The organism is Burkholderia sp. BCC1996, assembly GCF_905339955.1.
In the GTDB taxonomy this organism is placed as follows: Bacteria; Pseudomonadota; Gammaproteobacteria; order Burkholderiales; family Burkholderiaceae; genus Burkholderia.
In genome coordinates this window covers 228,111-343,453 of the sequence record NZ_CAJPHM010000006.1, presented here as the reverse complement: position 1 = coordinate 343,453, position 115,343 = coordinate 228,111, and the positions used below count along the sequence as shown (strand labels likewise).

The window sequence follows — 115,343 nt, the reverse complement described above, 5'->3', positions numbered from 1 at the left end:
CCGCCCGGCCCACGGCCGGGCAGCGCAAGTCGCTCGCGCTCCTTACTGCCCCTGCTGCTTCAACTGTTGCTGCTTCATCTGCTGCGTGCGCGCCTGCAGCTTCAGCACGCGCTGCAGCGCGGTACGGTTCGCGAGGATCCCGTCGTAGAAGTTGCCGAGGTCGCCCTTCAGCGCGGTCCGCGACGCGTCGTTCAGGTAGATCATGTGGCCCGACGGATAGTTCTTGACCGTCAGGTTCTGCCCCTTGAGCGTCGGATCGAGCGGCATCTGCGCGAGCGTCAGCTCGGTCTGGTGGAACGGCGTGACCGCATCGAAATAGCCGTTCGCCGACAGCACCTTCAGGTCCGGGTTCACGCTCATCGTCGCCGCGAGGTCGCCGGCCGTGTACAGCGTATTGCCGCCGCCCCTGTTCGCGCCGGTCGGGTCGGTGTGGCTGAAGTCCCAGTTGTTGAAAACCTGGTCGTTCAGGTCCACGAACGACGACGTCGACGTGTACTTGAGGTCGGTGTTGATGTAGCTGTTCCACAGCACCGTGTAAGCGCCGCCGACGTTCGTGATCGACGGATCGTTGCTGCCCGAGTTCGGCAGGATGTACGGCGCGATGCCCTTGCCCGTGAAGTTCGCGCGACCGTCGTACTGGCCGATCTGCGTGCCCGGCACGAGCGTCAGGAAGAACGTGTACGGCGGGTTGTCGTCCGACGACGGCACGTTGCCGAGCGCGGCCGGGTTGCCGAACGTCTGGATCAGCGACGTCGGATCCGTGCCGATGTACGAACCCATCTGCTGCGCGGTCTGCAGGTTCAGGTTCAGCCGCACGTTCACGAAGCCGCCGTCCTGCGGGTTCGGCTTCTGCGCGAGCGGCGCGAGCGTGTTGTCCGCGTAGTTGCGGGCCTGCACCATGTATGCGTCGAGATCGGTCGGCGTCGGGTTGAGCGTCGTCTTCTTCCAGTAGAACGCGTCGGCCGCGAGCGTCGGGAAGGTACCCGGCGCGGACAGCGCATTCGCATAGTCGAGGATCGACGACTGCAGCGTGATCCCGTTCAGGTCGATGCCGTCCTCATGCAGCACCCACGACACGACCGCGCTGCGCGCGGTGCCGTACGACTCGCCGTACAGGAACTTCGGCGAGTTCCAGCGCGAGTACTTGGTCAGGTAGCGCTGGATGAAGCGGTCGATCGAGCGCGCGTCCTGGTCGGTGCCCCAGAAATCCTTGTTCTTCGCCGGGGCGATCGCCGCCGAGTAGCCGGTGCCGACCGGGTTGATGAACACGAGGTCGGTGCGGTCGAGCAGGCTGTCCGGGTTGTCGAGCAGCTTGTACGGGGCCGGCGGCGTGAAGTTCGGGAACGACGACTGCAGGCGCTTCGGCCCGTACGAGCCGAGCAGCAGGTAAACCGATGACGAGCCGGGGCCGCCGTTGTAGAAGAACGTGACCGGGCGCGGCTTCGACGGGTCCGGATTGTCCTGCGTGTACGCGACATAGAACATCTTCGCGTTCGGCGCCGACGTGATCGGGTCGATCGTGGTCAGGTGCCCGGTGGTGGCCGTGTACTGGACGGTCTTGCCGCCGATCGTGACCTGGCGGTGCACGACCGCGGCCCCTTCGGTCGAATCCGTGACCGCGTCGTTCGGCCCGGTGCCGTACACGTCGTTGTCGACGTACGGCTGGTCGGCCGGGACTGCGGCCGTTGCATTGGTGGTGGCCGACGTGCTGCCGTTCGACGTCGTCGCGGCTGCTGCGGTGGCGGCGGTCGGGCCCGCCCCGTCGTCGCCGCCGCATCCCGTGACGAGCAGCGCCGCGGCCGCGGCTGCGGCGAGCGGCACGCTCAGCGTCGTTCCAAATAGCGCGAAACCGTCTTTCAAGGACTTCAGTGTCGTCATTATTGCCTCTCGAACAGAACGATAAATACCGCCGGTCGCAAAGGATCATTTGCGCCGGCGCTCCGCACCGGGAGCGCATTCGTTTTGCGATGCACCCCGAGTTTTTTACCGCATCGGCGAATACCGACCGGCATGATTTACCCCACCCATATTCCGCGATCGCGCAATGGAATCAATTCCATTGCAAACGACGATTCAATAATGCGCGGCACTGCGAATTCGCCATCGCCATCCGCACGCGCGAGAAACCGCAAGCAAAAGCAGCCCCTGCAAAGGCTGCCAGACAAGGCGCCTTCGCTTCGAACAGACGAACGATTCCCTCGACGAAATGCCGGTCAATCGCGAAAGGGCGACCAACCGCAACTCGAGCCGATTTAATAAAATCGAAAGGATCGATTAACTATACGGAAAGGAATATTGTCTTTACGGGAATTTATTAAATTAAGTTAAAATATCGGCGCATAATAGATTCCGGATTTTCCGCCGTAAAGCGATAATTTGTTACAGCGCATGCCATTCGGACCAAGGGCAATGCGGGACCGATTCCAGACGCTGAAAATAAAAAAGCCGGACGAGCGTCCGGCTTCCGTATCGCGGTGGGGCGGGTGCCGTCAGAGCGGCACATCGATCGCGCCCGCGCCGGCCGTGATCGCGTTCGCGCCGGGGGACGCCGAGATCGGCGGCAGGTTCGCGCTCGTCAGCGCCGGCGCGGCGCCCGGCGTGCCGCCGCGCGGCAGCGTGCGGACCACCTGTGACGGCGGCAGCGCGGCGCCGTTCTTCAGGTGCCGCCACATCAGGTTCAGCGCCTGCAGGTTGTAGTAGTGGACCGGCACGAAGCGCGTGTCGAAGCCCGCGACGGGCAGGAACGCATCGAAGTGCTGCCCGTTCGTCACCTCGTAGAACACGAGCTGGCTGCGGCCGCCTTCACTGATGCCGTTCTGCGCGACGTACGCGCGCGACGCGTGATTCACGGGCACGAGCGCGTCGCTGCGGCCCTGCACGATGATCGCCGGCTTGCCCTGCAGGTTCGCGTTCACGCGCACCGCATCGACGTTCGCCGGCATGTCGAGCATCCCGTTGGTCCACAGCTGGCGCAGGCACAGCGCGCCCGCGAAACTCGCGTCGGGCGTCGCGAGCCGGTGGTCGACACCCGCGCCGGTGTTGAACACGAGATTGACGCCTGCCGTCGGCGGCACGCCGTTGCCGAGACCGAACACGGCCGGCATCGGCGACGCGGCGGGCGGCGCGACCGCGCCCGTCGCCGCATTGGTGGTCGCGAAGCTGAAATTGCACAGGTTGTCGGTCACGCGCGAGCGCGTGTACGCGTTCGCATAGGTGACCGCGATCGCCGGAATCGCCTGCGAATCCCACATCGGCGCCTGCAGCAGGTCGGAATCCGCGAGATAGCCGGCCGCGTGCAGTTGCGCGAGCGCGTCGGCGGCCTGGCTCTGCGTATCGGCCCCCGACACGAACCCGGCCGCGGCGAGCGTCGCGCAGCGCTGCGTGCGGATCGACTGCGTGGTGGCGGCCGGCAGCGCGCTCAGGTACGGCGCGCCCGCGAGCGACGACGACGCGGCCGCGCACGGCTCCAGCAGGTTCGCGAGCGTCGCGTAGTCGGCCAGCGGCCGGCCGAACGACGGCACCGGCTGGCCGCCCTCCCGCACGACCGCGTTCGGCGCCATCCGCACGTTGACTTGCGGCTCGCCGACCACGACCGCGGTAATCCAGCGGCGCGTGTCCTGCTCGGCCGCCGCGAGCGCCGCGCCGCCGCCGTTGCTGACGGACGCGGCGATCGTCGTGATGTCGCCCGGGCGGTAGCGCACGCCGTGATGAGAGCTGTCGACCAGCGGTCCGAACTGTTCGTTGAGCGCCCAGTACGCGAATTCGACCGCCTGCAGCGTCGCGTGCCCCCAGTCCTGCTCGGGATTCTGCTGCGAATGCGCATGCTTGAACGCGTAGCGGTTCGGGAAGCGGTTGTTGAACGCAGCCAGGTCGCTGCTCGTCACGTTGGCGGTAAAAAGACTGGCATTGCCGGCGAGCACCGCGTCGGCGAGCGTGCCGTCGATCAGCGTGATCGTGTCGGTGCCGAGTTCGTGCGCGCCGTTGCCGCCGCCCTTGTCGTTGTACGCGACCGCGCAGCCGCGCTTGAGGCCCCACTCGCCGGCCGCCGAGATCGCGCCGTACACACCGCGCGAACCGGACGACGTCGCGGTGACGATGCACGGCTGTGCGGGGTCGAAGCTCGCGGGCACCTGCACGAGCAGCGTCACGTTCTTGCGGCCGCTGCCGTCGTCGGAATACGCGAGATATTCGGTGCCGGGAATCTTGCCTTCGCCGAGCGTGTCGTTGCCGTCGAGGTCGACGTTCGGTCCCCAGAAGCGGCCGTAGCCGCCGTTGGCGCTCATGTCGACGAGCGCGCGGTAGTTCGACCAGATCGCGAGCCGGCGCAGCTCGGCGCTCGTCGGCCGCGACGGATTCGCGAACGCCGGCGCGGTGGCGGCGGCGAGGCCCGTCTTGCCGAGACCGGCCGTCAGCAGGTCGTCGCCCGTACCGTCGTAGGCGGTGGTGCGCACGCTGCCGGACACGAACCCGGGCAGCCGGTTGCGTTCGGACGACTCGTCGCCGTTGCAGGCGCCGAGCAACGTGACCGCGGCCAGCGCCGCGCCCCAAAGAATCCGACTGCCCCACCCGTGCGTTGTCATTGCCGCCCTCTCGATATCGTTATCGGTGCGCCGCTGCGTCGTGCGCGGCTCGCGGCCTGTCGGGAAAACGCCGGGCCGCCCAAGGTTTTCCGCCCCGAAGGAAGTTTCCTTGGGGGACGCCCGCTCGGGGGCCTGGCGCGAAGCGGCGGGCCCGGGGGCATTCGAAAGTGCAAACGGGCCCCGGCACGCCGGGGCCCGCGTGAAAGCGGGCGCGCGGCGCTGGCGCGCCGCCGCCCGGCATCATTGCTGCTGAACCGTCAGCTTGTTCGTGACCGACGTCACGCCCTTCACGCCCTTCGCCGCCTCTTCCGCCTTGTCGATCTGTGCCTGGTCGGGCACCGTGCCCTCCAGCGAGATCGCGCCGCCCTTCGAGCGCACGACGATGTTCGCCACGTCGATGCCGCCTGCCTTCGTAATGGCCTTGCGCACCGCATAGCCGAGCTGGCGGTTGGCCTTCTTCGCGGTCTTGGCCGCCGCCTTCGGCGAACTCGCTGCCGCGGCCGGCGCTTCGGTCGCCGCCGCATCGCTCGACTGCGCGTACACGCTGCCCGTCAGACAGGCCGCCACGGCCGCAACACCCAACGCTCTCAACACGATCGACTTCATGCTATCTCCTTGTAACTCCGGAACGGCCGTGCACAGTACGGCCGGATACCCCCAAAGGCAGCCGGCCCGCGCGCGAACGGGCGGGACGGCCGGTGATTTCCACGGCGATGCGAGAGAGGCGACACGGGCCGGCGGCCGGCGCGCGCGAATGCGGGCCGGCCGGGCCGGACAGCCGCCGGCCGGGCGCGCCCGGTCTCATAACGTGCCGGGTCGTGCGCGAATCGGGCGCGGCTGCGTCGCACAATGTAATCCAGCGCCCGCGGAAGCGCAAAGCTTTTGACGCGTGGCCGCCCGCCATCCGCCCGCGCGCGCGCGTGTCCGCCGCCGCGCGACGGCGCCGGACTCGCGCACGCCGGGCGAAACCGGGTACCATCGCCGCCAGAACGCGCATCGCATGCCTTGTCCGCGACGGCCGTCATCGATGCGTCACGCCCGTGTCATCCGCCGACTCCATGAAGCCAGCCCGCCCCCGCCCGCCCCGCCGCATCCTCGCCCGCTTCGTCGCGGTGTCGTGGCGCGACCTCGCGCTGTCGATCGGCCCCACCGTGCTGCTCGCGGTCGCGGCGGTCTGGCTCGCGGTCAAGCTGATCCAGCCGGCGCCGCCGTCCACGCTCGTGATTTCGTCCGGCCCGCCCGGCAGCACCTACTGGAACGCCGCGCAGAAATACAAGGCGATCCTCGCGAAGAACGGCGTCACGCTCGACGTCCAGTCATCCGAAGGATCCGCGCAGAACCTTGCGCGGCTGTCGAATCCGGACGCGCCGGTCGACGTCGGCTTCGTGCAGAGCGGCATCGGCCCGAAGGAGCGCGATGAACACCTGGTCTCGCTCGGCAGCATCGGCTACGTGCCGCTCGCGATCATGTACCGCGGGCCGGTGGTCGCACGCCTGTCCGACTTCAAGGGCAAGCGGCTCGCGCTCGGCGCAGAGGGCAGCGGCGCGCGCGAATTGAGCCTGGCGCTGCTGAAGATGAACGGCATCGTGCCGGGCGGCTCGACCGAGCTGCTGCCGACCGCCGGCGAGGACGCCGCGGCCGCGCTGCTCGACGGCAAGATCGACGCCGCGTTCCTGTCCGGCGACTCGACGCAGATCCCGGTGATGGCGAAGCTGTTCCGCGCGCCCGGCGTGCACGTGTACTCGTTCACGCAAGCCGAGGCCTACGCGCGGCGCTTTCCGTACCTGACCGCGATCACGCTGCCGATGGGCGTCTACGATCTCGGCCTCAACCTGCCGCCCGCCGACATCCACACGGTCGCGCCGACGATCGAGCTGGTCGCGCGCGATACGCTGCACCCCGCGCTGTCCGACCTGCTGATCGAGGCCGCGCGCGAAGTGCACGGCCACGCGACGATCCTGCAGCACGCGGGCGAATTCCCGTCGGCCGTCACGCGCGGCTTCCCGCTGTCCGACGACGCGGGGCGCTATTACAAGTCGGGCAAGTCGTTCCTGTACCGGCGGCTGCCGTTCTGGGTCGCGAGTCTCGTCGACCGGCTGCTCGTCGTCGTGGTGCCGCTGATCGTCGTGCTGATCCCCGGGCTGCGGCTGGTGCCGTCGCTGTACGGCTGGCGCGTGCGTTCGCGCATCTACCGCTGGTACGGCGCGCTGATCGCGCTCGAGCGCCGCGCGCTCGGCGAGCATACGGCCGAAGAGCGCGTCCAGCTGCTCGACGAACTCGACGACATCGAGGAAGCCGTGAACCGGATGAAGATGCCGCTTGCGTACGCGGGGCAGTTCTACGTGCTGCGCGAGCACATCGGCTTCGTGCGCGAGCGGCTCACCGCGCACGATCACGACGTCGCATCGGGCACACCCGGCGCCGGCGGCCGTGCAGCGGCGCGCGGCGGCGCGGCGGCGCCGGCCGGCGAGCCCCCCCGGGCGACTCCCGGTTCCGCATGAGCGGCCGATCCGCGATCATTGCTGCATCCGCGCGGTTGCATCCGCGCGCCGCCACGTAACATGAAGGCCGCCGCCAGGCGCGCACGCCCCACCCTCTGGAGATCGCCATGACAACCGGCCTCGACACTGCCCAGCCTGCCTGGTTCTTCGACTTCGTGTCGCCGTTCTCCTACCTGCTGCTCGAACAGCACGACAAGTGGCCCGACGTGCCGTTCGACCCCGTCGCCGTGTCGCTGCCCGACCTGCAGCGCCACTGGGGGCAACGCCCGAGCGCCGACGTGCCGGCCAAGCGCGTGTTCACGTACCGCCACGCGCTGTTTCGCGCCGAACAGCTCGGCATCCGCTTCAAGATGCCGCCCGCGCATCCGTTCGACTCCGACAAGGTGCTGCGCCTCGCGATCGCGCTGCGCGCCGACATCGCGACCGTGCTGGAAATGTTCCGCTTCATCTGGCACGACGGCAACGATCCGTCGACGCCGGACGGGTTCGCGGCGCTGTGCGAGCGCGTCGGCGTCGGGCATGGCGACGAGCTGATCGAATTCGAAGAGACGAGCGCGCAGTTGCGCCGCAACACCGACGACGCGATCGCGCTCGGCGTGTTCGGCGTACCGACCTTCTGGATGAACCAGCAGCTGTTCTGGGGCGAGGACGCGCTGCCGATGGTGCTGTACTGCGCGCGCACGCCGAACTGGCTCGAGTCGCGCGAGGTCAAGCGGATCAGCGTGCTGCCGAAGGGGCGCACGTGATGGCCGGTATCACGCACGGCAACGTGCGGCTGCGGTAAGGTTACGCTTCTCCCGAATCACCGCTCGCCGATGGAAGACGACGATCGTACCGCCTCGCTCGATATCTGGCTCGTGCGCGTATTGCGCACGCTGCTGCTCGAGCGCAGCGTCACGCAGGCCGCGCTGCGGCTGAACCAGACCCAGCCCGCGATCAGCACCGCGCTGCGCAAGCTGCGCGAGACGCTGAACGACCCGATTCTCGTACGCGGCAAATCCGGGATGGTGCCGACCGAGTACGGCGCGTCGCTGCTCGGTGCCGCGTCGCGCGCGCTGCGCGAGGTCGACTTCATCGCGACGCCGCACGGCGACTTCGATCCATCGTCCGCGCGGCGCACGTTCCGCGTCGCCGCGCCCGACTACCTGAACGATTTCTTCATGCCGACGCTGATCGAGCGCTTTCGCGACGCGGCGCCGCATGCGCATCTGGAAATCGACTCATTGAATCCCGCGCTCGATCACGCGGAGGCGCTCGAATCGGGCGCGATCGATCTCGTGATCGGCAACTGGCCGAAGCCCGACCCTCGGTTCGCGCGCCAGGACCTGTTCTCTGACACGATCGTGTGCCTGATGCGCGACGCGCATCCGCTCGCCCGCGAACCGCTCACGCGCGAAGCGTACGCGTCGGCCGCGCACGTCGCGCCGACGCCGTACACCGGCGACAAGCGCAACGCGATCGAGATCGGCCTCGCCCGCGCCCGTCTCACGCGACGGATCGTGACGACGCTGCCGTACTTCGGCATCGTGCCGCAGGTGCTGCTGCAGTCGGACCTGATCTTCACGACGACGCGCCGCTTCGCGACGCACTACGCGCAGCTGCTGCCGCTCGTCGTCGTCGCGCCGCCCGTGCCGTTCCCGCGCATCAAGAGCTACCTGCTCACGCACCCGCACCCCGATCGCCCGACCGACATCGCGTGGCTGTGTGCGCTGATGCAGAGCGTGTCCGACGAGCTGACGGCCGCACGCGGCCGCAAGCGCTGAAGCGGCGCTGAACCCGCGCGGAATCGCCCGCGCACGATCACGCGGCGCGGCCGCTCAGGCCGTGCAGAAGGTTTCCTGCAGATGGGTCCAGCGCACGACGCCTGCCGCGTCGCGCGCGAACACGGCGGTCGCGCGACGCGCGGGCAGTTCGCCCGACGCCGCCTGCTGCGCTTCGAGATAGGTGAGCACCGCATGCGACGCGTCTGCCGCGAGCACGCGGATGTCCGACAGTGTGATGCGCAGCCCCGGCTTCGCGCCGCCGAGCTTCGCGAACAGCGCGCGCGTGTCATCGCGGTCGAACGCGCGACCGTCGGTCATGATCATCGTGAATTCGGCGGAGAAAGGCGCGAGCAGCGCATCGAGCGCCGCAGGGGAAGTATCGGCGCCGGACAGCCAGCGCTCGATGACGACGAGGCTCGTATTGAGCGCATCGAGATAGACCTGATGATCGGACATGGTACCTGCACGAAAGGACGCGCGGCCCGCTGCCGCGCGATCCGTGCAGTGTAGGCAAAAACGCGCGGACGTGGGTCGGGCGTGCCGGCCCTGATCGTTACCGCGCGCAGCGCGCGTCGTCGCGCAAGCGCTCCGCCGCAGCCGCCTTCGCGTCGGCCACCGGCATGCCCGAGCGGGCCTGCAGCAGTTCCGCGCAGACGGCCACCGCGATCGCGCCGGGCGCCTTGTCGACGATGCCCGCGACGCCGATCGGACACACCATCTCGGTGAGCCGCGCCGGATCGACGCCGCGCGCGGCGAGCCGGCGCTCGAACTTCACGCGCTTGGTACGCGAACCGATCATCCCGAAGTACGCGAAGTCGCGCCGCCGCATGATCTGCGCGGCGAGCGAGAAGTCGAGCGCGTGGTTGTGCGTCATCACGAGGAAGTACGCGCCGGGCGGCGCCGCGTCGACGACGGCCTCGGGTATGTCGGTCGGCTCCGGCTGCACGTTCGGCGGACATTCGTCCGGGAACAGCTCGTCGCGCGTATCGACCCACTGCACGACGCACGGCAATGCGCCGAGCAGCGTGACGAGCGCATGGCCGACGTGCCCCGCGCCGAACAGCACGACGTGCATCGGCGCGGGCGTACCGGTCGCGCGGTTGCGCTGGCCGGTACCCTGCGCGAATGCCGGGGGCGTCGCGGTGCGAAACGAACGTGCAGGCCCGTTCATCTCAACCTGCCTGACCGGCGCGCGCAGCACGCACCGCGGTGATCGCGCGCAGGATCGACTCGCCGGTGGCCGGCGCGTCGAGCGGCGGATTCACCCGGTAGTCGCCGACCGCGGCAATCGCGTCACGCACCGCGAAGAACACCGAGAACGGCAGCAGCAGCGGCGGTTCGCCGACGGCCTTGGAACGATGGATGCTGTCCTCCACGTTGCGGTTCTGGAACAGCCGCACGTTGAATTCGGGCGGCGTGTCGTTGACGGTCGGAATCTTGTACGTGGACGGCGCATGCGTCATCAGCTTGCCGCCCTTGTTCCACCACAGCTCCTCGGTCGTGAGCCAGCCCATTCCCTGGATGAACGCGCCTTCGACCTGGCCGATGTCGAGCGCGGGGTTCAGCGATGCGCCCACGTCGTGCAGCGCGTCGACGCGCAGCGTGCGCATCTCGCCCGTCAGCGTGTCGATCACGACCTCCGACACGGCCGCGCCGTACGAGTAGTAATAGAACGGCCGGCCCTGCAGCTTCGACTGATCCCAGTACAGCTTCGGCGTCGCGTAGAAGCCGTCGGACCACAGCTGCACGCGCGCGAGATACGCCTTCGCGATCACCTCGCCGAACGGCACGCTCGCGCCGCCGATCCACACGAAGTCGTTGCCGAACCTCACGTCGGCCGCATCGACCTTGCCGTCGCCGAACTGCTTCGCCGCGAACGCCGCGAGGCGCTCGCGCAGCTGGCGCGCCGCGTCCTGCGCGGCCTTGCCGTTCAGGTCGGAGCCCGTCGACGCAGCCGTCGCGGACGTGTTCGCGACCTTGCTCGTGTCGGTCGCGGTCACGCGGATCCGGCCGAAGCGGATGCCGAGCTCGTGCGCGACGACCTGCGCGACCTTCGTGTTGAGCCCCTGCCCCATCTCCGTGCCGCCGTGGTTCACGAGCACCGAGCCGTCGGTGTAGATGTGCACCAGCGCGCCGGCCTGGTTGAAGTGCGTGACGTTGAACGCGATGCCGAACTTCACCGGCGTGAGCGCGATGCCCTTCTTCAGCACCGTGTTGCGTGCGTTGAATTCGCGCACGCCCGCGCGCCGCGCGCGGTAGTCGCTCGTCGCCTCGAGTTCGCCGAGCAGTTCGTGCAGCACGTTGTCCTCGACCGTCTGCCCGTAAGGCGTCACGTTGCGCTCGGTCTTGCCGTACAGGTTCGCGTAGCGCACGTCGAGCGGATCGCGGCCGAGCGCGCGCGCGACGTCGTCGAGGATGTACTCGATCGCGAACGCGCCCTGCGGGCCGCCGAAGCCGCGGAACGCGGTATTCGACTGCGTGTTGGTCTTGCCGCAGTAGCCGGCGATGTCGACGTCGCCGAGCCAGTACGCGTTGTCGAAGTGGCACACCGCGCGCGTCATCACCGGGCCCGACAGGTCGGCCGAGAAGCCGCAGCGCGACGTCATGTCGAGCGCGACGCCGTCGAGGCGGCCGTCGTCGTCGTAGCCGACGTCGAAGCGGTAATGGAAGTCGTGCCGCTTGCCGGTGATCATCATGTCGTCGTCGCGGTCCGGACGCAGCTTCACCGGACACAGCAGCTTCCACGCGGCGAGCGCCGCGCAGCATGCGAACAGGCCCGACTGCGATTCCTTGCCGCCGAACCCGCCGCCCATCCGGCGGCATTCGACCAGCACGTTGTGCGACGCGACGCCGAGCACGTGCGCGACGAGGTGCTGCATCTCGCTCGGGTGCTGCGTCGAGCAGTACACGTGCATCCCGTCGTCGTCCTTCGGCACCGCGTACGCGATCTGCCCTTCCAGGTAGAACTGCTCCTGGCCGCCGAGCAGCATCTCGCCCGACTCGCGATGCGGCGCGGCCGCGAGCCGCGCGGCCGCGTCGCCGCGCGCGAGTTTCAGCGGCGGGATCACGTAGGTTTCGGCCTGGCGCGCTTCCTGCGCGGTCAGGATCGCGGGCAGCTCCTCGTAGTCGACCTGCGCGCGGCGCGCGGCGAGCCGCGCGGTTTCGTGCGACGTCGCGACGACGATGAACATCGGCTGGCCGACGAACTGCACGATGCCTTTGGCGAGTACCGGATCGTCGTGGATGATCGGGCCGCAATCGTTGACGCCGGGGATGTCGTCGGCAGTGAACACGGCGACCACGCCGGGCGTCGCGCGCACCGCGTCGAAGTTCATCGACACGATCTTCGCGTGCGGCTTCGCGGACAACCCGAGCGCCGCATGCAGCGTGCCCGCGACGAGCGGGATGTCGTCGGTGTAGGTCGCGCGCCCGCTCACGTGCAGGTGGGCCGATTCGTGCGCGCGCGAGACGTGCACCTGCGCGGCGTCGGCCTGCGGGTCGAGGGTGTTCAGGAACGGTTCTGCTTGCTGGTTCATGTTCGGTGTTCTCCCTCGTCAGACGCGCGCCGCGTCGTCGGCAACTTCGGCGGCCACTTCACGCACGTTCAGCGCCTGCGGCGGCAGCGGGTCGTGCGGGCGCGTCTCCAGCCAGAATCGGTACATCAGGTTCTTCGCGGTATCGAGGCGATACGCGCTCGTCGCACGCATGTCGGTGAGCGGCTGGTAGTCGCGCTCGAGCGCCTGCATCGCGGCCTGCGCGGTGGCTTCGTGCCACTGCGCGCCGTCGAGCAGGCTCTCCGTATGCGTCGCGCGCTTCGGCGTCGCGGCCATCCCGCCGAACGCGATGCGCGGCTCGCGGATCAACTCGCCATCCGCGATGAACGCGAACGCCGCGCACACCGCCGAAATGTCGGAGTCGAAGCGCTTCGACAGCTTGTAGGTGCGGAACTGCAGCTTCGCGCGCGCGCCGGTGCGGGTCGGCACCTTCAGGCCGACGACGAATTCGTGCGGCGCCATGTCCTTTTGCTGATAGCCGGTGTAGAGCGCCTCGAGCGGCAGCTCGCGCACCGTGTCGCCGCCGCGCAGCACGACCCGCGCGCCGAGCGCGATCAGGCCCGGCATCGAGTCGCCGATCGGCGAGCCGTTCGCGACGTTGCCGCCGATCGTCCCCGCGTTGCGGATCGGCAGCGACGCGAAGCGCTTCCACATTTCGGTCAGTTCCGGATACGTGCCGGCGAGTGCCGCATAGCCGTCCTCGACCGTCACGCCCGCGCCGATCTCGATCCAGTCGTCGCCGTGCACGATTTGCTGCAGTTCAGCGATCTGGCCGACGTAGATCAGGTCGTCGAGGCGACGCATCTGCTTGGTGACCCACAGGCCGATGTCGGTGCTGCCGGCGAGCAGCCGTGCATCCGGGCGCTCGACCTTCAGCGCGGCCAGCGCGTCGAGCGTGCGCGGCGCGGCGAAGCGCGCGCCGTCGAGCGTCGTGTAGTCGAACGTGTCGTCACGCTTGAGCGACGCGAGCGTGCGGGCCAGCGCGGCCGTATCGACCGGTGCCGTCGGCGCCGGCGCACCGAACATCTGCACGGCCGCATCGACGATCGGGCGATAGCCGGTGCAGCGGCACAGGTTGCCGGTGAGTGCATCGGCAATCTCGGTGCGCGTCGGCACGTCCTTCGCCTTCGCGCACGTGCCGGCGCAGCCTTCATGGCCGTGCTTCTCGTACAGTGCCCACATCGACATCACGAAACCGGGCGTGCAGAACCCGCATTGCGAGCCGTGGCAATCGACCATCGCCTGCTGCACCGGATGCAGCGAACCGTCCGGCTGGCGCAGGTCTTCCACCGTCAACAGCGCCTTGCCGTCGAGCGTGGGCAGGAACTGGATGCAGGCATTGACGGCCTTGAACGCGACCGTACCCGTGTCGGTCAGCTCGCCGACGACGACCGTGCACGCGCCGCAGTCGCCTTCCGCGCAGCCTTCCTTGGTGCCGGTGCAGTGCGCATCCTCGCGCAGGTACTGCAGCACGGTGCGGGTGACGTCCGCGCCGCTGACTTCGCGGACCGCGTGACGATGGTAGAAGCGGATCGGCTCACTCATGTCTCTATCGTTCTTCCGGTGGGGGCAAGGCGGCCTGCGCGGGGCGCTCGACCGACGTTTCTCTGACAGTTTGCACGCTATCACCGTCAAATTCCGCAACCCATAGCCCATCACGCATGGGGCCCATATAACTGCCGCGATATGCGCGCCTCGGCCGCCCGGCAGGCGTCGGGCGCCTTGCCCGGCCTGGGTTCCGGCCTGCCCGCAGCGGTCCGTCAGCCATTCTTCGACGATGAAAATGGGTCGCGATTAACTAAATGGTACCTGCGTGAAAACCGGTTCCATGGGAAAATCCCGATTCCGTTTTTCGCCGCTTTCCGCTCCGTTTCGTCCATTCGATCCGACCCCATGTCAACCGATTCCGCCACACCGCCGCGCAGCGGGTTTGCCGTCACGCTGCAAATCGTGTCCGTCGTCTGTTTCACGTTCATCTGCTATCTGACCATCGGCCTGCCGCTCGCGGTGCTGCCGGGCTTCGTCCATGACGACCTCGGCTTTTCCGCGATCGTCGCGGGCGGCGCGATCAGCGTCCAGTATTTCGCGACGCTCGCGTCGCGCCCGCTCGCCGGGCGCTTCGCCGATACGCTCGGGCCGAAGCAGACGGTGCTGCGCGGGCTGATCGGCTGCGGCGTGTCGGGCGTGCTGCTGCTCGTCGCGCTGCTGCTGGCCCACTGGCCGGTCGCGAGCCTCGTGCTGCTGGTCGCGAGCCGGCTCGTGCTCGGCGTCGGCGAGAGCCTGTGCGGCACCGGTGCGATCCTGTGGGGCATCGGGCGGGTCGGCGTCGCGCACAACGCGAAGGTGATCTCGTGGAACGGCATCGCGACCTACGGGGCGCTCGCGCTCGGCGCGCCGGTCGGCGTCGCGATCGCGCACACGCTGAATCCGGCGCTGATCGGCGTGATCGTGATCGCGCTCGCCGCGATCGGCTTCTATCTCGCGCGCCTGATCGCTTCCGTGCCGCTCGTGCACGGCGAACGGATGTCGTATGCGAGCGTGTTCACGCGCGTGCTGCCGCACGGCCTCGGCCTCGCGCTCGGCTCGGCCGGCTTCGGCTCGATCGCGACCTTCGTCACGCTGTACTACGCAGCGCGCCATTGGCCGAACGCCGCGCTGTCGCTGACCGTGTTCGGCACGCTGTTCATCGGCGCGCGGCTGCTGTTCGCGAATACGATCAAGACTCACGGCGGCTTCCGCGTCGCGATCGTGTCGTTCGCGTTCGAATGCTCGGGCCTCTTGCTGCTGTGGCTCGCACCCGTGCCGCACGTCGCGCTCGTCGGCGCCGCGCTGACCGGCTTTGGCTTCGCGCTGATCTTCCCGGCGCTCGGCGTCGAGGCCGTGGCGCTCGTCCCGCCGGCGAGCCGCGGCGCGGCGCTGTCCGCGTATTCGGTGTTTCTCGACCTGTCGCTCGGCATCACGGGCCCGCTCGCCGGCTATGTGGCCGGTGCGTTCGGTTATCCGCAGGTGTTCCTGTTCGCGGCGGTGGCCGCGGCGGCCGGCGTCGCGCTGTCGATGGTGCTGTACCAGCGGCAGGCGCGGCTCGCGGGGAGCGGCGCGGCGGCTTGAGTCGTGCTGCCGCGCGCGCAACGCCGTTCAACGCAGCAACACGTTGAAGTCGCGCAATACGCGGACGGCTTGAGGATGACGCCGGAACGGAACGGCGTCCCGGAGCGAGAGCTTCGGTTCGGCACGATCGAAGAGCACGAGGGCTTCCGACGTGTTCAGATGGCGCGACATGTACAGGAACCCGTCGACCCGCCGCTGATGCCGGTGGACGGCCAGCGACCACTGCTGCGGAACGTCGTACGGCACGATCGTCGACAACGCACCGTCGCCGCCAAGGTTCTTCAGCGGCAAGCCATGCAGGACGGCCACGGCCAACGGCGCACCGTCGAATGAAAGCACGTACCGATCGAGCTCGGTCGTGACGAGCGGGAAACCGCCCAGCACCAGATCGGCGACTTCGTCGTGCAGCACCGTCTCCGCGAATGCGCAATGCAGATCGAAACCGAAATAGCTTGTGCCGAACCGCCGCCGCGGCCGCGGATCGTCGAAGTGGTTGCCGCCGGACTTGCCGAAGTACGGCTCGCCGGTTGCGAATCGCGAGATCCGGACCAGCGCCGCAGGCGCCACCTCGCGGATCGTGAGCGTCGCGCTCGCGAAATGCTTCCCCGGCACCGTCAACACCCGCGCCTCCTAGCGTCCCGCAAACGCTGCGGCCGCACGCTCGACCTCGTCAAGCTTCCCGCGCGACAGCGCGACCAGCGGCGTGACGTTGCCGAGTGACGCCTTGGGTGTCATGAAGAACTGCCATTTGCTCCATCCCGGCAAGGCTCCGAGACGCTGGGTCACCTTCCCGAGCGTCTTGCGATCGATGTCGCCCGCCAGATAGAACGCCGGGTAGTACTGCGCGGCGCCGACATCGACCGTGAAGATGCGCCCCGACGCCACCGCCTTGCTGAGCGCCTGCCGCGTCATGCCGAGCCCTGTCCAGATCAGCGCGGCCGGCAACAGCGTGCCGTCGGCAACCAGCGCGTGTCGTTCGGCCTGCGCATGCCGCTCCAGATCGGCGACGCCGACACCGGCGCGCGTAGCCGCTTCCCCCTTCTTTCGTCGGGACGGCTTCCTGTCGCGCGTCGCGGCGGCCGCGATACCGAACGTGATCGTGCCGGCCAGATCGATGACCTGCGCGATGCCTACCTTGAACAGGTGCCCAAGTTGCTCGTCCGACAGCCTGAGCAGCGCACGGGCGCGATCCGGGCCGAGCATGGTTGCCGCGCCGACGGCGCTGCGCAGCGCCTCCTCGGTCTCGATATCGAGAATCGCGGCGGAACCTTCGAGCGCGTGAGCGTGCGTGACCATCATCACCTCCTGATGCAACCGGAGGATCAAGCCTAGTCCCGATTCGAAATCAAGTCAACCAAGTCAACTTTTCCGCACAATGTCCGGAGAGTGCCTGATGCCCCGGTCAAGCCGTGCGCAGGAACAACCGGCGCGTCAGGTCGAACGCAACGAGATTGCCGGCCAGCACGAGCAGCAGCCCGATCACCGCGAGCGGCGACCACTGGTAGCCCTCGAAGACCGTCGACACGGCCAGCGCGACGATCGGGAACAGCACCGTGCAGTACGCCGCGCGCTCCGGCCCGATCCGCCCGACGAGCGTCAGGTACGCGGTGAACCCGATCACCGAGCCCGGCACGGCCAGATAGATGAGCGCGCCGAGATAACGCGGGCTCGGGTCGATCATGAACGGCAGCCCGGCCACCGCACTGCCGACCGTCAGGATCGCCGCGCCGATCAGCATCGCCCAGCCGTTGGTCGCGAGCGGATGCAGCCCCATCGATTGCATCCGGCTCGACAGCAGGTTGCCGGCCGAGAAGCACATCGTGCCCGCGAACGCGATCGCGAGGCCCGTCCAGGTCGCGTGATCGTCGAGGTGGCCGGCCATCTGCTGCCAGAACAGGCAGGCGATGCCGGTCAGCCCGAGCAGCGCGCCGGCAATCGCGGACGGCCGCAGCGGGCGGCCCATGAACAGCCGGCCGTTGATCGAATTCAACAGCGGCGCGGTCGAGAAGATCACCGCGACGAGGCCGCTCGGCACGACCTGCTCCGAGTAGTAGAAGCACAGGAAATTCAGGCAGAACAACGCGAAGCCCTGCGCGACGAGGTAGCGCCACGCCTCGCGCGGCGGACGCACCGGCCGGCGCATCACGCGCAGCAGCGCGAACAGCACGGCGGCCGCGAGCCAGAAGCGCCACGCGATCGACACGGGCGGCGGCACGGCGCCGAGCTGCCATTTGATGGCGATCCAGGTGGTGCCCCAGATCAGCACGGTGACGAAATAAAGCGACAGGTTCATGGCGGCAACGAAGCGAAACGAGTGAAACGGACTCAGACTGTGCCGCCGCCCCGCCCGCGCGGATTGTCCGGAATTGCGGTCTTTTTCGGGCGGCCGCACGGCGCGTCGCGCGCGCGCTTATACTCGTCGCACCATGAGTCCGCCCCTGTATGCCCCGCCCGCCGATCGCGCCGCCGCCCTTGCCGGCGGTGCGATGCCGTTCGGCCTGCAGTCGGTGTGCCGCACGCTCGCCGAGGCGAACGCGACGCTCGAGCGCTTCACGTGGCTCGGCGATCATCTCGCGATCGCCGAATGGACGCGCATCACCGACGAAAGCGAGACGATCTACGAACAGCCGGGCCACCACACGCTGTCGTGCTATCTCGACGGCGGCTACCGGACGGAGCGCGAACGCGTGCCGCGCTACGGCGCGCCGAGCCTGCTGTGCGCGCTGCCGGGTGACCATGAATCGCGCTGGTGGGTGCGCGGCGAGATGCACTTCATCCACCTGTACTTCCTGCCCGAGCACTTCACGCAGCGCGCGATCCGCGAACTCGATCGCGAGCCGCGCGAGCTGAAGCTCGCCGACCGCACCTATTTCGAGGATGCGCGCGTCGCGGCGCAGTTCCGTTCGCTTGCGCTGGAGCGCTGGGACGATGCCGACGGGCGGCTGCGCGTGAACGAGGCCGCGCACGACGTATTGAGCCTGCTGCTGCGCGGCCAGAGCACGACGCGCACCGACGTGCCGTTCCGCGGCGGACTCGCGCCGGCCGTGCGCCGCCGCGTGCGCGACTACATCGACAGCTACCTGTCGCAGCCGCTGACGCTCGGCGAACTGGCGGAGGTCGCCGCGCTGTCCGAATACCACTTCTCGCGGATGTTCCGGCTGTCGTTCGGCCGCGCGCCGCACGCATGGGTGGCCGAGCAGCGGCTCGCGCGGGCGCGCCTGCTGCTGCGCACGACGGCGCTGCCGCTCGCGCAGGTCGCGGCCGAATGCGGCTACGCGAACGCCGGCCACTTCAGCCATCGCTTTCGCGACGCGCACGGCACGACGCCGAACGCGTATCGGCGCGCGATGCAGGGCGGCTGAGCCCCGCGCGCACCTTCAACGTGCCGGCTGGCGCAGCGCGCACCCGGCACGCATCACTGTCTCCCTGCTTACGCGCCTCGCTGCGACAATTCCTGCTCGAGCGCGGCCACGCCGGCCGGCAGGTCCACCGGCACCTTCAGGTCGATCATCGTGCGGCCGAACGCGTGCAGCGTGCGGAACAGGTTGTGTTCGCGACACTGTTCGCCCATCTGCCCGATCCGCACGATCGGCAGCCCGAACGAGCCCGAGATCTCGACCTGGTACTGCTTCGAGATATGGCCGCACACCATCCCGGGCGTGAGCCCTTCGGGCGTCTCGATCCCGACCACCGAATTGAGCCGGCAGTCCTTCGGTGCATAGAGCGCGAGCCCCATCGCCTCGACGCCCGCCTGCAACGCGAGCGAGCAGCGCAGGTGGCGCGCGAAGCGGCTTTCGAGCGTCTCCGCGCAGACGAGCCGCAGCGCCTCGTGCAGCGCGAGCACGCCCGACACCGGCGCCGTGTAGTGGTAGCCCGCGTTGTGCCAGAAGTTCTCCGCGAGCGCCATGTCGAGGCACCAGTGCGCGTTCGGTTCCGGCCGCTGCTTCATCCGGTCCCACGCGGCGTCCGAGAACGCGATCAGCGATACGCCGGGAATCGACGACAGCCCCTTCTGGCCGCCCGTGATCACCGCATCGATACCCCACGCGTCCATCTCGAGCGGCATCGTCGACAGCGTGCACACCGCGTCGACGACGACCAGCGCGCCGGCCGCCTTCGCGAGCGCCGCGATGTCGCGCAGCTCGCGGTTCCACACGGTGTTCGACGTCTCGCCCTGCACGATCGTGACGATCTCGGGCCGCTCGCGCGCGATCGCGTCCGCGATCTCGTCGAGGCTCGCGACCGAGCGGTCGGCCACTTCGAGCGTGGCGACGTCGGCGCCGACGCGCGTGGCCATCTCGGCCATCCGCGCGCTGAAGAAGCCGTTACGGATCGACAGCACGCGCGTGCCGCGCCACGCGAGGTTCGAGATCGCCATTTCCATCGCGGCGGAACCGGGGCCGGCGACGCCGAGCACCCACTTCGTGCGGGTCTGGAACACGTAGCGCGCCATCTCCTTCACCTGCTCGATGATCTTCGCCATCGTCGCGCCGAGGTGGTTGATCACGATCGTGTTCGCCTTCGCGACGGCGGCCGGGATCGGGACCGGGCCGGCCCCCATCATCAGCAGCGGTTCTTCGGGCAGGATCGCGTCGAGCGGCACGACGACGGGACAGGGAATCGGCGAGTAATCGATGGACATGGCTGGTAAAAGAGGAACGGAGAAAACGCTCGGACGTCGTTCGCCGCACGGCACGGCGAACTGATCGATCATTCCGCGTTCCGCGCCCGTGCGCAAGAGGCACGCGCGCCCGGACAGCGTGACGCTGGCCCGGTCGACGGACCGGGCCAGCCTGCCGCACCCGCGTCGCACGACCGGGTTTCGTATTGCCGCGGCATTGCCGGCCGCATGCGAAACGGTTCCAACGGACGGTCGGTGCCCGCGATTTTCTCCGGCAATATTGAGACGCGCATCCTGACGCCCGAGTTCAGCATGCCGCATGCATCTACCTGAATGCCGGTCACCACGATAAAAATCGCGCGACTGGCATCGGCACACGAAAACCAGACCGGCACAAAAACATCCACTATCGCAGCATCTATTGGTGACCGATTTCAGCCATTACCGCACGACGTCGCATCCAGGCCGCATCAACATATTGATTTATATGAACAATATTAAAATACGAGGCGGACCTTCCGAATACACGACGGACTAACCCAGGCGCATGCCAGCGCCACCGATCCGTTAAATCGATACCCGCGATTTCGATTTTACGCAAGCCGCCCCTTTTCTCAGGTTGACGATATCGCTTCCGTAATGAACAATCGTCTGCAGAATCGAAAACCGATTTTTCGAGACGAACGAGACCCGGGGGTTGCGCGACGGTTTTCCAGGTCGTTTGACGAAAAATCCCAACCAAAATCAATCAACCGGGCCAGAAATTCGCGAGCCATGAACCAGATTCAGACCATGCGTGTGTTCGTCTGCGTCGCCGAGCAGCAGAGCTTCCGGCGCGCGGCGCACCATCTAGGCGTATCCAACGCGCTCGTCACGCGTTCGATCGCGATGCTCGAGTCTCACCTGAACACGCGGTTGATCCACCGCACCACGCGCAACCTGTCGCTGACCGAGGCCGGCCTGCGCTACCTCGACGGCTGCCGTGCGCTGCTCGAGGAGTTCGACCATCTCGAGGCATCCGTCGCGCACGCGGTGCGCGAGCCGGCCGGCACGCTGCGCGTCGTCGCGTCGGGCCTGCTGTCGCCGCTCGCGCTGACGCCGCTCGTCAGCAGTTTCCGGCACCGCTACCCCGAATTGCGCGTGCAGCTCACCGTCGCCGAGGGGCCGCTCGACGTGCTCGATTCGGGCTACGACGTCGGCATCGTGACCGGCAACCGGCTCGACGGCAACCCGACGCTGATCGGCCACGCGCTCACGCCGAACCCGTTCGTCGCCTGCGCGGCGCCCGCCTATCTCGAACGGCGCGGCGAGCCGCGCGCACCCGACGACCTGCCGGGCCACGACTGGGTCGCGCTCGCGCCGCACCAGCATGCGCCCGCGTGGCGGCTGGTCGGCCACGACGGCGTCACGCATTCGGTCACGGTGCGCCCGACCTGCACGGTCAACCAGCTGGCGCTCGTGCACGCTGCAACCGTCGCCGGGTCCGGCATCGCGGTACTGCCCGAGCCGAGCGTCGCCGACGCACTCGCCACCGGCACGCTGGTGCGGCTGTTGCCCGCTTACCGGATCGACGACCCGGACGCGCAGCTGTCGCTCGTCTACCCGAACCGCCAGTACGTGCCGGCCCGCACGCGCAGCTTCGTCGAGCATGCGCTCGAGCATTTCGGCGCGCAGACGGCCCGCGAGCGGACCGGCTACGGCTTCCTGCACACGCCCGATCGCGCCGAGATCGTCGCGGGCCGGCAGACGGGCCTGCAGTAAACTGCACGCGACAGCCATCGGAGGTGCAGCGTGCGCGTGATCCTGTTCAGCAGCCGGCAGTACGACGACGAATCGTTCACCGCCGCCAATCGGTCATTCGGTTATCGGCTGCACTTCCAGCCGTCGCACCTCGACGCGGAAACCGCGATCCTCGCGCACGCCTATGAGGTCGTCTGCCCGTTCGTCAACGACACCGTCGACGCGGCCGTGCTCGAACGGCTCGCCGACGGCGGCACGCGCCTGATCGCGCTGCGCTCGGCCGGCTTCAACCATGTCGACCTGGCGGCCGCCGAGCGGCTCGGCATCGCGGTCGTGCGGGTGCCCGCGTATTCGCCGCATGCGGTCGCCGAACACGCGGTCGCGCTGATCCTCGCGCTCAACCGCCGGCTGCCGCGCGCGGTCGCACGCACGCGCGAAGGCGACTTCTCGCTGAACGGCCTGCTCGGCTTCGACCTGCACGGCAAGACCGTCGGCGTGATCGGCACGGGCCTGATCGGCCGCGTGTTCGCGAAGATCATGATGGGCTTCGGGATGCATGTGCTCGCACATTCGATGCCGCCGTACGACGAGGAGCTGATCGCGTACGGCGCGCGCTACGTCGAGCTCGACGAACTGCTGCACCATGCCGACATCATCAGCCTGCACTGCCCGCTGCTACCGTCGACGCACCATCTGATCAACGCGCAGACGCTCGCGCGGATGAAGCACGGTGCGATGCTGATCAATACCGGCCGCGGCGGCCTGGTCGATGCGCCGGCGCTGATCGACGCGCTCAAGAGCGGCCAGCTCGGCCATCTCGGGCTCGATGTCTACGAGGAGGAAAGCGGCCTCTTCTTCGAGGATCACTCCGACCTGCCGCTGCAGGACGACGTGCTCGCGCGCCTGCTGACGTTCCCGAACGTGATCGTCACGTCGCACCAGGCGTTCTTCACGCGCGAGGCGCTCGCCGAGATCGCGCACACGACGCTGCTGAACATCGAGGCGTGGCACGCCGGTACGCCGACCAACGTCGTCGCGACGGGGCGCTGAGGCGCGTCGTTCCGCACGGCGTTGGCGCAGCGCCTGAGCGCACGCGATCCATCAACGATTCGTCAATTTATTTCGCCTGATGTAACGCTGCGCGCGCGGCGTCTGCTATCGTTGCGCCGACCTCCCCCTGCTTCTGCCGCTCATGCGTTTCGACGACTCCGCCATTGCCGCGGTCTACCGCGCCATCTTCGAACGGCGCGACATGCGCCACTTCACGCCGGCACCCGTCGATCCGGCCACGCTCGCGCGGCTGCTGCGCGCCGCGCATCACGCGCCGAGCGTCGGCTTCATGCAGCCGTGGCGCTTCATCCGCATCACCGATCCCGCGCTGCGCACCGCGATCCATGCGCTGGTCGAGGCCGAGCGCCGCGCAACCGCCGACGCGCTCGGCGAGCGGCAGGACGAATTCATGCGGCTGAAGGTCGAAGGCGTGCGCGAATGCGGCGAACTGCTGGTCGTCGCGCTGACCGACGACCGCGAGCGCCACGTGTTCGGCCGCCGCACGCTGCCGGAGATGGACCTCGCGTCGGCCGCCTGCGCGATCCAGAACATGTGGCTCGCCGCGCGCGCCGAAGGGCTCGGGATGGGTTGGGTGTCGCTGTTCGATGTCGACGCGCTGCGCACGTTGCTCGGCATGCCGGCCGGCGCGAAGCCGATCGCCGTGCTGTGCGTCGGGCACGTCGACGCGTTCTATGCGAAGCCGATGCTCGAGGAAGAGCGGTGGGCCGCGCGGATGCCGATCGAGGCGTGCCTGTTCGAAAACGGCTGGGATGCGTCGGCGGCCGGGGTCGCCGAGGGCAAGGCAACCTCCGGCGCGACCGGCGGATCGTCGCCGTCGCCCGAGGTTGCCGCACCGGACGACCGCTTCGGCTCGACACCCGCCGGCGCCCTGTCCGACCGCTGACGGGATGCACGAGGGGCGGAACGGCCGCTTCGCCGGTCTTGCTCCGACCTGATATTACGCCTCGCTCTCGCTCTCGCCCTCGCCCTCGCCCTCGCCCTCGCCCTCGCCCTCGCCCTCGCCCTCGCCCTCGCCCTCGCCCTCGCCTTGCCCTCGCCTTGCCCTCGCCTTGCCCTTGCCCCTGCCTTGCCACCGAGCGCCGAGCGCCGAGCGCCGAGCGCCGAGCGCCGAGCACTGAGCACTGAGCACTGAGCACTGAGCACCGAGCACCGAGCACCGAGCACCGCCAAATCCCACACTTTGGGCGCACCTTGGCCGTCACCCGTCGCACGCGGGCAACAACCATTTTGACCCCGAGCATAGGGGTTTTCACTGAAGTAGAATCGCGGCTGATATCTCCTCGCCTCGCCCCTTCCGCGCATGCCGCGCCGATCTCGGGCCGCGGCCTTTTCCGTAGCCCACCGCGATGCCATTACCTCTTTTCGCCCTTGCCGTCGCCGCATTTGGAATCGGTACCACCGAGTTCGTGATCATGGGGCTGCTGCCCAACGTCGCCCGCGACCTCGGCGTGTCGATCCCGGCCGCCGGGATGCTCGTGTCGGGCTACGCGCTCGGCGTGACGATCGGCGCGCCAATCCTCGCGATCGTCACCGCGAAGATGCCGCGCAAGCGCGCGCTGATGGGCCTGATCGGGCTGTTCATCGCGGGCAACCTGTTCTGCGCGATCGCGCCCGGCTATGCGGTGCTGATGGCCGCGCGGGTCGTCACCGCGTTCTGCCACGGCGCGTTCTTCGGGATCGGCTCGGTGGTCGCGAGCAACCTCGTCGCGCCGAACCGCCGCGCGCAGGCGATCGCGCTGATGTTCACCGGCCTCACGCTCGCGAACGTCCTCGGCGTGCCGCTCGGCACCGCGCTCGGCCAGGCGTACGGCTGGCGCGCGACGTTCTGGGCCGTCACCGGCATCGGCATCGCCGCGGCCGCCGCGCTCGCGGTGTGCCTGCCGAAGCACCTCGCGATGCCCGACACCAGCATCACGCGCGAATTCAGCGTGCTGAAGCACCCGCAGGTGCTGATGGTGCTCGGCATCAGCGTGCTCGCGTCGGCGAGCCTGTTCAGCGTGTTCACGTACATCACGCCGATCCTCGAGGACGTGACGGGCTTCTCGCCGCGCCAGGTCACCTACGTGCTGCTGCTGTTCGGTCTCGGCCTGACCGTCGGCGGCACGCTCGGCGGCAAGCTCGCCGACTGGCGCCGGATGCCGTCGCTGATCGCGACGCTCGCGCTGATCGGCATCGTCCTCGCGCTGTTCGCGGGCACGATGCACCTGCCGTTCGCGGCACTCGCGACGATCTTCGTCTGGGGCATCCTCGCGTTCGCGATCGTGCCGCCGCTGCAGATCCTGATCGTCGATCGCGCGAGCGACGCGCCGAACCTCGCGTCGACGCTGAACCAGGGCGCGTTCAACCTCGGCAACGCGACGGGCGCGTGGCTCGGCGGGATGGCGATCGGATCCGGCGTGTCGCTCGTGAACCTGCCGTGGGTCGGTGCAGCGATGGCGGTCGCTGCACTCGCGCTCACGCTGTGGTCGGCGTCGCTCGAACGCCGCCCGGTGAGCGGGCCGACCGGATACGTATGACGCGCGCGCGGCGGCGACGCGCGGCGGCACGGCGCGCGTCCGCGCCCGCGCGCCGCCGCGATCGTTGCGCACGCAACCCCATTGGATCCTGACGGCCTTCATGGACCTTTCAGGGGCCACGGTGTAGCATCGCGGCCGATGAAAGCCATTCTCAATCGTGATTTCCTCGCGCTGATCCTCAGCGTCGCGGTGGTCGGTCTCGGCACCGGCGCCACGATGCCGCTCACCGCGCTCGCCTTGACCGAAGCCGGACACGGCACCAACGTCGTCGGCATGCTGACGGCCGCGCAGGCCCTGGGCGGCCTCGCGATCGTCCCGTTCGTCACCGCGCTCGCACGGCGCATCGGCGCTCGCCGCGCGATCGTCGTGTCGGTCGTGCTGCTCGCCGCGGCCACCGCGCTGATGCAGTTCACGTCGAACCTGATCGTGTGGGGCGCGCTGCGCGTGCTGTGCGGCGCGGCGCTGATGCTGCTGTTCACGATCGGCGAGGCGTGGGTCAACCAGCTCGCCGACGACTCGACACGCGGCCGCGTGGTCGCGATCTACGCGACCAATTTCACGCTGTTCCAGATGGCGGGCCCGGTGCTCGTCAGCCAGATCGCCGGCGCGACGCGCATCCGCTTCGCGCTGTGCGGCGCGCTGTTCCTGCTCGCGCTGCCGGCGCTCGCGACGATCCGGCGCGCGCCGCTCGCCGGCGACGACGCACATCACGCAGCGCACGACAGCTGGTTCGCCGTACTGCCGCGCATGCCCGCGCTGATCATCGGCACGGGCTTCTTCGCGCTGTTCGATACGCTCGCGCTGTCGCTGCTGCCGCTCTATGCGATGGATCACGGCGTCGCGAGCGCGACCGCCGTGCTGCTCGCGTCGATCATGCTGTTCGGCGACACCGCGATGCAGTTCCCGATCGGCTGGCTCGCGGACAAGCTCGGCCGCGAACGCGTGCACCTCGGCGCCGGCTGGATCGTGCTCGCAGGCCTGCCGCTGCTGCCGTTCGTGATCGCGAACCCGTGGCTGTGCTGGCCGCTGCTGTTCGTGCTGGGCGCGGCGGCCGGCAGCATCTACACGCTGTCGCTCGTCGCGTGCGGCGAACGCTTTCGCGGCGCGGCGCTCGTCACCGCGAGCTCGCTCGTGTCGGCGTCGTGGAGCGCCGCAAGCTTCGGCGGTCCGCTGGTCGCCGGCGCATTGATGGAGCAACTCGGCAGCAACGCGCTGATCGGCGTGCTGGTCGTCTGCGTCGCCGCGTTCGTCGCGGCAGCGCTGTGGGAACGACGCGCCGCGTTGCAGCGCGCGGTCTGACGCTGACGCTGACGTTGGCGTTGGCGTTGGCGTTGATGCTGATGCTGACGCTGATGCCGATGCCGATGCCGATGCCGATGCCGATGCCGACGCTAACGCTGGCGCCGACTCAGACACCCTGACACTGAAACGCGTGCGCAGCATCACCCACCCGCACGCATCGGCGCACACGCGCACCACTCGCCGACAAAACGAAAACGGCCCACTCAATGCGGGCCGCCCTGTCCTTCCGGACTACGCGCTACGTGTCGCGCCGCGATCCGTCACGCGCCCCGCGCGGGAAGGATCTTGCCGGCACAGGTGCCGAAGCCGACGCGATAACCATCGCCCTGGCACCACCCGGCGAGCGTGAGCTCGTCGCCGTCCTCGATGAACGCGCGGCTGCCGCCGCCGTTCAGCGCGAGCGGCTCCTTGCCGTTCCACGTCAGTTCGAGCAGGCTGCCGAACGAATCCTTCGTCGGCCCGCTGATCGTGCCCGAACCCATCAGGTCGCCCACGCGCGTGTTGCAGCCCGCGACCGTGTGATGCGCGAGCTGCTGCGCCATCGTCCAGTACATGTGCCTGAAGTTGGTGCGGCAGATCGACGTCGCTTCGGCCGCACCTTCGGCGCGCAGCGTCACTTCGAGCGCGATGTCGAATGCATGCTTGCCCGCGTGCCGCAGATACGCGAGCGGCTGCGGCGACTGTTCGGGCTGCGCGACGCGAAACGGTTCGAGCGCGTCGAGCGTGACGATCCAGGGCGAGATCGTCGTCGCGAAGCCCTTCGAGTTGAACGGGCCGAGCGGCACGTATTCCCACTGCTGGATGTCGCGCGCGCTCCAGTCGTTCAGCAGCACCATCCCGAAGATGTGCGCCTCGGCATCCTCGCACGCGATCGGCTCGCCGAGCGCATTGCCGCGGCCGACGATGAAGCCCGTCTCCAGTTCGATGTCGAGCTTGCGGCACGCGCCGAACACCGGACGCTCCTGGTCGGGCAGCTTCAGCTGCCCGTTCGGGCGCCGCACCGGCGTGCCGCTCACGACCACCGACGACGCACGGCCGTTGTAGCCGATCGGCATCTCCGACCAGTTCGGCAGCAGCGCATTCTTCGGATCGCGAAACATCGAGCCGACGTTGGTCGCGTGCTCCTTCGACGAATAGAAATCGGTGTAGCCGGGAATGTCGACCGGCAGGTGCAGCGTCGCGTCGCGCTGCGCGACGAGCGCTTGCGCGCGCAACGCGGCGTCATCGCGCAGTCGCGCGTCGTCGCGCGAAAACAGTGTCGACAGCTGCACGCGCACGCTGCGCCATGCGTCGCGACCGAGCGCGATGAACGCATTGAGCGTCGGCGCGGCGAACACGTCGGCGCCGGCCGGCAGTGTCACGAGGCCCGCACGCGCGAGCGCGGCGAGGTCGACGATCTGGTCGCCGAGCGCGACGCCCGCGCGGCGCGCCGGTTGCTTCGCATCGCTGAAGATCCCGAACGGCAGGTTCTGGATCGGGAAATCGCAGGCGGGATCGTTCGCCGTCTCGACCCAGCTCTTGCGAGCCGGGTCGAGCGTCGCGCGCCAGTCTTGGGTATCGCTCATCGTTGCTCCGGATTGAAGTGTTTCCTGATGCCTTGCCAGCATTCGAAGTAGTCGGCCTGCAGCTGCGCCGTGTCGAGCGCATAGCGCGTCGGCCGGATCAGCGTGCGGGTTTCGAACATGAACGCCATCGTCGCGTCGACCTTGTGCGGCTTCGTCGTGTCGCTCGCCGACGCCTTCTCGAACGTGTCCGCGTCCGGCCCGTGGCCCGACATGCAGTTGTGCAGGCTCGCGCCGCCCGGCACGAAGCCTTCGGCCTTCGCGTCGTACGCGCCGTGCACGAGCCCCATGAACTCGCTCGCGACGTTGCGGTGGAACCAGGGCGGGCGGAACGTATCCTCGGCCGCGAGCCAGCGCGGCGGGAAGATCACGAAGTCGATCGTGTCGACGCCCGGCGTGTCGCTCGGCGACTGCAGCACGAGGAAGATCGACGGATCGGGATGGTCGAAGCTGATCGAGCCGATCGTGTTGAACAGGCGCAGGTCGTATTTGTACGGCGCGTAGTTGCCGTGCCACGCGACGACGTCGAACGGCGAATGGCCGATGTCCGCGCGCCACAGGCGCCCGTTCAGCTTCGCGACCAGCTCGAACGCGCCTTCGCGATCCTCGTACGCGGCCTGCGGCGTGAGGAAATCGCGCGGGTTCGCGAGCCCGTTCGAACCGATGGGGCCGAGGTCAGGCAGGCGCAGCAGCGCGCCGAAGTTCTCGCAGATGTAGCCGCGCGCATCGCCGTCCGGCAGCGCGACGGAAAAACGCACGCCGCGCGGAATCACCGCGATCTCGAACGGCTCGACGTCGAGCCGGCCGAATTCGGTCGCGATGAAGAGCCGCCCCTGCTGCGGCACGATCAGCAGCTCGCCGTCGGCGCTATAGAAAAAGCGGTCCTGCATCGAGCGGTTCGCCGCGTACAGGTGGATCGCACAGCCGTTCATCGCGGCCGCCGAACCGTTGCCGGCCATCGTCACGAGCCCTTCGACGAAATCGGTCGGCTCGACCGGCATCGGCAGCGGATCCCAGCGCAGCTGGTTCGGCGGCGTCGGCGGCACGTCGGCCGAATCGCCGAATTCCGACACGAGCCGCTGCGGCCCGGTGAACGGCTCGAACGGCCGGTGCACGGCCGCCGGCCGGATCCGGTACAGCCACGAGCGGCGGTTGTGGCTGCGCGGTGCGGTAAACGCGGTGCCCGACAGCTGCTCCGCATAGAGCCCGTACGGCGCGCGCTGCGGCGAGTTGCGGCCGTGCGGCAGCGCGCCGGGCAGCGCCTCGGTCGCGAATTCGTTCGCGAATCCGCTCAGGTAGCCGGCGGTTGCCGGTTTCGACAGGTCAAGCGTCATCGTTTCCTTTCTCCATCAATTCAAGGCGGCGTTCGGCGCCTGCGCACCGCTGCGCCGCGTGACGCCGGCCAGGCCCAGCACAAACAGCGCCGAGCACAGCACGGGCACCGCGGCCGCATGGAACAGCGCGCCGTTGGTCCAGTTGAGCGCAATCAGTTGTCCGCCGACGAGCGGCCCGAGCACCGAGCCGATCCGGCCGATGCCGAGGCTCCAGCCGATGCCGGTCGAGCGCAGCGACGTCGGGTAATACTGGCCCGCGAGCGCGTTCACGGCCGGCTGCCCGCCGACCACGCAGAACCCGCCCGCGAACACGACGAGCAGCAGCCACGGCAGCGCATGCGCGACCGAGCCGATCAGCCCCACCGACACGGCCGCGCATGCGAAGCACGCGAACAGCACGCGCACGAAGCCGTAGCGTTCGATGAACCAGCCGAGCGACAGCGTGCCGATCACGCCGCCCGTCTGCAGCACCGTGCCGACGATCACCGCCGTGCCCGGCGAATAGCCCGCGTCGCGCATCACGGTCGGCAGCCAGTTCGACAGGAAGTACAGGTCGATCAGGTTCATGAAGCTGATTGCCCACAGCAGCAGCGTGACCGGCAGGCGGCCATGACGGAACAGCTCGGCGACCGGCGCGCCGCTCGCCGCGCGCTCGCGCACGACGAGGCGCGTGTTCGCGTCGATGCCGGCCTGCGGCGCGAAGCGCGCGAGCCAGGCGCGTGCCTGCGCGTCGCGCCCTTTCAGCACGAGGAACTGCAGCGATTCGGGCAGCCGCGCGAACATCGCGAGCGTCAGCACCAGCGGCACCGCGCCGCCGACGAAGAACACCGAGCGCCAGCCGAGCGCCGGAATCAGCGCGGCGCTGATGAAGCCGCCGAGCGCGGCGCCGAGCGTGAAGCCGCACGACACGATCATCATCCGCTTCACGCGATGGGCGGCCGGGCTGAACTCGCCGACCAGCGCCATCGCGTTCGGCATGATGCAGCCGAGGCCGAGGCCCGTGACGAAGCGCAGCGCCATCAGCACCGGGATCGAACCCGCGAACGGCGTCGCGAGCATCGTCACCGCAAAGAACAGCGTCGAGCCGATCAGCACCGGGCGCCGCCCGATCCGGTCGGCCAGCACCGACAACCCGAGCGCGCCGAGCAGCATCCCGAACAGGCTCGCGCTGAACACGGGCCCGAGCGCCTGCTTCGGCACGCCCCATTCGGCGATCACGCTCGGCGCGACATACCCCATCGCCTGCGCATCGAAGCCGTCGATCACGAGACACAGCCCGCACAACACGAGCAGCATCCAGTGAAAGCCCGGGCGATGCGTGTCGTCGATCACGCGCTCGACTTCGAGCACGCGCGCGTCGGCCGGCGCCGCGCTCATTGCGCCGCCTCGGCGGCCGGATGCACGGGCGGCGTCACGCCCTGGCGCGCGAGCGCCATCGCTTCGCGCAGCACGTCGGCGTCGCCGACCTGGTTCGCGAGCAGCAGGATCAGCTTCGCGTTGACGAGCTGGCTGTCGGCGTCCGACAGGTCGCGATGCATGTCGATCAGCGCTTCGTAGAACGCGTCCGGATCGGCCAGGCGCGGGCGGGTGTCGAGTCGGGGCATGACGGGTGTCTCCGGTATCGTTGTCGTAGTCAATGCGCGGTTGCGCGTGCGCAGGTCGCGCGCGCCAGTGCGTCGGCGATCGCCTGGCGCTCGAGCGTGCGCATCCGTGCGCAGACGTGCTGGTCGGGACGCAGCAGGTAGAACGTGCCGGGCTTCGCGTCGTAGCGTTGCGCGACGAAACCTTCGACGTCCTCCACGACGTCGACGCCGGCCACCGGTTGCGCATGCCCGGCCGGCACGACCAGCACCGGCCGCACCGGCAGCGCGAGGCCGTCGAGCGCCTGCGCGAGCGCGGCGGCGTCGCCCGGCAGCCCGAACAGCATGCCCGCGAAGCCGTCGCCCAGATGCCGCAGCAACCAGCCGGACGCACCCTGCGCGCGCACCGGCGCATCGGCCGCCGCCGCGCCCGGCCGCATCGCGCACGCAAACGCGTCGCCGTTGCGGTCCGGCGTGTTCAGCGGCGAATCGGTCAGCACGGCAGGCACCGACAGGCGGCCGCTGTTCACGAGCTTGCGCGCGAATTCGCAGTCGCGCGCTAGCTTCAGCGTCGCGTCGCGGAACACGCGCGACACCGCGCTCTTCGGCGTGATGAAATCGGTCGAGCGCGTCGAATTGCGGATGTTCTCGTCGGCCGCGAACTCGCGCTCGCTCGCGTAGGTGTCGAGCAGGCGGTCGTGCGCGCGGCCGTCGAGCACGAGCTTCAGCTTCCACGCGAGATTGTCCGCGTCCTGCACGCCGCTGTTCGCGCCGCGCGCACCGAACGGCGACACGCCGTGCGCGGAATCGCCCGCGAACAGCACGCGGCCATGACGGAACGTGTCCATCCGCTGGCAGCGGAACGTATAGACGCTCACCCATTCGAGCTCGAACTCGACGTCCGGCCCGAGCAGCGCGCGCACGCGCGGGATCACGCGTTCCGGCTGCTTCTCGGCGACCGGATCGGCGTCCCAGCCGAGCTGGAAGTCGATGCGCCACACGTTGTCGGGCTGGCGGTGCAGCAGCACCGACTGGTTGCGGTGGAACGGCGGATCGAACCAGAACCAGCGTTCGGTCGGGAATTCCGCCTTCATCTTCACGTCGGCGATCAGGAAGCGATCCTTGAACGTGCGGCCGCGGCTCTCGAGGCCCATCGCCGCGCGCATCGGACTGCGCGAGCCGTCGGCCGCGATCACGTATTGCGCGCGCAGCGTCTCGATCCCTTCCGGCGTCTCGACGGTGAGCGTCGCGTGTTCCGCCGACTGCGCGACACCCGTCACCTTGTGCTTCCAGCGAATCTCGAGGTTGGGCAGCGCGAACGCGCGCTCGGCCAGATAGCCTTCGACGTAGTACTGCTGCAGGTTGATGAACGCGGGACGCGCGTGGCCTTCCTCCGGCAGCAGGTCGAACGCATACAGCTGTTCGTCCTGCAGGAACACCTTGCCGACATGCCAGCTCACGCCCTTGTCGACGAAGCGCTCGCCGCAGCCGAGCCGGTCGAAGATCTCGAGCGTGCGCTTCGCGAAGCAGATCGCGCGCGAGCCCGTCGACAGCGTATCGTCGTCGTCGAGCAGCACGACCGGCACGCCCTGCTGCGCCAGGTCGATCGCGGCCGACAGGCCCACCGGGCCCGCGCCGACGACGATCACCGGGTGGAGGGCCGCGTCATCGCCGGCGGCGCGCGTCGCGCGCGGCCGGTAGTCGAACTTCAGCGTCTGGTAATCGATGCTCATGGTCGCCATCCGCTCCTCAACCCTGCCGTGCGCATGCCGGCGCGCGCAGCGTCGTTCCGCTCATGCCCGTTGCCCGCCGCCGCCGCGGCCCGCCCTGTTCTGTCCACTTCCTGTCAACCGCCACGTCTCGCTCCTTGCTTCCTGTTGATCCGATTCGGGAAACGGCACCGCTGCGGGCGCCCGAACGCCGCTTTTCTTGATCGGCGACATATTCTTGGATTTACGAATAGTAAAACCAATTACGAATAGTAAAATCAACGTAAACCCTAGCCGCCGGTTCCGGAACGGGATAACCATATGAGCGAAACGCCAAGCCGAGGCGGGCTCGCGCTGCTAATATCGAGAGATGAGGCGGCCCTTTCGGCCGCCATTTTTTCCTTCCCACGCCGATGATTCCGCCCAACATTCCCGAGCTGGTCGTCCGTGCCGGGCAACTGCCGTATCTGCGGGAACACCTTGCGCTCGCCGAGGGCGGCACCGCGTGCGCCAATCTGCCGGAGCGCACGCTCGCGAGCGCCTATGAACCGATCTACGACGTGACGATGCCCGGCGCGCCGCAATCGACGTCGTTCGCGGACGCGATCGAGCGCTACGGCGACGAACTCGGCTTCCAGGCCGTCACGCTGGTCACGGGCACGCCGCACGACCCGGTCGATTCGGCCGTCGACGACCAGACGCTCGTCGCGATCGACCGGCTGTCGCGCGCGCTGCACGCGATCAACTTCTTCGGCGCGCAACGTCACGGGCTGCTGTTCCTGCGTGTGCACGAACGGCTGCTCAAGAGCGTGAAGTACGACCACGGCAAGCATTTCTCGTCGGTGCTGCAGCGCTTCGGGCTGCCGACCGAGCGGGTCGTGATCGAGCTGCCGGCCGTCGCGGTCGCGCACAAGACCTTCCTCGGCTACCTGACGCGCAGCTACCAGCATCACGGCTTCAAGGTCGCCGACAAGCTGCCCGACCCGGGCCGGATCCTCGCGGTCGAATCGGAGATGGCGCGGCCCGACTACATCAAGATGGATGCAGGCATCGCGCTGCGCGACGGGATGGTGAAGGCGCTGGTCGCGTATGCGCAGCGCGTGCGGATTCCGCTGATTTTCGACGGCGTCGTCGACGAGACGCAGTGCGAGCTGCTGCGCCAGCACGACGTGCGGTTCATGCAGGGGCCGGTGTTCGCGAAGGTCGTCACGGCCTGATTGGCGGTGTGGCTGCCGGCGCGCGGGAGCAGCCGGCGCGTGGAGCGCGCCGCGCAGGATCGTGGATTCGATTCAGCGAGCGGGTTGCGGCGGGGATCGGGAAGTCGGCACGATCGTTCGTGACGCGATGCCGAACGGCAGCCGGTGCCTGATTCATCACGCGCAAAGATCGGAGCTGCGTTGAGCACGTTCGCGCGGCCGTGTCGCCGCGTCGGCCTCGATGGCCGCCGCCTACGCTCTTCCGCCGTCGGCGTACTTCGGCAGATCGTCGTCGACCTCGATACCCGGGAAACGATCCCCGTACCAGACGTGCCATGCGGGACGCAGCCTCGCCGGCTCGTCGAGCGTTGCGTAGTTGATTTCCACGGTCGTCGGCGCATTCGCCAGCCGGTACTCGAGCTGCGCGCCGCAGCGGCCGCAAAAGCGCCGCTCGCCCCACGCGCTCGACGTATAGACCGTCGGCTCACCCTGCACATACTCGAAAGCGTCGATCGGCACCGAGGCCGACGCGACGACCGCCGCGCCCGTCGTGCGCTGGCAGAGCCGGCAATGGCAAAAGCCTGCGTCGGTCGGAACGCCGGCGATCCGGTAGCGGATCGCGCCGCATGCGCAACCGCCTTCCTGGGTTTCCGGGTGTGACATCGCGAACCTCGTCAGCGTCGGGAAGCAGGTGGACGATGATGAGCGCGGTTCGCGCGCGGTGCAACCGGCGGCAGCGCCCGCTCGCGTGCCCGGGCGCCCCGGCGACACGCGCGCAGGGCCCGTTTCAGACCGTCTGCCCGAGCCGCTGCGCGAGCGCCTTCAGCTTCGGCCCGACCTGCGTGCGGAACACGTCCTCGTCCATCGACGACGCAGGCCCGCTGCAACTCAGGATCAGCCAGCGCCCCTCGCGCGGCTCGCGAAACGGCACGGCCGCCGCGTTCACGTCCATGTGCCACGCGCGGAACGAATAACAGCATCCGCCCGCGGAGAATTCGGCCACCGCGTCCTGTGCGGCCGCGACGAGTGCATCCGCGTCGGCCGCGCCGCCCGCCGCCCGGTGCAGATCCGCGTAGAGCGCGCGGCGCACGTCCTCCGGCTGCACGGCCAGGTACGCGCGCCCCATCGAGCTCGTCAGCATCGACAGCCGCGAGCCGGGCGCCAGCCCGAGCGTCAGCGCCGTTTCGCTGCGGATCGTCTCCAGATAGATCATGTCGAGCCCGTCCCGGCAGCCGAGCGACACGGCCGCGCCGATCTCGCGCGCGAGCGCCTGCATGTGCGGCCGCGCGAGATCGAGGGTGCCCGAGCCGGACAGCAGCGCGTAGCCGAGCGACAGCACGCCGGCGTCGAGCGCATACTTTCCGAGCGTCTCGTCGTAGCGCAGGTAGCCGAGCACGGTCAGCGTGTAGGCGAGCCGGTTCACCGTCGCCTTCGGCAGCCCGGTGCGCTCCGCGAAGTCGCGATTCCCGAGCATCGTCTCGCCGGGCCGGAAGGCGCGCAGCAGGTCGAGCCCGCGCGCGAGCGCAACGACGAACTTGCGTTCGTCGATCGTGGTTTCGTCGATGGTTGAAAGCGTCATCTGATGCTACACTGGGTTCGTTTTGCAAAACATTGTTCCGCACAGCGGAACTTCAGTCAAGCGAACTTTAGACATCGGGCCAGGCAGCGAAGCGCCAACCCGGGACGACCGCAAAGCATGGGGCCCGAGCCAGCGCTGAAGCACCGGCTCGGGCCGACCGCGAAGCCGACAGGAGATGAAACGATGGCTGCTGCAACTTTTCATTGGGACGATCCGCTGCTGCTCGACCAGCAACTGACCGAAGAAGAGCGGATGGTGCGCGATGCCGCGCGCGCGTACGCGCGGGACAAGCTCGCGCCGCGCGTGACCGAAGCGTTCCGCCACGAGCGCACCGACGCCGAGATCTTCCGCGAGATGGGCGAGATCGGCCTGCTCGGCCCGACGATTCCTGAAGAATACGGCGGCCCCGGCCTCAATTACGTGAGCTACGGGCTGATCGCGCGCGAAGTCGAGCGCGTCGACTCCGGCTACCGCTCGATGATGTCCGTGCAGTCGTCGCTCGTGATGGTGCCGATCCACGAATTCGGCTCGGACGCGCAGAAGCAGAAATACCTGCCGAAGCTCGCGAGCGGCGAATGGATCGGCTGTTTCGGGCTGACCGAGCCGAACCACGGCTCCGACCCGGGCAGCATGGTCACGCGCGCGAAGAAGGTGCCCGGCGGCTATTCGCTGTCCGGCGCGAAGATGTGGATCACCAACTCGCCGATCGCCGACGTGTTCGTCGTGTGGGCGAAACTGGAAGAAAACGGCAAGGACGCGATCCGCGGCTTCATTCTCGAGAAGGGCTGGAAGGGCCTGTCGGCGCCGGCGATCCACGGCAAGGTCGGGCTGCGTGCGTCGATCACCGGCGAGATCGTCCTCGACGAGGTGTTCGTGCCCGAAGAGAACCTGATGCCGGACGTGAGCGGCCTGCGCGGCCCGTTCACGTGCCTGAACTCGGCGCGCTACGGGATCGCCTGGGGCGCGCTCGGCGCAGCCGAGTCCTGCTGGCACACCGCGCGCCAGTACGTGCTCGACCGCAAGCAGTTCGGCCGCCCGCTCGCCGCGAATCAGTTGATCCAGAAGAAGCTCGCCGACATGCAGACCGAAATCACGCTCGGCCTGCAAGGCGTGCTGCGTCTCGGCCGGATGAAAGACGAAGGCACGGCGGCCGTCGAGATCACGTCGATCATGAAGCGCAACTCGTGCGGCAAGGCACTCGACATCGCGCGGCTCGCGCGCGACATGCTCGGCGGCAACGGCATCTCGGACGAATTCGGCGTCGCGCGCCACCTCGTGAACCTCGAAGTGGTGAATACGTACGAAGGCACGCACGACATCCATGCGCTGATCCTCGGCCGCGCCCAGACGGGCATCCAGGCATTCTTCTGATCATTCGCGTGCACGGCACGGCGCCCTTCGCGCCGCATCGTCGCCGCTGAAACGACACGGCCCGCCCGGCATCGCTGCCGGGCGGGCCGTTTTCATCGACGCGCGTTCGTCACGCGCCGCCGAGGCGGCAGCCGCTCCTTACTTGTTCGGCTGCGGCGTGAGGCGCAGGTACGGGCGCACGGCGTTGAAACCCTTCGGGAAGCGTTTCTTCAGCTCTTCCGGATCCTGCAGCGACGGCACGATCACGACGTCGTCGCCGTCCTTCCAGTTGCCGGGCGTCGCGACCTTGTAATTGTCGGTCAGCTGCAGCGAGTCGATCACGCGCAACACTTCGTCGAAGTTACGGCCGGTGCTGGCCGGATAGGTGATGGTGAGCCGCACCTTCTTGTTCGGGTCGATCACGAACAGCGAGCGCACCGTCAGCGTTTCGTTCGCGTTCGGGTGGATCATGTCGTACAGCTGCGAAACCTTGCGGTCCGCGTCGGCGATGATCGGGAAACCGACCACGGTCGACTGCGTTTCGTTGATGTCGTTGATCCAGCCCTTGTGCGATTCGACGCCGTCGACCGACAGCGCGATCACCTTCACGTTGCGCTTCTCGAATTCGCCCTTCAGCTTCGAGGTCAGCCCGAGTTCAGTCGTGCACACCGGCGTGTAATCGGCCGGGTGCGAGAACAGGACACCCCAGCTGTCGCCCAGCCACTCGTGAAACTTGATGGGGCCCAGGCTCGATTCCTGCTCGAAATCCGGTGCGATGTCGCCAAGACGCAGACTCATGATGTTCCCTCCTCGAACGATGCTGGTTGAAACCGCGCGCTGGATGGCGCGGGACAGTCCATCAGCTTACGGGAAGCAATGAGACATGCGAACGATTATTACGTTTGATATTCATACTTTTTTGTCATTTTTGCCGGGTGGCGGCGCGGCACGAATGGCGCCCAAGGAAACTTTTCGTATCGTCTGAAGCTCTGTTGACGATTACGAGTCGTTTACCATGCAGTCTTGCACTGCCGCCGTTTATTTGTCCCGGCTCGCCAGCGGGCAGGCGTTTCGCTAGGATGTGAACCTGCAGCATGACAGCATGAAGGGAGTTGCAATGTCGGAAATCAACAAGGAGAAACTGATGTCGGATATCAAAACCGTTCTCGCGGACGCCGAGGATCTGCTCAAGCAAGCGGCGAGCAGCACGGGCGACCGTGCGGCCGAACTGCGCGAAAAAGCCCTGTCGCGCTTGAAGCAGGCCAAGGAAAAGGCAACCGACGTCCAGGTCGTGGTGGTCGAGAAAGGCAAGAAGGCCGCGCGCGCGACCGACGACTACGTGCACGAGCATCCGTGGACGTCGATCGGCGTCGCCGCCGGCGTCGGTGTGCTGATCGGCCTGCTGATCAACCGCAAGTAACGCGCTCGGCGCCGTTCCGCCCCATGCGCCGCCCGGTGCGGCACATGGGCGCCGAAGCCGGCCGGCGGTTCGCCGCCGGCCAGCTTTGACCTAGACGCTCACTGCGCGCGCAAGCGCCTTATCCATGACGACAGACACCCACTCGCAGCCGTCCGGCCAGGGACCGTTGCGCCGCTTCGTCGGCTCCGCGATCGGCCTGCTGCAGACGCGCCTCGAACTGGTCGGCATCGAACTCGCCGAGGAGAAGGAACGCCTGATGGGCGTGCTGTTCCTCGGGCTCGCGGCGATGATGCTCGCGACGATGGCGCTCATCAGCCTGACCGTGCTCGTCACGATCGCGTTCTGGGACACCTACCGGTGGCAATCGCTCGCGGTCATCACCGCGCTGTACGCGATCGCCGGTATCGCATGTGCGCTGAAGGCGCGCACGGGCCTGCGCGAGGCGCCGACCGTGTTCGAAGCAACGCTCGCCGAGCTCGAGAAAGACCGCGAGGCTTTCCGCGGCAAGCCGTGAACGCAGTCGCGCTCACCCCTCTCACCTACTTCGCCGACGCGCCATGAGCCAGAACGTCACGGGCCACTCGCCCCGCCCCCATCCGTCGCGATCGAAGTGGAGCGCGTCGCAGCATCGCGCGCTCCGCAAGGAATTGCTGATCCTGCGATCCGAGGTCGAGCGGCTCGAGCTTGCCGAAGCCGCCGCCGAAATGCGCCACGCCGTCACGCGCTTCAGCTGGCTCAAGGTGTTCATCCCCGGCCTGTCGAGCGGCAAGTTTAGCCAGTCCGCCAAGAACCTGAACGCGAACCTCGGCCAGCTCGTCAACCAGTATCCGATGCTGAGTTCGCTCGCGTCGCTCGTGCTGGCGAAACCCATTCGATCGCTGCTGCGCGCGAGCGCGGGCCCCGCGCTGAAGTGGGGCACCGTCGGCTTCGCCGCGTGGGAGTTCTACCGGATCTGGAAACAGTCGCGCGATGAACGCGGAATGGCCGCGAACGACGACTGATACGCAACGACGGGCGTGCACGGCCATCTGGCGGCGCGCGTTTTCCGTGCGTGAACGTGTGAACGTGTGATCGGGCGATCAGCGCACGCCCCAGCATGTCCGCTCCAGTGTCTCGGACGCTGCGTCGCTCGATCCCGTACTGCCTTTCGTGCCGTCCGAACGCAGCGTGAATGCGCCGCATGCATCGGCACGCATCGGGCCTGCCTCGAGCGGGTTCGCAACGAGTTCGTAGACGACCTGCGCATCATCGTCGACCGATCGCTTCAACCCCACGCGGTAAATCGCCTGCCCGTCCGGCGGTGCCTGTGCGTATGCATCCGGCAACGTCTGCGGCGCCGGGCCATCGAGCGTTTCGAGATATTGAGCGGCGCGATACAGCGCGGCAACCGCGGACGCGCGATGCATGCGCGCGACATATTCGCGATACGACGGGATGCCCCACGCGGCCAGCGCGGCGACGATCGCGAGCACGATCATCAGTTCGAGCAACGTGAACGCCGCCGACCGGCGCAGCAATCCAGGCGCTTTCATCGATGCACCGCCGCGACGCGACGCCAGCGCTGCGCCACGATGCGTCCGTCGCGCAGCGCGACCTGGCTCTGCAGCCAGACCACGCTCGACGCATGGCCGCCGACACCACGCGCGGTGACGAGGTAAGCACGACTCCCTTGCGGACCGACGCCTCGCCAGGCTTCGATCAGGCAACGCGGCGGCCGGGCCGCCATCGGCCAGGAGGCGAACGGCGCGAATGCATCGTCGACGCCCAGCGCGGGCGTACGCCGCCATGCATCCGGCTCGCCGGGTGACAGAGGTTCGTCCATGTACGGCGCCCCGCCGCGGAGCAATCGCGCGGTACAGGCTGCCAGTGCTGCGTCGGCTGCGTGAAATGCAATCAACCGGTCCGACAATGCACGCGTGCGGCGCGATTCCGTCAGCGCGGATTCGAACCATGTACCGGTCAGCGCGGCGACCGCCGCGCCGACAGCGATCACGGCAGGCAGTGCAAGGCCCGCGTCGCGACGCCAGCCGCGGCTGGCGGATGGAAAGCGTGCGCGCGTCGTTCTTCCGCTCAGCATGAGGCCCTCACCGCTTGCTGTGAGTCGAAGAAAGCAACGATGCGCCCCCTTGCGCGGACGGCCGCGATTCGCATCGCAAGCTCGCCGACGAATCCGGTTGCATGGATCATCGCACTACCTCGTGGTCCTGCGCCGCGTCGCGGACGGGATCCGCGAATGCGACCGCGGCATTGCGCAACGCGACGATTCGATGCAGCACCAGATGCGCGCGATCGTCCCGCGAAACGGCCGTGCGGCCGTCGCAATCGACATGACGCGCGGGCCCGTCAATCGGTTCGCCACGCGCCCGCACGCATACGTGCACGGCGACGACATCGCGCCAGTCGCCGGCGCCCATCGCTTCCGCGTCGACGAACCGCGCGCCTTCGCGACGCAGATAGCGGACCCGCAGCTGATCGATGCCGGACACGACGGGCTGCGGCGTACCCGGGCGCCCGCTTCCCTCGCAGTACAACTCGGGCTCGCCCGTCGACGGGCTGACATGCGCGTCGAAACGGTTTTCCACGAGCGGCCGCTCACCGGGAGCACCGACACCCTGCCCGAGACAATCCGACACCTGTGCACCGACCGTCGGCCACGTCGACACGGCATCGCCGACATACCGAACCAGCACCGCATCCGACGTTGCGCGCACGGCTTCGCAGCGCACCTGCGCGCCATCGCCTCGCACGCGCCCCGCGGAACAACCGAACACCGGCGGCAGCGATGACGCCCCTTCGACATCGAGCGGACGAAACCCGGCCATCTGGATCTGCTGGCCGATCAGCATCAGCGCGGTCGCGGCCGCATCGCGCATCCGGAACCCGTCTTCGGCGCGCCGCTGCGCGATGCGCTGGGCGTGGTACAGCGCACCGGCCGCGGCAAGCACGAGCAGGCCGACGGTCATCGCGATCAGCACTTCGAGCAGCGTATGCGCGCGGCTGCGGCGATCAGCGTTCGTCCGCATCGGCATGGGCCTCCCGAAACGGTATCCGCACGCACGACGCCGGCTTGACCGTAGCGCCCGCACCTTCACATCGCGTGGAAGTCGCCGCGTAGGCGTTGGTGTCGCGCCAGCCGACCATCACGTAGCGGACACCGGCCGGCCCATCGTCGAGCGTCATCGTGCCGCCGGGCAGCGATGCAGCCGCGAGCGCCGCGATGCCGTCGTCGGCGCCCGTCGCCGCACGCCGGCGCTCGATGCGAGCGTCGGCCAGCCACAGCGCGCGTTCACGCCAGATCGTCGCCCGCTGCGCGCGCGTCATCGCGAGCTGACTGCCGGCCACGGCCAGCATCACGGTTGCGAGCAACGCGATGGCCAGCACCGCTTCGAGCAGCGACGTGCCGCGCATCGACTTGCGCGCGCACTTCATGCCGCGTCGCAACGACCGGCGACGACGCGTGCCCGACCGCCCGCCGCGATCCGGATGCAGCGCGACACGCGTGCGTCATCGCCGGGCAGCGCACGCTGCGGACGTAATTCGAAACGCCGGATCCCGCCGATCACCTGGCCTGCCGACGGCGCAAATGCCAGATCGTGCGCCGCGCCCGCGATAGCGACGTCGGCATCGCGCGGATAGCGCCGCAGCACGCGCGACCGCCCGTCGAACTGCCCACTGACGATCCAGCCACACGACCATTCCGCCGGATCGCACCGCTCGCCCGAACGCACGCAGTCGCCATCGCGCCCGGCCCTGCACAGCGTGACACGCACGCCGAGACGCGTCGCCTCGGTGCGCGCGAACGACAGCGCACCGAGCAGCGCGAGCGCGCGGGCCTCCACGCGTTCGCGCATGCGCCACTGATCGAATGCGGGTGCGGCGTAAAGTCCGATCGCGGCTGCCAGCGCGATCGCGACCATCAACTCGACGAGCGTAAAGCCGCCGCATCGCATGCGTTTTTCAACACCCTGCCGGTGCAGTCCCATCGCGATCGCCCTCCGTCAACGTGATGCGTCGACTGTAGCGACGCGAGCGAACGCGCGCCATTAGCCGAACGGCCGACTGGCGACATGCGATCGCAGCCGACACAATCGGCGCGAACTGAACCCACGGAGAAGACGATGAACGGACGCAGCGCGTCAGCGCTTACGCGGAGGCTTGGAGGGGGACGCGCGACGGAACTCTTCGATCACGTCGGCAAATTCGGAAACGTCCTCGAACCGGCGATAAACCGACGCGAAACGGACATAGGCGATCGTATCGAGGCCGCGCAGCTCGTTCATCACGAGTTCGCCGAGCTTCTCGCTACGCACTTCACGCTCGCCGGTTGCGAGCAGCTGATATTCGATGCGGGCGACCGCCGCGTCGATCGCGTCAGCCGCAACCGGCCGCTTGCGCAGCGCGAGTTGCATGCTGGCGACGATCTTGCGACGGTCGAATTCCGTGCGGCTGCCGTCCTTCTTCACGACGGCCGGCAGGTTCAGCTCGACCCGTTCGTACGTCGTGAAGCGCTTGTCGCAAGCCGAGCAACGACGGCGCCGACGAATCGCGGCGCCATCTTCGGACACGCGCGAGTCGACGACCTGCGTGTCCTCATGCCGGCAGAACGGGCAGCGCATGCCGGATCAGCGATAGACCGGGAAACGCTTGGTCAGCTCGGCCACTTGCGCGCGCACGCGCTCGATCGTCGCTGCATCTTCCGGGTTCTCGAGCACGTCGGCGATCAGGTTGCCGACCTGCTCGGCTTCCGCCGTGCCGAAGCCGCGCGTCGTCATCGCCGGCGAACCGAGGCGGATGCCGCTCGTCACGAACGGCTTTTCCGGATCGTTCGGGATCGCGTTCTTGTTCACCGTGATGTGCGCAGCACCGAGTGCCGCTTCCGCTGCCTTGCCCGTGATGTTCTTCGCGCGCAGGTCGACCAGCATCACGTGGCTTTCCGTGCGGCCCGACACGATCCGCAGGCCACGCTTGACCAGCGTTTCAGCCAGCACGCGTGCGTTCTCGACGACCTTCTGCTGATATTCCTTGAACTCCGGCGACAGTGCTTCCTTGAACGCCACCGCCTTGCCGGCGATCACGTGCATCAGCGGGCCGCCCTGGATACCCGGGAAGATTGCCGAGTTGATCTGCTTCTCGTACTCGGCCTTCATCAGGATCACGCCGCCGCGCGGGCCGCGCAGGCTCTTGTGCGTCGTCGTCGTGACGAAGTCCGCGTGCGGCACCGGGTTCGGGTACACGCCCGCGGCGATCAGGCCGGCGTAGTGCGCCATGTCGACCATCAGGTATGCGCCGACCGACTTCGCGATCTTCGCGAGACGCTCGAAGTCGATCTTCAGCGCGAATGCCGATGCACCCGCGACGATCAGCTTCGGCTTGTGCTCGTTTGCCAGCTTCTCGGCCGCGTCGTAGTCGATGTCTTCCTGTTCGTTCAGGCCATAGCTGACGACGTTGAACCACTTGCCCGACATGTTCACCGGCGAGCCGTGCGTCAGGTGGCCACCATGCGCGAGGCTCATGCCCATGATCGTGTCGCCCGGCTTGAGCATCGCGAAGAACACGCCCTGGTTCGCCTGCGAACCCGAGTTCGGCTGCACGTTCGCGGCTTCCGCGCCGAACAGCTGCTTCACGCGGTCGATCGCCAGTTGCTCGACCACGTCGACATACTCACAGCCGCCGTAGTAGCGCTTGCCCGGATAACCTTCCGCGTACTTGTTCGTGAGCTGCGAGCCCTGTGCGGCCATCACGGCCGGGCTCGTGTAGTTTTCCGACGCGATCAGCTCGATGTGATCTTCCTGGCGGCGGTTTTCCTGCTCGATCGCTGCAAAGAGTTCGGGATCGACGTTCGCGATGGTGCTTTGGGCTCTGTCAAACATACGGTTTCCGTTAAGTGTGTACAGGTTGACCGGGGCGGCCGAGTACATTGCGCTGCTGGCGGAACCAGCTCGACGTGGCGGAAGAATCCGTATGACGCGAGACAGGACAGCCACCGGCGATGCACGCAACGGCGCACAACGGCTGCCCAGGCGAACGGCAAAAACGGTGCCCCGCGCTTCACGGTGGGATGCTCCACCTTGAACCCGAAGGGTTCTATCGCCAGTCACGCAGGGGTGATGAGCGCGTTAGTTTATTGGATGCGTCATGAATAGGCAACCGCGCGGCAGCGGCCCCGAAGCAATAAGGGCCAGACTCTATGCACCCGTGCCGACGCGCTTTGGCGCCTTGCCGCGGTGCGGCAATCTCAGTAGGCTTGCGGGATACTATCCGCTACTTTGTTACCGACCAGGAGCAGCAATGATCGTGTTCGTCACAGGCGCGTCCGCCGGCTTCGGCGCCGCAATCACCCGAGCCTTCGTCAACGGCGGCCATCGCGTCGTCGCAACCGCGCGCCGCAAGGATCGTCTCGATGCGCTCGCGGCCGAACTCGGCGACGCACTGCTGCCGCTCGAGCTCGACGTGCGCGACCGCGCCGCAGTAGAAGCCGTGCCGGCCGCCCTTCCCGCCGAATTCGCGGCGCTCGACGTGCTCGTCAACAACGCCGGTCTCGCGCTCGGTGTCGAGCCGGCCCACAAGGCCAGCCTCGACGAGTGGCAAACCATGATCGATACGAACTGCTCGGGCCTCGTGACCGTCACGCACGCGTTGCTGCCCGGCATGATCGAGCGCGGCCGCGGCCATATCTTCAACCTCGGTTCGGTGGCCGGTACCTATCCGTATCCGGGCGGGAACGTATACGGCGCAACCAAGGCTTTCGTCAGACAATTCAGCCTGAACCTGCGCGCCGACCTGATCGGCACGCCGTTGCGCGTAACCGACATCGAGCCGGGCCTCTGCGGCGGCACGGAATTCTCGAACGTCCGCTTCCGCGGCGACGATACGAAGGCGGCGAACGTCTACCAGAACGTCCAGCCGCTCACGGCCGAGGACATCGCCGACACGATCTACTGGATCGCGACGCGCCCCGCGCACGTCAACATCAACACGATCGAGATGATGCCGGTCGCCCAGGCTCCGGCCGGCCTCACGATCCATCGCGGCTGACACGACGGGCGCAGCCGCGGGCCCGCCTCCGGCCGGCCTGCGGCATGCTACGCCGTACTACATTCCGTTACGAATCGGTTACGAATCCGGCCTCGGCCTTCCGGTAAAATGCGCGCCATGACTCAGCCTACCCGCTCCCCGGACGCGCACTCCGGCTTCACCTGGCCGGTACGCGTGTACTACGAGGACACCGACGCAGGCGGCATCGTCTTCTATGCCAACTACCTGAAATTCTTCGAGCGCGCTCGCACCGAATGGCTGCGCGCGTGCGGCATCGACCAGCGTCGGCTCGCCGACGACACGGGCGCGATCTTCATCGTCCGCAGCACGTCGCTCGACTACCGCGCTCCGGCGCGACTCGACGACACGCTGACGATCACGAGCCGGCCCGGACGCATCGGCCGCGCCTCGGTGGAATTCACGCAGGAAGCGTGGCGTGGCGACACGCTGCTCGTCGCCGGGCACATCCGCCTCGGCTGCGTCGAACAGATCGGCATCCGGCCCGCGGCGATCCCGCCGGTCGTGCTCGACGCGCTGCAACGCGGGCCCGTCATCGACGCCGGGCAGACTGCCGTACTGTCAACGAAGCTCGGATGAGCACCGTTTAGACAAGGCCCATGAACTTGCCTTCCTGAATCGATACTAAGCAAGGTTCGGCGCCAGGCCAGGCCGGCGCGCCGCGCCACACGCATACCGTGCGCCCTCGCCGGACACCCCCGAAGGGACGTTACTCAAACCTCTATGAACACTTCTCAAGACCTGTCGATCATTTCCCTCGTCCTCAACGCGAGCGTGCTGGCCCAGGCCGTGATGGGGCTGCTGTTGCTGCTGTCGCTGATGTCGTGGACCTTCATCTTCCGCAAGTGGTTCGCGATCCGCCGCGCACGCGCGCAGACCGAACGCTTCGAAAGGGATTTCTGGTCGGGCGGCGACCTGCAGGCGCTGTATCAGAGCGCGGCCAACAACCGTCACACGATCGGCGCGCTCGAGCGGATCTTCGAATCGGGGATGCGTGAATTCCTGAAGGCGAAGGAAAAGCGCATCAGCGACCCGGGTCTCGTGCTCGACGGGGCACGCCGCGCGATGCGCGCGTCGTTCCAGCGCGAAATGGACGTACTCGAAGCGAACCTCGCGTTCCTCGCGTCGGTCGGCTCGGTCAGCCCGTACATCGGCCTGTTCGGCACCGTCTGGGGGATCATGAACTCGTTCCGCGGCCTCGCGAACGTGCAGCAGGCGACGCTCGCGAACGTCGCACCGGGCATCGCCGAGGCGCTCGTCGCCACCGCGATCGGCCTGTTCGCCGCGATTCCGGCGGTGGTCGCGTACAACCGCTACGCGCACGACATCGACCGCCTCGCGATCCGCTTCGAGACCTTCATCGAAGAGTTCTCGAACATCCTGCAGCGCCAGGCCCAGTAAGGAGCACGCCATGGCAGGAAGCCCCATTCGATCCAGCATGCGCGGCGGCCGCTCGCGCCGCGCGATGGCCGACATCAACGTCGTGCCGTACATCGACGTGATGCTGGTGCTGCTCGTGATCTTCATGGTCACGGCACCGCTCGTCGCCCCGTCGATCATCAATCTGCCGACCGTCGGCAACGCAGCACCGCAGGAACAGACGCCCCCCGTCGTCGTCAACATCAAGGCCGACCGCACGATGAGCGTCAAGTACAAGAGCGACGCCGGCGCGACGCAGGAAGACACGATGACCAAGGCCGAGCTCGACAGCTTCATCTCGGCCCGGCAGGCCGATCATCCCGACCAGCCCGTCGTGATCGCGGCCGACAAGACCGTGCAGTACGATGCGGTCATGACCGTGATGTCGGACCTGAAGGCGCGCGGCGTCAAGCGCGTCGGCCTCCTCGTCAAATCGCAATGAACCGGCAGCAATCCACGCGCGGCAACGCCTACCCGTCTCAGCCCCCGCGCGAGCGCGGCACCTGGCGCGCGTTCGCGCTCGCCGCGCTGATGCACGTGCTGCTCGCGCTGTTCCTCTATCACGGCGTGCAGTGGCAGAACAGCACGCCGGCCGGCTCCGAGGCCGAGCTGTGGACCGAGGTGCCCGACGTGCCCGCGCCGCGGCCCGTCGTCACGCCCGCGCCGCCCGCGAAGCTCGCACCGCCCCCTCCCCCGGTCCGGGACGAGCAGGCGGACATTGCGCTGCAGCAGAAGAAGCGACAGCAGGAAGCCGCCGCGCGCGAAGCGCTGCTCGAGCAGCAGCGCCGCGCGCAGCAACTGAAGGCCCAGCAAGAGGAAACCCGGCGCGAGCAGCTCGCGGCCCAGCAGGCTGCCGCGCTCGCCGCGCAGAAGGCCGCCGAGCGCGAACGGCAGAAGCAGGCGGACAAGCTCAAGCAACAACAGCTCGTGGAGCAGCAGAAGCTCGAACAACAGAAACTCCAGCAGCAGAAACAGCAGCAACAGAAGCAGGCGCAGCTGGAAGCGCAGCAGGCAGCGAAGGCCAGGGCCGACGCGGCCGCGAAGGCGAAGGCGGAAGCCCAGGCCAAGGCGAAGGCTGAAGCGACGGCGCGCGCGAAGGCCGACGCGGCAGCGAAGGCGAAGCTCGACCGTGAGCGCAACGCGCGCCTCGCGCAGATGCAGGGCATGTCCGGCGCCGGCGAAGGCGGCGGCGAGGGCCTCGCGAAAAGCGGCACCGGCACGGGCTCCGGCGGCAATGCCGCATCGCCCGGCTATCCCGACAAGGTGCGTCGCCGCGTGAAGCCGAACATCGTCTGGGGCGGCGAGCGCGCGGGCCTGACGACCGTCGTCGCGATCCGCTGCACGCCGTCGGGCGACGTGCTCAGTGTTTCGATCCGCCGTTCGAGCGGAAATTCGGGGTGGGATCAAGCCGTGGTCAATGCGATCCAGTCGTCGGTCCCATTGCCGCCCGATTCTAACGGTCGTACCCCGTCCGACATTACGATTACCTTCAAGGCGGCGGAGTGATCGCAAATGCGCTTACACTCCGTGCGTCGCTGCCGGACGGGAACGAATCGGGTATTTTTACTGTCTCTGCGGTTGCGCAGCGATCCAAGTCACATGGGAAGCAAGAAGCATGAGTTTGATGACGAAACTAGGTTTCAGGGCACTCGTGGCCTCGTGTCTGATTGCGGCCGGCGGCGCCGCTAACGCGCAGGTCAACGTGCTGATCACCGGCGTCGGTTCGACCCAGTTCCCCATCGCCACCGCGAACTTCGCGAACGAGGCAGGCCTGCCGCAGCAGGTCACGTCGATCGTCCGCTCCGACCTCGCCCGTAGCGGCAAATTCACCAATATCGACGCGGGCAGCACGCCCGTGCCCGAGACCGCATCGGTCGATCTCGGCGCATGGAAGGCCAAGGGCGCGAATGCGTTCGTCGCCGGCAGCGTGAACCGCGAAGCGAACGGCCAGTACAAGGTGAACTTCATCCTGTACGACACCGTGAAGCAGCAAAGCCTCGGCGGCCTGTCGCTGACGGCCACCGACACCACGCTGCGCACGGCCGGCCACAAGATCGCCGACTACATCTACCAGAAGCTGCTCGGCGTGCGCGGCGTGTTCGCCACGCGCCTGTCGTACGTGATCAAGACGGGTAACCGCTACCAGCTGCAGATCTCGGATTCGGACGGCCAGAACCCGCGCATCGCGCTGTCGAGCACCGAGCCGATCATCTCGCCGTCGTGGTCGCCGAGCGGCACGAAGGTCGCGTACGTGTCGTTCGAGCGCAAGAAGCCGATCGTCTACATCCATGACCTGCCGACCGGCCGCCGCTACATCGTCTCCGACCAGAAGGGCAACAACAGCGCGCCGGCGTGGTCGCCGGACAGCAACACGCTGGCCGTTGCCCTGTCGCTGACCGGCAATACGCAAATCTATACGGTCAATGCAACCGGTGGCGGTCTGCACCGGCTCACGCAGAGCAGCTCGATCGATACCGAGCCGTTCTACTCGCCGGACGGCCGCTGGATCTATTTCACGAGCGATCGGGGCGGCGCGCCGCAGATCTACCGGATGCCCGCGCAAGGCGAAAGCGCCGGCGCGGCACAACGCGTGACCTTCACCGGCAGCTACAACACCAGCCCGCGCATCAGCCCGGACGGCAAGCTGCTCGCCTACATCTCCCGCACGGGTGGGGGGTTCAAGCTGTACGTTCAGGATTTGCAATCCGGGGCGGCGAACGCCGTCACGAATACCAATCGCGACGAATCGCCGAGCTTCGCGGCAAACGGCCAGTACCTTCTCTACGCGACCCAGTCGGGTGGTCGTAACGTGCTGGCAGCAGTGCCCTCCGACGGCAGCGCGCCGCCGCAAATCCTGTCCGTCCAGGGCGGCTCCGTTCGTGAGCCGTCGTGGGGGCCCTTCATGCAATGACCACAAGGAGAGTAACCATGATGTCGAATAAAGCTCGTCTGGCCCTGGCCGTGATGATGATCAGCGCGCTCGCAGCGTGCAAGTCGGGTGTGAAGCTCGACGACAAGGCCAACGCAGGTGCGATGAGCACGCAGCCGAGCGCCGACAACGTCGCGCAAGTGAACGTCGATCCGCTGAACGATCCGAACAGCCCGCTCGCAAAGCGCAGCATCTACTTCGACTTCGACAGCTATTCGGTGAAGGACGAGTACCAGCCGCTGATGCAGCAACACGCTCAGTACCTGAAGAGCCATCCGCAGCGTCACGTGCTGATCCAGGGCAACACCGACGAGCGCGGCACGAGCGAGTACAACCTCGCGCTGGGCCAGAAGCGTGCGGAAGCTGTCCGCCGCGCGATGGCACTGCTCGGCGTGAACGACTCGCAGATGGAAGCCGTGAGCCTCGGCAAGGAAAAGCCGCAAGCGTCGGGTCACGACGAAGCATCGTGGGCGCAGAACCGTCGCGCCGACCTCGTCTACCAACAGTAAGTAACGGAAGAGTTGCCGTATGACGCACCGTGTATCCTGGCTGCGCATCGCCGCAGCGTTCTGCGTCGTCGGCGCGGCGTGGTCGGCCGCGCCGGCGCACGCCGGCATGTTCGACGACAACGAGGCGCGCCGCGCCGTGCTCGATCTGCGCAGCAAGAGCGACAACCTGTCCAGCCAGCTGTCGGCCGCCCAGCGTACGATCCTCGATCAATCCGGCCGTATCGACCAGCTGAACCAGCAGGTCGCGACGCTGCGCGGCGAGAACGAGGATCTGACGAACCGGCTGACGACGCTCGAACGGCAGCAGAAGGAGTACTACCAGGATCTCGACACGCGGCTCAAGAAGTTCGAGCCGCAACAGGCGACGATCGATGGTGTCGAAGGCACCGTGCAGCCGGGTGAAACGGATGCGCTCAGCGCGGCGCAGCAGCAATTCCGCAACGGCAACTTCAAGGCTGCCGCGGCCTCGTTCCGCAGCTTCATCGCGAAGTACCCGCAGAGCCCGTACCAGCCGACCGCGCAGTACTGGCTCGGCAATGCGCAATACGCGCTGCGCGACTACCGCGGCTCGACCGCGACGTGGCAAGCGATCGTGAGCAAGTATCCGCAGCATCCGCGTGCGGCCGACGCGCTCGTCGCGATCGGGACGAACCAGCTCGAGCAAGGCCAGAAGGCGGCCGCGAAGAAGACGTTCGAGCAGGTCGTGTCGCAGTACGCCGGATCGAACGCTGCGCAGACCGCGCAGGGCAAGATCGAGAGCATCAAATAAATTACCGTGTCGAATTGTTGACAGCCCTTCAATTCGCCGATATAATTTTTTGCTCTTTGGGTCGCTGCCGAAGTTGTTAAAGCGACGAACCGACAGGTTTCAAGAACGTGGGGTGGTAACTCAGTTGGTTAGAGTATCTGACTTTTAATCAGAGAGTCGAGGGTTCGAGTCCCTCCCACCCTACCAACTATCTTTGATAGTGCAAATAGCCTCCCGTGCGGAGGCTTTTTTGCGTCTGCTGCTTTTGCGCGGGCACGGCGCCGCCTCCCTGCCCGCAATGCCCCGTTACGCGTGCGCGCCCGTGACACTATGCTGCTCGCCAATCATGTGCTGGACCGCTATCGCAGCGACAGCTTGCACCATATCCGATCATCGAGACCGCGTGCGATCCCGATCCTCGCCTGTCGACACCGAGGATCGGTTGCATGGAGGTCTACGATTGGATTCGCGCCAAGGTGGAATCCGATCGGAAGGGAGTCGATGCGAAAAGCTTCCCACCATTCAAGACCCGTTGATTCGCCAACGGTCCACACACCATTGATGCACCATGTGCCGCAAACGCAACGCAACGCCGCCGGCGTCTCGCTCATTTCACGGCGCGAGGCCCGGCAAACTGAGCCAATCTACAAAACAGAGCTAGGCGAAGGAAGCGTGGTGAGTAGCTTTGTTGTTATCTGAGCTCGGACGCTCGAAGACTTCCGGAAGCCGTCTGGCACCACGCCTCGCTGGACCTCCCATTGACGAGCGTAGTGCAGACGTGATGTGCGAACCAATGGAGAAACTGCTTCGAGCATCCGCCGAACAGCGCTGTGCTGCGGTAACTGAGACATGCAATGCCTGAAGCGCCCTGCCACTCCAAAAAATCGCGCTAACCCGCAAGCGACCGCTCGGATTACTCGGTAAACGCATCAATGAGCGCCAAAAGCGCCTCGCGCTTGCGCGCGTCGAGAGCGCGAAATCCAGAAACAACGCGTTGCTCATCGGGGTTCTCGAGGCGAGCCCCCTCTACTCCGGTAAGGACATAGCAGACGTCCACACCTGCACCGGCGATTGCGCTCAGGTAATCGGAGTTCGGTCGACGCAAGCCCTTTTCGTACTGGTACTGCGCGTGCTGCTGGACCCCACCAAGATCTGCCAACTCGGTCTGATTCAGCCCTAAACGCAATCGCTCCCTTTTCAGGCGCGCCTCAAACCCATTCATTTGATATGATTTTCCCTTGAAAAAATATCAATAAGTCCTAAACTCAGATTCAGAAACATCCGATTGCCAGCCTGTCGCGCCACTGCGAGGAAAAGCAGCATACCCCGCTGATCGCGACTCCTCGATGCGGAGGTTACATGTCATTCACATACGAAATCTGCGGCGCGCTGTCCGTTCTCGACAACTTTCGCCACCAACACGCCCAGCGATTCGCCGAGAGTATCGCGAACCCCGCTGACGTCTATTTCGCCACCGACGCGGTCACTCATTCGCTCTTGATTCGCATTCGCGGCGTGCTCAATGACGATGAGGCTCGGTCCGTCGAGGAGGCGCTGGAGGAATTGTCCCAGAAATGGGCGCGTGCCGGCGCCATCTTCCGCCGCGTGCGATACGGTGAATCATCGTTTATTCCCATCGGCCTTGCCCAATACGTCGAACTGCTTGAAGAACTCGCCGACGAGCACCTGCAACTGGAGGCCTTCCTGCAACGCCAGGCCCGGATTCTGGAAAAGTTTCGGCCCTCCACCGCTTCACGCGCGAGAGAACGCTGACAGACCACGACAACCCTTGGCCTAGGATAACCGAAGCAACGGAGAAGACGATGGAAGAGCCAGCACGCTACGTCCTGTCGGGTGCGCTATCCGTTCAGGATGACTTGGAAGGTGAGCAGCTTGATCGAGTGTCTCGGCATCTGAGCGGCATAGCGACGGTGCACTTGAAGCACGACAAGGTGGCACACACCGTCTCACTGCGCATCTCAGGCGAATTGATGCGCGACGACGTGCGCTACATTGAGCAGCGCGTCGAGCGCTTCGCCGAGGAGAATGCCCGGGCCGCCGCGATTCTGCTGAGCGAGTGGAAATGCGAGACGAGCGAACTCGTCGTGGGCATGAACTGGGACGCTCAATGCCTGATCCGGCTGGGCGCGGTACAAGAACAACTCGCAAAACTCACCGAACGGTATTTCGACTTTCTGCTGCGGCTCGAGCCTCCTGACGCTCCCTTGCGCGGCCACCCACTTCTGTGCGTCGCCGTGGAGACCGACGACGATCGAAGGCTTGGCTAATGCGTGTGCTCGCAGGTCAAGGCTCTACGTAGTCTATCCGTGTGGCGCAGCAAAAGCGTCTCAGAAGCCGCACCGTGCCACGCCCTCCCCTATGCTGACCACACCGACCTACCTGAGAGCAAAGCCATCCCCGGGCATATGGCCCGCCAATCCCGGTGAGATGGCGGTCGCGCCCTGCGCGCGGCCCCTTCTTGAAACGAATCGTGCCGCGAGGCCATGGCCAGCCCCCTGATCTGTCAGCATATACGCGCCGAGCCCGTCGTGAGCACCGATCACCCAATGTGGATAACCGACCGAACCGGCAAATTTCCGTACAGATTGACTTGACCGGCAAATTTCCGTACAGTTGCATCAGGAGGTAAACGACCATGGCTACTACTCGATTTGAAGCCCGCATTGAGACGGACGTGCATGCAGTGATCCGGCGCGCCGCCGAGATCCAAGGGCGCACCATGTCAGACTTCGTCGTGTCTGCCGCTCGCGAAGCGGCGCAACGTGCAATCGCCGACGCTGAAATTATCCGGCTGTCGGTGACGGACTCCGAACGTTTCGCTCAAGCAATTCTGTCGCCGGCAGAACCCGTCGACGCGTTAAGGCGTGCGCTCGAACGCCACGATCAACTCCTGCGTGACGAATGAGCCGTTCATCACTTGTTGTCGCTGCCCTGGGACCGATTCATAACCGATCGCAATTCGCTTGCGGAACGCCAGCGCTAGACCGCTATTTGCGAGAGCAAGTCACGCAGGACGTTCGCCGAAAGATTGCTGCCTGTTTCGTCATGCTCGACGGCAACGTCGTTGTCGGCTACTACACGCTGTCAGCCGCCAGTATCACCCTTGCAGACTTACCGCATGATCTGGCGCGCAAGCTGCCACGATATCCGGCAATTCCAGCCGTGCGTATGGGGCGGTTGGCCGTTGACCAGACTTACCGAGGCAGGGGATTCGGAGCGGCGCTGCTCGTGAATGCGCTACAGCGTGCCGCGAGATCAGAAATCGCCGCAGTAGCCCTCACGGTCGATGCGAAGAACGAGACCGCCGCCACGTTCTATCGGCATTTTGGCTTTGAGCAACTGGCGAATGACCCATTGGCGTTGTTTTTGCCTTTGGCCACCGTGAAGTAAGGCATGCAACCAAGTTGGACGAATGCCCGTATCGGAATATCGAGCACGCGCCTCGCGTAGAACACCGGTCACGGACACTTCGCCTGCTTGGCGAACCGCGATAGCCCAGGCTCTTCAGCCGAAATTTTTTTCAGCACTCAGCGGATTGACCGAGAACTACACGGATGCGTGCACCCTGCGATACCTCGGCACGCCCTCTTGTTTCCGCTGAAAAATCGACCTAGATTCAAGCCAATCCGGTCCGGTCAACGTGCATGCGCAACCGAGCGCGTGCTTGCCCACGCCTTCACCTCGGTTCACTGATCACGAACGCCCATCGCGCAGTTCGTGACGAGCCTGCACCTGCACACTTTTTACGAGCCTCGCCATAGATCGCAGATACTCGGTATGCACAAGCGACTGCATTCCTGCGTGCACAGTGCCAGCGCTTGGGATGCTCTCGATGAGGAATGCCACCATGAAATTGCTCCCAATCATCACGCAACCGCTCAATGGACGGCAGTGCCGAGTGAAGGTTGACGCCTGGCCACGGCAAGGAAATCTTCGCCGGATGTGGAATGGTGGCCAATCAGATGACCATGAGCGCGTCTCACCGCGCCCGGTGTGGCTCGGGCGTCTTGTTATGCACACGGCCGAGCCGAAATTCGTTGAATTTCGGCTCAGTCAACAAGAAGCCGTGCGCCGCCAGATTGATATTGCTTCGCCGATCGCTTCTTGCTTCATACCGCGAGTCACGAGAGGCCTATTCGAAGGCACTCCCGATGCAATCCCCTTTGCCCCTGCAAACACACTTCCGCGTACCCGAGCAGGCAGTCACACGTGCGCCCGCCCCACGACAGATGCCCAACTCGTGGCAGGTGAACCGTGAACGCACCCCGGGCAAGACTCAGCGTCGAACTTGGGACGCTCAAAGCCGAATGGGAGGCGTGGTGCGCACAACGCGGCGTCACGCCCAGCGAGGGTTTGCGGCAGTTCGCAGCGAAGGCCATCGATCGGGCAGCCGACCGACCAGACACGCGACCATCGTTCCCCCCTCGAGATGGGCCCTGCATACGCATCGGGATTGGGCTCACTCGCACTGAGCACGAATGCGTCAGAGCCGCGGCCTATGTTAACGGTTTCACGGCCAACCGGTGGATCGTCGCGTTGATTCGGGCGCATCTCACCGGTGAACCGCAGCTTGGGAACCGAGAGTTGACACTTCTCGCAGAGTCAAATCAACAACTTGCGGTAATCCGTAAGCTACTCGGTGAGCTCATCAGGAGTTCAGACACGAGTCCCTCCCGGCAGGGACCCGCTTGGGAGGACACTCGCGCAGCAATTGACGCGCACCTACGCGCCGCGGCGAAGCTCGTGCGGAGCAACCTGGATCGATGGAGCCGCTGACATGGCCTTTCCCAAAACCTACGTCGATGCTCTGCTGGTCAACTGGGGAGATCGACTGTTTCACGAACCGCTTCGGCACGCCCGCGCTCAGCACCTATCGCATTGGACAATGCACCGACACGCCCTGCATTTGCGTGAGAAGCTGGTTGCAACGCTTGGGCATGCCCCGGAGGTGATGGTCAAGATTAGCAACAAGGGCGGAGGCGCGCAGGGGATGGCCGTAGTCCGTCGTCACTTGCGGTACATCTCGCGCAACGGTGATGTCGAGTTGGAAGATCAGGACGGGCATGGGATCACCGGAAAGACCGAGCTGAACGACCTCCTTGAGCAATGGCACTTGGGCGGCTGGGGAATTCCCCAAGAAAGCAAGCGTAGAGAGACCCTCAATGTGCTGCTGTCGATGCCTCCCGGTACAAATCGCCAAGCAGTTCGAGATGCGGCAAGCGCATTTGCGCACGAGACTTTCGGCGATGGGCGGCCATACGTCTTCGCGGTACACGATGATGAAGCACATCCTCATGTACACCTAAGTATCCATACACGTGGTCCTGATGGCCAGCGTCTCAATCCGCGCAAACAGGATTTGCATCAGTGGCGAGAATCCTTCGCGCGGCAATTGCGAGAACATGGTGTCGACGCGAACGCGACACCCAGAATAGTGCGCGGCCAAACTCAACGCTTTCCGAAACAAGCCGCTATTTGGATGGCAGCACAAGGCATGCCTCTCCGCTTTTACTCGCCGGTGATCGACGAAGAGGCACGCCAAGTTCGATGGGAGGCACATCTCGACACCTTGAGCGCTTGGCACGAAATCGCACACGCACTAGCCCATTCCAGCGTCCCCGAGGATCGGGCAATGGCAATCGACATAACAAACTTTGTGTCACGCATGCCCATCCGAGCGTTGAGTCCCGTGCACACCCCGCAACATCGCTGCCCGGCACCACAGCGCGACCATTCAGTCAATCGAGCGCCCGCGGCATACAGTCCGGATTTGCAATCAAATGAGCATTGCGCGCCATCGTTCGACATGGACATCTAATTGAGCTCGAGCGGTGCACGCCGGATATCGCGGCGCTGGTGACGCCGTCGTCGCGCACCAAATGGTGCAAGCGGATAGTCGATCGTAGTCGCCGGTGCTCGCGTCGATCTCGATGAAGTCGATCGAGCAGCCGGCGAGCGCGGCGATCTGCGCGCATGCGTCGGCGGGCAACCCGTCGTGCGTGATGATCCATTGCGCGAGTTACGCATGCGGCATGGCCTGGCCCGACAGCGCCCGCGCAAGACGCTTAAAGCTATCTCCAGTCTTCGCCCTTGCTAGGTCCTCCAGCACGAGCACGACCCAGCTCTCCGCGGATCGAGGCGGGTGCGCACCTCTCGTGCGCCGTTGCATATCGTCTGGCATGCGGCGTGTCTCCATCGTCATGCGCGGCGGCGCTGATGAAACGGAGGACGGGAAGCCAGCAGTGCTGCCGACGCCTTCAGATCGCGGCTACGTTCGTCGCGAGTGGGCTCATTCCATCACGGGGGGCGTGGAATCCGCGTCGGTGAAACGCGGCCTGGCGCTCTGCATGTCGCGCGTATTCTTCTGCACGGTCACCGCACCGAACAGCGCGAGCACAAACGACATCGCGTAGAAGCCCTTCTCGCTCAGTTGCAGCGTCGCATTGAAGAGCCGACGATCAGCAGCGCGATCGCGAGCAACAACGCGACCCAGCTGATCCCGTAGTAGATGCCGGTGACGGGAATGCCTTCCGCGCGATCCCGCACGCGCTTCTGCAGCGAGATCGCCGCGTACAGGCCGAACGCGAGCACGGTGAAGTGGTAGCCCTTCTCGTTGAGCAGCATGCCGGCGTTCCACAGGCCGATCAGGAATGCCGCGAAACCGGCGATCAGTGCGGCCCGCGACGCCGCGACGAATGCGAACGACGGCTGCTGGATAGTGGTCGGGTTCATTGCTTTTGCCCTCTCTTTCTTGTTGTGTCTTGTTCGGAATCGTTTTCGTTGGAATACGTTTCGCGCACGGTAGCGGCTTTGCCGCACCACACGACGATCGCGCTGCCGGTCTTACGTGCCCCGCTGCGCGCGCCGCCAGCGCCCCGGCGTCGTGCCGAGCACCGCACGAAACGCCTTGCCGAACGCCGCCTCGGACTGATAGCCGACCGCCTGCCCGATCTCCGCCTGGCCGCGCTGCGTGTCCTGCAGCAGCGCACATGCATGCATCATCCGAATCTGCGCGACGAACGCGCCGACGCTCATCCCGGCCTTCTCGCGGAAATGCCGCGCATAGGTCGCGCGCGACATCGCGGATGCCGCGCCGAGCGATTCGACCGTCCACGCTTGCGCCGGCGCCTGCAGCACGGCCTGGACCGACGGGCCGAGCCGCGCATCGGCAGCCAGCGCGAGCCAGCCGGCCGGCACGCGCGCATCGCGGCCGTACGCACGCAACGCGTAGGCGAGCAATGCCTGCCCCAGCGCGTTCACGATCGCGCGCGCACCCGGCTGCGCGCTCGATGCCTCGGCACGCAGCACGCTCGTCAGCAGTTGCAGCGACGCGGGCCCCGACGCCGCGCGCAGCCCGACATGCAGCACGCGCGGTAACGTACGCATCAGCAATTCACCGGCGCCGCGCGCATAAATGAAGCGCCCGCAGAGCAGGTCGACGCTCGCATCGGCCGGATCCGCGGGATCGCGATTCGACTTGACCGGCAGCACCGCGCCGCCGGCCGCGCCCGGCTCGCGCAGCGACGCGACCGGCGGCCGCGCGCCGCCACCGTCGACATCGGACACATCGTGCGCGTCGCCCGCCGGCAGCAGCACGAAGTCGCCGTCGGCCAGCCGCAGCGTGCGCCCGTCGGCCGTGCGCAGCCGGCACGTTCCGGACAGCAGCAGGTGAAACGCCGCCTCGCCGGGCGGCAACGGATCGTGCGGCATCGCGAACGGGCCGTCGAGCAGGCAGCGCACGTCGAGCTCGACATGGCTGCGGCCCAGCGACAACAGTTGACTCAACGCGTCCATGAGACGTTTGCGCTAAAAATTGACACTCTAGCGTATCGAAACCCTCAGCGCGAACGCTCAGAATAAGTCCTGCATCGCCCGAGATCGCGGCATCCGCCGCCTGATCCACCTCTTCTCGAAAGGACGCATCATGCTGAACTGGAACGAATACCGGAAGGAACTCACGACGCGCATCGGCGACATCGCGAAGCTCTCGCCCGACACGCTGGCCGGCTACAAGGCGCTGTCCGGCGCCGGCGCCAAGACAGGCCATCTCGACGCGAAGACGCGCGAACTGATCGCGCTCGCGGTGGCCGTCACGACGCGCTGCGACGGCTGTATCGCGGTGCACACGGCCGAAGCCACGAAGCATGGCGCAACCAGGGAGGAAGTGGCCGAGGCGCTCGGCGTCGCGATCGCGCTGAATGCGGGCGCGGCGCTCGTCTATTCGGCCCGCGTGATGGACGCGCTCGGCGAGTGACGCGCGCCTGAAGGGTGCGGCGCCCGCCGCATCCTTCGCGGACGACCGCCGGCGCAGCCGGCCAGCCGGCGGACGCGGCGCGGTCGCGTACGCCGGCGCCGCGAAGTCGGCTACCATGCGCGAGAAGATTCATCGCGAAGGAGCGCTCCATGTGCCGCTGGCTCGCCTATACGGGTAATCCGATCCATCTCGAGACCGTCCTGTTTCGCGCGAAGCATTCGCTGATCGACCAGAGCCTGCATTCGGAGCTGGGCGCCACGACCACCAACGGCGACGGGTTCGGCATCGGCTGGTACGGCCGCCCCGAGGAACTGCCGTTCCGCTATCGGTCCGTGCATCCCGCATGGAACGACCGCAACCTGCGCGAAGCCGCGCGCGCGATCCGCTCGCGGATGTTCATCGCGCATATCCGCGCGGCAACCGACACGCCCGTCCAGGAAACCAACTGCCATCCGTTCCGCCACGGCCGCTGGCTGTTCGCGCACAACGGGCTGATTCGCGATTTCCACAAGCTGCGCCGCGACCTGACGATGAAGGTCGACCCGGCACTGTTCCCGACGCTCGAAGGGACGACCGACTCCGAGCTGATGTTCCGTCTCGCGCTGACCTACGGCCTCGAGCAGACGCCGCTGCCGGCGCTCGAGCGGATGGTCGGCATGGTCGAGGAAACCGCCGCGCGATACCGCGTTGCCGAGCCGCTCAACATGACGATCTGCGCGACGGACGGTGAGCGGATCATCGCGGTGCGCTACTCGAGCGAACGGCAATCGCGCTCGCTGTTCCACAGCACGTCGTTCAAGCATCTGCACGAACTCTATCCGCACAATCCGCGCATCGCGGAAGCGGGCGACGACGCGTTCATGGTCGTGTCGGAGCCGCTCGTCGACTTGCGCGGCGCATGGGAGGAAGTGCCGGAGAGCATGGCGATCGTCGCGCATGGGGCGGATGTGCAGCAGCGGCCGTTCAATCCGCGGCGCAAGTAGGCCGCGACGGCGGGTGCACCGTCAGCCGCGGCGCGTGAGCCGCATGCGGACCGAATCGAGTTCGGCGGGCAGCCGGCGCGAGCGCTGACGTGACCGCGTCAGCACGGCAAAACCGAGCCGCTCGTACAGTTCACGGGCACGCACATTCCGGGTCAGCACGTCGAGCACGATGTCGCGGCTGCCGTCGTCCGGCAACGCACCGGTCTCGAGCGCGTCGCGCAGCAGTCCGGTGAAGATGCCCGTGCCGCGCCGCCGCTCGTCCGTCGCGCAATGCGCGATGAGGATCTGCGCACGCTTCGGCGCCGGAATCTCCGTTTCGAGCACCAGCCCGCGCAGCAACTGGCCGATCGCGCGGCGCACGCCGAAAAAGCGCGCCAGGGCCCACACGACGTGAAGGTCGTCGAACATCGTCCGGCGCCCGTCATGGATGGCCATCACGGCATGCACCGTGCCGTCGGCGCCGACCGCGACCCGATGCCGGCGCCATGAGAACCGGCCGTGACGCGAGCGGAACGCCTGTTGCAGGAACGCAATGCAGCGCGCGTCGCTTTCACCGAGGAAGAAGCCGAATTCGCCGACACCGGATGCGAACACGAGCGGCGCGCATGCCGCCGCATCGTCCGCGCAAGCGGCGCGAAACGGTGTCGACGCATCGGCATGCGGCGCGTCGAAGGATGGTGCGAGCGCCGCGGCGGACATCACGTTGCCTGCCCCGCCAGGCGGGCCAGCACGGCGACGGTCCGGCTGATCTGCGCCGGCGCGTGCGTCGAGCAGATGAAGAAACGCAGGCGCGCGGCCTTCTCCTCGACGGCCGGATAGAAGATCGGCTGCACGTTGATCCCTTCGTCGAACATCGCGTTGGCCCACTGCGCGGCTTTCAGCGAACTGCCGGTGATCACCGGCACGACCGCATAGCCGGCGCTCGTGCCGGTGTCGAGCCCCGCGGCGCGCGCCTCGGTCAGGAACTGCCGGCCGCGTGCCTGCAATTGCGCCACCCGCTGCGGTTCGGCCTGCAGGCGTTCGAGCGCGGCCAGCGACGCTTCTGCGAGCGTCGGCGCGAGTCCGACGCTGTAGAGAAAGCCCGGCGCCAGATGGCGCAGCATGTCCACGAGCGGCTGGCAGCCGGCGATGAAACCACCGCAACCGGCCAGCGTCTTGCTCATCGTGCCCATCCACATGTCGACCTGGTCGGGCGCGACCGCGCAATGCTCGCGGATGCCCTTGCCCGTCGCACCGAGCACGCCGAGCGAATGCGCTTCGTCGACCAGCAGGAACGCGCCGTGGCGCGTCTTCACGTCGACGAAACGCTGCAGGTCCGGAAAATCGCCATCCATGCTGTACAGCCCTTCGATCGCGATCAGCACGTGCCGGTATTCGCGCCGCACGCGCGACAGCAGTGCGTCGAGCGCCTGCCAGTCGTTGTGCGCGAAGCTCAACCGCTTCGCGCCGCTCAGCTGCGCGCCCTGCACGATGCTGTTGTGCGCGAGCGCGTCGTGGACGATCAGGTCGCCGGGGCCGAACAGCGCACCGATCACGGTCACGTTGGTCGCGTGGCCGCTCACGAACGCGACGCAATCGTCAGTCTCGTAGAACGCAGCCAGCGCGCGCTCGAGGTCGCGCTGCACCGGACGCTCGCCCGCGACCATCCGGCTCGCGGACGCCGACGTGCCATAGCGATCGATCGCGGCCTTCGCCCGCTCGGATACGGCCGGATCGCCGGCGAGACCGAGATAGTTGTAGTTCGCGAAGTTCACGTATTCGCGACCGCCGATTTGCGTGGTCGCGCCGGCGATGCCGTCATGCACGCGGAAGAACGGCGAGTCGACGCGCAGCTTCTCGCCCATCTCGCGCATGATCCTGACCTGCTGATACTGCGGCATCGATTCGAAACGGCTGCGCGCCGACGCGGCCTGTGCCGCCGGTGCAGCGGGCACACCGGGCGCCGCGACGGCTTCCGTCGCGCGCTCCAGCTGCCGTTTCAGGGCTTTCGCCGCCAGTTGCTGGCGAAGAGTTTCTCCGAGTGCCATTGCTTCGTTCGCGGTTTGCCGCGAATCCGTTACGAGGTATGAGGTGTCGCTTGTCGTTTCAACAGGCGCCGATTCAGGCGTCGGCGAACTCGGCCCACCGCCAGGCATCGCGGTCGGCGAGCAGCGCATCGATCAGCCGGAAATTCATTTCGTGGCTCGGCCGCACCGCGCTCACGCGCGCAAGCAGCGGTGCCCCGGCCAGCGCGAGATCGCCGACCAGGTCGAGCACCCGATGCCGGACGAACTCCTCCGGCAGCCGCATTCCGCCGAGCACGCGATTGCCGACGATCGACGCCGTACATGACGGCCGAGCGCCGCGCAGGATCGGCACGCCGCGCACATAGCCGGCGATGATCGCCGGCACGGCCCATTTCACACGCCCGTACGAGCGCGACGGTGCGATTTCGGTCGCAAACGCATCCGGCGTCAGCACGCCATCCCAGTGCATGTCGCCGAAGCCGCGCAAGTCGTTCCGCACGCTCAGCTCGTAGCGCGCGGCCGGCTCGATCCGCATTTCGCGTCGCTGATCGCCTGCGCCGTCCGCGACTACGACGGGCCGCAGCACACGGATGAAGCGCTTCGGCGCATCGAGCGCGAGACGGCCGCATGCGCGGATCGCGTCGACCCATGGCGCGGCGCTGCCATCGAGAATCGGCACTTCCTCCGCATCGAGTTCGACGATCGCGTGATCGATCTCGCATGCGAGCAGCGACGCGAGCAGATGCTCGATCGTGCGCACGCCAACCCCGTCGGCGTTGCGCAGCATCGTGCAAAGCGGTTGAGCGCGACGCAGGGCGGGATCGACTTCGAGTACACCGAGTTCGCGTCCGTTGCGCATCCGCCGAAACACGATCCCGTGCCGGCCGTCCGCCGGCGTGACCGGGTGAATCCGCACCTGCACGCGCCGACCGGTATGCAGACCGTGGCCCGACAACGCGAGTGGCCGCGCCAGCGTTCCCGCGCTCGGCTGCCAACCCGATGGCAGCTTGACTTGAGCGGTCTCCGCGTCGACCGACCCGTCTGCGCCTCTCGATTCGTTCAATTTGAACCCCGCTCGAGCTCGGCCCGCGCTTCGTCACCCAACGCGTGCCGCGCGACCAGCACTTCCGCCAGCTCGTCCGCTGCCGCGACGTTCTCGTTGCCGCCCTGCGCATCGAGCAACTCGACGATGCGCTCGGCCAGCGTATGCACCGTCGCGCCTTCCGCGATCGCCATGATCGACAGCTTGACGCCGAAGGTCTCCTCGACGGCCATGCCGAGCTCCATGCCCATCAGCGAGTCCATCCCGAGATCCAGCACCGACCGGCCGGCATCGACGCGCTCCGGCGACATGTGCAGAATCCGCGCGATCTGGCCGCGCAGCGCCGACTCGACGAGCGCGACGGCCTCGGCCGCCGACAACGTTCGCAATTGCTCCAGCAACACGCGATCCTCGCTCGACGCCTCGGCCGCCCCACCCGTTTGCAACGCCGCGTAACGGCGCGCGTGCGCGGCCGGCATGCCGCGCGAGATGGCGCCCCAGTCGAGACGCACGACCGCTTCGCCGGCGCCCCCTTGCACAAGCGCGCGTTCGAGCGCGCCCATCGCCTCGTCCGACGTGATCGACGCACCGCCGATCCGCGACTGCAACGCCTCGCGCGTGTCGGCGTTGCGCGCGAGGAAACCGACGTCCTCGATCGGCCCCCATGCCATGAACATCGCCGGCAGCCCCGCCGCGAGACGATGTGCGACCAGCGCCTCGAGGAAGCCGTTGGCGGCCACATATGCACCCTGCCCCGGATTGCCGAGATAGGTCGTCGCTGACGAGTACACGACGAAGAAATCGAGCGCACATCGCCGCGTCGCGCGATGCAGGTTCCATGCACCGGCCACCTTCGGTTCGAGCACGGCCGCAAAGCGCGCGTCATCGACGTTGCGCAGCAGACCGTCGTCGATCTGCATCGCCGAATGCAGCACACCCTTGAGCGGCGTCCCGCGACGCTCGATCTCTTCGATGAGGGTTTCCAGCGCCGCGCTGTCGGTCACGTCGCATCGTGCGACCGACACGTGCGCGCCGAGCGCGTCGCGCCAGCGATCGGCTTCGGCCTGCATCGCGGCGCCCAGTGCGCCGCCGCGACTCGCGAGTGTCAGGTGCCGTGCGCCGCGCTCGATCATCCAGCGCGCGGTCGCGAAACCCAGCCCGCCGGTGCCCCCGACGATCAGGTACGCCGCCTGCGGGTCGAGCCGCAGGGTCGGCACCGCGACGCCGCGCGTCGGTACCGGCGTGCCCGACGGATAGGTGACCAGCACCTTGCCGATCTGGCGCGCCTGCTGCATGTAGCGGAACGCTTCCTCCGCACGCGCGGCCGGGAACGCGCGGTACGGCAGCGGATGCAGCACGCCGCCCGAGAACAGGTCCATCACTTCCTCGAACAGTCGCGTCGTCAGCGACGGCAGCACGCCCATCAGCTGATCGGCGTCGATGCCGAAATAGCTGATGTTATTGCGGAACGGCCGCAGGCCGATCTGGCTGTTCTCGTAGAAGTCACGCTTGCCGAGTTCGAGGAAACGGCCGAATGGACGCAGCGTATCGATGCTGCGCACCATCGCTTCGCCGGCGAGCGAATTGAGCACGATGTCGACGCCTTCGCCGTGCGTGCGCGCGAGGATCTCGTCGGCGAACGCGAGGCTGCGCGAATCGAACACGCGGTCGACGCCAAGCAGGCGAATGAACTCGCGCTTCTCGTCGCTGCCGGCGGTCGCGAAGACTTCCGCGCCAAGATGTCGCGCGATCTGGATCGCCGCGATGCCGACTCCGCCCGCACCGCCGTGCACGAGCACGCGCTCGCCGCGTCGCAGCCGCGCCAGTTCGCACAATGCGTAGTACGCGGTGAAGAATGTCGTCGGGACCGTGGCGGCCTCCTCGAACGACATCGTGTCGGGCTTGCGTGCAATCGCGGTTGCGCGCGTGACCACGCGTGTCGCGAACGATGCCGGCGCGAAACCGAGCACGGCGTCGCCCGGTACGAAACCGTCAACGCCCGGGCCGATCCGGACCACGCGCCCCGACATCTCCATGCCGATCGTCGCGCCCGCGAAGCCCGTCTCGACGGCCTCGTCGGACAGCAGCCCCATCGCATACATCACGTCGCGGAAATTGAGCCCGGTCGCCATCGGTTCGATCTCGACCTCGCCGGCGGCGAGATCGTGTGCTGGCATCGCGAACCATTCGAGGTTGCGCAACGAACCCGGCATGTCGAATGCGAGCCGTGCTCCCGGGTGGTCCGATGCAGGCGGCAGCGCGTTGTCGCGCTCGGCCGCCTGCGCAGCCGGCAGCATGCGCGGCACGTAGCGGCCCTGCGGGGCCAGCAGCACTTCCTCTTCGCCATCGTCGCCGAGCAGCACCATCACAAGCTGCAGCGCCGGTTGTTCGACGGCCTGATCGACGTCAATCAAACGGATCGCCAGCGTCGGATACTCGTTCGCCATCACGCGGCCGAGGCCCCATAACGTTCCATGTTCGGGATGTGACGACGTACCGGCAGCAAACGGCGCACCGCCGCGCGTCACGACGCACAGCCGACCGCGCGCCGTCGCGCCGGCTGCCTCGAGATCGCGCACGAGCGACGCCAGCGCGAGTGCGCCGCCGTGCTGCGCGCGCATCACGGCCGCACCGTCGGCCGTGTCGAGCGATGCAAGCGGCGCCACGAACACGACATGCGCCGGATGCTCGGCCGGCTGACGCGCCGACCATCCAGCGGCGTCGCGCACTGCTGCCGACTCGACGCGGCAACCCAGTCGCTCGAGTTCGCCCGCCAGGGCGATGCCGAACGCATCGTCATTCTCCTGAACGATCAGCCAGTGCGCGCCATCACGCTCCGCCATGCACCGCATACGATCCTCGTCCCGCGATGCGCCGGCCGTTTGCTCGTCGGCAACCGGCTTGCGCGCGACGACAAACGTCGGCATGCCCTCGAGATCGAGGCCTTGTTCGGTATCGCGCACCACGTCGACCAGTCCGGCGCGTTCGCACATCGACTCGATCGCGGCGGGCGCCAGCGCGCCGTAAGTGCCGGCGGCAACTTCGCCACCGGCCGTGCCGAACACGATGTCGGAGAACCGGCTGCGTCGCGCCTCGGCGACGACGACGAGCCCGCCCGGTGCGAGCCGTTCGGTGATCGCCGTCAGCGCGGCGAGCGGATCCGGGTGATCGCCCAGCATCCGGTTGACGATCACGACGTCGAACGGCGTCGTATCGCAACATTGCGCGAACAGCGGTGCGTCGGTCGCAATCGTCAGCGTGCGCACGTGCGCATGCGCTTCCGCGTCGAATCCGGCGAGCTGCTGCTGCGTGCCTGCGAGCACGTACTCGCAGCGGCCGGCCGGCACGTTCACGTCGAGCGGCTGCAGCACGTCGCCGTTCGCGGTGCCGATCTCCAGCACACGCAAGCGCCGTGCATCCGGCCACGCCGCGATCGCCTGCGTCACGCAGGCGGCGAGCAGCGCGCGTGCATGCGCCCACGTCGGCGACGCATCGAAAAACTGTTCGACCAGGCTGCGCCCGGTCGACGAGAGCACCGCACCCGCCGGCGACGCGTCGCTCAGCACGCGCGGCAACGCCGCGCCGACGTGCGCCAGCAACGTCAGTTCGGCGACATGGGCCGGCGATGCCGCCAGCACGTCGCGCCACAGCGCGTCACGCGCGGGCATCGCCGCGCAGGCTTCGTCATCGCGAACCAGACGATCGCCGTCGAAACGGGCCAGCCCGTCTTCGACGACGATCTCCGCCAGTCGCGCGACCTGTTGCGGGTGCGTGCCCATCGGCAGCGCCGGCCGGGCGAAGACGCCAAGCGCATCCAGCGCGTCGAGCGCATGCAGACCGGCGAGCACGTCGAGCAGCGGCAGCATTTCGGTCAGATGCTGCGTGCGGCGCGCGCGGTCTTCGCGCGCCGCGACATGCGCGTTCGCACGCTCGACGAGCACGCCCGGCTGTGGCAGAGCGGCGGCCGTGTAACCGTCCGGCAGCGGCCGCGCTTCGAGCACGTAGGCAAATCGCGCCGGCGCACCGTGACGGCGCCCGGCCAGATCGACGCGACGGAAGCGGCACGCGGCAAGGCGCGCGACGACCCTGCCGTCGGCATCGATAAATTCGAACGATGCGACGATCGAATGCGGGCTGCGGCGGTGAATGCGCGCCAGCACGCGACGAATCGATTCGCCGCTCAGGAAATCGACGCGGCCGATCTGGACCGGAACAAATGCCGCATGCGCATCCTCCGGTGCGGCGCCGGCCTGCCCCAGCACCGCGAACAGCGGATGGAAACCGCTGTCCATCAGCGCGGGATGCAGCAGATAGTCCGACCGCGCACACGCGTCGGCCAGGACCGTCGGCACCTCGATCTCGGCAAGCGCGTCGTCGCCGGACACGCACAGCGACCGCACCCAGCGGAACGCCGGGCCGTAGCTGAGGCCGATCGCCGCCGTGCCCGCATACAGCGCGTCACCGGATAGCACCGGACGCGATTGCAGCCGGGCGATCACGGACGCCTCCGGCATGCTGTCCGCATCGAGCGTATTGCCGCTTTCGAGCAGGCGCCCCGTCACGTTCAGGTTCCACGGGCCGTCCGTCATCCGGTCGCGCGTCTCGATCGTAAACGACGCGGTGCGCACGTCGATCGCGAACCGGAACAACTTTGCGTGCTGCGGCTGGAACACGACCGGCATGCGGATCTCGACGTTCTCGATGGCCACATCCGGCGTCCCGAAGAACGTGCGCGCCGCCGCGAGCGCCATTTCGACATAACCGGCACCGGGGAACGCGACGCCACCGTCGACGACGTGATCGGCGAGCATCGCCACGCGCTGTGGATCGAGCTGGTTCTCCCAGGCGAACGCATGCTCGTGCAGGCGATAGCCGAGCAGCGGATGATCGACGCGGCGGTTCACGAGCCCGTAACCCTCGACGCTCGGCACCAGCCAGTAACGCTCACGCTGCCACGGATAGGTCGGCAGCGCGGCGTGCGGCGCGTCGGGCACGAAGCGGTCGAGATCGACGCGCGCGCCTTGCGCAACCGCCGACAGGATCGAATGGGCGAGCATCTCCGCGCTATCGTGCTGGCGCTTGAGCGTCGGCACGACGACGCCAGGCGCAACGCGCGCCGCAAGCGTCTGCTTCACGTAGGTGCGCAGGATCGAGTGCGGCGCGATCTCGACGAACACGCGCACGCGATCGTCGGCCAGGCGGGAAATTGCGTCGCCGAAACGCACCGGCTCGCGAATGTTGCGCCACCAGTAGCCCGCGTCGAGCGCAGTGCCCGACAGCGTGTCGCCGGTCACCGTCGACACGAATCGCGTATGCGTCTCGCGCGGCGCGAGATCGGCCAGCCCGTCGCGCACGACCGGCTCGATCGCGTCCATGCGGCTGCTGTGGAACGCGTAATCGAGGTCGAGCATCTGGTAGAAATGGCCCGCGTCCGCAAGCGCCGCGCCGATTGCTTCCAGCGCAGCTTGCGAACCGGCGAGCGTCACTGACTCGGGGCTGTTGGTGCCGGCAATTTCGATGGCGGCGCCGAGTTCGAGACGCGCGATCCAGTCGCGCGCCGCGGCTTCGCCGATGCCGGCCGCCGCCATCCTGCCTGCGCCACGAGTGAGACCCTGTGCCCCGCTGCGGATCCGGATCACGCGCACGGCTTCAGCGAGCGTGAGTGCGCCCGACGCCCAGGCCGCGGCGATCTCGCCGACACTGTGGCCGACTGCCGCGTCGAAGCGGATGCCGCGCGCGGTCAGCACACGCGTGATGCCGACCTGCATCGCGAACAACAGCGGCTGCGCGTTCTCGGTCGCGGCAAGCCATGCGGAGTCGACACCTTCGCACATGACTTCGACGAGCGACGCGTTGCCGTCTGCACGCCAGAGCGCATCGACTTCGTCGAGTGCCGCGCGAAACACGGCGTCCTCGCCATAAAGCCGCTTGCCCATCCCGGCCCATTGACTGCCGTTGCCCGCATAAACGAACGCGACCGGCGCGTCGCCTTCGACGGCCTGCCCCTGCACCGCGCACGCCGGCAGCCCGCGCGCCGACGGCTCGGCAAGTGCGGCGAGCGCGGCCAGCCCTTCGGCCCGATCTGCCGGCGCGATGACCGCGCGATGCTCGAGCCACTGGCGACGCCGTGCGGCGGCAGCCGCGAGTGCGGCCCAGTCGGCACCCGACTGCAGACGTGCGAGATAGCGCGCAGCGACGGCCGCCAGCGCAGCCGGTGAACGTGCGGTGAGGACGAGCGGCGGCAACGGTGCATCGATCCTTGCCGCCGCCTGTGCGGTGGGCGCGGGTGCCGCTGCTTCGGTGATGACGACGTGCGCATTCGTGCCGCCAAAGCCGAACGAGTTGATGCCGATCGTCAGCGGGGCTTCGCCGCGCTCGAGCGGCGTGAACCGATCGACCACGCGCAAGCGGCCGCCGTCGAAATCGATGCCGGGATTCGGCGTATCGAAATGCAGCGAGCGCGGCACCGCACGATGCTTCAGGCACAGCACCGCCTTCAGCAGGCCCGCCATTCCCGATGCCGTTTCGAGGTGCCCGATATTGGTCTTGACCGAACCGATCAGCAGCGGATCGGATTCGGGCCGGCCGCCCGACACCGCATCGATCAACGCACGCGCCTCGATCGGATCGCCGACCGCCGTGCCCGTTCCGTGTGCCTCGAGATACGCGAGCGTGCGCGGATCGATACCAGCGCGCCGATACACGGCGCGCAGCAGGTCCGCCTGCGTCGCCGCGGCCGGCACGTTGATGCCGCCATGCGAATGGCCATCCGAATTCACGCCCGATCCGGCGATGACCGCGTGGATCGTATCGCCGTCGGCCAGCGCCTGATCGAGCGGCTTGAGCAGCACGAACGCACCGCCCTCGGCACGCACGTAGCCGTCGCCGGTCGCGTCGAACGCACGGCAGCGGCCGCGCGGCGACAGCATCGACGCCTTCGAGAAACTGACGAATCCGAACGGGTGCAGCAGCAGGTTCACGCCGCCGGCCAGCGCCATCGCGGTCTCGCCCGACTGCAGCGCCCGGACCGCCTGATGGAGCGCGACGAGCGAAGACGAGCATGCGGTGTCGACCGACATGCTCGGGCCGCGCAGGTCGAACAGGTAGGACACGCGGTTCGACGCAATGCTGAGCGTGTTGCCGGTTGCCGAATACGGATCGATCGTGTTCATGTCGTCCATATTGCGGTTGCCGTAATCCATGCCCGCCACACCGACGAACACGCCGCAGTCGCGGCCGCGCATCGCAGCCGGACGCACGCCGGCGTCCTCGAACGCCTCCCACGCGAGTTCGAGCAGCAGCCGCTGCTGCGGATCCATTTGCGCGGCCTCGCGCGGCGAGATGCCGAAGAATTCGGCGTCGAAGCCCGCGACGTCATCGACGACGCCCGCGGCGAACGTGTAGCTCTTTCCCGGCTCGCGCTTCGACGGGTGCTGGTAGAACGCCGTACCGAAACGGTCCGGTGGGATGGCGGTCACGGCATCGCGTTCGCTGCACAGGAGTTGCCAGAAGTCGCCGGGACTCTCGACGCTACCGGGGAACCGGCACGCCATCCCGATGATCGCTATTTGCTTGTTCATGCTCTTTCTGCTTTGGCCAGCGCATCGCGATCACACGCGCGCGGCTCGTTCGAATAGGTGATGGCCGACATCAGCAGTCGGCCCAATTCTTCTGCGCGAATATCCTGTCCGCGGGCATCGGCGCTCGCGTCGTTCTTCCAGACGAAATAATCGCTGCGATCGGGCAGGACACCGAGCTTGTCGAATACGCGCCGCAACGCCGGTACGTGATCGCCGTAGAAGCAGACGATCGTCTCGCGGTCGCTTCGCCTCAGATGGTCGAGCAGTCGCTCGATCATCCGGTTCGCGTTATCCAGGTGACGCAAGTAGGCAGTCAGGTCGTGCCACGCGTCGTCTTCGCCGAGCGCATGGTAGCGGGCGGCTTCGCCCGTGGCCACGGCTTCGAGATGCAGCGGCCCGTGATTCTCCATCGTCATCGCGAAGATGAACGCGGGATGCTCGCGCGGTGCGTCCAGCACATCGATGATCGCATCGGCGACGGCCGCGTCCGCAACATACTGCCCGGCGCGCGGACGACCGTCGAAGCCGCGGATGTCCATGAATGCATCGAAGTGCATCAGCGGAAACACGCGATCGCGCCCGAAGAAATCCGCGTGGTACGGGTGCATCGCGATCGTCCTGTAGCCGCCGCGCCTGAACCACCCCGCAAGCGACGGGCACATCTTGCGTAGAAATGCGTAGGGATAGAAGCGCGCATAGCCGAGTCGTTCGTGCGGTATTCCGGTGAGGACGGCGAATTCCGTGCGCATCGTATTCGCGCCCCATGCGGGAACGACCAGCGTGCCGTGCGCGACCGCTTCGCGGCGTGCACGGTCGAACCCCGCCATCAGCGATGGTGCGACCGCCGACGTCGCGCGCCGGATATCGAAGAACGACTCGCTCTGAATCACGATGACGTCCGGCCCGCGCGGCGGCGAGCCGGTCACGTACTGGCTCGTAGCTGCCGCGGCATCGAACGTCTTCAGTGTCGCGGGACGCAGACCATTGAGCAGATACGCGACGAACACCGCGAAAAAACCGTACCGCTGCTGGTCCACCGTCGCATCGAGTGTCAACGGCAAGCGCGCCGCCACGCGCGCGGCAATCAGCAAACAGGCTAGCGCGACGGCGGCGGCGATCGTTCGCGGCGGCGCATCCGCATGGTCGAGCAGGCAACCTGCAACGAGCAGCACGACGCCGGCTGCAATCGCGACCACCTTGCCAACGCTCAGAAACGGCAGATAGAGGCGCGGATGAGCAAACAACTGGCTGAACAGGCTGAGATCGGTAAAGACGAAGGGCTCACGCAGAGATTCGAACTTCGCGTTGCTGATGGCCGCCAGCAGCGCCACCAGCGCGGCAGCGATGCCTGCGGAAAACACCGGCCGCGACGTGGCCACCAGCACGCACGCTCCGACGAACGACACGGCCAACCCATGCAGAAACACGGCACGCAACGGCCTGCGCAACGGCGCACGCGGCACCGCGACGGCGTCGAGGCCGAACGAGGCGGCCAATGCGATCGCGAAAACGAGTACCAGCGTGCCGGACATGCTAGCGGCCCTCGCGTGGCAAATACGACAGCTTGCCGAGAATCGCATCGGCGACCAGCGCCGGCGCCAGCGTCAACAATCGCATTCCGAGCGCGAGCGTGCCCGGAAACGCGATTTCTGCGCGGCCTGCATGCAGCCTGCGGCGGATATGCCGCGCGGCGCGATCGGCCGACCACATGAACGGTTTGTCGCCGGGAAAGACGTCGCTCATCGCGGTCTTCACGAATCCGGGCAGTACGATCGACATCCGGATGCCGTCGCGCGCCAGCAGGGGCCGCACGGAATCGCCATACGCCTTGATCGCCGCCTTGCTCGCACAATACGCGGGCGAAATCGCCATGCCGCGCAACGCCGCGAGCGAACTGATCATCGCAACGTGGCCGCGATGGCGCACGCGCATGCGGGCGATCACCGGCAGCACCGCATGCAATGCACCGTACAGATTCGTATCGACCACCACGGTCGTGCGTTCGAGCTCTTCCCAGTCGTCGGCATGCGCCAGCGTACTCGCAACGCCCGCGTTCGCGATCAACAGATCGATCGGATGCGCGTCGTCGAACGCGTCCAGCCACGTGCGCAGCGCTTCGGCATCGCACACGTCGACACGACCGCATTCAACAATCGCGCCACGCGCCCGACAGGCCGTCGCCACGTCGTCGAGACGCGCCGCGTCGCGGCCGATCAATCCGACGACGACGCCGGGTACCGCATAGGCCAGCGCCAGCGCGCGCCCGAGTCCGGCCGTCGCGCCGGTGATCACGACATGACGCGGTTCACGCGAACGCATGATTGACCTCCACCCGGGTTGCCTCCAGTCGTCGCACGGCGCCTTCCACCGCCATGTCGATGCCGGTATCCGTATAGAAGTCGCCGTTGATCTGCGTGTGATGAATCACATAATCCAGAAACGCGTGGAACAGGTCTTCGTCAGGCCGTTCGGCATGCTCCCAGAAGCTGTCGAGGCCGCCTTGCCACGTCAGTCCCGGCATGTCGTAGATCGCCACGCCGAGCGCGATCAGCGGACAATGGTGGTAAAGCGCCGACATCCCGGTCGTACTGTTGACCAGCACCACGCCGCGCGTGTGATCGAGCAGCGTCGGCAAATGGCCGGCGTCGATGAACGACACGCGATCGGCGATGCCGAGCTCGCGCGCAAGCTGCCGGACGTGTCCGCGATAATCGAACGCGCCCGTGTCCAGCGGATGGTTTTTGACCAGCAAGTCGTGTCCGGCGGGGGCGTGCTGCGCGAACGACTGCAGTACGAGGTCGATCGATGCGCGCACGCTTCCGAATGGCGAATGATGGACGATTTGCGCGTCCGCGTTGACCTGGAGCGGAAACAGATAATAGGGCCGGCCGGCGAGCATGCGCCGTGTCACTCGCTCGGCTTCGCGATCGAATATCGGTTGTTTCAGCGCGCGTGTCGCCAGCCCCGCATATTCGACGAAGCCGTTGCGCGGACGATGGCTGCGATAATTCGGGAAACGGGACCGATATAGTGTATTGGCCGCACGATAGCGCATGTCGTGATACGCACGGACGGCCAGTCGATATCCTGTGGCGTGCCCGAGATCGCGCGGCGGCGTTACGCTGCGCTGATCCAGATACCACGCCGGATCGCGCGGCAGCAGCGAACGCCCATTGACCCCGTGGCGCTCGAGCGTCAGCCAATGCGGACGCACGTACCCTTCCTCGAATACATGCGCGGCGACGCCGTGATCGCGGGCGACAGGATGCACGGGCCGGTGAATGGCCCGGCAGTCGCCGAACAGGATCACGTCCGTCACGTCGCCGGTTCGCAGCGTTGTCGCATACCACGCGGCAAGCTCGTCTGGATGCGCGGTGTAATCGCTCGCAGCGCCATTTCCGGAATAGACCAGGTCTCCTCCACAGAAATTTATCCTGCGAACGCGATGGCCGCGACTCCGCAACGCATCGGCCAATCGGCTAAAGAACGGCGATGCCGTGCCTTGCAGAACCAGAAAAGAGCGTCGCATTATTAATAAGATTTATCATTTTTCAATATTTTTACGCACACACACGAAATGAACGACGATGCGCCGGCAGTTGAATCGCCACCCCTGCCCCGATTTTTTGCCCCGGATTTATAGATGAACGATTGTATCGTTTTACGAGATAACGATACAACCTCGGCGCTCCGAAATGCGGTATAGCTGATTTGCGTTATCGGACACTGTCGGCACCATTCCCGGATGGCCGCCGGCTAAAGTTTCGCGAGCCAGCGCTGCAGTGACATGTACAGCTTCTTGCGCGCCGAAATCCGATATTCCGAGTAAGTCGTCAGCGCCCACATCTTGACTTTCCCGGACTGCTGTTTGAGCCGATTTCGCTTCAGCTTGCCCTGCCCGGTCGACTGCCGCTGCGCGTGCAGTAATGCAATTGCGTATTGGGCATCGATTACGGCCCGGGATACCGGATGGACATAGCGCGGATAGCGCAGCAGCGTCCCGGCAATCAGCTCGTCGAGCGTTAGCCGGCGATTGCGGCGCGACCAGACCGGATGGGTGTACGTCCCGTCGCCAGCGCCCGGCATGCGGTCGGTGCCTGCCGATACGTTTGCGAACACATCGTGCGTCAGCCCCCAGCCGGCATAAAACGGCGCGCCGTAGCAGACGACCCGCTTGCCACGCAGCAGCGCCTCGAAGCCGGTCAACGACGTCATCGTATGCACTTCGTCGGCCTGCTCGACGCAGGCGATCACGTCGGATTCAGGCGCCACGGCGTCGGCGAGTCGCCGGGCTTCGTGCAGTGGCACCGCACCCGCGCGATTTCCGCTGACGACGTCGGGATGCGGCTTGAAGACGATGAACGCATCGGGATGGGCGGCCCGCACGCTCGACAGCAACCCGAGATTCGTGGAGATCCACGGTGAGCCGGTCCGGATCGATGCATCATCCTCGACCTGCCCCGGCACCAGAATCACTTTCGCGGGGCGCGGCGACGGTAGCGCGACGCCGCCGTTGCCGACGTTGTACTTGCCAATGCGGGCGTCGACGAGCGCCGCCCGCACGGTGCGAGCCTCGGCGAGTTCCGCATCGTCGAAGCCACCGCGCTCGAGGATCGCTTCCAGCCGGGACGGCGTGCGCGGATCGAAGTAGATGCCGAGATCGTCGATCACGAGCGAGAGCGGCGCGATGAGATTCGAGCCGAGACCGACGGAGCGGATGAACCCGTCCTCCATGCGAAGCACCGGCAAGCCCAGCTCCTGCGCGGCGGCAGCAACATCGGGACGCCGGGCACCCCACAGCACGACGCGCCGCGATGCGTCAGGCGGCAGACGCCGCAGCGCCGCCGGCGAATCGACGAAACGCACGCGAGCGCCACCGTGCCGCAGAAACGGTGCGACCACGCTGCGCTTCCATAGGCTCAGCCCGACGCACACGAGTTCGCCTCTCGTCACCTCGTTCAGCCGGCGTTGCTTCGCGAGATGGGCAATCACGTCGAAGATCGTGCCACGGCTGCCGGTTTCGGGATCGATGTAACGGCAATAGCGCAGGTACGCCGCATCGAACAGCTGATGCAGCGTCGCGCTACCGCGGCGATCGGCAACGATCGGTGCGTCCGCGTGACGATCGTCGGTGAGCCCCCAGCCGGCGTACCACGGCAAGCCGAACGTCATGACCGGCTTGCCGCACAGCAGCGCCTCGAAACCCATTTGCGACGAAACGGCATACACCTTGCCCACCCGCTTCAGCAGCGATGGCGGACTGACGTCGGCCGGCAGCAGACGCACGCGCGGATCGCTGAATGACGCGTCGACGAGATAGCCGGCCTTCTTGCCGCACATCACGTCGGGATGGGTCTTGATCCAGACCGGCTTGCCGGGGTTTTCGATGAGCGCGGCGGCAAGCATCGCGCGGAACGACGATTCGTCGGCACCGCCGAGGCGGACAGCGACGTCCCCGCGAGTCTGGTCGATGACCAGGATCGCGTCGTCGCGCCAGTCGTCGGGCGGGACGAAATCGGGCGCGTGGTTGTATTTGGACAAGCCGTGGCGGACGATCAGGGACATCGCGCGGCCGGCTTCGTTCCGCGAGGCATCGGCGCGATCGCCCTCAAGCGCGGCGGCTTCCTTCACGAGCATCTCGAGACGTGACGGACGGCTGGCGTCGTAGTAGATGCCGAGATCGTCGATGACGATCGACAGGGCAGTGTCGCCGAGCACGCCGAGGGAGACGGAGCGGAGGAAGCCGTCTTCGATGCGCAGCACGTCCACGCCGGCACGCAGCGCCCATGCCTGGGCGCGCTGGCCGCTTTCGCGCAGGCCCCAGCCGAGAATGCCTGATACGCCGGATCGCTGCCATGGAAAGCCGCAGGCAACAATACCGTCGAGCCAAGGGGTCCGGCCGCACCATGCCCACAGGCCAACGCTTTGAATCGGAACGATCCAGCGCGGCGGACGGGTCATGATTCCACCCCGCTGCGCGTCCCGGCGTGCCCGATGGAACGTTCGGCACTCGTGAGCGGCATCGCAAACAGCACCTTCAATTGTTGTACCAGGCAACGCGCATACGGCCGGCGGGCGTAGTGATGATCGAACCGGCGGGGATGGTGCCAGGAACGCTTTACCAAGCCATCCGCCCCGAGCGCATACGGACTTGAATCGAGGTACGGAATCCCGTGCGTACAGCAAAATCGCTCGATACGCGCATTGAATTCCCGCGCCAGCTCGGTTCGCTCGCGCTGTGTTGCCGACACCTGCTGACGTACCGCGGCCGTCTCGTCGCGCGGCGCGGCCTGGTCCGCCAGCGTCGGCAACGGCGCGCTGAGTATAGCGACCCGGTGGGCCGCCGCTACTTCGGCGATGAAATCGCAATAGTTGCGAACCGCCTCGTCAAGCAGAACTGGAATCGGACACGCCCGAAATTCCACCAGTTTCCAAAGCGAATAGGCGGTATCGACTTCACCGAGATTGAGCAGCACCCAATCGTGTTTCGAAGACTGAAGGCGATTCGTGAAACGCAGGAGTGCGGACGTCGTCGAATGACGGTTATCGATGCCGATTGCCGTTGCGCCCGGAACATATTCGATGTCGAACTGCACGTTCGGCAATCGCAATGCGAACCATGCGTGCTCGAACACACGAACGTGAGAATCCCCAAGAACCAGTACGCGCAGCAGCGGTCGCTCGCATACAAGCGCCGCGCATCGCCGCCACACGCGCAACAGCACAGGGTCGCGCAAGCGTTGCATCTTCGTGCTCACTGCCCCAGCACCTCGGCAATTTGGCGGAGGCGATGCTGCCACGTATGGTGCTTCGCCACAAACTCCGCACCGGCGCGTGCGCGTTCGAGATCACTGCTGGACGGGCCACCCCGCAGACGCGCAAATAGCTCGCGCGCCTCGTCCTCGCTGCGTACGACATGGCAGAAGTCCGCGAACATCGCATCGATCGACCGCGCCGGCGTTGTTACGGCAATTCCGCCGCAACCGAGAATCTCGACCAGGCGCCGCGAAAACATGGTCGGCGAGTCCTCGACCGTATTCACGTTCAGGGACACGACGTAGTCGCGGTACATCTGCGCCGTTTGTTCGTGCTGGACTGCATGCTGCACATCGAGGCCTTCAAGCGCCGGAAAACGATAGTGCGACGCCTTGCGGCTCGAATTGCGGTCGACGACGGTCAGGCCCAGGCCACTACCGCAGGCCGCGCCAAACAGCACGTCCTGCCACGCGCGCCGACGCGCGTGATTCTCGCTGCTGTAGCTGCCAACGAAATTCGCACGCCGGAATTTGAAGTCGAAGCCGGTAAAACCGTGCGTCCTGGGCTGAATCGCGAACATCAACGTGTGAACCGATGCCTGCTCGCCCATCACCGCCTTGTAGCGTGGCACGGCATTGGCGTCCACCGTAAACACGTGGTCGAACAGCTTCGCACTATCCACGAAACGATCGAAGTGAACCGAGTCCTCCTTGTTCCAGAACACGGTCGGAATACCACGGTCCCTCGCGGCCTCGACCAGCCGAATCAACGCGTGGTTCGTCCGCTCCGGGCGTTCCGGATAGGCGGCGATCTTGTACTTCCAGCGATCGCGAACCCCCGACCATGCCGACTCGACCAGCAAATAGTCCGGACGCGAAAACGCCAGGCGCCAGCGAAATCCACGGGGACCCAACGGAATAACGCGACTATCGAAAACGAGGCTCGACGATGTCAGGCCGTCTGCAACCAGAGCGACAGTCGGATGCTTTCGGATACTCAAGCTCACTCCCACCGGCGGACGAACGGCCAGGTGCCGCGCGCCGCCGAAGCGGTTCGATCTCCCATCACGCCACCTTCTCCAGCACAAGCACCCCGTCAAGCAGATCGGCGGCGTCCTCCTCGATACTCAAATAGGCGAGTGCACGCAAGTTGCTACCACGGAATCCGACCGAGAATCCGTCATCGGGAATTGGATTGCCTTTGAAACGTTTGGCTAAATAGCGTGCAACATCCGGATGGCTGTTTTCGTCCGCACGGCTCGGAAACGGGACCAGAAAACACGCGCCGACCGGATGGGTGTCCGTGCTTTCGGCCAAGCCGACAGAACAGAACCGCGCAAAGTCGCCGTCGGCCGGATACGCCAGGTCGACGCATGGCCGACCCAGGAGCGAATCGAGCTTTGCGGCCAGAGATTCCCGCTGTACCGCTTCCCGCACAAAATCCCACTTCTTCAGCTTGACACGCGACTTCTGGCCTTCACGAGGAACGGCCGGAGGCGGGTCGGAGGGCGGTTCGTCCACTTGTTCGGTCTCACGATACGAAATCGCATCCAGCGTGCTGTCGTATGCGATGAAACGCTGCGAACGAAAGCCGACGCTGCGCTTGAAAAGGTTGATCCCCATCCCGTCATCCACGACGTACAGATAATTGATCGATTTGACCCACGAATACTTCTCGATCAACTCCTTCACGACGTGAAATACATTCAGGTTCATGACCCCGTTCTTCACGTGCTCCTTGTGACACAAAATATGGTTGATCTGTGCGAACTCGCCGAACATGAAGAGCGTGATGTAGGAAACCAGGCGCCCTTCATGCACGATACCGAAGAATCGCTCCGTGTGAAGTTCACACCCAGCGGCACTCGGATTCAACACATAAACCGGTGGATTCGAATAGTAGTACTCGGGAATCGGCCGCCCTTGGCGCATCGGGTCCGACGTGCGAATTTCGTAGATGTCCTGGTCGAAACCTGCATGGCCGCCTTCATGGAACCGGTATCCGAGGCGATTCGCCTTTTGAATCATGTTCCGTGACTTGTCGCCGATCGATCGCAGGTACGCTTCGATCGTATCGGGAATCGTCAGAAATGCAGGCCGCGCCTTCTGAAGGCTGGCCGGCATCAATTCCCCGCCCTCAGCCTCGAGAAATACGGGTTCCCGACCGAAACGATTGACATCGTGCCGTGACGCGAACGCGTCCATCGACGCAAACCATTTATCGCAATGGACGATACATTCCGGACCGCAGCGGTGCCGCTTGAGCAGCAGATTCGCGCGAATCGCCGGCTCGCGCGTGATGTTGACCGACTGGCTGCCATCCTTGCGTTTCGCGGTCAATGCAGGACTATCGAGCATTGCGCCGCCGGATTCGACGTTGATGTCCGAGAGGACGACCGGGCCATCGAAATTCCAGGTCAACACCTTGAGCGACGTGATCCGGCCGTCGACTGCGATCTCCGTCGTCAGTCGCTCTTCGCGCATGTCGCTCCTGAGATACCGGAAGTAGCCGACCCACGACTTCATGTACCCCATCGCATGCATGTCGGCATCGACCAGATTCTCGCCGGCGACGACAAGCAACAGGTTGCGGTTGCCCGACAGATCACCGTTGACGATCGCGGTCAGACGGATACGCGTCGCTGCCCTCGCGCGTACCGAAACCTCGAGACCCTGCATCGCCTTCTGCAACGTCACACGATCGGCGTGCCAGGCAGTCACCGGCGTTGAGTCTTCATGACGAAACCGGTTTCCGGCCAGCCGCAGCTTGTCCCGGACGTAGCTTACGAAACCCACGCTGCTCCCTTGCTTGTCAGAAGTTCCCGCGGCGGCGGCCCCGATTCGCGTCACATACCGATCGAGACATTCGAGCAAATGGGTGTAATACGCGGTCACATAGTGAAACGGGCTCTTTCCCCACTGATGATCGATTGCACCGACGAGCAATGCCGAATCGAAATGCAGGAATTGTCCGGCGGCCAGATCCTCGCGCATCCGCGCATATTGCCGCGACAGGAAAGCGTTAGCCTGTGCAACGTCGTCGGGCGAATAGGCCGGTGAGAAATTGGTGCCATCGGAGCAGGCCGAGCTCCAGTACACCTCGTTCACAATCAGCGCGTCAAGGCGCCCATGCGCCTTCAACGTTGCGACAAGGTGGCGCCAGCCCGCCTCCCAGCGATCGAAGAACGCATCCGTGAAAGCCTTGATCACCGTGCCACGACGCGTCCCGGCATCGAATCCGGACGACAGCAGTTCACCCGACACGGTGCAGCACGCGCCATGCTCGTCAACGAACACGCTGAATCGCTCGTCGATCAGGTCCATCAGCAACAAATCGAATCCGCCTGCGGCCAGTACGGCCATCAAGCCGTGCTCGACGTCCGATTGCACCATCCTGCGCTGAAACGGTGACGCGATCGCGTCAAAATCGACATTCTCCACCACGCCCGACGAAAATGCGGTCGCCAGCGAACTGCGCGCGAGATAGCCCGCCAGCTCGTACCGCTCCGCTTGCGGAAATCGATCGGTGAAGGCGTCTCGGCTCACGCAACTTCCATGAATCAGAAGCTTCGGTTTACTGCGCGCCATCCATTTTTCCTCGTACTTGCTTTTAGTTGTCGTCATGCAATCGCGCAGTGCCCGTCTCGAAGAACGGGTCCGTGCGCGCTGCGAAGTTCATCGCGGCCGGCGAGCAGTCAGTCAATCCGCCCTCACCGAGGCGAATGATCGTCGCATATGCCATGTCTCCGCCTCGCGAGCGCAGATCCACGCCAGTGGTCGGCACGACCTTGCCGAACTCGAAGGCCGTCCAGCCGCGAATCTTGTCGTCACCCTGGCCCCTGTATATATCGGCATTTGCACCGCGATGGATAAGGGTGCCAGCGAATTTTTGTGCGCTCAGGTGAATGCACTCGTCATCGCTTTCAACGTCGATCTCCGGGCCAAGGAGAAAGCGTTGCACCACATCGGCCGTATCGGGTGCGTCGAACGTGTCCACCACGACGACTTCATCCGATCGCCCCACAAACACGTAACGGTTGAGCGTCGCGTCATATCCCGGCACCGTATAGGCACAAGCGATTCGGACACCATCATCTGATTCTTCAAACTGCTCGATGCGCCCCGAGACCGGGCCGAACTTCGACTGGACCTCGTGTCGCGGCAAGCCATCGAGCGCCGCCGGAACAATAGCACTATGGCCGGTGGTCGACGTAATGCAGCGCGAATAAGGATCACCTTGATCGTATGAATAGCTGCCGGCGTCGACTACGACGTCGACCCCGTTGTACTGCAAGTAGATCGACGAATCGTCCATCTGCTTGTGCCATTCGGTCCGCCCGCCACACACCAGCGAAAAGTAGAGGCCGTCACGCTTCACCACGGCAAATCCTGACTCGGAGAAGCAAAACGCGCCATCACGCGACTGCAGTCCGAGATCGTAGCGCGGCGAATCGCCTATCGGCGGAATTTTACCGTCAGGCAGCACGCACAGTTCGAGTGCATTGGATGCCGTTCCGATCAGTGCATCGATTCCGTCCCGCAAATCACCGGCGATTTGGAGATTCGCAAGTATGGCGCGCAGCTTGCGGTACAGCGACAAGTTGAAATTGTGATAGCCAATCGTGTTCTCGTTGCACAGACCGTCCTTGTCGAACGACTGCGCGGCAAGCGACAGAATCCGATCCGTTGCAATCTCCAGATAGCCGCGGCCTTCACCATCGGCCAGTAAGGCACATACATAGATCAGCGATGTCGCGCCCATCAGCTTGTGGTTTCCGACACCGAGATTCCTGTCGTCGGCAAGCCACTCGGCCCAGCGATGAATTTCCCGCAGAAGACGCACGCGCAGCCTGGTCGACGCGCCGACCTCTTCTAGAACCTGGTGGCAGGTCAGCAGCACCTTCAAGCGCTCGCTGGCTGAATGGTCGGCGGACGGAATACGACCGATCGCGAGCCGATTCTCCGCAATCGCCGTAAAATCCATGAAGCTCGAGATCAGCTCGATTGCCAGCTTGCGTGCATCGGCGTCCTTGCGCTGTGCCCAGGTTGCCAACAGACGGCCAACATAGGCGAGCGAGTAATACCACATGCGATCGGCATTCAATGCAAACGTGTGATTCCACGGAAAGCGCGTACCGACCTTGACGTCGATGCGCGTCGCCCCCGTCATGAACGACATTTGAGCGGTGCCGGCCGTCAGCCAATCCGCTGCGAGTGGCTGGTAGTCGTCGACCAGACGCACCCTCTCCAGTCTTGACGGACGGACAGCCGTGGCTGCCAGGAAGTCGGCTTCGGCCATGACCCGAACGTCCGGCGTCTCGTCGGTCTCGGATGCGGTGCCCGGCGCCTGGGTCACCTTCTCAAGCACCAGTATGCCGTTGCAGAACTGCTCAGCCCAGTCGGCGATTTCAAAAAACGCGAGCGCACGCAACTCGCCTCCCTTGAAACCGGACTGAAAACCATCGTTTCCAACCGGGCTCCCTTTGAAGCGTCGCTTGAGATAGTCAGCAACGCCGTGGCCGGTATCCGCGTCGGCCCGGCCGGGAAACGGCACGGCAATGATCGTCCCCGCCGGCTGAACCGCAACTGACCTCATCAGTCCCTTGCCGATGTACTCGACAAATTGTTCCGGGACCGGCTGCGGCATCTCGACGACGGCACGGCCGATCCTGTCGGCGACATGTGCGAGTGCACCCTCGGCCGCGATCGATTCGCGAATAAACGCCCATTGCGACAACCGGAGCTTTTCCTTTCCTTTACTTTCGTGCCGTGCGCTCAGTACATCGTCCGCGTTCTCGGACACCGATTTCGCGGGGCTATCAAACATCGCCGGCGCACCGTCGTACGTCAGGAAGCTGCGAGGTGCAAATCCGACGCTGCGCCGGAATGTATCGATACCGCTATCTTGGCCGGCGATGTACATGTAGTTCACCGCCTTCACATGAGGATGATGCGCGATCAACTCATCGACCATATGCAGGACGTTGAGATTCATTACGCCGTTCGTGGCGTGCGCCTTGTGGCAAAGAATATGATTGACCTGCGCCAGTTCACCGAACAGAAATACGGTGATATACGACACCAGTCGGTCACCGAGAAAAATTCCGATGAATTTCTCGGTATGTAGCGCGCAACCCACCGGACTTGGTGCGACGACATACTGCGGCGGGTTCGTATGGAAATATTCTGGAATCGGGCGCCCCTGGCGCATCGGATCGGAAGTTCGGATCTCGTAGATGTCCTGGCCCAGCGTCTCGGGTCCGACACGCCTGAACGCGTAGCCGAGCTTCCGGGCTTTCCGGATCATGTTTCGCGACTTGTCGCCGATCGATTTCAGATACGCGTCGAGCGACGCCGGGATCTCGAGAATGGCAGGTTGCGCACGCTGCAGTGAAGCCGGGACCAGTTCCCCCGTGTGCGTCTCGACGTACACGTCATCGCGACCGAAGGCGTCGCTACGAGCCCGAACCGCGAACTCGTCCATCGACTCGAACCAGCGATTGCAATGCGCAACGCAATGAAACCCGCAGTTCGTCTTGCGAATCAAAAAATTAGCCGACAGCGACCGGCTGCCGTCCGCGGTCAGCGGGTGCCACCGCTTCATGACCCTGCGCGACGGGCCGGGAAACACGGGAACGGCATCTTCACTCGTCAGTACGATGTCTTCGAGTACCACAGGCGTCGTCATGTTCCACGGCCGAATCTGGAATCCGGTCACCTCCGGAATCACCTCGAAGTCGAACGCGAGCTTTCCGTCCTTTATGGACGGCGCCAGATACCGATAGAAACCGGAAGATGTCTTGATGAAGCCGATCTCTGCTGCCTTTGCTTCGGTCAGACGCTCGCCCGTGATCACGAGAAGCAGGTTGCCCTTTTCAGGCGGCGTCCATCCCACCATCGCGGACAGACAAACCACGCTCCTCCGCTCAACGGTAAACATACCGTTGAGCACCCCGCGCCCGCGATTCAGTACAACTCGATCGATCCATGCTTCATTCATAGCGGCACCATACCTTGCTCATTGTTCTCAGGCCCGCGGCCCGTCTTCATTCACGTGCGAATCAGGCGACACCCCGACATGATTCGGCATTCGGTCCGGCAGGACGCTGACTGATTCGATCGCGTCTGGGCCGGCCTGCGCAAGCCTGACCAGGAATGCATTGATGGCCTCCTTCGGTGGCGGTTCGTGTCCTTGCGCGAGACTGCCGAGGTGCAGGAAGAACCGCTCGTCCAGCCAGCCCCAGAACTCGGTTCCACGAACATCACGAAAGCTCGAATTCGACAGGAACGGTTTCAGGTGATAGTCGGTATGCCAGTCCGTGAAGTTCTGCAGATAAATCACTCGATTCCCGTCGCTTGGATAGACCTGCCACAAGTCGACCACGGCCACTTTCTCGAGCCTTTCGCGAAGCGTCACGAGATCTTCTGTACCAAAGCAGATGCGGCCGAAATTCCGCACGGCCGTTTCCTCGAACGCCAGGATCGAAGTCTGCGGATTCCATACGAAGGCGGTGGAATCGGCAAATCTCGTCGACAAATACAGCGATGCGAACCCGCCGCCCGACCCACCCCAGAAAACCAGCCTCTTGGGAGCGAGAATGGAACGGACCTTCTCTGTGATCAATTCATACAGGTATTGCAGCGGCGTGGTCGACGTGCCGACGTGCCATGCAAGCGTCAAATCCGGATCCAGCAGCAACGCAGGATCGGAAAATATGAGGACGGAACTGTTCACGTCGTTCATCATCGAAACGCCGCTAAATACGGGCAGCTTGAACACCTCGGAGCGCGGTGCATTGCCATGAAGAAAGCAAAATAGCGCAGGGCTGCGTCGATCCACGAGCAGAAATTCGATCAACAGATCATTGACCGGGACGATATGTGCGGAATTTGGCAGCGCTGTCGCAGACAGAAACTCGCTTATGCTGGCCCATACCTTCGGCGGATATCGCGCGGCATCGCGCGCAGCGGCATATCGTGCCGCCAGTTGATCCGCGGCAGGACTCGTAAGTGCGACGAAGGAGTGAAGGCGCACGAAGTCGTTCGCCCCCCACGTCACGATCTTGAAGCGGACGGTACCTGCAAACGGAGTGGCTTGGGAAAACTCCCAGTCAAGCGATACACGGCCTGCGCAAGTCGGTACGTATCGATACCACCAGCCATGGTGGGAATATACAAGTCCCAGTCGTTCGGGCTCGCTTGGCAGTTCGCTGAACTCGACCTGAACCAATGCGCAATGGGTTCCGACTTGCGACCCGCAGACCAGGTCCATGCAAACGGAAAACCGTCGCACGCCCGTGATATCGAGCGAAAATTGAACACCCGCATCGGACAGCTGAATGCCATCAGTCGAGTGATAGCAGTTTGAAATATCGTTCATAAGCCGAGACCGTGAATCTGGGAAAGGCAGCGCGACAATCGGTGGCAACCGATCATCTCGTGAAGAACGGATCGGATTTGTTCGCAAATGCTCGCGCACTGTCGGAACAACCTTCCGGATCAGTGCCGTTCAACACAACGATCGACGAGAATTCCCCGGCAACCGGTCCTCCGCTCAGATCGATACCCGTGGTCGGCGAGATTTCGCCGAAGTCGTATGTACTCCAACCTCGCACTTTTCCATCCTGCTCGCCGCGGTAGAAGTCCGCATGGTGCGACGAATGGATGATCGCTCCCGTGAACGTTTCGCCCTGCAGCCGGATGATTCCTTGTTCCGCGTGCGCCGAAACGTCCGGCGCAAGCAGAAAGCGCTGCACGGCAGCCGAGGGATCCGGCGACTTCACCATGTCCACAATGACAACCTCGCCGATCCAGTGGACAAACACGAATCTCCGGAAGCTTGTCCAGCACCCGGGAACGGAGTAAGCGCACTCGATCCGCACACCGTCGTCGCTTTCCTCGAACCGCTTGATGCTGCCCGACACCGGTCCGTACTTCGCGATCAGTTCGTATCGCGGCAAACCATCGAACTGAGAAAGAAACACACCGCTATGGCCAGCCGACGAACTGATGCAGCGCGTATGCGGATTCCGCTGATCGTACGAGTAGCTCCCGCCGTCGATAAACACGTCTTCTCCCCTGTACTGCAGATAGATCGCCGTGTCGTCCATGTGCTTGTGCCAGTTCGTCCTGCCGCCGCAGATTAACGACATATAGAAGTCGTCGCGCTTGACGACCGCGAACCCGGACTCGAAGAAGCAGAACGACTCATTGACGGAGGTGACGCGCGAGTCGTAGCGCGGCGAGTCGCCGATGGGCGGAATCATGCCGTTAGGGAAAATGGCGAACTGTAACGCGCGCATCGCGTTGTTGAGGACGGGTTCGATATCGGCTCGCATCGACGCTGCGATGCCCAGTTTGCCGAGTGCCTCGTGAATCTTCGTGTACAACGACAGGTTGAAGTTGTGATAGCCGATCGTATTCTCGTTACACAGCCCATCCTTGTCGAACGACTCCTCCAGCAGCGCGCGCACTCGGCGCAGCGCCGTTTCAAGATAAACCGCGCCGGCCTCGTTCGACAGAAGCGAATACATGAACATCAGGGACATGCAGCCCATGAGCTGATGGTTGCCCACACCGAGATTGGCTTCCTCCGTCAGCCATTCGGCGCAGTAATGCATTTCCGCGAGCAATCGCGGCAACAGGGCGACGCATCGAGGATCGTCAGAATGCCGGATGATCTGATGCAGCGTCAGCATTACCTTCAATCGTTCGGCCGTGGCATGATCTGCGGAAGCAATCCCGTCCACGCTTGCACGATGCTCTGCAACGGCTACGTAGTCGAGATAGTCGGACGTCAACGACAATGCAAGTTCCAGGGACACGGAATCGTTGGACTGCTGGTATGTCGCAAGCAGTCGCCCGATATAGATCAACGAGTAGTACCACATGCGCACCGAGTTGTTCGGTAGTTCCGAATTCCACGCGAACGTCTTGTTCAGCTCGACATCGACGGTTGCCGTCGAATACGGAAACGACATCTTCACGATGTTTCCGAGGCGCCACCCGTTGGCCAAGGGCTGATACTCGTCGGCAAGGCGGACACGGTCAAGGGGCGACACACCTGCCGGAACAGACGCCATGAATCGATCTCGCGCAAGGAAGATTCCTTGGGGCTTGTTGCGCACGATCGAATCCGGACGCACGCCGCCTTTTCCGAACTTCTGGAACGCCTCTGTCAGACCGCGAACATTGCTCCTTCCTACTGGCGTCAATTTCTCGACCACCAACAGCCCCCGGAAGAACAACGCGTCATCATCGCTGACCAGGAAATAGCCCAGTACGCGAAAATCGCTGCCCTTGAACGCGGTTTCGAAACCGTCGTTCAATATGGGGCTCTGTTTGAAACGGCGGCGCATGTAATTGCAGAGCTCATCGTCGGCATCGGGAATCCGGTCCGGGAACGGTACTGCGAAACAGCTTCCCTCCATCCAGTCGATCACGGTCTCGCTCAAACCACGCGACAGATAACGCTCGAATTCCTGATAGACGGGCATCGGCAGACGCGCAACGCGCCGGCCGATGCGGTTCTCGATCGCCTGCATGACGTCACCGCTCACCTGCTCGCGCAGAAATGTCCGGCCGGGGTCTTTGACCTTCATCTTGAACGACGACGGAGATACCGCGGATGCCGCCGTCGAACCACTGGTCGGCAACCGATCCTGCTCATGCCGGGCGTACAACTCGACCACACTGTCGTACGTCATGAAGGCGGTGTCGCGAAAGCCGACACTCTCCTTGAAATGATTGATCCCACCCGCGGCTTGACCGACGTACAGATAGTTTACGATGCGCACCTCAGGCTGATGCCTAATGAGTTCGTCGACGACGTGAAACACGTTGAGATTCATCGCGCCGCTGCTGGCGTGGTCTCTATGGCACAGCAAGTGATTGACCTGCGCAAGCTCACCAAAGAGAAAGAGCGTGACGTACGCGACCAGTCGATCGCCCTTGAACACGCCGTAGAATCGCTCGGTATGCAGCCGGCAACCGACGGCACTAGGCTTCACTACATGCTCGGGCGGATTCTTGTAGTAGTACTCTGGAATCGGTCGGCCCTGACGCATCGGATCCGACGTCCGGATCTCGTAAATGTCCTGCGCATATTCGTCAGGGTCGATTGCCCGGTATTCGTAACCGAGACGCCTGGCTTTTCGCACCATATTGCGCGACTTATCGCCGATGCGGGACCAATACAAGTCGATCGATTCGGGAATCTCGAGCATCGCGGGCGCCGTGCGTTGAATGCTCGCCGGAATCAGTTCTCCGGTATTTCGCTCGACATAAACATCGTCGCGTCCGAACTCGGCACGCTTCGTCCGCTGCTCGTAGCCATCCATCGAGTCGAACCATTTATTGCAATGCACGACGCATGCCGGACCGCATGCATGCTTGGCGAGCAGCAAATTCGCTGCAACCGGTCGGCGCTGCTGCCCACCGAGCGACTCCCATTTCTTAATGATGCGGCGCGGACGAGCGGACAGGAATCGAACGCACCCCTCTTCGGCGCCCGTCATGCGAACGTCGTCCAGCACGACGGGCGGCACGCCAATGCCCCACAGTCGAATACTGACCGACGTGACTTCCGGCAAGATATCGAATGCATGGCACAGTCGTTCGTCCTTCACCGACTGCTTCAAGTACTGGTAATAGCCCCCCTTGGTCGGCACGAACCCGATTTCCGTTGCGTGCTGCTCCGTCAGTGCGTCACCGTTGATCAGGAGAATCAGGTTCGTGCCATCCGGCAATCCCCCCGCAATCGTCGCATCGAGTTCGATCGACGTCTTCTCGGCGACGTTCACTGCGCAGTAGATCATCGAGTTTCGCTCGCTCAATACGACGCGATCCATGTATTGGTCAGCCATCTTTCCCCGCCGCAGTTCTTGTCGACGGTGCGGTTCCAATCGTCAATGCCCCGCACCATTATCCTTTTCAGACTCACCCGTCTTGGGCATGCATGAATCCCGATGTAACTTAGAGAATCATTGCGAGACCGATGTCTCTCCTGGCCTAGCCGCTTCCGGATCGCCCGCAAAGCACGCCAGTTCGCGTTGAATCACCGCATCGTGAGCACTCTGCCGTCTGACACGCCGTGCCGCGCCGGCACTCAGGTCTTCGAACAGTCGCGGATCCTGAATCAGCGCCAGCAGTCCCTCGGCAAGTGCGGTCGCGTCCTCCGCTGGCGCGAGCACACCGCATGTTTCGTCCACGAATTCGGGGATGGCCGCGACTGCATTGGTAACCGGGACAAGACCCGATGCCATCGCTTCGTCGCGCGATACGCCTTGCGTATCCATTCTCGACGGGCACAGGAACACCCCGTATTCCTTGTGCAGATCGGCGATTTCGCGCTGCGTCAGGAAACGCCGTTCGATTCGGACATTAGGGAATCCACGCAGCGGCGCTACGGTCTCGTCAAATAGCGCGCCGTCGCCGATCAGGTGGAACTGCATACGGTCGAAATCCGGCTTGTCCGACAGCGCGAGAATCGCGCTGACGCTCAGGTCATTGGCATAGACCTTCGACGCATAAGGACGAATCGACAGCACCTTCCAGCGCAGTACTGCGTCCTTCTCTACATAATCGAATCGCGTGGTATCGATCGGGTTATGGATGACGCTGTACGCATCCTCCGGCAACACCAACCCGAGGTCTTCCATTGCTGTGGTCGCGAGATACTTCGAGACAAAGACGAAGTGCATCGATCGTGGTCGGTCCGTCAGCAGGCTCCGCCAGAATTCCGAACGCCGTTCGCTCTTCAGCGCAGCGGCCGAACGTTGCTCCGCGTCGTCATACAGGAACGCGCGGCGCTCGAAGCGCTGGATGTCCGAGCCGTGAACCCAGACGACGATCTTCAATCGGTCGGCGTAAGGCTTAAGCGCTCGCCACATTGCATCATCGAGGAAGTGGACCAGAACCGAGCGGTATCGCCCCGTCTGAAGCAATCTATCCAGCACCTCCGCCCCCCCCGTCATCACATCGACGTTTTCGAATTCCTGGTACTCCACCGTTTGTTCGTCACGAAAGCGGAACACGTCGCATCGCACGCCATTTTCGCGATAGGCGCGCACCCGGCTATGCACGAACGCATTGCGGTACAAATCGTCGTAGGACGGATAGTGGTTTGTCAGTACGAGATGTTGGCCCTGAGAAAACACATCCGCGGGCAGAAGCGAACGATGGCCGAGCAGCAGCGATTTCACGCGCGCAGATCCGCCTGCGTATACCCGCAGGCCGATCCGCAAGAACGTCAAGCCTGCCGGCAACTCGACATCATGATTGCGATTCGAAGCCTTCACGACGTGGCCGATCCGCACCTTTGCACTATCGAGAAACAACACGACAACCTGGATGTTCAGACCAGGCGAAACTTCTAGATGGAACTGAAGTTTCCCGTTTTCGACCGACAGATCGGACGGCGATAAATCGCGATTGGCGTACCAATATTCGTGTGAGCCGTCCGGTAACGCCGAATCGACCTGCAGGCAACCGCCGCGTTCGACCATCGACACGCGGCTGTTCGCCGGCGCCGTCGCGAACAGCGATGCCAGTTCGCTACCGCGCAACTGCGGAAGGGCATTGCTATCGAGTCGCTCGGCAGCGATCGCTTCCGCCCTCCGCTGCATTTCGTCGAGCGTCAGTCCATGATCCGAAAGAACCACGTCGTCGACAGCCGCGCGGCCAGCCTCGTCCAGTGCGACACCGCTTCGGCAGTAGTTGAACTCGTCAACAGCGAAGCACGATTTGTGCTCGAATCGCGCGGTATATAGCTCCCTCATCCATTCGCGCAACGATACCGCGGGCAGGGTATCGAAACGCGCGATACCCGATCGCGCATCAACCTCGGCAACGGACGTATATGCAGTGTCCTCGCGAAGCAGGGACAAGCCTTTGCTACCCGACCATACATACTGAGCAACCTTACCGATCGCAAGCGCCTGCGAGTAGCGCGTCGCGAGTGCAAGATCCATCAGATAGTGAGCGCCGTAATAATCGTCCGCGACCATGACGGAAAGCCAAGCAACCGGCGATGCCAGTGCGTGCAACATTACCGTATCCGACTCAAGCGACGACAATACGCGCACCGTGTCCCCGTCCGGCACGCCGGCGGGTTGGAACTTCTCCGGCACAACGAGCACCAGCGTCTTCGCCTGATATTGCTGCCGCTCGAACGCTCGCAGCAGGCAGTCGGCTTGCACTTGATCCTTGGCGTGGGCGATTACGATGATCTGCGGCAGCAGCGACGGCAATGTCTCCTCGCTGACCTTCGAGATCACATAAGCCAGCCGATCCTGATACGTATGCTCGAGCATCACCTTGCGAAGGGCAGCAAGGCGGAGCTTCCGTGCGCCCGCTTCGTCGCTGCCCAATGCTTCGAGGCGTCGCCGGATCTCGGCGCCGCTATCGCTCGTTACGACGAGGTCGCCGAACATCAGCTGGACGCCACGCGAGAAGTTGCTGATGGTGATCGTATTCGATGCCAGCAGTTCATAGACGCGACGCGCGAACATTGACTGCGATTGCTTGATCGAGTTGAGGTTGATCGCGTATCGATAACCCTTGTACGCTTTGTCGATCTCCGCGTACGGCAAATTGCCGACGACGAACGGCTGGTATTCGTCCGGAAACTGATAGTTGGCGTCGCTTTTCCCGTAGTTTCTGTCGTAGATTTCCAGCGGACGGAACTCGGGCAGGTTGACGATGAAATTTCCCAGATCCCGCGTCCGCTCCGGATATCGGACGTAATAGGCCCCGGCAAAGCAGAACGCATCCTTCCGTTCGTACTTCTCGACGGGATTGTTGACGAGCGGTTGAGCTGCGAACGGCAGCAGATAGACCCGCTCGTGGCCGAGCGCGGCCTTGTAGCGGTGAATGCAGTCGATATCCGTCGTGAAGACGAAATCGAACAGCTTCGCCGTCGTCAGAAACGTTTCGAAATGAACCGGATCCTCCTTGTTCCAGAAGATCGTCGGAATCTTGTGATCGCGGCACCATTGAACGATACCGACGACTTCCTGACTTAAATGGCCGACCTTGCTCCCCCAGAGATCATCCTTGCCGCGCCACGCGGATTCGATGAACAGCATGTCCGGATTGAACGCATTGAGTTCGGTCTGCCAGTGAGCAGGCGTCAATTGCAACAGATTGCACTCGGGATCGTACGAGCCGAACGTGAACTCGTCCATGATCGCCGCGATCTTGAGTTGCTTCATCCGCTGAGCAAGCTGCTGACCGTCATCGTCGTGCAAGCCCTTCAATCGCGCGCGCGCAGCGGCCGCAACATGCTCGACGGTGTCCGGGAGCGATGAAGCCTGCACCGTTTGCAACGTGGGACGAACGTTGGCGCTCTTCAGCCCCTTCGCTTGCATGCCATCCCGACGTTGCTTCGACAAACGGTGAATCGCCAGCAACTTGCCCGGCAATGCGAAGAACTCGCTCCACGACTTGGTGCTGAATATCAGCGCGTGCCCGAGTTGAAACGACAGTGTGTTCTTCGTCCGAAGCACCTGCTGATTTGCGGCGATCAGTTGCTGGCGCAAGCGCTCGATCTGCGCGTTCGCTTCGGTGAGTGCCATCCTGTTGCGAACCGCGTCCAGCTTGAACTTCTCGAGATTGGCCGACGACGACTTGCTTTCCGAGCGCAACACCGAGAGCATCGAACCCATTTCCTGCCGCTCGATCGCGCGAGCATTGCGTTCAGCCTCCAAAGCCGCGATTTTCTGTTCGAGCGCCGCAACGCCCGTCGCGCGCAATTGCTCCTGCTGCCGCGCAACGCTCCTTGCCGCATCGACTTCGCTCGTCAGGCTGCCAATCGTCTCGCCGTGCCGCGACAACTCGGCCGCGAGCGCTTCGATAGTGGCGCCCGTGTCGGTGCGGTACTGACGGAAAGTCTCCTCCTCCCGGTTACGTTGTGCCTTCAACCCTTCGAATCGGCTCGTGAGATCGGTGATCGTCTGCTGATACCTAGCCATCTCGGAAGCGCCATCGGCGTGCAGCGATGCCGGACCTGCGTCGACACTTGCCAAGGCCTCGTGAAGCTCGCGCAACCGCGCGGTTTCCGCTTCGAGCCGCGACACAAGTTCGTCCTGCGCAGCGCGCTCTGCCCGCAGTGTTGCGCATAGCGCCGCATATCGATCTCGCTCCCGTCGCAAAGCGGCGATCTCACCCCGACCCTCACCTGTACCGACATCGATATTCACGCTCATCCCGACTTCCCTGCCTTTTCAGATTCGCCTTTGCTATTCCGCGTCGTGCGCGGAGCGCCGACAGGAGTCATTCAACCCCAGATGCCCTTCGTATCGACCAGTCGCTGTGATTCGCGCAGGGTCGGTTTCATCGCCTTGAATTGCGCGTGGTCGACCAGCATGACCAGAACGTCCGCACGCTCCAGCGCGCCGTCAAGATCCATCAATCGCGCGCCGCCGAACTCCAATTTTTGCGGAATCGCATCGATATGCGGCTCTACGACGAAGACTTGTTCCGGATACGCGTCGGAGAGCTTGTGCGCGATATCGACCGACGGGCTTTCTCGCAAATCATCGATATTCGGCTTGAACGCGAGGCCGAAGCACGCGATTCGAATGTCGCGTTGTGCCTTTCCGGCTGCGCACAGCGAGTCGACCGCCGCGCGCACCTTGTCGATCACCCAGTGAGGCTTCGAATCGTTCACTTCACGAGCCTGTCGAATCAACTTCGCCTGGTCGGGCGTCTTGTTGACGATGAACCATGGGTCGACCGCGATGCAGTGACCGCCAACGCCCGGCCCTGGCTGGAGGATATTGACGCGCGGATGGTGATTCGCGATGCCGATCAATTCCCAAACGTTGATGTTCAGTTTGTCGCAAATCAGTGAAAGCTCATTGGCAAACGCGATGTTGACGTCGCGAAATGCGTTCTCGGTCAGCTTCGACATCTCCGCCGTACGAGCGTCCGTGACGAGCAATTGACCATCGACGAACGTACGGTAAACCTCTTGTGCACGAACGGCGGACAGCGGATTCACGCCACCGATCACACGGTCGTTTTCGATCAGTTCGCGAATCACCTGACCGGGGAGAACCCGCTCCGGACAATAAGCCACGTAGACGTCGCACTCGGCCCCGTCCTTCACCGGAAATACGAGGTCTGGTCGAGCCCGCGCCAGCCATTCCACCATCTGCTCGGTCGTACCTACGGGCGAGGTCGACTCGAGAATGACGACGTCCCCCTTTTTGAGAACCGGTGCGATAGATTCGCTGGCTGCCTTGACATATGACAGATCCGGCTCGTAGTCGCCGTGGAACGGCGTGGGCACCGCGATCATGAAGGCGTCGGCAGCTTCGGGCCGGGTCGTCGCGCGCAGCCACCCCTCCTTCACGGCCGCATGCACAACGATGTCCAGCTCCGGTTCGACGATATGAATCTCACCCCGATTGATCGTATCGACGGCGTGCTGGTCGATGTCGACACCGACGACCTTGATCTTGCGCGACGCGAGCACCGCGGCAGTCGGAAGGCCGATGTACCCAAGCCCGATGACAGAGATGGATTGAATGGAATTTTTCACGGAACGTCCTTGAAGGTATGGTGGCGCGGTGCCCGGTCGGCACGCCGCGCGAATCAGAGCTGATCGGTCACAGTCGCTGCACGGGGCACTAGCCGGCAATCGCCCGCGCCACATCCTGGGTCGACGAGAACGACTGTGGATCATTTCGATCGCTCTCACCGACAAGATGGCGAACGATGCGCTCGCATGCACGGCCATCGCCATACGGATTGTGTGCACGCGCCATTTCCCCATAGCGCTCCGCGTCGTCGAGCAGTTCCCGACACGCCGCGACGATCCGCGCGCTGTCAGAGCCAATCAATCGAACCGTGCCGGCAGCAACGGCTTCGGGACGCTCCGTCGTGTCACGCATGACCAGCACGGGCTTGCCGAGTGACGGCGCCTCTTCCTGAATCCCGCCGGAGTCGGTCAGGATCAGTGTCGAACGCGACATCAGATAGACGAAAGGCAAGTAGTCCTGCGGATTCAGCAGATGGACGTTAGGCAGGCCCGACAGTATTTCCTCGGCCGGCAGCTTGACCTGCGGATTCAGGTGCACCGGATAGACGAAATCGACGTCCGTATAGTGCGCGGCAAGCTCACGGATCGCCTGACAGATATTCCGGATCCCTTCCCCGAAGTTCTCTCGGCGATGAGCCGTAACGAGCACCATGCGACGCCCGTCTTCAAGCGTCGGGAATGCATCGCGCATCTGGCGCCGGAGTACCTGATCGTGCTCGAGCCTGCGCGTCACTTGCAGCAGCGCGTCAATAACGGTATTGCCCGTCACGACGATGTCCCGGTCGCGAACACGTTCGGCGATAAGGTTCTCGCGCGACGCCACCGTCGGCGCGAAATGAATGTCGGCAAGCTGACCTGTCAGCTTGCGATTACCCTCTTCGGGCCATGGCGAGTACATGTCGCCGCTACGCAACCCGGCTTCGACGTGACCCACCTTGATCTTCAGATAGAACGCTGCCAGTGCGCTCGCGAACGTGGTCGTCGTATCACCATGCACGAGCATGTAGTCCGGCCGATACGATGAAAGGACGGGCGTGATCTCGCTCACGATGTCGCACGTGATCGACTGGAGCGTTTGCCCCGCCTTCATCAGGTTCAGATCGTAATCCGGCTTTATCTCGAAAAGTTCGAGAACCTGATCCAGCATCTGCCGGTGTTGTGCGGTGACGCATACACGACACTCCACACCCGGCTTCCCCCTAAGCGCGTGTACCAGCGGCGCCATCTTGATCGCCTCCGGCCGCGTGCCAAACACGGTCAGAATTTTCATGATAATTATCGTTGCTATTATTTTATGAGCCCCCGAAGGAGCAATCTGCCGGTGCGCTCGTGCCAACGAGCGCCCGCGGCCCTCTCGGTGTCACATGACGCGCTCTCTACGCGCCATGTGACGTGCTGCAACCATCACCAGAAGATCAACTTCGCGGCCACTGCCATCTGATACAGGATCTGCGTAATCCCGCGCGTGATCTCGATACTCTTCGACTTCACCTTCGGTAACACCATGAGTTCATCGCCGGCCTCGATCTTCGTACCACTGTCGGCCAGTTCAGCCTTGCCGTTCTGATGAATCGTGATGATCTTGCTGTTGTCGGCCTTCTGCGTATAACCGCCGACGTGGCCAACATAGTCGCTCGCCGTCATGCCCGATTGCCATTCAACCGCGTTCGGGAAGAGCACCTCTCCATGCACCATGACGACACTGGTTCTTTCGGGGATGTTGATGACGTCGCCGTCTTCGAGAATCACGTTCCCCATCGTCTGCTCGTTGAGTACGACCTGCCCCTTGAATTCAGTCTTGCTCGCGAGCGCAGCAAACTTCGTGATGTTCTCGGCTTCCTTCGAGCGCAGATTGGCCTCCTCGCTCGTAGCGGACGGCGCGGACAACGCCGCCTCCTGAAGCTTCTGCAGTTCGACACCCAACATTTCCTTTTGCCGGTCCGCAACCGACTTGCGGAACAACTGGGCTTCGTCCACGCGTGACAACGGATTGGTACGAATCCGACCCAGCACCTGTGCCATCGTCGAACCATACGGGAGCACCAATGCGTGCTCTCCTGAATGGGCCCCCTCGACACGCACCTGAATCGTGCCGGCGTAGCGATCCGAAGTGACCGTGAGCTGATCGCCGTCGTTGAGCCTGACGTTCGACGCGTTCGAAATCGCGTAATACTCGGTAGTCCGCTCGGTACCCTGGCGACGCACGATGCTGACATGCGTTGCACCGGGTTTCGGACGCGCGACCGCAAGTGCCTGCTGAAGCGTGATGACCGGCGTGGCGAATTCGAAGTCGTATGCGTTGTAGACCTCGCCTCGCACCGTAAAAACATGTTCGCGCGGCCCGACGACGATCACATCGCCATCGGCCAGTTGCAACTGATCGATCTCGCCATTCAACAAGAAGTCGTACAAGTTGAAACGCTTGCGCACCACACCGCCACGCTTGACCATCACGTCGACATAGCTGCCTCGGTCGACGTCGACGCCACCGGCCTTGTCGAGGTAGGACAGGATGCTTTCTGATGCAATGCCTCCATACATACCCGGCTGCTTGACATATCCGGTGACGAACACCTTCACCGGCTGCGCAACGTCAAGGCTGGCATAAACGTTCACGTTTGCCTTGTAGACCTTGCGCACTTCATTCAGCACACGCCCGTTCAAATCGGCATTCCGAACACCGGCAACCGTGACTGGCCCTACATTCGGCACGAAGATGTTTCCTTGAGGATCGACGGTCAATTGGCCGTCGAATGCGAAAGCACCCCACATCCGGAGCGTAACGGTATCGCCAATGCTGACCTGATAGCCCGGATTGAATCCGGTCCCCCGGCTGTTATGGAATGTCCCGCCAAACAACTGCGAGCCGAACATGCTATTCGGCGCCTGCGGGGCGACACTGACGTCGGCCGGACTCGGAGCCGCACCTCCGGGGCCGCCTTGCTGACGGGACACCTTGCCGCCTTGAAGCATCGTCGCGCCGGCTGCTACGTCGTCGGGGTTATACCCGAAGCCTGTCGAAGCGGCACCGCGTTGCCCACCGTCGGCAGCCGTTCTGGACGACGTCGAGCCACTATCGCTGTCGGTTCCCGAGAGCCCGAACAGCGTATCGCTGATCCCGGCCCAACCCGCCGTGCTCGCGGTGCCCAGCATCAGGGCAATCAATGCCTTTCGGCCTCTTGATAGATTGATCATCTCAATATTTGCGTTGTCGATGCCTGCTTGCATTCGCTACCCCCATCAACGGCAACGACGCTGTCCCAGTCATTCAAGTTCGTGCGAACTGCCACCACAATACAAATCGCGGCGGTAGTCGTATTCGTTACGTCCGGTGATCTTCGATAATCGCTTGCGCCAGCCTCACGACACCGAACAACAACAACAATCCGACAACGAGAGACATCATGATGTGAAGTCTGCGCGGGTACTCGGCCTCTTCCGGCAGGTTGGGCGTCACGATCACGGACAAGCTCTTTGCCTTGTGCCCCGATTCGATCCGGGCCTTTTCGAAAGTCGACAGCGATACCTTGTACAGGTCAGTTGCAAACTGGAGACGAGACTTGAGTTCCGCGTACTGCGCGGCCGTCCGGTTCATCTTGCCGTCGCCGGGCGCACTAAGCTTGGCTCTCTCGACGGCGATCTGCGCGACAAGCGCCGATAGCGCGTTACGCTTCGCTACAACCGGTGGCGCGTCATCGTTCATATACGTCTGCAGGTTGCGCAATTCCGCTTCGAGCTCCGCCTGCTTCGATTGCATTTCGACCACCATACGCCCGCCTGCTTCAGCGCTCGCCGTCGGGTCCAGCATGCCGGTCTTGTTTTCGAATGCGATCACCGAATCGCGGGCTGCCTTGACTTCGTCATACGAACGGTCGATTTCCTCACGGGCGAAAAGCATGTCGTTGCGCGAAATGCGATGCGACAACTCGTTCAGGAAGGTTTCGCTTTCGCTCAGCAACGTTCGATTGAATGTCTGCGCGAAGGTCGGCGACATACCTTGGGTCCGAATCGTCAACAGCCCTGTCTTGTCGTCTACCTCCACACTGACACGCCGAAGGTAGTACTTCAGCGCCTCCTCCCGCGTGGCGTGTGGCGAAAGTCGGTTGAGCAAGTCGAATCCAACATGGCCGAATGCCTCCTTGAGCTTCAGCCGCGCATCTACTTTCGCCAGCATGTCCGGCGATTCGATGTACTGTTTGAGCACTACCGCGTCGTCCCGCGCCGATGCATCGCCCCCTCCTCCAAGCAGCGCCTGAATATTCAACCCCGTCCCAACAGAACGGCCAGAGTCCTTGACCAGCACCTGCGATTCACTGACGTAGCGATCCCGGGAAACCAGCCCGAGATACAACCCGCAAACAACAAGCGGTACCGCGACAAGCGATACCTGCAGCCGATGCCCACGCAGCTTCCCCAACCAATCAGACATTGTTCTCTTGCTTGTAAACTTCGATTGCCTCATTCACGTCGGGGTAGTACGTGACTTTCCCGTTGCCGATCAGCAATCCGACATCGCAGACCCGACTTACCTCGTCGAGGCCGTGCGACACAAAAATGAACTGGCTGACGGCACGCCTGGCCATCATCAACGCCTCGCTTTTTTTTCTAAAGACGGCATCGCCGACCGCCGTCACCTCGTCAATCACGTAGTAGTCGAAGTCGAACGCCATCGACAGCCCAAAACCCAGTCGGGCCCGCATGCCCGTCGAGTAACTGCGGATCGGCATGTCGAAGAACTTGCCGAGTTCGCAGAAGTCCGCGACAAACTGCACCTTCTCCGCCAGTTCGGCCTTGCTCGCGTACAGGCGCGCGACGAACTTGACGTTCTCGCGTCCCGTCATGCTGCTTTGAAATCCGTTCGCAAGACCAACTGGCCACGAAATGCGCCGGTTCGTCACCACCCGGCCACGGTCGGGTCGATCAATACCGCCAATGATGCTGAGCAACGTGCTCTTGCCAGCACCATTACGCCCGATAAGGCCAATACTCTTCCCTGACGGCACTTCGACATTGACGTCCCTGAATACGTAATGTCGACCCGACGGTGTCTTGTACGATTTCGTGAGATTCTCGAGTCGAATCATGATCGCAGCAGGGATGGTTCACGTGCCTTGTACAGGGCCATGCCGGCAAACAGAACGACCAGCGCGCAGAACGCCGGGTATGCAAGCCCAACGCTTTCGACCGCGTATGCCGGCACGATCGTATGCCGCAACAATTCGAGAATATGAACGAGAGGATTCCACAACACCCACCCACGGTATTCGGCCGGAATTGTCGTCAGCGGATACATCACCGCACTGGTGAAATAAAGGGGACGCATGAACAACGGGATCACCTTCTCGCTAACCGGGAATTCGTGGCCGATAACCATGAAGATCATCCCGACACCCAGCCCCAGAAGAACAAGTACCGCCCAAATCCCAGCGAGTTCCGGAATGTCACCCAATTGAACGGGTTGCCCACCAAGGCCGAGAATAACCAACAATACAACCAGGACAACTGCGCTGATAATGCATTCGAGGCCCGCACGTGCAATCAATGTATCCAGCGGATGCACCGGTCGGTAGCTCAGCAGCCCGAGATTCGCTTCCAGCGCGTTCAAGGATCGCAGCGCAATGTTGATGAACATGAAATACGGCACCAAGCCGCAGATGAGAAATACGGGAAACGAAATACCGGGCATCGTATGTTTCGCGATCAAACCCAGGATTGCGAACAAGACGAGCATGTGAACGACAGGCTCGAGAAACACCCACAGATACCCGAGCCGATGCTTGCCGAACCGGGTCTTCAGCTCGCGCAAAAACAACGCATAAACGACTCTTCGCTGAATCGCAAATGCCTCGCCCAGCCTGGAATCCCCGTTTGGCGGTTCTGCCATACTCAACCCCGGTCATACTTTTATCGTTTGCGCCCTGTGCACGGTGGACTTTTTGCCCCGCGCCCCTGAATTTTTAAATCACCTCAATCTACCGAGGCGCCGCATTGTACCAGCTTACATAGAAGAAAACTTCCTTACTTTAAATCTTGTTAACGCTTCTACACATGCTTTCGATTCACGCGACGTATCTATCGTGCGGCAGTAAAACATACCTTTCCTTAGTCGCACGATGCAGTTCCGGAAGTTGTCGCCGAGATGTCTTGTAAAATCCGGTAATAATCAGACTACATTCGGCTTTAAACTGCCACGCCCCCCTCACCGCGGAGCCCATATGCTCGATCTCGCCACCACCCAGCAATTCCTAATGACCCGCGGCCTCGACTTGGGCCTCAACCTCCTCGCCGCGATCGTCCTGTGGTTCATCGGCCGCTGGGCGATCCGCCTCGGCACGCGCCTGCTGGGCAAGGTGGTACGCCGCAGCGGCAAGGTCGACCCGACGCTCACCGACTACCTGACCTCCGTAGTCAGCGTGCTGCTGACGATCCTGCTGATCCTTGCGATCCTGCAGATATTCGGTGTTCAGACCACGTCGTTCGCCGCCCTGCTCGCCGGCCTCGGCCTCGCGATCGGCACGGCGTGGGGCGGCCTGCTCGCGCACTTCGCCGCCGGCGTGTTCATGCAGGTGCTGCGTCCGTTCAAGATCGGCGACGTGATCAGCGCGGGCGGCGTCACGGGCACGGTGAAGGAACTCGGCCTGTTCGGCACGACGATCATCACCGCCGACAACGTCGTGACGATCGTCGGCAACAACAAGATCTTCTCGGACAACATCGCGAACTACAGCGCGACGCCGCATCGCCGCGTGGACCTGACCGCGAAGATCGCGAACGGCGTCGACGCGGCCGATGCGATCAACCGCCTGAAGACGCAGATCCAGTTGATCCCGAACGTGATGAAGGTGCCTGCGCCGGACGTCGGCGTGCTGCAGTTCACGCCGGAAGGCCCGCTGCTGTTCGTGCGTCCGTCGACGCAGCCGGAGAACTACTGGCAGGTGTACTGCGACACCAACCGCGTGATCCTCGAGACGTTCCGCGACGCGCAATACCCGACGCCCGAAACGCCGATCTTCCATCGCACGACCTGAGGAACGGTGTCGCCAAGCGGTTCGCGGGATTCCGACTGAAGTTGCCGGCGTCGAGCAGCCGGATCGGCCGATACCGCACATCGGCAATCGATCGGAGCGCGCGAACCGCACGGACGAAAAAAAAGCGTGGCAACTGCCACGCTTTTCACTGCGCCGAAGCGGAAAACGCGCAGGCTCAGCGGCCGCGCGTGTTCTGCGTACCGCCTGAATGCCGCCCGCGCACCAGCTTCCAGAGCGCGCCGATCGCGACCGGCACGATCGCCGCGCCGATCCCCGCCAGCACGATCACGTTCAGATACTGGCGGATGAACGGGATATTGCCGAAGAAGTAGCCGAGCAGCACCAGCAGCAGCACCCAGAGCAACGCGCCGACCACGTTGAACAGCTGGAAGCGCGCGACGCTCATCGACGACGCACCGGCAACGAACGGTGCGAACGTGCGCACGACCGGGATGAAGCGCGCGAGCACGATCGTCTTGCCGCCGTGCTTGTCGTAGAACGAGTGGGTCTTCTGCAACGCCGCGCGATCGAGGAAGCGCTCGAGCACCGGGATATGCGTATTGAACACCTTCGGCCCGACCCAGCGGCCGATCAGGTAGTTCACGGTATTGCCGGCAATCGCCGCGACCAGCAGCAGCACGATCAGCCCGCCGACGTTCATGTCGCCCGTCGCCGCGAACGCGCCGCCGATGAATAGCAGCGAATCGCCCGGCAGGAACGGCAACACGACGAGCCCCGTCTCGCAGAACACGATCAGGAACAGCACCAGATACACCCACGCACCGTACTGCCGGATGAAGTCGCCGAGGAACGCGTCGATATGCAGGACCAGGTTGACGAAATGAAGCAGCGTATCCAAATGCGATTCCTCGAAGGCGAAAGGGCCGGAGCGGCCGAAAAGCGGAAGTGCCCGCCGCACAAGGCGGTGCGCGGAACGCAGTCATCATACCGAAACTACCTTAAGGCTCCGTGAAAAAAACGTAAGCGGCCCCGGCCACGGCATCCGCCGCCGCCTCGCTATAATTCGGCCATGTCCGAAATCACCGAAACGGCCGCAGGCGCCGTGCCCACGCCCGCCGCGCGCCCGCTGCGCGCGATCCAGCCCCTGCCCGACCAGCTGATCAGCCAGATCGCCGCCGGCGAGGTGGTCGAACGCCCGGCGTCGGTCGTCAAGGAGTTGCTCGAGAACGCGATGGACGCCGGCGCAACGACGCTGCGCATCGTGCTCGAGGAAGGCGGGGTCAAGCGCATCTCGATCACCGACGACGGCTGCGGGATTCCGCCCGACGAACTGCCGCTCGCGCTGATGCGCCACGCGACGAGCAAGATCCGCTCGCTCGAGGAGCTCGAGGCGGTCGCGACGCTGGGTTTTCGCGGCGAAGCGCTCGCGTCGATCGCGTCGGTCGCCGAGATGTCGATCACGAGCCGCACGGCCGAGGTCGCGCATGCGACGAAGATCGACGCGACCACGGGCGCGCTGTCGCCGGCCGCCGGCGCGGTCGGCACGACGATCGAGGTGCGCGAGCTGTACTTCAACACGCCCGCGCGCCGCAAATTCCTGAAAAGCGAGCAGACCGAGTTCGGCCACTGCCTGGAAATGATCCGCCGCGCGGCGCTCGCGCGGCCGGACGTCGCGATCTCGGTGCTGCACAACGGCAAGGCCGTCGAGCACTGGAACGCGACCGAACCCGCACAGCGCGTCGCGAAGATCCTCGGCGACGGCTTCGCGACCGCACACCTGCCGCTCGACGAGCAGGCCGGGCCGCTCGCCGTCTACGGCTGCGCGGGCCTGCCGACCGCGAGCCGCGGCCGCGCCGACCAGCAATACTTCTTCGTCAACGGCCGCTTCGTGCGCGACAAGCTGCTCACGCACGCGGTGCGCGCGGCGTACGAGGATGTCCTCCACGGCGACCGTTACCCGTCCTACGTGCTGTTCCTCGATCTGCCGCCCGAAGCCGTCGACGTGAACGTGCACCCGTCGAAGATCGAGGTGCGATTCCGCGATTCGCGCTCGATCCACCAGTACGTCTTCCACGCGGTGCAGCGCGCGCTCGCGCGCCACGCGGGCGCGTCGCCGGAAACCACCGCGGGCGGCCATGCCGCACAACTCTCACCGGCGCCGAGCGGCCCCGCGTCGTTCCTGAATACGCCGCTCGGCCAGGGCGCGGCCACCGGCACGGGCGGCAGCGGCTTCTCATCGCCGTCGTCCTCTTCTTCTTCGTCGTCGGGCAACACGTGGATGCGCCAGGCGCGCATGACACAGGGCACGCTGCCGGTCGCGCAGCCGCTCGCGCTCTACGACGCGCTGTTCGGCCGCAAGGACACGGGCGCGGGCACGCCGGACGGCACGACGATCGTCGCGCGCGATGCGGCCGATGCAGCGGCTGCGCCGGCCGGGCCGCTGTCGGGCTTCGTCGCGTCGCCGCTCGCCGCCGCCGCGCACGACGAGCAGCCGCTCGGCTTCGCGCTCGGCCAGATCCACGGGATCTACGTGCTCGCGCAGAACGCGCACGGCCTCGTGATCGTCGACATGCACGCGGCGCACGAACGGATCCTGTACGAACAGTTCAAGAACGCGCTCGCCGACCGCACGGTCGCCGTGCAGTCGCTGCTGCTGCCGATCTCGATGACGGCGACGCCGGTCGAGATCGGCACGGTCGAGGAAGAACGCGACACGCTCGAATCGCTCGGCTTCGACCTCGCGGTGCTGTCGCCGACGTCGCTCGCGATCCGTGCGGTGCCCGCGCTGCTGAAGGACGCGGACCTGCAGTCGCTCGCGCGCGCGGTGCTCGCCGACCTGCACGCGTTCGGCGGTTCGCGCGTGCTCACCGAACGCCAGCACGAGCTGCTCGGCACGCTTGCGTGTCACCACGCGGTGCGCGCGAACCGGCGCCTGACGCTCGACGAGATGAACGCGCTGCTGCGCCAGATGGAAGCGACCGAGCGCGCGGACCAGTGCAATCACGGCCGGCCCACGTGGTATCAGCTCACGCTGAACGATCTCGACCGTCTCTTCATGCGCGGGCAATGAACGCTTCACCGCAGTCCGCCCCGACGACGATCGCCTGCCTGCTCGGCCCCACCGCCTCCGGCAAGACGGCCGCGGCGCTGGCGCTCGCCGCGCGCCGACCGATCGAGATCGTCAGCGTCGATTCGGCGCTCGTCTACCGCGACATGGATATCGGCACCGCGAAACCGACGCGCGACGAGCGCGCGAGCGTGCCGCACCATCTGATCGATATCATCGACCCGGCCGATGCGTATTCGGCGGCCGAATTCCGCGCGGACGCGCTGCGCCTGATCGGCGAGATCGCCGCGCGCGGCCGCACGCCGCTGCTCGCGGGCGGCACGATGCTGTACTACAAGGCGCTCACGCAGGGCCTCAACGACCTGCCGACCGCCGATCCGGCCGTGCGCGCGGAGCTCGACGCCGAGGCCGCGCGCGACGGCTGGCCGGCACTCCACGCGCGGCTCGCGCAGGTCGACCCCGCGACGGCCGCGCGGCTCGCACCGAACGATTCGCAGCGAATCCAGCGCGCGCTCGAAGTGTTCCTGCTGAGCGGGCAGCCGATGTCGGCGCTGCTCGCCGCGCCGCGGCGCGCGGACGACGCGGCCGCGGCCTATCGCTTCGTGCCGGTCGCGCTGGAACCGTCGGACCGCGCGGTGCTGCACGCGCGCATTGCGCAACGCTTCGACGCGATGCTCGACGCGGGCTTCATCGACGAAGTCGAACGGCTGCGCCGCCGCGAGGATCTGCATCTCGGCCTGCCGTCGATGCGCTGCGTCGGCTACCGGCAGGCGTGGGAATTCCTCGACGGCGACACCGACTACCGGACCATGCGCGACAAGGGCATCTTCGCGACGCGCCAGCTGTGCAAACGGCAGATCACGTGGCTGCGCGCGATGCCGGAGCGGATCGTCGTCGACTGCGTCGCGCCGGATTCGACGGCACAGGCGCTCGACACGCTCAAACGCGTGCTCGACGGCCGTATCGACAATTAATAACGGGGCAGGATCGCCGCGCATCGATCCTGCTTGCGCGCGACACCGTCGTCTTCGGTCATCGTCGTTCCTCTTTCGGGCCGCCCGCCAAAACGCCAACGGCCACGCCAGAAAAAAAGCCGCCCGGATCGACTCCGGGCGGCTTTCCTTGCTGCATCCTGCGTGCGCTGCGTCAGACCACGACCGTCTGCGCCTCGCCTTCGCGGCTCGCACGCACGGTGCCGATCTTCCACACCTGTTCGCCGGCGGCCGTCAGGTCGGCGATCGCCGCGTCGGCATCGGCTGCCGAGACGATCACGGCCATCCCGATCCCGCAGTTGAACACGCGGTGCATTTCCGCGTCGGCGACGCCGCCGTGCTCCTGCAGCCACTTGAACAGCGGCGGCAGCGGCCACGCGTTCTGGTCGAGCTCGGCCGTGAGGCCTTCGCGCAGCACGCGCGGAATGTTCTCGACGAGGCCGCCGCCGGTGATGTGGGCCATGCCCTTCACCGACAGCTTCTGCATCAGCGCGAGCAGCGGCTTCACGTAGATGCGCGTCGGCGCCATCAGCGTGTCGGCCAGCGAGCGGCCGTGGAAATCGGCCGACAGGTCGGGGTTCGCGCGCTCGATGATCTTGCGCACGAGCGAGAAGCCGTTCGAGTGGATGCCGCTCGACGCGAGGCCGAGCACCACGTCGCCTTCGGCGATCGTGCTGCCGTCGATGATCTTGCTCTTCTCGACCGCGCCGACCGCGAAACCGGCCAGGTCGTATTCGCCGTCCGGGTACATGCCCGGCATTTCGGCCGTTTCACCGCCGATCAGCGCGCAGCCCGACAGTTCGCAACCATGCGCGATGCCCTTGACGACGGTCGCGGCCGTGTCGACGTCGAGCTTGCCGCACGCGAAGTAATCGAGGAAGAACAGCGGCTCGGCGCCCTGCACGAGGATGTCGTTCACGCTCATCGCCACCAGATCCTGGCCGACGGTGTCGTGTTTGTTCAGATGAAAGGCCAGCTTGAGCTTGGTGCCGACGCCGTCGGTGCCCGACACGAGCACGGGCTCCTTGTACTTCTTCGGCACTTCGAACAGCGCGCCGAACCCGCCGATGCCGCCGAGCACGCCGTCGCGCAGGGTTTTCTTCGCAAAAGGCTTGATCTTGTCGATGAGCGCGTCGCCCGCGTCGATGTCGACGCCTGCGTCGCGGTAGGACAGACCTTGGGCGTCGGGAGCGGATTTCGGAGGATTCATGGGGGAATGCGAGAAGGTCGGTAAAATGCGATTTTACCCGAAGCCGGCCCGTTGGCCGGAATTCCCAGCACCGAATCGTCAGGGATTGCATCTTGGTCGACACGTCCCCGTTTTCATCGCCCCGCGAGCCGCGCCGGAAACCGCGCGCCGCCGTGCGTGCGGCCGCGTGTTCAGGCACCGGAGCAGCCCCCCGCGCGTGCCCGGCGTACGGCGCGCGTTTCATCAACCGACCTGCATTGTGACTGTTGTGTCCCGTCAACTGACGCTCGATCTCGGCACGCCGCCGCCCGCCACGTTCGACAACTTCATCATGAATGAGGAGAACGACGAGCTCATCTCGCGGCTCCAGAAGCTCGACCTCGCGCTCGCGGCGGGGCCCGTGCCGGACCGGTCGTTCTACATCTGGGGCGAGCCCGGCAGCGGCCGCACCCACCTGCTGCAGGCGCTCGTGAGCGACGCGTCGTACGGCTACGCGCGCTACCTGACGCCGCAAAGCCCGCTCGGCGCGTTCACGTTCGACCCGCGCATCGGCATCTACGCGATCGACGACTGCGACAAGATGAGCGACACGCAGCAGGTCGCGCTGTTCAACCTGTTCAACGAGGTCCGCGCGCACCCGTCGAGCGCGTTCGTCGCGGCGGGCCCCGCGGCGCCGCTCGCGCTCGACGTGCGCGAGGATCTGCGCACGCGCCTCGGCTGGGGGCTCGTGTTCCACCTGTCGCCGCCGTCCGACGCCGGCAAGATCGCCGTGCTGAAGCTCGCGGCGAAGGAGCGCGGGATCGCGCTCACCGACGACATCGCCGCTTACCTGCTCACCCATTTCCGCCGCGACATGCCGAGCCTGATGGCGCTGCTCGACGCGCTCGACCGCTTCTCGCTCGAGCAGAAACGCGCCGTCACGCTGCCGCTGCTGCGCCGGATGCTGGCCCGCCCCGGCGACGACATCGCACCACCGGGCACAGGCCCGAACCGCTTCGAGTAAAATGCGCTTCCATGACTAATCTGGCACTCTTTGACCTCGATCACACGCTGATCCCGACCGATAGCGACCACGAATGGGGCCGCTTCATGGTGAAGCTCGGCATCGTCGACGCGGAAAGCTTCTCGCGTCAGAACGATCAGTTCTTCGCCGACTACAAGGCCGGCAAGCTCGACATCCATGCTTACCTGTGCGCGATGCTCACGCCGCTCGCGAAGTATTCGCGCGCGCAGCTGGCCGAATGGCACGAGCAGTACATGCACGAGGTGATCCGCCCCGCGATGACGCCCGCCGCGCTCGAACTCGTGCGCAAGCACCTCGATGCCGGCGACCTGTGCTGCGTCGTGACCGCGACCAACGAGTTCATCACGCGTCCGATCGCGACCGCGTTCGGCGTCGACACGCTGATCGCGTGCGAGGTCGAAACGACCGACGGCCATCCCGACTCGCCGTACACGGGCCGGCCGACCGGCACGCCGAGCTATCGCGAAGGCAAGATCGTGCGCACCGAAGCGTGGCTCGCGTCGCTCGGCAAGCACTGGGACGACTTCGAACACAGCTATTTCTACAGCGACTCGCACAACGACATCCCGTTGCTCGAGAAAGTCACCGACCCGATCGCGACCAACCCCGACGACACGCTGCGTGCGCATGCAAGCGACCGCGGCTGGCGCATCCTCGATCTCTTCTGAACGTCGTGATCAAAAAATTCATTCGCAAGCTGCTCGGCCAGGACGGCGCCGAACACACGTCGCCCGTCGAGGCGCCCGCCGTCGAAACGGCCCCTGCCCCGCGCCCCGCGAAGGGGAGCCGCGGCGGCGGCGCCAGGAAGGCGCGCAGCAACCACGAGCCGACCGTCGTGCCGGCCAGCGTGCACCAGATCGATCCGTCGCTGATCTCGCGGAACGCCGTGCGCGTGACCGACACGCTGCAGCAGGCGGGCTTTCGCGCGTTCATCGTCGGCGGTGCCGTACGCGACCTGCTGCTCGGCATCGCACCGAAGGACTTCGACGTCGCGACCGACGCGACGCCGACCGAGGTGCAGCGCCTGTTCCGCCGCGCGCGCCTGATCGGCCGCCGCTTCCAGATCGTCCACGTGCAGTTCGGCCAGGAACTGATCGAGGTGTCGACGTTCCGCGCGCTGGTCGACGCGCCGCCCGAAGCCGCCGCGGCCGAGCCGCCGAAGCGCCTGAAGCGCGACGAGCTCGACCGCCGCACGCATGCGGTGGACGCGAGCGGCCGCGTGCTGCGCGACAACGTGTGGGGCGAACAGCACGAAGACGCCGCGCGCCGCGACTTCACGATCAACGCGATGTACTACGACCCGTCGACGCAGACGGTGCTCGACTACCACGACGGGATGGCCGACATGCGCGCCCGCCTGTTGCGGATGATCGGCGACCCGGCCACGCGCTTCCGCGAGGATCCGGTGCGGATGCTGCGCGTCGTGCGTTTCGCGGCGAAGCTCGGCTTCGAGATCGAGCCGCACACGCGCGAGCCGATCAACGCGCTCGCCGACCTGATCAACAACGTGCCGGCCGCGCGCCTGTTCGACGAAATGCTGAAGCTGCTGCTGTCGGGCCATGCGCTCGCGTGCCTGCAGCAGCTGCGCAAGGAAGGCCTGCACCACGGGCTGCTGCCGCTGCTCGACGTCGTGCTCGAGCAGCCGCAGGGCGAGAAGTTCATCACGCTCGCGCTGAACAACACCGACGCGCGCGTGCGCGCCGGCAAGCCGGTGTCGCCGGGCTTCCTGTTCGCGACGCTGCTGTGGCACGACATGCGCCAGCGCTTCGAGCAATACACGGCGGAGGGCGAAATCCCGGTGCCGGCGCTCCATCGCGCGATGGACGACGTGCTCGACATGCAGACCGAGAAGCTCGCGATCCACAAGCGCTACTCGGCCGACATGCGCGAGATCTGGGGCCTGCAACTGCGCCTCGAAAAACGCTCGGGCCGCAGCGCGATGCGGCTGCTGGAACACCAAAGGTTTAGAGCGGGGTATGATTTCCTCCTGTTACGCTGCGAATCCGGCGAGCTCGATGCGGAAGTCGGACAGTGGTGGACGGATTTCATCGAAGGCGACGCGGCCGCCCGTGAGGCACTCCTCACGCAGGGCGGCTCGAAGGAAAAATCGCCCCGCAAGCGGCGCCGCCGCGGCGGTGCGCGAAACCGCAAGCCGGGCGAAGGCGCCGCCGAGCAGGCGCCGGACACCGCGGGCGGTTCCGACGACTGACGCGCTCGCCGGCGAACGACGTAGGAAGTGATGCCATGACGGTTGCATATATCGGACTGGGGGCGAATCTCGGCGATGCGCGCCAGACCCTGAAGGACGCGGTGGTGTGCCTCGCGCAGCAGCGCACCATCTCGATCCTCGGCAAATCGAGCCTGTATCGCACGGCGCCCTTCGAAGCGGGCGGCGACGATTACTACAACTGCGTCGTCAAGCTCGACACGACGCTGTCGGCCCGGGAGCTGCTCGCGCTCTGCCAGAAGATCGAACATCACTTCGGGCGCGAGCGCCCGTATCGCAACGCGCCGCGCACGCTCGACCTCGACATTCTGCTGTTCGGCTCCGATTCGATCGACGAACCCGACCTGATCGTCCCGCATCCGCGCCTCACCGATCGCGCATTCGCGCTCGTGCCGCTCGTCGAAATCGAACCGGCGCTCGACATCCCCGCGCGCGGCCGCGCCGATGCGTTCCTCGCCGCCGTCGCCGATCAGCGCGTCGAGAAGGTGCAGACCTGCCAATGCCTGATGCAGAAGGCCCTTGCCGCCGGCGCTGACGCCGACAAGAACCCCTGCCGATGAACACCACTCCGCTGACCGTCACCGCGCCCGACCTGCGCGCCCCGCATCGCTACCTCGTGATCGAAGGCCCGATCGGCGTCGGCAAGACGACACTCGCGCGCCTCTTCGCCGAGCGCTGGTCGATGCAGGCGCTGCTCGAACGCCCGCAGGACAACCCGTTCCTCGAACGCTTCTATCGCGACACCGCGCGCTATGCGCTGCCCGCGCAGCTGTCGTTCGCGCTGCAGCGCGCGCAGCAGGCGCGCGAACTGATCGGCGCGCTCGATACGGGCCGGCCCGTCGTCGCCGATTTCATGCCGCAGAAGAACGACATCTTCGCGCGGCTGAACCTGCCGGAAGACGAATGGCAGCTGTACCGGTCGATCGCGACGCACCTCGACGTGCCGCAGGCACCCGCGCCCGATCTCGTCGTCTACCTGCAGGCGAGCCCCGAGGTGCTGTTCTCGCGCATCCAGAAGCGCGGGCTGCCGATGGAGCTGCAGATCAGCGACGCGTACCTGCGCTCGCTCGTCGATGCATACAACGAATTCTTCTATCACTACGACCGCACGCCGGTGCTGACGGTCGCAGCCGAACACCTGAACCCGCTGGATTCCCCCGAAGACCTCGCGCTGCTGATCGAGCGCATCGACACGATGCGCGGCCGCAAGGAATTCTTCGTCAAGGGCGAGACGACGCGCTGACGCGTCCTCGCCTGTCGTTCCTCCCCATCGAACCGGATTTCCCATGACCTATCTCCAGGAATCGAGCCGGCCTGCCGTCACGGTGCCCAAGCTGCAGGCAATGCGCGAAGCCGACGAGAAGATCGCGATGCTCACCTGCTACGACGCGAGCTTTTCCGCGCTGCTCGATCGCGCCGGCACCGACGTGCTGCTGATCGGCGATTCGCTCGGCAACGTGCTGCAGGGCCACACGACCACGCTCCCGGTGTCGCTCGACGACATCGCGTACCACACCGCATGCGTCGCGCGCGTGCAGCCGCGCGCGCTCGTCGTCGCCGATCTGCCGTTCGGCACGTACGGCACGCCGGCCGAGGCGTTCGCGAACGCGGTCACGCTGATGCGCGCCGGCGCGCAGATGGTGAAGCTCGAAGGCGGCGAATGGCTCGCCGACACGATCCGCTTCCTCGTCGAACGCTCGGTGCCGGTGTGCGCGCACCTCGGCCTCACGCCGCAGTCGGTGCATGCGTTCGGCGGCTTCAAGGTGCAGGGCCGCACGGAAGCCGGCGCCGCGCAGCTGCTGCGCGATGCGCGGGCGATCGAAGATGCGGGCGCGCAGCTCGTGGTGCTCGAAGCGGTGCCGACGCTCGTCGCATCCGAAGTCACGCACATGCTGAAGATCCCGACGATCGGCATCGGTGCAGGGCTCGATTGCTCGGGTCAGGTGCTGGTGCTGCACGACATGCTCGGCATCTTCCCCGGCAAGCGGCCGCGTTTCGTGAAGGATTTCATGCAGGGACAGCCGAACATCCAGGCGGCCGTCGAGGCGTATGTGAGCGCGGTGAAGGACCGCACGTTCCCGGGCCCGGAACACTCGTTCTGACGCGGGACGGGCGTGCCGTGGCGCGCGGTCGGCGCTTGCTGCGGCACACTCGCTGACGTGGCCGCGATGCGGTGCGCCGTTTCTCGTACTGCATTGCGGACAATACGTACTTTCTAACTCGTCCTATTCCTGCACACCTTCGTCGCTGCGACCATCAAACCTTCGTCAAGCGAAGGAGTGGAAAAGATGGCGCATGTGTATGAAAAGGCGGCTGAACATCGGCTGCTCGCCATCGCCGCGCTCGCATGCAGTCCGCTCGTCGCATTACCCGCGTCCGCTGCGACCGAAGACTGCCCCGCACGCGTTGCCGTTACCCAGCGGCTCGACGGTCAACCACCCGATGGCTGGAAAAGCTTCGACACGCAAAGCACCTACCCGCTTGCCAGCGTCACCTTCTGGTCAGGGCCGCCGGACCGGATGATGTCCTTGCTGCCGAACCGCTCGCGCTCCGAACCCAAAAGCGACGTCTATACCTGGTCGCTCGCTGAAAACCGTGAGGATTACTGGGTCTCATGCGACTACGGGAATACGAGCGTCGTGATCGCACGACCGCTCGGCAGACAGGCGCAGACTTGCGTCGCGCGTTACAGGCGTGGGCACGCCATCGTACAAAGCTGGCAATGCACGCCGGGGAAGTAATTCGCGTTCAGGCCGGTGCGTTGCCTTGAATCAGCCGCGCCGCGACCGACCCGCGCAACGCATTGCAGATCATCAACTCGTCCGCGTTCAGCACATCGTCGAGCGTCAGCACGCGCTCTTTTGCGCCTAGCGCCGGATCGTCGAGCAGCACACCGCGCATCACGCCGGGGAGCACGCCGCACGACAACGGCGGCGTCAACCACACGCCATCACGCTTCACGAACACATTCGACCGCCCGCCTTCCGTCACCTCGCCGCGCTCGTTCACGAACAGCATGTCGAAGCCGCCGAGCGCTTCCGCCGCCTGCCACGCACGGTCGTACTCGGCACGGCGCGTCGTCTTGTGCAGCAGCAGCGCATCGTCCGCGCAGGTCGGCGCGAAGCCGTGCGCGGACGCGAGCATCACGCCGACCGGCCCCGCGGGCAGCGGCCTCAGTACCGCGGCCGTGATGTCGACCGTGCCGTCCTTCGCGAGTGCGAGCTTCATCCGGTACGGGCCGTCGCCATCGAGCGCCGCGCAGCGCGCGTCGATCTCGCGGCGCAACGCGTCGGCGTCGAGGCGGAAGCCGAACGCATCCGCGCTGCGCTGCAGCCGCGCGAGATGGCGCTCGAGATGCCGGATGCCGTCCGCACGTGTCGCGGCCGTGGTTTCGAACAACTGGAAGCCGGGATCGGCATCGGTCAGGAATCGCGCTTTCAATTCGCACTCCGCATATTCGTCGGCGGCGACGCTGTCGAGCACGATGCCCGCGCCGACACCCATCCTGCCGCGCCGCCGGCCGCTAGCGGCCGTTGCCGCGTCGCGCGAGCCGATCGTTGCGGCCGCATCGACGGCGATCGCATCGAGCGTCAGCGTCCGGATCGCGACCGACAGGCAGAAATCGCCGCAGCCGGCCACGCCGTCGGGCACCGCAGCGCCTGCCGAAAGGCCTTCCTTCGGTGCATCGAGCCAGCCGATCGCGCCCGTATAGAGCCCGCGCGGCGTCGACTCGATCGCGTCGATCAGTTCCATCGTCTTGTGCTTCGGCGCACCGGTGATCGATCCGCACGGAAACAGCGCACGCAGCATCTGCGCGAACGTGGTGCCGTCGCGCCAGCCGGCCTCGACCGTCGACGTCATCTGCCACACCGACGCATACGGCTCGACCGAGAACAGCGCCGGCACCTTGACCGTGCCCGTGCGCGCGATCCGCGACACGTCGTTGCGCAGCAGGTCGACGATCATCACGTTTTCCGCGCGGTTCTTCGGATCGTTCGCGAGGAACGCGGCAGCGGCCGCATCGTCGCGCGGATCGGCCGAGCGCGGCGCGGTGCCCTTCATCGGCCGCGCGCGCAGCACGTCGCCGTGCTTCTCGACGAACAGCTCCGGCGAGCACGACACGACCCACGCGCCGTCGGGCAGCGCGATCAGCGCGCCGTAACGCACGGGCTGACGCGCGCGCAGCCGCCGGTACAGCGCGAGCGGCGTGCCGAACATGTCGAAATTCAGCCGGTACGTGTAGTTGATCTGATACGAATCGCCCGCCCGCAGCGCGTCGTGCACCGCGGCGATCGCCGCGTCGAACGCGTCGCGCGACACGCTCTTCGCGACGTGCGCGACGCCCGCGATCGACGGCGGGCCGCCGCCGTCCTGCTGCGCGAGCCACGCATCGACTTCGTCGCGCGACAGGCGCTCGCAGCGCGCATACAGCAAAAAGCGCAGCGGGGCATGGCCCGGCTGCGCTCTGTCCAGATTGCGTCCGAATTCGTAGTCGCCGACGACGATCGCATGCAGCCCGTCGCGC

92 protein-coding genes, 1 tRNA gene, 1 pseudogene and 1 riboswitch (1 of these 95 only partly in view) are annotated in these 115,343 nt (G+C 65.4%); of the genes and pseudogenes, 41 read left to right on the top strand and 53 right to left on the bottom strand.

Annotated elements, in window-relative coordinates; all coding sequences use genetic code 11:
* Nucleotides 1-42 precede the first annotated feature (42 nt).
* The 3 genes from U4Z64_RS11535 to U4Z64_RS11525 all read right to left on the bottom strand — a co-directional run bounded on the left by U4Z64_RS11535 (nucleotide 43) and on the right by U4Z64_RS11525 (nucleotide 5,186).
* Complete coding sequence (locus U4Z64_RS11535; RefSeq protein ID WP_321820005.1) at nucleotides 43-1,878, bottom strand: S10 family serine carboxypeptidase-like protein; 1,836 nt, start codon at nucleotides 1,876-1,878, stop codon at nucleotides 43-45.
* A 611-nt stretch (nucleotides 1,879-2,489) separates the two neighbouring features.
* Nucleotides 2,490-4,580, bottom strand: coding sequence for a D-(-)-3-hydroxybutyrate oligomer hydrolase (locus U4Z64_RS11530; protein ID WP_321820004.1), 2,091 nt, complete (start codon nucleotides 4,578-4,580; stop codon nucleotides 2,490-2,492).
* Nucleotides 4,581-4,820: 240 nt separating this feature from the next.
* Nucleotides 4,821-5,186, bottom strand: coding sequence for a BON domain-containing protein (locus U4Z64_RS11525; RefSeq protein WP_044844127.1), 366 nt, complete (start codon nucleotides 5,184-5,186; stop codon nucleotides 4,821-4,823).
* Nucleotides 5,187-5,638: 452 nt separating this feature from the next.
* On the opposite strand from U4Z64_RS11525, the gene U4Z64_RS11520 reads away from it, so the two are divergent.
* The 3 genes from U4Z64_RS11520 to U4Z64_RS11510 all read left to right on the top strand — a co-directional run bounded on the left by U4Z64_RS11520 (nucleotide 5,639) and on the right by U4Z64_RS11510 (nucleotide 8,844).
* Nucleotides 5,639-7,081, top strand: a complete 1,443-nt coding sequence (locus U4Z64_RS11520) for a TAXI family TRAP transporter solute-binding subunit (RefSeq protein ID WP_321820003.1) — start codon at nucleotides 5,639-5,641, stop codon at nucleotides 7,079-7,081.
* Nucleotides 7,082-7,188: 107 nt separating this feature from the next.
* Nucleotides 7,189-7,827 carry a 2-hydroxychromene-2-carboxylate isomerase gene (locus U4Z64_RS11515; protein ID WP_044844125.1) on the top strand — a complete coding sequence of 213 codons (639 nt, stop codon included), beginning with the start codon at nucleotides 7,189-7,191 and terminating at the stop codon, nucleotides 7,825-7,827.
* Between the two features lie 69 nt (nucleotides 7,828-7,896).
* On the top strand, nucleotides 7,897-8,844 hold the full coding sequence (locus tag U4Z64_RS11510) for a LysR family transcriptional regulator (RefSeq protein WP_321820002.1): 948 nt from the start codon (nucleotides 7,897-7,899) through the stop codon (nucleotides 8,842-8,844).
* Nucleotides 8,845-8,898: 54 nt separating this feature from the next.
* On the opposite strand, the gene U4Z64_RS11505 is transcribed toward U4Z64_RS11510, so the two are convergent.
* From U4Z64_RS11505 to xdhA, 4 genes are all read right to left on the bottom strand, one after another.
* Nucleotides 8,899-9,300 (bottom strand): polyketide cyclase, encoded by a 402-nt coding sequence (locus U4Z64_RS11505; protein ID WP_321820001.1) that lies wholly within the window; start codon nucleotides 9,298-9,300, stop codon nucleotides 8,899-8,901.
* Nucleotides 9,301-9,397: 97 nt separating this feature from the next.
* Nucleotides 9,398-10,015, bottom strand: a complete 618-nt coding sequence (gene xdhC, locus U4Z64_RS11500) for a xanthine dehydrogenase accessory protein XdhC (RefSeq protein WP_321820000.1) — start codon at nucleotides 10,013-10,015, stop codon at nucleotides 9,398-9,400.
* Between the two features lies 1 nt (nucleotide 10,016).
* Nucleotides 10,017-12,380, bottom strand: a complete 2,364-nt coding sequence (xdhB, locus tag U4Z64_RS11495) for a xanthine dehydrogenase molybdopterin binding subunit (protein WP_321819999.1) — start codon at nucleotides 12,378-12,380, stop codon at nucleotides 10,017-10,019.
* 18 nt (nucleotides 12,381-12,398) lie between these two features.
* Nucleotides 12,399-13,943: a xanthine dehydrogenase small subunit gene (gene xdhA, locus U4Z64_RS11490; protein WP_321819998.1), complete on the bottom strand. Its 1,545-nt coding sequence runs from the start codon at nucleotides 13,941-13,943 to the stop codon at nucleotides 12,399-12,401.
* 348 nt (nucleotides 13,944-14,291) lie between these two features.
* Between xdhA and U4Z64_RS11485 the strand changes: the two genes are divergently transcribed.
* On the top strand, nucleotides 14,292-15,506 hold the full coding sequence (locus U4Z64_RS11485; RefSeq protein ID WP_044844119.1) for an MFS transporter: 1,215 nt from the start codon (nucleotides 14,292-14,294) through the stop codon (nucleotides 15,504-15,506).
* Nucleotides 15,507-15,533: 27 nt separating this feature from the next.
* Here the strand turns inward: U4Z64_RS11485 and U4Z64_RS11480 are convergent, their stop codons facing one another.
* The 3 genes from U4Z64_RS11480 to U4Z64_RS11470 form a co-directional block, all read right to left on the bottom strand.
* Nucleotides 15,534-16,127, bottom strand: a complete 594-nt coding sequence (locus U4Z64_RS11480; protein WP_321819997.1) for an RES family NAD+ phosphorylase — start codon at nucleotides 16,125-16,127, stop codon at nucleotides 15,534-15,536.
* A gap of 9 nt (nucleotides 16,128-16,136) precedes the next feature.
* The gene (locus U4Z64_RS11475) at nucleotides 16,137-16,802 is read right to left on the bottom strand and encodes a hypothetical protein (protein WP_321819996.1); all 666 of its coding nucleotides are present in this window, start codon (nucleotides 16,800-16,802) and stop codon (nucleotides 16,137-16,139) included.
* A gap of 106 nt (nucleotides 16,803-16,908) precedes the next feature.
* On the bottom strand, nucleotides 16,909-17,799 hold the full coding sequence (locus tag U4Z64_RS11470) for a DMT family transporter (protein ID WP_321819995.1): 891 nt from the start codon (nucleotides 17,797-17,799) through the stop codon (nucleotides 16,909-16,911).
* 133 nt (nucleotides 17,800-17,932) lie between these two features.
* Here U4Z64_RS11470 and U4Z64_RS11465 point away from each other — a divergent pair, with 133 nt between their 5' ends.
* Nucleotides 17,933-18,868, top strand: a complete 936-nt coding sequence (locus tag U4Z64_RS11465; RefSeq protein ID WP_321819994.1) for an AraC family transcriptional regulator — start codon at nucleotides 17,933-17,935, stop codon at nucleotides 18,866-18,868.
* 68 nt (nucleotides 18,869-18,936) lie between these two features.
* Here the strand turns inward: U4Z64_RS11465 and U4Z64_RS11460 are convergent, their stop codons facing one another.
* Nucleotides 18,937-20,148, bottom strand: coding sequence for a pyridoxal-phosphate-dependent aminotransferase family protein (locus U4Z64_RS11460; protein ID WP_124488721.1), 1,212 nt, complete (start codon nucleotides 20,146-20,148; stop codon nucleotides 18,937-18,939).
* A 753-nt stretch (nucleotides 20,149-20,901) separates the two neighbouring features.
* Between U4Z64_RS11460 and U4Z64_RS11455 the strand changes: the two genes are divergently transcribed.
* The 5 genes from U4Z64_RS11455 to U4Z64_RS11435 all read left to right on the top strand — a co-directional run bounded on the left by U4Z64_RS11455 (nucleotide 20,902) and on the right by U4Z64_RS11435 (nucleotide 26,753).
* Complete coding sequence (locus U4Z64_RS11455) at nucleotides 20,902-21,888, top strand: LysR family transcriptional regulator (RefSeq protein WP_044844114.1); 987 nt, start codon at nucleotides 20,902-20,904, stop codon at nucleotides 21,886-21,888.
* A gap of 30 nt (nucleotides 21,889-21,918) precedes the next feature.
* The gene (locus U4Z64_RS11450) at nucleotides 21,919-22,917 is read left to right on the top strand and encodes a 2-hydroxyacid dehydrogenase (protein ID WP_321819993.1); all 999 of its coding nucleotides are present in this window, start codon (nucleotides 21,919-21,921) and stop codon (nucleotides 22,915-22,917) included.
* A 142-nt stretch (nucleotides 22,918-23,059) separates the two neighbouring features.
* Nucleotides 23,060-23,821 carry a 5,6-dimethylbenzimidazole synthase gene (gene bluB, locus U4Z64_RS11445; protein ID WP_321819992.1) on the top strand — a complete coding sequence of 254 codons (762 nt, stop codon included), beginning with the start codon at nucleotides 23,060-23,062 and terminating at the stop codon, nucleotides 23,819-23,821.
* Nucleotides 23,822-24,284: 463 nt separating this feature from the next.
* Entirely contained in the window at nucleotides 24,285-25,454 is a 1,170-nt protein-coding gene (locus U4Z64_RS11440; protein WP_124551394.1) for an MFS transporter, read from the top strand.
* A gap of 138 nt (nucleotides 25,455-25,592) precedes the next feature.
* Nucleotides 25,593-26,753 (top strand): MFS transporter, encoded by a 1,161-nt coding sequence (locus U4Z64_RS11435; protein WP_124488715.1) that lies wholly within the window; start codon nucleotides 25,593-25,595, stop codon nucleotides 26,751-26,753.
* A 263-nt stretch (nucleotides 26,754-27,016) separates the two neighbouring features.
* Here the strand turns inward: U4Z64_RS11435 and fahA are convergent, their stop codons facing one another.
* Genes fahA through U4Z64_RS11410 form a run of 5 tightly spaced genes read right to left on the bottom strand, consistent with a single transcriptional unit; the run spans nucleotide 27,017 to nucleotide 32,974 of the window.
* Entirely contained in the window at nucleotides 27,017-28,321 is a 1,305-nt protein-coding gene (gene fahA, locus U4Z64_RS11430) for a fumarylacetoacetase (protein ID WP_044844109.1), read from the bottom strand.
* Entirely contained in the window at nucleotides 28,318-29,652 is a 1,335-nt protein-coding gene (hmgA, locus tag U4Z64_RS11425; RefSeq protein ID WP_044844108.1) for a homogentisate 1,2-dioxygenase, read from the bottom strand. Before hmgA ends, fahA begins: the two co-directional genes overlap by 4 nt.
* Before the next feature lie 15 nt (nucleotides 29,653-29,667).
* Entirely contained in the window at nucleotides 29,668-31,029 is a 1,362-nt protein-coding gene (locus U4Z64_RS11420) for an MFS transporter (protein ID WP_124488712.1), read from the bottom strand.
* On the bottom strand, nucleotides 31,026-31,256 hold the full coding sequence (locus tag U4Z64_RS11415; protein ID WP_321819991.1) for a DUF2783 domain-containing protein: 231 nt from the start codon (nucleotides 31,254-31,256) through the stop codon (nucleotides 31,026-31,028). The genes U4Z64_RS11420 and U4Z64_RS11415 overlap by 4 nt, the downstream gene beginning before the upstream one ends.
* A gap of 29 nt (nucleotides 31,257-31,285) precedes the next feature.
* Nucleotides 31,286-32,974: an FAD-dependent oxidoreductase gene (locus U4Z64_RS11410; RefSeq protein ID WP_321819990.1), complete on the bottom strand. Its 1,689-nt coding sequence runs from the start codon at nucleotides 32,972-32,974 to the stop codon at nucleotides 31,286-31,288.
* A 380-nt stretch (nucleotides 32,975-33,354) separates the two neighbouring features.
* Here U4Z64_RS11410 and U4Z64_RS11405 point away from each other — a divergent pair, with 380 nt between their 5' ends.
* The gene (locus U4Z64_RS11405) at nucleotides 33,355-34,158 is read left to right on the top strand and encodes an EAL domain-containing protein (protein ID WP_321796989.1); all 804 of its coding nucleotides are present in this window, start codon (nucleotides 33,355-33,357) and stop codon (nucleotides 34,156-34,158) included.
* A 231-nt stretch (nucleotides 34,159-34,389) separates the two neighbouring features.
* Here the strand turns inward: U4Z64_RS11405 and U4Z64_RS11400 are convergent, their stop codons facing one another.
* Together U4Z64_RS11400 and U4Z64_RS11395 are read right to left on the bottom strand one after the other, a co-directional pair.
* Nucleotides 34,390-34,800, bottom strand: a complete 411-nt coding sequence (locus U4Z64_RS11400) for a GFA family protein (protein ID WP_321819989.1) — start codon at nucleotides 34,798-34,800, stop codon at nucleotides 34,390-34,392.
* Nucleotides 34,801-34,924: 124 nt separating this feature from the next.
* Complete coding sequence (locus tag U4Z64_RS11395) at nucleotides 34,925-35,716, bottom strand: IclR family transcriptional regulator (RefSeq protein WP_044844103.1); 792 nt, start codon at nucleotides 35,714-35,716, stop codon at nucleotides 34,925-34,927.
* 183 nt (nucleotides 35,717-35,899) lie between these two features.
* Here U4Z64_RS11395 and U4Z64_RS11390 point away from each other — a divergent pair, with 183 nt between their 5' ends.
* Nucleotides 35,900-37,087: an acyl-CoA dehydrogenase gene (locus U4Z64_RS11390; protein ID WP_321819988.1), complete on the top strand. Its 1,188-nt coding sequence runs from the start codon at nucleotides 35,900-35,902 to the stop codon at nucleotides 37,085-37,087.
* Between the two features lie 138 nt (nucleotides 37,088-37,225).
* Here the strand turns inward: U4Z64_RS11390 and U4Z64_RS11385 are convergent, their stop codons facing one another.
* On the bottom strand, nucleotides 37,226-37,864 hold the full coding sequence (locus tag U4Z64_RS11385; protein ID WP_034182833.1) for a peroxiredoxin: 639 nt from the start codon (nucleotides 37,862-37,864) through the stop codon (nucleotides 37,226-37,228).
* A gap of 319 nt (nucleotides 37,865-38,183) precedes the next feature.
* On the opposite strand from U4Z64_RS11385, the gene U4Z64_RS11380 reads away from it, so the two are divergent.
* The 3 genes from U4Z64_RS11380 (at nucleotide 38,184) to U4Z64_RS11370 (ending at nucleotide 39,487) form a co-directional block, all read left to right on the top strand.
* Complete coding sequence (locus tag U4Z64_RS11380; protein WP_044844101.1) at nucleotides 38,184-38,486, top strand: DUF883 family protein; 303 nt, start codon at nucleotides 38,184-38,186, stop codon at nucleotides 38,484-38,486.
* Between the two features lie 124 nt (nucleotides 38,487-38,610).
* Nucleotides 38,611-39,000 carry a phage holin family protein gene (locus U4Z64_RS11375; protein WP_044844100.1) on the top strand — a complete coding sequence of 130 codons (390 nt, stop codon included), beginning with the start codon at nucleotides 38,611-38,613 and terminating at the stop codon, nucleotides 38,998-39,000.
* A gap of 43 nt (nucleotides 39,001-39,043) precedes the next feature.
* Entirely contained in the window at nucleotides 39,044-39,487 is a 444-nt protein-coding gene (locus U4Z64_RS11370; protein WP_321819987.1) for a DUF3318 domain-containing protein, read from the top strand.
* Between the two features lie 78 nt (nucleotides 39,488-39,565).
* On the opposite strand, the gene U4Z64_RS11365 is transcribed toward U4Z64_RS11370, so the two are convergent.
* The 7 genes from U4Z64_RS11365 to glyA form a co-directional block, all read right to left on the bottom strand.
* Nucleotides 39,566-40,018: a type IV pilin protein gene (locus U4Z64_RS11365; RefSeq protein ID WP_321819986.1), complete on the bottom strand. Its 453-nt coding sequence runs from the start codon at nucleotides 40,016-40,018 to the stop codon at nucleotides 39,566-39,568.
* Nucleotides 40,015-40,563, bottom strand: a complete 549-nt coding sequence (locus tag U4Z64_RS11360) for a hypothetical protein (protein WP_321819985.1) — start codon at nucleotides 40,561-40,563, stop codon at nucleotides 40,015-40,017. Before U4Z64_RS11360 ends, U4Z64_RS11365 begins: the two co-directional genes overlap by 4 nt.
* 106 nt (nucleotides 40,564-40,669) lie before the next feature.
* A complete protein-coding gene (locus tag U4Z64_RS11355) occupies nucleotides 40,670-41,509 on the bottom strand; it encodes a PilW family protein (RefSeq protein ID WP_321819984.1) in 840 nt (279 codons plus the stop codon).
* Nucleotides 41,493-41,915 (bottom strand): hypothetical protein, encoded by a 423-nt coding sequence (locus tag U4Z64_RS11350; protein WP_321819983.1) that lies wholly within the window; start codon nucleotides 41,913-41,915, stop codon nucleotides 41,493-41,495. The genes U4Z64_RS11355 and U4Z64_RS11350 overlap by 17 nt, the downstream gene beginning before the upstream one ends.
* Nucleotides 41,912-42,469: a GspH/FimT family pseudopilin gene (locus tag U4Z64_RS11345; protein WP_321819982.1), complete on the bottom strand. Its 558-nt coding sequence runs from the start codon at nucleotides 42,467-42,469 to the stop codon at nucleotides 41,912-41,914. The genes U4Z64_RS11350 and U4Z64_RS11345 overlap by 4 nt, the downstream gene beginning before the upstream one ends.
* 153 nt (nucleotides 42,470-42,622) lie before the next feature.
* Nucleotides 42,623-43,102, bottom strand: coding sequence for a transcriptional regulator NrdR (gene nrdR / locus U4Z64_RS11340; protein ID WP_006760615.1), 480 nt, complete (start codon nucleotides 43,100-43,102; stop codon nucleotides 42,623-42,625).
* 6 nt (nucleotides 43,103-43,108) lie between these two features.
* A complete protein-coding gene (gene glyA / locus U4Z64_RS11335; protein WP_044844095.1) occupies nucleotides 43,109-44,356 on the bottom strand; it encodes a serine hydroxymethyltransferase in 1,248 nt (415 codons plus the stop codon).
* A gap of 137 nt (nucleotides 44,357-44,493) precedes the next feature.
* A riboswitch (ZMP/ZTP riboswitch) is annotated at nucleotides 44,494-44,594 on the bottom strand.
* 180 nt (nucleotides 44,595-44,774) lie between these two features.
* On the opposite strand from glyA, the gene ydfG reads away from it, so the two are divergent.
* From ydfG to U4Z64_RS11290, 9 genes are all read left to right on the top strand, one after another.
* Entirely contained in the window at nucleotides 44,775-45,521 is a 747-nt protein-coding gene (gene ydfG / locus U4Z64_RS11330; protein ID WP_321819981.1) for a bifunctional NADP-dependent 3-hydroxy acid dehydrogenase/3-hydroxypropionate dehydrogenase YdfG, read from the top strand.
* Between the two features lie 108 nt (nucleotides 45,522-45,629).
* Entirely contained in the window at nucleotides 45,630-46,118 is a 489-nt protein-coding gene (gene ybgC, locus U4Z64_RS11325; RefSeq protein ID WP_044844093.1) for a tol-pal system-associated acyl-CoA thioesterase, read from the top strand.
* Nucleotides 46,119-46,262: 144 nt separating this feature from the next.
* Nucleotides 46,263-46,940, top strand: a complete 678-nt coding sequence (gene tolQ, locus U4Z64_RS11320; RefSeq protein WP_010091489.1) for a protein TolQ — start codon at nucleotides 46,263-46,265, stop codon at nucleotides 46,938-46,940.
* 10 nt (nucleotides 46,941-46,950) lie between these two features.
* Nucleotides 46,951-47,400, top strand: a complete 450-nt coding sequence (gene tolR / locus U4Z64_RS11315) for a protein TolR (protein WP_124487921.1) — start codon at nucleotides 46,951-46,953, stop codon at nucleotides 47,398-47,400.
* A complete protein-coding gene (tolA, locus tag U4Z64_RS11310) occupies nucleotides 47,397-48,464 on the top strand; it encodes a cell envelope integrity protein TolA (RefSeq protein WP_044844091.1) in 1,068 nt (355 codons plus the stop codon). Before tolR ends, tolA begins: the two co-directional genes overlap by 4 nt.
* 109 nt (nucleotides 48,465-48,573) lie before the next feature.
* Complete coding sequence (tolB, locus tag U4Z64_RS11305) at nucleotides 48,574-49,869, top strand: Tol-Pal system beta propeller repeat protein TolB (RefSeq protein WP_044844090.1); 1,296 nt, start codon at nucleotides 48,574-48,576, stop codon at nucleotides 49,867-49,869.
* A 17-nt stretch (nucleotides 49,870-49,886) separates the two neighbouring features.
* On the top strand, nucleotides 49,887-50,396 hold the full coding sequence (pal, locus tag U4Z64_RS11300; RefSeq protein WP_124610486.1) for a peptidoglycan-associated lipoprotein Pal: 510 nt from the start codon (nucleotides 49,887-49,889) through the stop codon (nucleotides 50,394-50,396).
* 19 nt (nucleotides 50,397-50,415) lie between these two features.
* Nucleotides 50,416-51,165, top strand: coding sequence for a tol-pal system protein YbgF (gene ybgF / locus U4Z64_RS11295; RefSeq protein WP_124487923.1), 750 nt, complete (start codon nucleotides 50,416-50,418; stop codon nucleotides 51,163-51,165).
* Between the two features lie 109 nt (nucleotides 51,166-51,274).
* Nucleotides 51,275-51,351, top strand: a tRNA-Lys gene (locus U4Z64_RS11290).
* Nucleotides 51,352-52,057: 706 nt separating this feature from the next.
* Here U4Z64_RS11290 and U4Z64_RS11285 read toward each other — a convergent pair.
* The gene (locus U4Z64_RS11285; protein ID WP_057926184.1) at nucleotides 52,058-52,366 is read right to left on the bottom strand and encodes a helix-turn-helix domain-containing protein; all 309 of its coding nucleotides are present in this window, start codon (nucleotides 52,364-52,366) and stop codon (nucleotides 52,058-52,060) included.
* A 137-nt stretch (nucleotides 52,367-52,503) separates the two neighbouring features.
* Here U4Z64_RS11285 and U4Z64_RS11280 point away from each other — a divergent pair, with 137 nt between their 5' ends.
* From U4Z64_RS11280 to U4Z64_RS11260, 5 genes are all read left to right on the top strand, one after another.
* Nucleotides 52,504-52,917 carry a hypothetical protein gene (locus tag U4Z64_RS11280; RefSeq protein ID WP_321819980.1) on the top strand — a complete coding sequence of 138 codons (414 nt, stop codon included), beginning with the start codon at nucleotides 52,504-52,506 and terminating at the stop codon, nucleotides 52,915-52,917.
* 50 nt (nucleotides 52,918-52,967) lie between these two features.
* A complete protein-coding gene (locus U4Z64_RS11275; RefSeq protein WP_321819979.1) occupies nucleotides 52,968-53,432 on the top strand; it encodes a hypothetical protein in 465 nt (154 codons plus the stop codon).
* 368 nt (nucleotides 53,433-53,800) lie between these two features.
* Complete coding sequence (locus U4Z64_RS11270; RefSeq protein ID WP_321819978.1) at nucleotides 53,801-54,070, top strand: DUF1778 domain-containing protein; 270 nt, start codon at nucleotides 53,801-53,803, stop codon at nucleotides 54,068-54,070.
* Nucleotides 54,067-54,555 carry a GNAT family N-acetyltransferase gene (locus U4Z64_RS11265; protein WP_321819977.1) on the top strand — a complete coding sequence of 163 codons (489 nt, stop codon included), beginning with the start codon at nucleotides 54,067-54,069 and terminating at the stop codon, nucleotides 54,553-54,555. Before U4Z64_RS11270 ends, U4Z64_RS11265 begins: the two co-directional genes overlap by 4 nt.
* 1,387 nt (nucleotides 54,556-55,942) lie before the next feature.
* Nucleotides 55,943-56,983: a relaxase/mobilization nuclease domain-containing protein gene (locus U4Z64_RS11260; protein WP_321819976.1), complete on the top strand. Its 1,041-nt coding sequence runs from the start codon at nucleotides 55,943-55,945 to the stop codon at nucleotides 56,981-56,983.
* A 471-nt stretch (nucleotides 56,984-57,454) separates the two neighbouring features.
* Here U4Z64_RS11260 and yiaA read toward each other — a convergent pair.
* Nucleotides 57,455-57,897, bottom strand: a pseudogene (yiaA, locus tag U4Z64_RS11255) (inner membrane protein YiaA).
* 111 nt (nucleotides 57,898-58,008) lie between these two features.
* On the bottom strand, nucleotides 58,009-58,959 hold the full coding sequence (locus U4Z64_RS11250) for an AraC family transcriptional regulator (protein WP_321819975.1): 951 nt from the start codon (nucleotides 58,957-58,959) through the stop codon (nucleotides 58,009-58,011).
* A 130-nt stretch (nucleotides 58,960-59,089) separates the two neighbouring features.
* Between U4Z64_RS11250 and U4Z64_RS11245 the strand changes: the two genes are divergently transcribed.
* Nucleotides 59,090-59,419: a carboxymuconolactone decarboxylase family protein gene (locus U4Z64_RS11245; protein ID WP_321819974.1), complete on the top strand. Its 330-nt coding sequence runs from the start codon at nucleotides 59,090-59,092 to the stop codon at nucleotides 59,417-59,419.
* A 149-nt stretch (nucleotides 59,420-59,568) separates the two neighbouring features.
* On the top strand, nucleotides 59,569-60,402 hold the full coding sequence (locus tag U4Z64_RS11240) for a class II glutamine amidotransferase (protein WP_124520309.1): 834 nt from the start codon (nucleotides 59,569-59,571) through the stop codon (nucleotides 60,400-60,402).
* A 21-nt stretch (nucleotides 60,403-60,423) separates the two neighbouring features.
* On the opposite strand, the gene U4Z64_RS11235 is transcribed toward U4Z64_RS11240, so the two are convergent.
* The 21 genes from U4Z64_RS11235 to U4Z64_RS11135 form a co-directional block, all read right to left on the bottom strand.
* Nucleotides 60,424-61,101, bottom strand: coding sequence for a GNAT family N-acetyltransferase (locus tag U4Z64_RS11235; protein WP_321819973.1), 678 nt, complete (start codon nucleotides 61,099-61,101; stop codon nucleotides 60,424-60,426).
* On the bottom strand, nucleotides 61,101-62,429 hold the full coding sequence (locus tag U4Z64_RS11230) for an aminotransferase class I/II-fold pyridoxal phosphate-dependent enzyme (RefSeq protein WP_321819972.1): 1,329 nt from the start codon (nucleotides 62,427-62,429) through the stop codon (nucleotides 61,101-61,103). Before U4Z64_RS11230 ends, U4Z64_RS11235 begins: the two co-directional genes overlap by 1 nt.
* 73 nt (nucleotides 62,430-62,502) lie before the next feature.
* Complete coding sequence (locus tag U4Z64_RS11225; RefSeq protein WP_321819971.1) at nucleotides 62,503-63,471, bottom strand: UDP-3-O-acyl N-acetylglycosamine deacetylase; 969 nt, start codon at nucleotides 63,469-63,471, stop codon at nucleotides 62,503-62,505.
* On the bottom strand, nucleotides 63,468-71,030 hold the full coding sequence (locus U4Z64_RS11220; RefSeq protein WP_321819970.1) for an SDR family NAD(P)-dependent oxidoreductase: 7,563 nt from the start codon (nucleotides 71,028-71,030) through the stop codon (nucleotides 63,468-63,470). The genes U4Z64_RS11225 and U4Z64_RS11220 overlap by 4 nt, the downstream gene beginning before the upstream one ends.
* Nucleotides 71,027-72,562, bottom strand: a complete 1,536-nt coding sequence (locus tag U4Z64_RS11215) for an LTA synthase family protein (protein ID WP_321819969.1) — start codon at nucleotides 72,560-72,562, stop codon at nucleotides 71,027-71,029. The genes U4Z64_RS11220 and U4Z64_RS11215 overlap by 4 nt, the downstream gene beginning before the upstream one ends.
* A gap of 1 nt (nucleotide 72,563) precedes the next feature.
* Nucleotides 72,564-73,349, bottom strand: a complete 786-nt coding sequence (locus tag U4Z64_RS11210) for an SDR family NAD(P)-dependent oxidoreductase (protein ID WP_321819968.1) — start codon at nucleotides 73,347-73,349, stop codon at nucleotides 72,564-72,566.
* Nucleotides 73,336-74,559, bottom strand: a complete 1,224-nt coding sequence (locus U4Z64_RS11205) for a capsular biosynthesis protein (protein WP_321819967.1) — start codon at nucleotides 74,557-74,559, stop codon at nucleotides 73,336-73,338. Before U4Z64_RS11205 ends, U4Z64_RS11210 begins: the two co-directional genes overlap by 14 nt.
* 227 nt (nucleotides 74,560-74,786) lie before the next feature.
* Nucleotides 74,787-76,991: a capsular polysaccharide biosynthesis protein gene (locus U4Z64_RS11200; RefSeq protein ID WP_321820045.1), complete on the bottom strand. Its 2,205-nt coding sequence runs from the start codon at nucleotides 76,989-76,991 to the stop codon at nucleotides 74,787-74,789.
* Nucleotides 76,988-77,788, bottom strand: a complete 801-nt coding sequence (locus U4Z64_RS11195; RefSeq protein ID WP_321819966.1) for an SGNH/GDSL hydrolase family protein — start codon at nucleotides 77,786-77,788, stop codon at nucleotides 76,988-76,990. Before U4Z64_RS11195 ends, U4Z64_RS11200 begins: the two co-directional genes overlap by 4 nt.
* Nucleotides 77,785-78,792 (bottom strand): glycosyltransferase family protein, encoded by a 1,008-nt coding sequence (locus tag U4Z64_RS11190; protein WP_321819965.1) that lies wholly within the window; start codon nucleotides 78,790-78,792, stop codon nucleotides 77,785-77,787. The genes U4Z64_RS11195 and U4Z64_RS11190 overlap by 4 nt, the downstream gene beginning before the upstream one ends.
* 58 nt (nucleotides 78,793-78,850) lie before the next feature.
* Complete coding sequence (locus U4Z64_RS11185) at nucleotides 78,851-81,373, bottom strand: DUF6270 domain-containing protein (protein WP_321819964.1); 2,523 nt, start codon at nucleotides 81,371-81,373, stop codon at nucleotides 78,851-78,853.
* A 22-nt stretch (nucleotides 81,374-81,395) separates the two neighbouring features.
* Nucleotides 81,396-84,785, bottom strand: a complete 3,390-nt coding sequence (locus U4Z64_RS11180; RefSeq protein ID WP_321819963.1) for a heparinase II/III domain-containing protein — start codon at nucleotides 84,783-84,785, stop codon at nucleotides 81,396-81,398.
* 27 nt (nucleotides 84,786-84,812) lie between these two features.
* Nucleotides 84,813-86,165 carry a hypothetical protein gene (locus U4Z64_RS11175; RefSeq protein ID WP_321819962.1) on the bottom strand — a complete coding sequence of 451 codons (1,353 nt, stop codon included), beginning with the start codon at nucleotides 86,163-86,165 and terminating at the stop codon, nucleotides 84,813-84,815.
* A 52-nt stretch (nucleotides 86,166-86,217) separates the two neighbouring features.
* Entirely contained in the window at nucleotides 86,218-89,649 is a 3,432-nt protein-coding gene (locus U4Z64_RS11170) for a heparinase II/III domain-containing protein (protein WP_321819961.1), read from the bottom strand.
* 117 nt (nucleotides 89,650-89,766) lie between these two features.
* Entirely contained in the window at nucleotides 89,767-93,990 is a 4,224-nt protein-coding gene (locus U4Z64_RS11165; RefSeq protein WP_321819960.1) for a glycosyltransferase family protein, read from the bottom strand.
* A 71-nt stretch (nucleotides 93,991-94,061) separates the two neighbouring features.
* Nucleotides 94,062-95,330, bottom strand: coding sequence for a UDP-N-acetyl-D-mannosamine dehydrogenase (gene wecC / locus U4Z64_RS11160; protein ID WP_321819959.1), 1,269 nt, complete (start codon nucleotides 95,328-95,330; stop codon nucleotides 94,062-94,064).
* An 88-nt stretch (nucleotides 95,331-95,418) separates the two neighbouring features.
* A complete protein-coding gene (wecB, locus tag U4Z64_RS11155) occupies nucleotides 95,419-96,603 on the bottom strand; it encodes a non-hydrolyzing UDP-N-acetylglucosamine 2-epimerase (protein WP_415750565.1) in 1,185 nt (394 codons plus the stop codon).
* Between the two features lie 131 nt (nucleotides 96,604-96,734).
* Entirely contained in the window at nucleotides 96,735-98,558 is a 1,824-nt protein-coding gene (locus U4Z64_RS11150) for a polysaccharide biosynthesis/export family protein (protein WP_321819957.1), read from the bottom strand.
* Nucleotides 98,559-98,652: 94 nt separating this feature from the next.
* Nucleotides 98,653-99,759 (bottom strand): lipopolysaccharide biosynthesis protein, encoded by a 1,107-nt coding sequence (locus U4Z64_RS11145; RefSeq protein WP_321819956.1) that lies wholly within the window; start codon nucleotides 99,757-99,759, stop codon nucleotides 98,653-98,655.
* The gene (locus U4Z64_RS11140) at nucleotides 99,752-100,414 is read right to left on the bottom strand and encodes an ABC transporter ATP-binding protein (protein ID WP_321819955.1); all 663 of its coding nucleotides are present in this window, start codon (nucleotides 100,412-100,414) and stop codon (nucleotides 99,752-99,754) included. Before U4Z64_RS11140 ends, U4Z64_RS11145 begins: the two co-directional genes overlap by 8 nt.
* Nucleotides 100,411-101,214, bottom strand: coding sequence for an ABC transporter permease (locus U4Z64_RS11135; protein WP_321819954.1), 804 nt, complete (start codon nucleotides 101,212-101,214; stop codon nucleotides 100,411-100,413). The genes U4Z64_RS11140 and U4Z64_RS11135 overlap by 4 nt, the downstream gene beginning before the upstream one ends.
* 331 nt (nucleotides 101,215-101,545) lie before the next feature.
* On the opposite strand from U4Z64_RS11135, the gene U4Z64_RS11130 reads away from it, so the two are divergent.
* Nucleotides 101,546-102,358 (top strand): mechanosensitive ion channel family protein, encoded by an 813-nt coding sequence (locus tag U4Z64_RS11130; RefSeq protein WP_321819953.1) that lies wholly within the window; start codon nucleotides 101,546-101,548, stop codon nucleotides 102,356-102,358.
* A gap of 175 nt (nucleotides 102,359-102,533) precedes the next feature.
* Here the strand turns inward: U4Z64_RS11130 and U4Z64_RS11125 are convergent, their stop codons facing one another.
* Nucleotides 102,534-103,217 (bottom strand): DedA family protein, encoded by a 684-nt coding sequence (locus U4Z64_RS11125; RefSeq protein ID WP_321819952.1) that lies wholly within the window; start codon nucleotides 103,215-103,217, stop codon nucleotides 102,534-102,536.
* Between the two features lie 171 nt (nucleotides 103,218-103,388).
* Between U4Z64_RS11125 and mutL the strand changes: the two genes are divergently transcribed.
* Complete coding sequence (gene mutL / locus U4Z64_RS11120; RefSeq protein ID WP_321819951.1) at nucleotides 103,389-105,389, top strand: DNA mismatch repair endonuclease MutL; 2,001 nt, start codon at nucleotides 103,389-103,391, stop codon at nucleotides 105,387-105,389.
* Entirely contained in the window at nucleotides 105,386-106,360 is a 975-nt protein-coding gene (miaA, locus tag U4Z64_RS11115; protein ID WP_321819950.1) for a tRNA (adenosine(37)-N6)-dimethylallyltransferase MiaA, read from the top strand. Before mutL ends, miaA begins: the two co-directional genes overlap by 4 nt.
* 172 nt (nucleotides 106,361-106,532) lie before the next feature.
* Here the strand turns inward: miaA and purM are convergent, their stop codons facing one another.
* Complete coding sequence (purM, locus tag U4Z64_RS11110) at nucleotides 106,533-107,588, bottom strand: phosphoribosylformylglycinamidine cyclo-ligase (protein ID WP_057926698.1); 1,056 nt, start codon at nucleotides 107,586-107,588, stop codon at nucleotides 106,533-106,535.
* A gap of 247 nt (nucleotides 107,589-107,835) precedes the next feature.
* Between purM and hda the strand changes: the two genes are divergently transcribed.
* The 7 genes from hda (at nucleotide 107,836) to U4Z64_RS11075 (ending at nucleotide 113,559) form a co-directional block, all read left to right on the top strand.
* A complete protein-coding gene (gene hda, locus U4Z64_RS11105) occupies nucleotides 107,836-108,570 on the top strand; it encodes a DnaA regulatory inactivator Hda (protein WP_044844057.1) in 735 nt (244 codons plus the stop codon).
* 11 nt (nucleotides 108,571-108,581) lie between these two features.
* Nucleotides 108,582-109,259 (top strand): HAD family hydrolase, encoded by a 678-nt coding sequence (locus U4Z64_RS11100; protein ID WP_044844056.1) that lies wholly within the window; start codon nucleotides 108,582-108,584, stop codon nucleotides 109,257-109,259.
* A gap of 5 nt (nucleotides 109,260-109,264) precedes the next feature.
* A complete protein-coding gene (gene pcnB, locus U4Z64_RS11095; RefSeq protein ID WP_124487954.1) occupies nucleotides 109,265-110,800 on the top strand; it encodes a polynucleotide adenylyltransferase PcnB in 1,536 nt (511 codons plus the stop codon).
* A 35-nt stretch (nucleotides 110,801-110,835) separates the two neighbouring features.
* Nucleotides 110,836-111,378 carry a 2-amino-4-hydroxy-6-hydroxymethyldihydropteridine diphosphokinase gene (folK, locus tag U4Z64_RS11090; protein WP_044844054.1) on the top strand — a complete coding sequence of 181 codons (543 nt, stop codon included), beginning with the start codon at nucleotides 110,836-110,838 and terminating at the stop codon, nucleotides 111,376-111,378.
* Nucleotides 111,375-112,061, top strand: a complete 687-nt coding sequence (locus U4Z64_RS11085; RefSeq protein ID WP_124487955.1) for a deoxynucleoside kinase — start codon at nucleotides 111,375-111,377, stop codon at nucleotides 112,059-112,061. Before folK ends, U4Z64_RS11085 begins: the two co-directional genes overlap by 4 nt.
* A 43-nt stretch (nucleotides 112,062-112,104) precedes the next feature.
* Entirely contained in the window at nucleotides 112,105-112,920 is an 816-nt protein-coding gene (gene panB / locus U4Z64_RS11080; protein ID WP_044844052.1) for a 3-methyl-2-oxobutanoate hydroxymethyltransferase, read from the top strand.
* A 186-nt stretch (nucleotides 112,921-113,106) separates the two neighbouring features.
* Nucleotides 113,107-113,559 carry an STY0301 family protein gene (locus U4Z64_RS11075; protein WP_321819949.1) on the top strand — a complete coding sequence of 151 codons (453 nt, stop codon included), beginning with the start codon at nucleotides 113,107-113,109 and terminating at the stop codon, nucleotides 113,557-113,559.
* A gap of 7 nt (nucleotides 113,560-113,566) precedes the next feature.
* Here U4Z64_RS11075 and U4Z64_RS11070 read toward each other — a convergent pair whose 3' ends face one another.
* On the bottom strand, nucleotides 113,567-115,343 hold the 3' portion of the coding sequence (locus U4Z64_RS11070) for a bifunctional anthranilate synthase component I family protein/class IV aminotransferase (protein WP_321819948.1). It continues 161 nt past the right edge of the window; 1,777 of the gene's 1,938 nt are visible here — the last part of the coding sequence; its start codon lies beyond the right edge, outside the window; its stop codon occupies nucleotides 113,567-113,569.

Excerpts from the sequence above, each read along its gene's own strand:
- U4Z64_RS11135 (WP_321819954.1), bottom strand. The coding sequence starts at position 101,214 with ATGGCAGAACCGCCAAACGGGGATTCCAGGCTGGGCGAGGCATTTGCG.
- fahA (WP_044844109.1), bottom strand. The coding sequence starts at position 28,321 with ATGAGCGATACCCAAGACTGGCGCGCGACGCTCGACCCGGCTCGCAAG.
- U4Z64_RS11370 (WP_321819987.1), top strand. The coding sequence starts at position 39,044 with ATGAGCCAGAACGTCACGGGCCACTCGCCCCGCCCCCATCCGTCGCGA.
- tolB (WP_044844090.1), top strand. The coding sequence starts at position 48,574 with ATGAGTTTGATGACGAAACTAGGTTTCAGGGCACTCGTGGCCTCGTGT.
- ybgF (WP_124487923.1), top strand. The coding sequence starts at position 50,416 with ATGACGCACCGTGTATCCTGGCTGCGCATCGCCGCAGCGTTCTGCGTC.
- U4Z64_RS11420 (WP_124488712.1), bottom strand. The coding sequence starts at position 31,029 with ATGAGCGCGGCGCCGGCCGACGCGCGCGTGCTCGAAGTCGAGCGCGTG.
- U4Z64_RS11535 (WP_321820005.1), bottom strand. The coding sequence starts at position 1,878 with ATGACGACACTGAAGTCCTTGAAAGACGGTTTCGCGCTATTTGGAACG.
- U4Z64_RS11465 (WP_321819994.1), top strand. The coding sequence starts at position 17,933 with ATGAGTCCGCCCCTGTATGCCCCGCCCGCCGATCGCGCCGCCGCCCTT.
- U4Z64_RS11170 (WP_321819961.1), bottom strand. The coding sequence starts at position 89,649 with ATGGCTGACCAATACATGGATCGCGTCGTATTGAGCGAGCGAAACTCG.
- U4Z64_RS11440 (WP_124551394.1), top strand. The coding sequence starts at position 24,285 with ATGCCATTACCTCTTTTCGCCCTTGCCGTCGCCGCATTTGGAATCGGT.
- U4Z64_RS11265 (WP_321819977.1), top strand. The coding sequence starts at position 54,067 with ATGAGCCGTTCATCACTTGTTGTCGCTGCCCTGGGACCGATTCATAAC.
- tolA (WP_044844091.1), top strand. The coding sequence starts at position 47,397 with ATGAACCGGCAGCAATCCACGCGCGGCAACGCCTACCCGTCTCAGCCC.
- U4Z64_RS11150 (WP_321819957.1), bottom strand. The coding sequence starts at position 98,558 with ATGCAAGCAGGCATCGACAACGCAAATATTGAGATGATCAATCTATCA.
- U4Z64_RS11270 (WP_321819978.1), top strand. The coding sequence starts at position 53,801 with ATGGCTACTACTCGATTTGAAGCCCGCATTGAGACGGACGTGCATGCA.
- U4Z64_RS11530 (WP_321820004.1), bottom strand. The coding sequence starts at position 4,580 with ATGACAACGCACGGGTGGGGCAGTCGGATTCTTTGGGGCGCGGCGCTG.
- U4Z64_RS11085 (WP_124487955.1), top strand. The coding sequence starts at position 111,375 with ATGAACACCACTCCGCTGACCGTCACCGCGCCCGACCTGCGCGCCCCG.
- U4Z64_RS11235 (WP_321819973.1), bottom strand. The coding sequence starts at position 61,101 with ATGTCCGCCGCGGCGCTCGCACCATCCTTCGACGCGCCGCATGCCGAT.
- xdhC (WP_321820000.1), bottom strand. The coding sequence starts at position 10,015 with ATGAACGGGCCTGCACGTTCGTTTCGCACCGCGACGCCCCCGGCATTC.
- U4Z64_RS11260 (WP_321819976.1), top strand. The coding sequence starts at position 55,943 with ATGGCCTTTCCCAAAACCTACGTCGATGCTCTGCTGGTCAACTGGGGA.
- U4Z64_RS11350 (WP_321819983.1), bottom strand. The coding sequence starts at position 41,915 with ATGAAGTGCGCGCGCAAGTCGATGCGCGGCACGTCGCTGCTCGAAGCG.
- U4Z64_RS11250 (WP_321819975.1), bottom strand. The coding sequence starts at position 58,959 with ATGGACGCGTTGAGTCAACTGTTGTCGCTGGGCCGCAGCCATGTCGAG.
- ydfG (WP_321819981.1), top strand. The coding sequence starts at position 44,775 with ATGATCGTGTTCGTCACAGGCGCGTCCGCCGGCTTCGGCGCCGCAATC.
- U4Z64_RS11200 (WP_321820045.1), bottom strand. The coding sequence starts at position 76,991 with ATGACCCGTCCGCCGCGCTGGATCGTTCCGATTCAAAGCGTTGGCCTG.
- U4Z64_RS11130 (WP_321819953.1), top strand. The coding sequence starts at position 101,546 with ATGCTCGATCTCGCCACCACCCAGCAATTCCTAATGACCCGCGGCCTC.
- U4Z64_RS11400 (WP_321819989.1), bottom strand. The coding sequence starts at position 34,800 with ATGTCACACCCGGAAACCCAGGAAGGCGGTTGCGCATGCGGCGCGATC.
- U4Z64_RS11410 (WP_321819990.1), bottom strand. The coding sequence starts at position 32,974 with ATGGCGACCATGAGCATCGATTACCAGACGCTGAAGTTCGACTACCGG.
- miaA (WP_321819950.1), top strand. The coding sequence starts at position 105,386 with ATGAACGCTTCACCGCAGTCCGCCCCGACGACGATCGCCTGCCTGCTC.
- hmgA (WP_044844108.1), bottom strand. The coding sequence starts at position 29,652 with ATGACGCTTGACCTGTCGAAACCGGCAACCGCCGGCTACCTGAGCGGA.
- tolR (WP_124487921.1), top strand. The coding sequence starts at position 46,951 with ATGGCAGGAAGCCCCATTCGATCCAGCATGCGCGGCGGCCGCTCGCGC.
- U4Z64_RS11220 (WP_321819970.1), bottom strand. The coding sequence starts at position 71,030 with ATGAACAAGCAAATAGCGATCATCGGGATGGCGTGCCGGTTCCCCGGT.
- U4Z64_RS11470 (WP_321819995.1), bottom strand. The coding sequence starts at position 17,799 with ATGAACCTGTCGCTTTATTTCGTCACCGTGCTGATCTGGGGCACCACC.
- U4Z64_RS11215 (WP_321819969.1), bottom strand. The coding sequence starts at position 72,562 with ATGTCCGGCACGCTGGTACTCGTTTTCGCGATCGCATTGGCCGCCTCG.
- folK (WP_044844054.1), top strand. The coding sequence starts at position 110,836 with ATGACGGTTGCATATATCGGACTGGGGGCGAATCTCGGCGATGCGCGC.
- U4Z64_RS11385 (WP_034182833.1), bottom strand. The coding sequence starts at position 37,864 with ATGAGTCTGCGTCTTGGCGACATCGCACCGGATTTCGAGCAGGAATCG.
- U4Z64_RS11275 (WP_321819979.1), top strand. The coding sequence starts at position 52,968 with ATGGAAGAGCCAGCACGCTACGTCCTGTCGGGTGCGCTATCCGTTCAG.
- U4Z64_RS11285 (WP_057926184.1), bottom strand. The coding sequence starts at position 52,366 with ATGAATGGGTTTGAGGCGCGCCTGAAAAGGGAGCGATTGCGTTTAGGG.
- glyA (WP_044844095.1), bottom strand. The coding sequence starts at position 44,356 with ATGTTTGACAGAGCCCAAAGCACCATCGCGAACGTCGATCCCGAACTC.
- U4Z64_RS11345 (WP_321819982.1), bottom strand. The coding sequence starts at position 42,469 with ATGGGACTGCACCGGCAGGGTGTTGAAAAACGCATGCGATGCGGCGGC.
- U4Z64_RS11505 (WP_321820001.1), bottom strand. The coding sequence starts at position 9,300 with ATGTCCGATCATCAGGTCTATCTCGATGCGCTCAATACGAGCCTCGTC.
- U4Z64_RS11390 (WP_321819988.1), top strand. The coding sequence starts at position 35,900 with ATGGCTGCTGCAACTTTTCATTGGGACGATCCGCTGCTGCTCGACCAG.
- U4Z64_RS11210 (WP_321819968.1), bottom strand. The coding sequence starts at position 73,349 with ATGCGTTCGCGTGAACCGCGTCATGTCGTGATCACCGGCGCGACGGCC.
- U4Z64_RS11415 (WP_321819991.1), bottom strand. The coding sequence starts at position 31,256 with ATGCCCCGACTCGACACCCGCCCGCGCCTGGCCGATCCGGACGCGTTC.
- U4Z64_RS11280 (WP_321819980.1), top strand. The coding sequence starts at position 52,504 with ATGTCATTCACATACGAAATCTGCGGCGCGCTGTCCGTTCTCGACAAC.
- U4Z64_RS11460 (WP_124488721.1), bottom strand. The coding sequence starts at position 20,148 with ATGTCCATCGATTACTCGCCGATTCCCTGTCCCGTCGTCGTGCCGCTC.
- U4Z64_RS11365 (WP_321819986.1), bottom strand. The coding sequence starts at position 40,018 with ATGAAAGCGCCTGGATTGCTGCGCCGGTCGGCGGCGTTCACGTTGCTC.
- U4Z64_RS11165 (WP_321819960.1), bottom strand. The coding sequence starts at position 93,990 with ATGAGCGTGAATATCGATGTCGGTACAGGTGAGGGTCGGGGTGAGATC.
- nrdR (WP_006760615.1), bottom strand. The coding sequence starts at position 43,102 with ATGCGCTGCCCGTTCTGCCGGCATGAGGACACGCAGGTCGTCGACTCG.
- U4Z64_RS11100 (WP_044844056.1), top strand. The coding sequence starts at position 108,582 with ATGACTAATCTGGCACTCTTTGACCTCGATCACACGCTGATCCCGACC.
- U4Z64_RS11525 (WP_044844127.1), bottom strand. The coding sequence starts at position 5,186 with ATGAAGTCGATCGTGTTGAGAGCGTTGGGTGTTGCGGCCGTGGCGGCC.
- U4Z64_RS11380 (WP_044844101.1), top strand. The coding sequence starts at position 38,184 with ATGTCGGAAATCAACAAGGAGAAACTGATGTCGGATATCAAAACCGTT.
- U4Z64_RS11405 (WP_321796989.1), top strand. The coding sequence starts at position 33,355 with ATGATTCCGCCCAACATTCCCGAGCTGGTCGTCCGTGCCGGGCAACTG.
- U4Z64_RS11520 (WP_321820003.1), top strand. The coding sequence starts at position 5,639 with ATGAAGCCAGCCCGCCCCCGCCCGCCCCGCCGCATCCTCGCCCGCTTC.
- U4Z64_RS11510 (WP_321820002.1), top strand. The coding sequence starts at position 7,897 with ATGGAAGACGACGATCGTACCGCCTCGCTCGATATCTGGCTCGTGCGC.
- U4Z64_RS11075 (WP_321819949.1), top strand. The coding sequence starts at position 113,107 with ATGGCGCATGTGTATGAAAAGGCGGCTGAACATCGGCTGCTCGCCATC.
- U4Z64_RS11240 (WP_124520309.1), top strand. The coding sequence starts at position 59,569 with ATGTGCCGCTGGCTCGCCTATACGGGTAATCCGATCCATCTCGAGACC.
- U4Z64_RS11485 (WP_044844119.1), top strand. The coding sequence starts at position 14,292 with ATGTCAACCGATTCCGCCACACCGCCGCGCAGCGGGTTTGCCGTCACG.
- purM (WP_057926698.1), bottom strand. The coding sequence starts at position 107,588 with ATGAATCCTCCGAAATCCGCTCCCGACGCCCAAGGTCTGTCCTACCGC.
- pal (WP_124610486.1), top strand. The coding sequence starts at position 49,887 with ATGATGTCGAATAAAGCTCGTCTGGCCCTGGCCGTGATGATGATCAGC.
- panB (WP_044844052.1), top strand. The coding sequence starts at position 112,105 with ATGACCTATCTCCAGGAATCGAGCCGGCCTGCCGTCACGGTGCCCAAG.
- U4Z64_RS11175 (WP_321819962.1), bottom strand. The coding sequence starts at position 86,165 with ATGAACGATATTTCAAACTGCTATCACTCGACTGATGGCATTCAGCTG.
- U4Z64_RS11140 (WP_321819955.1), bottom strand. The coding sequence starts at position 100,414 with ATGATTCGACTCGAGAATCTCACGAAATCGTACAAGACACCGTCGGGT.
- U4Z64_RS11515 (WP_044844125.1), top strand. The coding sequence starts at position 7,189 with ATGACAACCGGCCTCGACACTGCCCAGCCTGCCTGGTTCTTCGACTTC.
- U4Z64_RS11475 (WP_321819996.1), bottom strand. The coding sequence starts at position 16,802 with ATGGTCACGCACGCTCACGCGCTCGAAGGTTCCGCCGCGATTCTCGAT.
- xdhB (WP_321819999.1), bottom strand. The coding sequence starts at position 12,380 with ATGAACCAGCAAGCAGAACCGTTCCTGAACACCCTCGACCCGCAGGCC.
- U4Z64_RS11205 (WP_321819967.1), bottom strand. The coding sequence starts at position 74,559 with ATGCGACGCTCTTTTCTGGTTCTGCAAGGCACGGCATCGCCGTTCTTT.
- U4Z64_RS11435 (WP_124488715.1), top strand. The coding sequence starts at position 25,593 with ATGAAAGCCATTCTCAATCGTGATTTCCTCGCGCTGATCCTCAGCGTC.
- tolQ (WP_010091489.1), top strand. The coding sequence starts at position 46,263 with ATGAACACTTCTCAAGACCTGTCGATCATTTCCCTCGTCCTCAACGCG.
- bluB (WP_321819992.1), top strand. The coding sequence starts at position 23,060 with ATGCGTTTCGACGACTCCGCCATTGCCGCGGTCTACCGCGCCATCTTC.
- ybgC (WP_044844093.1), top strand. The coding sequence starts at position 45,630 with ATGCGCGCCATGACTCAGCCTACCCGCTCCCCGGACGCGCACTCCGGC.
- U4Z64_RS11230 (WP_321819972.1), bottom strand. The coding sequence starts at position 62,429 with ATGGCACTCGGAGAAACTCTTCGCCAGCAACTGGCGGCGAAAGCCCTG.
- U4Z64_RS11360 (WP_321819985.1), bottom strand. The coding sequence starts at position 40,563 with ATGCTGAGCGGAAGAACGACGCGCGCACGCTTTCCATCCGCCAGCCGC.
- U4Z64_RS11395 (WP_044844103.1), bottom strand. The coding sequence starts at position 35,716 with ATGACGCTTTCAACCATCGACGAAACCACGATCGACGAACGCAAGTTC.
- U4Z64_RS11185 (WP_321819964.1), bottom strand. The coding sequence starts at position 81,373 with ATGGCGCGCAGTAAACCGAAGCTTCTGATTCATGGAAGTTGCGTGAGC.
- U4Z64_RS11355 (WP_321819984.1), bottom strand. The coding sequence starts at position 41,509 with ATGCGGACGAACGCTGATCGCCGCAGCCGCGCGCATACGCTGCTCGAA.
- mutL (WP_321819951.1), top strand. The coding sequence starts at position 103,389 with ATGTCCGAAATCACCGAAACGGCCGCAGGCGCCGTGCCCACGCCCGCC.
- U4Z64_RS11245 (WP_321819974.1), top strand. The coding sequence starts at position 59,090 with ATGCTGAACTGGAACGAATACCGGAAGGAACTCACGACGCGCATCGGC.
- U4Z64_RS11455 (WP_044844114.1), top strand. The coding sequence starts at position 20,902 with ATGAACCAGATTCAGACCATGCGTGTGTTCGTCTGCGTCGCCGAGCAG.
- U4Z64_RS11375 (WP_044844100.1), top strand. The coding sequence starts at position 38,611 with ATGACGACAGACACCCACTCGCAGCCGTCCGGCCAGGGACCGTTGCGC.
- xdhA (WP_321819998.1), bottom strand. The coding sequence starts at position 13,943 with ATGAGTGAGCCGATCCGCTTCTACCATCGTCACGCGGTCCGCGAAGTC.
- U4Z64_RS11180 (WP_321819963.1), bottom strand. The coding sequence starts at position 84,785 with ATGAATGAAGCATGGATCGATCGAGTTGTACTGAATCGCGGGCGCGGG.
- U4Z64_RS11145 (WP_321819956.1), bottom strand. The coding sequence starts at position 99,759 with ATGTCTGATTGGTTGGGGAAGCTGCGTGGGCATCGGCTGCAGGTATCG.